Origin of the sequence: Terriglobus roseus, from assembly GCF_900102185.1 — a bacterium.
GTDB classification, from domain to species: domain Bacteria; phylum Acidobacteriota; class Terriglobia; order Terriglobales; family Acidobacteriaceae; genus Terriglobus; species Terriglobus roseus_A.
On record NZ_LT629690.1, the window covers coordinates 3,912,703 to 4,028,045 of the forward strand.

Sequence of the window (115,343 nt, forward strand, 5' to 3'; positions counted from 1 at the left end):
TCCACTTCGTCACGAGCTTCATCTGCAGTGCGACCGATAACGTTGATCTCACCAGGCACCATATCCGGTTCGCGTGCCACCACTTTGATGCCACGCTTTTGCGCATGCTGAAGGGGTGATTGTCGCGGCGCGGGAACCGTGACATGCGCAATGTCATCCTTCGGCACGCGCATCTTCATTGGGCCAACGGACACTTCATACGTGCGATCGTCGATGATGCGTTCCACCTTCGCATCGCGCCGCATCGACTTCAGCCGCACCATGTCGCCTGCGCTCACGGCATTCACTACATGCGGCTGCGCTGCGGGGTCTTTCTTATCCGCACCCGAGACGTGCGCCACAACCGTTTGATTGAAGCTCTCCTGGAACTCACGCTTCAGGCGGGCAACACGTCGATCGGCCTCAGCGTTGGCCTTAACCTTCGCGCCCTTGTCCTCAATGGACTTCACGCTCTCGCGCATCTGGTACTCAAACTCTTTCATCAACGATGCGAGTTTGCTTTCCAGTTCGCGTGCGCGCTTGTGTTGCTCGTTCTTGCCTTCAGCTTCCAGGCGACGCTTTTCGCGCTCCACTTCCATCTCGCGCAGACGCAAGTCATTGCGCTCTTTCGCAACAGCCGTGAGCTGCGTATGGAGTTCATCGAGAAAGCGTGCGATGTCCGCGGACTGTGTCGTCACCGAAGCGCGTGCAGCCTTGATGATGGATGCTTCCAGCCCAAGACGTTCTGCAATATTGATGCCGCTCGACGCACCCGGCACACCCATGCGCAACTCGTAGGTCGGCGCCAGCGTGCGTTCATCAAAGCCAACTGCAGCATTCACTACACCTGCGTGTTTGGCCGCATAAATTTTCAGCGACGTGAGGTGCGTTGTGATGATGCTCCACGCACCCAGCGTTAAGAAACGTTCGCTGATGGCAACAGCGAGCGCCGCGCCCTCTTCGGGGTCAGTTGCAGAACCGAGCTCATCCAGCAACACCAATGCCCGGTTGTCCGCTTCGCGTGCGATCTCGTTCACATGCGAGATGTGCGCGGAGAACGTAGACAGATTGCGCTCAATCGACTGCGCATCACCGATGTCCGCGTAAACACCGGAGAAAATAGGCAGCCGCGCGGTGGAAGCAGGCACGGGCAATCCTGCTTGCGCCATCAACGCCAGCAGACCTACCGTCTTGAGCGCAACCGTCTTACCGCCTGTGTTTGGACCGCTGATGATGAGCTGCTTCGCCACACCTGGAAGGCTCAGCGTTAAGGGCACAATCTTCGCGCGTTCCTCGCGCATGCGTAGTTGCAACAGCGGATGACGCCCCGACTCAAGGCTAAGCGCAGCGTCATCGCCATGCGGCCTACCGTCAGTAAATACTGGACGAACGCAATCCAACTCCTGCGCAAATTTCGCATAGGCAAAGTGTGCTTCCATCTCTGCAAGCACTTCTGTACTACGCGCAATGGAACCCGCCTGCTCGCCCACGGCTTGCGTCATGGCAACGAGGATGCGATGAATCTCCTGTTGCTCTTCATCCAGCAGGCGCACCAGTTCGTTGTTCTGCTCGATGGTTTCCATCGGCTCCACGAACACGGTCTGCCCAGACGAAGACGAGCCATGAATGACGCCGGGCACGCGACGGCGAAACTCCGTCTTTACCGGAATAACAAAACGCTCACCACGAATGGTGATCAGGTCTTCCTGCGCTCCGCCCTCTGCACTCACCGCGCGCAACTGCCGACGCAGGCTTTCTTCAATCGCCTTATGCTGCCGCTCCATCGCCTTGCGAATACGCGCGAGCTCTGGCGATGCTGAATCGGCAAGCGAACCATCGGACTCGATCTTGCCGCTGATCAATTGAAGCAACCGATAAAAGTTCGTCTGCACCACGGGCTGCGAGATTGCAGTCACAGTTGGCCAGCGATCACGAATCTCATCCGGCGGCTCGGTGATCAAACTACGCCAGTCAGCGATGTGCTCTGCCAGCTCTGCAATCCGACGTAGCTCAAGCGGCTCCAACGATGCGTTGGGAATGCGCGCTTTGTCCAGCAGCACGTTGGCATCGAAGAGACCGTGAAAGCTGAACTCGCCTCCCGCAATCAGAAAGAGACGTATCTCTTGAGTTACGGTTTGTGCGCGTTCGATTGCCTGCAGTTCGCGTGTAGGCTCTAAAGCCAGCACACGTGCACGTCCCAAAGAAGACTGTGTTCGGGTTGCGAGATGCTCCCGAAGGCGCGGCCATTCCAGCGCGGCGGGGCTTGTCTGACGCATCAAAATAGGTTCTGCCACATGTCCATTGTATTTCGCCTACCGAAATATGGAGGCGTTGAAAGCCCGTGGATATGGGAGTTATGGGCTTCTCTCACAATCAGTAAAAATCTATGAAATTCAGGATAGTTATCGATAACTATTTTTCAGTTAAAAGCGTTTTGAGCGCTTGACTATTGATAATTCAGCCGCGTAGAACGCGTAGGGCTTAAGTTCGCCAGGGATATGTGTTGCGAACCAGCTCTTCTGTTTCATTTGGAGGCACTATGTACCAAAGACACCACCTTGTGAGATCGCTCCTTGTGACCTCACTGGCGATTCCGCTCGCTATCAGCGCCGTTGCGCAGTCCGATAGCTCCGCGGTATCGGGAACCGTCACCGATCCAACCGGCGCCGTCCTGCCCAATGCGAAGGTCACCCTCCGCAACCAGGGTACGGGCACTGAAAACACCGTTACCAGCAACGAAAGTGGTCAGTACACCATTCCTAACGTCCGCCCCGGCACCTACACCGTAACGGTGGAAGCCAGCGGATTCCAGACATTCAAGACCAGCGGCGTACAGGTCGATCCGTCGATCGCCAAGCGCGTGGACGCCGCGATGAAGGTCGGCGACACCAGCAGCAGCGTTGTTGTAGAAGCCAACACCAACACCGTGCAGACCGAATCGGCAGTTCTGGGACAGCTCGTTACCCAGGAGCAGGTGAAGAACATTCAGCTCAACGGCCGTAACCCGATGTACCTGGCACAGATGGAGCCCGGCGTCGTGCGTAACTCGCCGATGGCAAACTTCAACTTCGGCTTGGACAACGGCATCAACATCGGCGGCGCACGTAGCCAGGAGAGCTTGTTGACCCTGGACGGCGCTCCGATGGTGCGTACCCGTTCCAACGGTACGTCAATCGGCGTGGCAGACGTGGATTCCACCAGCCAGGTGCAGGTGCTCACGGGCAGCTACCAGGCAGAATACGGCCGTTCTGACGGTGGTCAGATCCGCATGGTTCCCAAGAGCGGAACCTCAGACTTCCACGGATCGGCATACGAGTATTTGCGTAACAACTTCTTCAACGCCAATACCTGGTCCCGTAAGCTACCTTCCAACCCGGATGCAACGCGTCTCCATCCGCAGGCATTCCGCTACAACCAGTTTGGTTGGAACCTGAATGGTCCTGTTTATATTCCTGGACACTGGAACAAGGACAAGTCAAGGCTCTTCTTCCTCTTCGGCCAGGAGTGGGTGAAGTACATGGTCGGCGCAACACAGACCAACACTGTGCCGTCAATCGCCATGAAGGGCGGCGACTTCAGTGAACTGCTGGGTGCCAATGCCAAACAGTACGGTTATAACCCCGGAACGGTGATTAACCAGCCGGGTACCAACACGCCGTACGCGAACAACATGATTCCAGCAAACCAGCTCAGCGCAAACGGCGTTGGCCTGCTGACTGCATTCCCGTCGCCGAATACGGCAACGGCGAACTACAACTGGATTGCCACCGCGGCCGCTCCGCAAACCCAGCGCAAAGATACATTGGTCGTCGATTGGGTCCCGTCAGACGCACACCGTGTCCGTCTGACCATCCTCAATTACACGTTCCACATGACGTCCCCCTTTAACGGCAACTTCAATAAGCTGCCGCAGAAGTGGAGCCGTCCGAACCAGATTGCCGTTCTGCACTACTCCTGGAACATCAACCCGACCATGGTGAATGAAGCTATCGCTTCGGCCTCGGGCGAACACGTAACCATCGGCGTGGATACCTCCAGCGGTCTGTATGACCGTACCAAGTACGGCATCAACTATCCCTTCCTCTTCTCGGCTTCCACGAAGGATCTGCCGCTGAAGTACCCCACCATCCAGCTTCCGGGCGCAATCACTCTGCTGGACGGCACACCCTATCCGTCGAAGTCCGGCGGTGTCATCTGGACCTTTGCAGACAACCTGACCAAGGTGTGGGGTAACCACACGGCGAAGTTTGGTGTCTCTGCTGAGTACGCAGGTGAAAACAATAAGGATCAGATCACCGTATCCAACACACCCGGCTCCACCAACAACCAGAACGGTAAGTTCGTATTTACGGACGCCCGCGCTGGTGGTAGCGGAAACGGTATTGCCAACGCTGCCCTGGGCTTGTTCGACACCTACGGTGAAATCGGCCAGCGCTCTTACACGCTGTACCGTGCATGGTCATATGATGCTTTCGCGCAGGATAGCTGGCACGTATCACCGAACCTGGTGATCGAAGCCGGTATGCGTTGGAGCTACTACAACCCGTACTTCGCGAAGTGGGGCAACCAGTCCGTATTCAGCCAGAAGGATTACAACTCCGGCAATGCGGCCGTTGTAAGCCCGACGAACGGTACGGTATCGGGTACGCAGCAGCAGTTGCTGAACGGTGTTGTAATTCCGGGCAGCGGCTTCCCCTCTAGCGCACAGGGCCACGTGAGCGCGGACATTCTGGCGAACGGATACTCCTTCCTGTTCCGCGGATATGACCGTCAGTACTCGCCCACCATCAAGACGAACTTCCAGCCGCGTGTCGGTATCACTTACCAGGTAAAGCCTGGCACGGTGGTCCGTGCAGGTGGCGGACGTTATGTCCAGCGCCTCGGCATCACGGACAACGTCTTCACGGGTGGCAACACGCCGTTCCAGCCTTCTGCTTCGGTCTCGCAGGGCAGCGTGGACAATCCTGCGGGCCAGGGTGGCACGGCCAACTTCCCGCTGCTGTATTCCTCGCAGGCATATAACTATCCCAGCCCTGAATCCTGGAACTGGAACGGAACGGTCGAACAGGAGATGAAGGGCCTGGGCGTCCTGACTGTTTCTTACGCAGGTCGCAGGGGTGTACATCTGGAAGAGCTGCTGAACATCAACCAGCTTCAGCCCGGAACGCTCTATCAGGCGCAGAACCGCGCTGTGAAGTACGCAGATACACTGCGTCCTTACCAGGGCTTCTATGCCATCAATCAGGCAACGAACGGTGGTGGCTCCATCTACCACGCACTGCAGGTCAACCTCCGTCGCCGTATGACAAAGGGTCTGCTGTTCGGTGTTGCCTATACCTGGTCGAAGGCAGAGGACTATGGCTCCGCTAATAGCTTCAAACTGCCGAACACCTATGACATCAAACCGAACTGGGGCCTCAGCGATTACGATGCCCGTCACGTATTCCTCGCAAACTTCGTCTATAACATCGACCAGTTCAACCACTCGTCGCACTGGGCAAACCGCGCAGTCCTGGGTCACTGGCAGTTCTCCGGAACTCTCCAGGCTCAGACTGGTCAGCCGCAGCGCGTAACTACCAGCTCGGACATCGCGGGCGTCGGACAGGGATCGGGAAGTCAGTACGTCCCCTTCACGAAGCCTATCCGGACGAGCAAGGCGTTCGCAGGCCAGACGGGCACCGCAACGTGGTTTGACACAACGGCATTCGCAACGAACTCAGGTTCGGCTGTGAGCTGCCCGGTAGCAAACCAGATCGCAGGATCCACCGGCGCCGTCACTGTGGCGACTGGACAATCGACGAACCTGTTGACCTGCACCCTGTTCCCATACGCAGGTCACATCCTGGGTCGTGGCGCACGTAGCGCGATCACAGGTACGGGCTTCCAGAGCTACAGCGCAGCTTTGAACAAGAGCTGGGTTCTGGTTCCGGGTCACGAGAACACGGCACTCACCTTCCGTGCTGAAGCGTTCAACCTGCTCAACCACCCAACCCCGGATAACCCGAACCTGACCTACGGATCGGCCAACTTCGGACGCAGCACCACAAAGGGCGGTACCTACGGCGCTGATCGTCAGTTCCAGTTCAGCCTGCGTGCATCGTTCTAACTCAACCTAACAAGCAACACTCTCGGGCCCCGCTTCGGCGGGGCCCGATTTCTTTGTCCATCTGTTCCTGCGGGTAATGTAGACAAACTGTGGACTGGCTGAAGTCCTTCGTTTTCTGTGGGGTTTCTACCAAAACGTACAATATTGCAATGCAGTTTCCCGTAACCCGCATGCGCCGTCTGCGCCGTACTGAAGCGATGCGTTCGCTGACTCGCGAGACTTTCCTGCAGCCTTCCCAGTTCATCTATCCGCTGTTTATCTGCCCGGGCGAAGGGGTACGTAAGCCGATCAGCAGCATGCCGGGTGTCTTCAATCTGTCCATCGACGAAGCGCTGAAGGAAGCCGCAGAATGTGCCAGCCTTGGCATTGGTGGTTTGCTCTTGTTTGGTCTTCCTGAGAGCAAAGATCCTGAAGGTAGCGGAGCTTATGCGGACGACGGCATTGCGCAACGCGCCTTGCGTGCTCTGAAGGCTGACTCGTCGTTGCGGTCGCTGGTGATGATCGCCGACACGTGTCTCTGTGAGTACACCAGCCATGGTCACTGCGGTCCTCTGACCGGCAACGGAAACGACTGTACCGTGGACAACGACGCCACGCTACCTCTGCTGGCAAAGACAGCCGTATCGCAGGCTCGAGCTGGCGCCGACATCATCGCTCCAAGCGACATGATGGACGGCCGCGTAGCCGCTATCCGAGAAGCGTTGGATGAAGCCGGATTCACGGAAACTCCCATCATGAGCTATGCAGCGAAATTCGCGTCGGCGTTTTACGGGCCGTTCCGTGAGGCTGCCGATTCCACTCCGCAGATGGGTGATCGCCGTGGTTACCAAATGGCCGGTGGCAACGTGCGCGAAGCCATGCGCGAAATCGAACTCGATGTAGCGGAAGGCGCAGACATGTTGTTGGCGAAGCCGGCTGGCCCCTACCTGGACGTGATCCGGGCCACTCGCGAGCGCTTCGATCTGCCTTTGGGCGCATACCAGGTCAGCGGCGAATACAGCATGTTGCATGCGGCATTCGAACGCGGCTGGCTCGATAAGGATCGCGCGATGATGGAGAGCCTACTTGCAATTCGTAGAGCAGGAGCGGATTTCATAGTCACCTATTTTGCGAAAGAAGCATCTCAGCGTTTGCGCTGAAAAGAAAATAAAACACCGCAATAGATACCCCCTATGGGGGATGGGAAGGCTTCAAATCAGGCACGTACGCTCAGATGTGGACTCATTTCAGGTGTGTTACAGGACGCTCTCGCGCCACATCGTCGTCGAACACAGTACCAAAGATGAACAGGCTTCTCACGCAAACGTGAGAGAGGGGATGTAGCAAGTGCGAGGCAATCTTTTTGATCTGCTGCTGCTGCCCGTCCTCGTCATCTTTTTTGGCGTACTTCAGGCCAGTCGACCGCAGAGACGTTTCCGTTTATGGCTTGCCGGCTGGATTGGCATCCTTGTCAGCTTCCTGCTTTGGTTGCCGCAAGGCCATGGGCTGCTTGTCAGCCCGTTTTTGGAATCGCTACGCCTTGTACTTCTGTTTCTTGGCGGTCTGCTGTTTGTTTTTTCTTTCGCCGCAGATGGTCTCTCGCCTCGCGCTCTTACTTCAAAACTTGCGATGGTCACGCTGCCTGCAGCCATCATTGCGGCGGGAACTACCTACGGTTTTCAGCAGCCCGGTTATATCTTTGTCTGCATCGTAGCTGGCGAAGCCATCGGAGTTTACATTGCCTGGAGCGTGCTGGGCAGGAAATCGCCTGCTCTCCCGTGGATTTTGTTGCTTTGCATTACCGGCATTGCTGTAAAGACCGTATTGCTGGCAGCAGGCAATATCAGCGCTATTCTGGCCGGAATTCTGGTCGAGATATTTCTGGCATGCGTTGTCCTTCTGCTCGCCAGCCCTCTGCGCAAACACATTGGTGCATGGATCTGCGCGCTGGGATTTTTCGGATGGTCCACGATGTATGTGGTCTACGAGTTCATTGATATACACCCGGAGTGGGTACATTCTCTGAGCCAAATCTGGAACCTGCCAAAATACATTGCCGGCATCGGCATGATCCTGTTGGTGCTGGAGTTGGACACCTCCAAGATCAAGGTGCTCAGCGAAGAGTATCGCCTCTTGTACGAGAGCAATCCGCAGCCCATGTGGATTTACGATCTGGCAACCGGCAAATTCCTTTCCATAAACGACGCCGCAGTACAGGTGTACGGCTATCCGCGGGAAGAATTTCTCGGCATGACCCTGTACGACATCATGCCGGAGCAGGAACAGACTCGACTTCGCGACACGATAAACGCTCCCATTCCGGACGGGCGGCAATACTGGCGTCACGTACGCAATGACGGAACCATCTTTGATGTGGACATCTCTGGACACGACGTCATGTTTCAGGGGCGCAAAGCGCGCTTCATCATGGCCATGGACATCACCGAGCAGGAACGCACAAACCGTGAGCTGGTCTATCGTGCACAGCACGATCCGCTGACTGGTCTTGCGAACCGGATGTTGCTTGAAGATCGTGCACAACAGGCGATTGCCCGTTCCGCACGCGACGGCAACAAGGTGGCACTGCTCACGCTGGACATTGATCGCTTCAAACAGATCAATGACACCTATGGCCACATGGTGGGCGACGAGTGTCTCAAAGAAATTGCCAGCCGACTTCAGTCACGGGTGCGCGATGCGGATACCCTGGCTCGCACCGGTGGTGAAGAATTCACCGTAATGATCGGCGGCCTGCCCTCAGCACGAGGTGCTACGGGCGCAGCAAATGCATTGCTGAGCTCGCTCACGCATCCACTGAAGCTCAGCAACAATGAGATCGCAGTCTCCATGAGCATTGGCATTGCACTGTACCCCGACGATGGCCTGGAACTGGACACCATCCGCAAGCGATCTGACAGTGCTCTCTACAAAGCGAAACGCATGGGCGGTGGTTGCGCCGTCATGGCCAACGAACAGAACGAAATGGAGACCCACTCGGCCACTGAGGTTGAAGTTGCTCTTCGCAACGCACTCTCAACCAGTCAGCTCGAGGTCTATTACCAGCCCATCTACAACAACATTGGGCACCTGTCGCGTGTGGAAGCGCTCATCCGCGGCGTAGACGAATTCCTTCGCAAGACTGGACCTGCTGTCTTCATTCCCGTTGCCGAAGAGAGCGGACTGATCCTCCCGTTGGGCCAATGGGTGCTGAACGAATCCTGCCGTCAGATGGCTGAATGGCGGGCAATGGGCATAGCTTCCTTCCAATTGGCCGTAAACGTATCGGCACGCCAGCTTGTGCAGCCAAGCTTTGCAGAGAAGGTGTTGCAGACGTTGCAGAGGCACCAGTTGCCACCTCAGATCCTGCACCTGGAGCTGACAGAAACCACGCTGATGAACGACTTCAGCAGCATGATTCACAGCATGAAGCGGCTGGCAGAGGCAGGCGTTCTGTTCTCCATCGACGACTTCGGCACAGGCTACTCGTCACTGGCTCGACTCAGCGAACTTCCCATCTCCGCTGTAAAAATCGACCGCTCGTTCGTGCTGAAGCTGCACGATAACGCGCCTTCCGTCGGCATCGTTCGCGCGATCGTTCACATGTCGCGCCATCTGAATCTTGAGATTGTGGCAGAAGGCGTTGAGACCGCTGATCACGTTCGCATTTTGCGCGAACTGGGTTGCGACCTCTTTCAGGGGTTCTATCTCGGCAGGCCACTGTCACCAGAAGCGTTGGTGGAGAAAGCCCGCCGAGACGCGTTGGCAACGCCGTTCCAGGACTCGCCTGCAGCGCGCCTCTCAGGCGAGCGCCGCGCTGCAGAAGCAAACGCCGAATAACCTATCTACGCAAAAGACATTACGCCTGGAAGGGCGATGCACCGGCGTTTTCCAACCACGGATACGTCGTTGCAGCACCATTGTTCTTCCAATGGAATGGGGTGCGCGAATCGGTCCAGTCCGTCGGCTCTGCTTGCGGTTTCTGCCCAGCCAGTGCAAAGGCCTCACGAATCGCAGACTTTGCGCGCGCGTCGATGCTACGGGGATCAGGTGACACCAACAAAATGGATCCGCTCGCTGCCACAGCATGCAGCCACGCTTCTGTCTGCTGCCATGGAATGTCCGGGGTGAACGGCACACAATCAGCATCCGTTCGATAGAAGACACGGTCCTGCGGCAAGCGGAACGCAAGCGTGTTCACGCCCATGCGACGAGTGCGTTCCCAATCGCGTCCGCTTGTATCGTCCCCGGTACGCGATGCGTCAAAAATGCCAACCGAAAGATGGCCGATTGTGTTGCAACCAAGAATGATGCGTTCATCGTCTGCGGTCTCGCGAATGTCCTGGTAGAGTTCGCGAATGATCTCCGCATTGGTGCGACTGCGATCATGGAAGCTCCAACCTTCGCGTGTTGGCGACGAACCAAAATCCTTGCCCCATCCACCCAGCAACTCATACGTAGTGAAGTCGTGTTTCAGGAAGTCGAAGCCCCAATCGCGTGCCTGCTTCACCACATGCAACACCTGTTCACGCGCTTCAGGAACCGTTGGGTCATACGCAAGATCACGAGTTGACTGACGCCAGTGCTTCGCCGGCAACAGCCATTCCTCACGCGTGCCACTCTTCGCCTGCAAAGGGCGAATCCAGATGCCGGGAGCAACGCCGCGTTGATGAATATCCTCCGCCAACTGGTGCAGCGATGGAAAACGCGTCGCATCCTGATAGCCATCGTCAATGATGCAGAAGGGCGTGGCCCCACGCGAAGGCGCGATCTCACGCATCAGGTCCGCATCGCGCAGAATTCCGTCTGCAGTGTTCTTGCCGTACGCGTAGTACCAGTCGTTAGAACCGTACAAAACATCCAGCGCATAATGGCCTCGCTGGGTTGGGATCTCAATGCCTGCGGCCAGCTTCCGGCATAGGCTCTTCGTCGCATTCCACGGACTCTGCTGCGTTGGTGCAAGGACTACAACAGACGCCAATGCAACTACGCGATCCGTCAGCACAACACCATTGCCGCCATTGCGAACATCCAGCCACAGCGAGATACCTTCGCTATCCACTTGCCAAAAAGCCAATGCGGAACAACCGGTCTTCACTCCCACACCGGCGGTCACACCGCCGTGCGACGCCAGCAGATACCACGGCAGAACTCGCTCCGGTTGCAGAGGTAGCCATGCCAGGTCGCCGTAAGAACGTTCCCACGCATCGCCAAGCACCTTCACTTCCTCTGAAATCTTTCCTTGCCAGCGAAGATGAATCCTTTGCACAGGCATCTGCGGTGCGTGAAGCGTGATATCCACCGCATCTGCGTGATCCGCGATTCCAAGCTCAAGCCCTGCTGTTGTCCAACGATTCCCGCTCTTTTCCAGACCGACAAACGTCTTCTCATCTTTTACTTGCACGCGGACCAGATCCGGTTGGCGCAACAGTTGTTGCAAAGGCGAAGCGACCTTCACGGCAGCAGCAGACAGAACACGCGTACTACCACCTGAAACAGCAACCAATGATCCAGCCTGCAGAAAACGACGTCGATTGAGCATAGGGAAAATGCTACATGGCAACACATCTTTCCCCCACATGAAAGCTTTTCCGTATTTTCATTGCGGATTCGGCTGACTGACCGTACCGTGAAAGAACGCATGGGAATTCCGCAAAAGCAGGAAGAGATCGGCGTTACGACGGTTGAGCCCAACGACTACCGGCACCTGGTGCAGCCCTACAAAGATCGCCCCACAGTAGAGCTGAAGCAGGGCGAGGTGGCATGCCCGTTCTGCGGCAATCCGCAGTTTCGGCGTTCGCGACTGCGTTTTATGGATTTGTTTGAAGTGCTGATGCTGCGCTATCCGGTGCGATGCACCCGCTGCGCCAAGCGTCAGTTCACAGATATTTACATCGCTTTGTTGTCGTATCCCGCGAAGTTCCACGGCGGTAGCGTTGCCCAAGGCGATACATCGTGGAAGGAATGGACCGATCGTTCCACGCCCATTACCAAGGCTTCCAGTAGCTCCTCGGCAAGGGGCACCGCTTCTCACGAAGACGTCGCTTAAGCATTCGCAAGTACAAAGGGCACAGCCAAAGCTGTGCCCTTTTTCATATGAAAAGAACTACGCCTGCTTCATCGCTGCAATGGCTTCTTCTCGCGCCTTGCGCAGCGTGGGCACCCATTCATGTCCAGCGGATGGCGTGAACTCCATGCAGATGTAACGGTCATACTTCAAACGCGCCAGTTCCTTGTAGATGTTCGTGTAGAAGACTTCGCCAGTACCCGGCTCATGGCGTCCCGGAACATCGGCAATGTGAACCAGACCCACCTGATCCACATTCTTGGTCAGCTTCTCAATCAGGTTTCCGGCCTGCTTCTGCTCATGGTAGAAGTCGTACAACACCTTTACCTTGGGGTTGCCGACAAGACGCGTGATCTCAAACGCATCTGCCACGCTGGGCACTGCCTCCTGCTTGTACTCAAGCCAGTCGATCGGCTCCAACACAATCTCGATATCGTCTTTCGCGCACAAATCAGCTGCATACTTCAACGTGTCCACAATCGCATCGCGGCGCTGTTCCGGAGTCTGCGATGGCACGCGCGTGTAGGCCGTATAGATGAACTGGTTGCAGCCCAGCTGCTTTGCGCCAGGAATGGCCTTCTTAATGTCCTCCGTCAACGCATCGCGCTTCGAGTGATCGGACAGCGCATTGCGCCCCGGCACAGCCGAGTCAATCGTGATGCCGTACTTGTCCTTGGCAGCAAGAGCCGTCTTCCACTCTGCGGGGGTCCACTTCTCGTATTCGTTACCCACTTCCGCGCCGGTATAACCAGCTTCCGCCACGCGCTGCAGCTTCTGTTCAAACGATAGAGTCCTGTCCATCGTCCACAGCATTACAGAGAATTTGTGGCCATCATTTGCGGCAACAGTGTTGGCTGGCTCCGCAAACAGGTTCGCAGAAGGCAACATGGTTGCGGCAGCTGCGCCAAAAGAAAGCTTATGAAAATCGCGGCGGTTCATCGTGTCTCCGTCATTCGGTGCGTGTGTGTTGCTTATGCGGTTCGTGCCGCCGCGAGCGCTTCCTCTCGTGCAGCCTTCAGTTCAGCCGTGGTATCGCTCAGCGGATAGAACTCCATGCAGATGTAACCGCTGTAATTCAAACGCGCAAGTTCACGGTAGATATTGGCGTAGTTCATCTCACCTGTCCCTGGACGATGTCGTCCCGGAACATCAGCAATATGCACCGTTGCTGTGAGGTCGATGTTCTTCCGCAGCGTCTCAATCACGTTCCCTGTGCCGCGTTGCTCATGGTACAGGTCGTACAACACTTTGATCCGCGGATCATTCAACGCACGAACCAGCGCAAACCCGTCGAACGCCGAGTTGATCGCCAGCTTTGCGTTTTCCAACACATCGATCGGTTCCAGCAGAATCGCAATCTTGGCATCGCCCAGTGCATCCGCGGCAATCTTCAATCCATCGGAGATTGCAGCCCACTCCTGTTCACGAGTTGCCCCTGGGATATGTGGTCCAGAGTTGAACGAGAACTGTTTCGTGCCCAGTTCCTGCGCCACCGGAATGGCTTCCTTCACCTGCGCACGCAACAGGTCACGCTTGTCTGTGTCCGTGAGGCTCACCTTCGCCGGAAAAATCAGATCAAAGTCGATGCCCAGCGCATGGCGCTTGGCCACGATGCTGCGCATCTCCTGTGGTGTCCAGCTACGCCACTCATCTACCAGTTCCGCGCCCGTGTAACCAGCGGCGGCAAGCATCTCTAACCGTTGCTCCATGGGAACCTTGCGGTTCAGATTCCAGAGCATGGAAGAAAAACGCCACGATGGCGCACCGGGCGCGAAATTACCGGCCCTCATTGGTTCGCGACGATTCATCCTTGGCCTCCCCGCACGGGGAGCAAGTATAAAGGAGAGCACAGGAAATATCGGCTTCTTGCTGCTGCCTGCGAAATGGAGTGTCCTACCCGGCGTGAAAAACGCATATAGAAAAGCTTTGCAATGGAGCATGGGATTGCTTCCGCTCGGCGTGATGTTGACCGCCGCAGCTCAGTTCCCACGATCGATCACGGAACCCACCGCCGTAGATCGCGGCTCGAAGATTTGGGCCAAAGATTGCGCTCGTTGCCACGGTGCAGATGCCAAAGGCACCAATGCAGCGCCAGATATGATCCGCAGCACGGTGATCCTGCATGATCGCCGTGAAAACCTCCGCGGCAAAGAGCTCGCGCCGTTCCTGAAAACCTCTGCACCGCATAATTTCAACTACAGCGACAAGGAAGCCAGCGACATTTCGCAGTTCTTGTCCGCGCAGATCAACAAGATTCTGCGCAGCGGCTACAACGACAAGCCGCAGGGCCTGACCTCAGGCGATCTGGAAGCAGGCAAGGCTTACTTCAACGGCCAGGGTGAATGCGCCAAGTGCCACTCCGTCACCGGCGATCTTGCTGGTGTGGGCAAGCGCTATAGCCCTGCGACGCTGCAACAGAAGATCGTCTTCCCGCAGGGCGGCCTGGGCAAGAAGGCTCCTGTGGAAGTGACCGTGAAGATGCCCACGGGCGAGACGGTCTCCGGCACGCTTGTCAGCATGGATGACTTCACCGCAACCGTGAAGCACCAGGACGGTAGCGTGGAATCCGTCAACATCGTCGCCGGCAGCAAAGTCAGCGTAAAGAATCCTTATGCGGAGCACGAAGCCCTCGTTCACCGCCTGACCGACGCGGACATGCACAACCTGACCACCTATCTGGACACACTGCAATGAAGCGTCTCTGCCTTACCAGCCTGCTCCTTGCCTCCGCGTCGCTGCTGCACGCGCAGGCGCCCGCCACCACCAAGCCCATGCACGCTGCCGTTAAGACAGCCGTACCCTCTGGCACCGTTGGCACACTCGACGGCGGCGAATGGACCACCTACAACGGCGACTACTCCGGCCGCCGCTACAGCCCGTTGACCAAGCTCACGCCGCTGAACGTGAAGAACCTGCAGCTAGCGTGGACCATGCGCATCACCACCACCACCGGTGGGGGAAAACGCATCAGCGCCACACCGCTCTCCATCAACGGCGTGCTGTACTTCACCGTACCCAGCCACGCATGGGCCGTGGACGCCCGCACCGGCAAGACGCTATGGCAATTTGACTGGCCCAGCAAGGGCGGCGAAACCATTGGCAATCGCGGTGGTGCCGTAAAGGGTGACACGTTCTACTTCGAGACGGAAGACTGCAATCTCGTCGCGCTCGACATCAAGACCGGCAAGGAGAAGTGGCACTCCCCGATTGGCGATCCGGATAAGTTCAACTTCGGTTCCGTCGCGCCAGTTATCGTGGGCAACCACGTGATGGTGGGCATCAGTGGCGACGACTTTGACGTTCCCGGCTACATCGAAGCGCACGACGCCACTACCGGCGAGCGGCAGTGGCGCTTCTATACCCATCCCGAGCCCGGCACGCCCGAAGCCAAAACCTGGCCCAATGACGAAGCCATGACGCACGGCGGTGGCATGACGTGGGTTGCCGGAACCTACGACCCGGAACTGAACCTTTACTACTTCGGAACCGGCAATGCGCAGCCCGTCATTGCAGGCAGCAAGCGCCCCGGCGACAACCTGTACACCGGCACCATCTGCGCGCTGAACCCGGACACCGGCAAGCTCGTATGGTATTTCCAGCCCAACCCGCACGACACCCACGACTGGGACGCGGTGCAGACGCCCATCCTGATCGACGGGGTCGTCGACGGCAAGCCGCGCAAGCTTTTGGCACAGGCAAGCCGTAACGGCTGGTACTTCCTCATCGACCGCACCAACGGCAAAGTGCTGAAGTCCACGCCTTGGTCCTGGCAGAACTGGACCTCCGGGGTGAAGGAAAACGGCCAGCCCATCGTCAATCCGGAGAAGGTGGCCCAGCCAAACGGCGTGATCGTGATGCCCGCACAGGGTGGCGCGGCCAACTGGTTCCCACCCAGCTACAGCCCGAAGACCGGCCTCTTCTACGTACTGGCGTCGGACTCCGCCAGCATCTACTACCTTTTCGACACCAGCGATAAACCCGAAGGCTGGGCTGGTAACGACCGCTTCGGCATGCAGAAGAACTACCTTCGCGCGCTGGACTACCGCACAGGCAAAACCAGATGGGAACATCTCTTTCCCTCCTCCGGTGCGCGTTCCGGCATCCTTACCACCGCCAGCAACCTGCTCTTCGCAGGCGACACCACATCGAACCTTGTCGCCTTCAATGCCACAAACGGAACCATCCTGTGGCATGCAGGTCTCGGCGGCCCAGCCACCAACGGCCCCATCACCTTCGAGCTGGATGGACTGCAATACGTCGTAATCGCTGCAGGCGACACCATGTACAGCTTCGTCCTGCGCTAAACCACGCACTCTAAAACAAGGCCCGCGTCTCCAACCGGAGATGCGGGCCTTTCTCTTTTCTCTGAACAATCACTTGATTTAGTTCGCATCGCGAATGATATGCTTCGCACGCCGACAACGAACCACCCGCCGTCGCAGCGAAACTTCCGCGGAGCCGCAATCCATGCCTGTCCTCTTAAACCGTCGCAACTTCCTGTCCGCCGCTGCGGCTATTTCTTCTTCACCGTGGAGCAATGCTGCCGCAGCTATGCAGCCGGACCGCCCCACGGGCATCGCTCCGCTGAAGATTGAAGCTGTTGACCTGCTGGAACTCCACGGCCAATACCAGCAGCAGGCAGGCATCAACAAGCAGGCGCAGGTCAATCCTGAGGACATCTACGAAAGCCTGCGGCCGCCTGTCTACAGCGACCGCCCCGGCGAAGAACGCACCGTCAAGTATGAGGCGATCTACCTCCGCATTCGCGCCACTGGCGGACTCGAGGGCCTCTACGGCCCCATCGAGAAAGAACCGGCAATGGTGGTGCAGGAACGCCTTCGCCCCTTCCTCATCGGCAAGGACGCGCTGGCGGGCGAAGTCATGTGGGACCAGCTTTACCGTAGCGACCGCCACAGCCGCGACGGTTATTACATGATGGCCATCTCTGCCGTGGACAACACGCTGTGGGACCTGCGCGGCAAGGTTTACGGCGTGCCCGTCTATCGTCTTCTCGGCGGCCCATCGCGCGACAAGCTGGAAATGTACGTCAGCGCCCTCGGTAGCTCGCTGGAACTCGACAAAGTCCGCACACGCGCTCTGGAGCTGCAGAAACAGGGCTTCCGCTATCAGAAGTGGTTCATCGCCTACGGCCCCGGTTCAGGGCCGGAAGGCATGCGCAAAAACGTGGAGTTGGTGAAGACGCTCCGCGAAACACTCGGCGAAGACACCGAACTCATGTTCGACACCTACAGCGGATGGGACCAAACCTATGCGCTGGAATGGGCGCACCGCGTGGAGCCCTACCGCGTGCGTTGGATGGAGGAGGTCACGCACCCGGAAAAGATTGGCAGCTTCGCAGAGATGCACCGCAGCACCACCATCCCCATTGCCGCGGGCGAACACTTCTACGGCCGCTGGGAGGTGCAGCGCTACCTCAAAGAGAACGCGCTCTCCGTCGTACAGGCCGACCCTGAATGGTGCGGCGGCATCACCGAGCTCATCAAGATCGGCACCGTCTGCTCGCTTTACGATGTGCCCTGCATCCCGCACGGCCACAGCCTGCGCGCCGCAGCGCACACCATCTTCAGCCAGAGCCCCATGACCTTCCCGCTGGGCGAATACCTCGCCATCAAGATGCAGCACTATTACCACTTCGAGAAGAACCCAATGACAGTTGAGAACGCACACATCGCGCTGCCAACTGGCCCCGGGTTCAACGTGCAGCTCGATCCTGCAAAGATCCTCACGCAACGCACACTGGCAGAGCCTGCGTGACGGCAGCGGTGCTATCGTCATAGCACCCACACATCAGAGGTCCGTCGTGAAGCGTCTCGTCCTTGCCGCCTTTGCCCTCACCGCATCGCTCGCCGTTGCGCAAAAGGGAGCCGTCGACTACCGCCTCCCGGAGCAACAACGCTGGGCCGCGCACGCACACGCCATCACGATCACGCGCGACACGTGGGGCATTGCACACGTCAAAGGCAAGACCGATGCCGATGCTGTCTTCGGCATGATCTACACGCAGTGCGAAGACGACTTCAACCGCGTGGAGACGAACTATCTCGTATCGCTTGGCCGAGTGAGCGAAGCCGACGGCGAATCGAAGCTGTGGCAGGACCTACGTCAGCAACTCTTCATTGATCCTGTCGTTCTTAAGCGTGACTTCAACGACAGCCCTGACTGGCTGAAAGCGCTGATGGAAGCGTGGGCTGACGGTGCAAACTTCTACCTGGCAAAACACCCCGATGTAAAACCACGCGCACTGACACACTTCGAACCATGGATGGCGCTCAGCTTCACGGAAGGCTCCATTGGCGGCGACATTGAACGTGTGAACCTGAAGTCGCTGGAAGACTTCTATGGTGCTTCCTCCGCGACGAAGCAAGGCCGCATCGACACGCACAACGCCGTCGTTGCCCAGCTTGCACAGGTCAATCGCGATGTAGAACCGGGTGGTTCAAACGGCGCAGCCATTGCACCCGCGAATACTGCGAACCATCACGCATTGCTGCTCATCAATCCCCACACATCGTTCTTCTTCCGCAGCGAATTGCAGATGCAAAGTGAAGAGGGCCTGAACGCGTACGGTGCGGTTACATGGGGACAGATCTTCATCTATCAGGGCTTCAACGACCGCGTGGGTTGGATGCATACCTCATCCAACGTTGATGCCGTAGACGAATTCAAGAACACCATCGTGAAGATTGGCGATAACGTCATCGGCTACAAGTATGGCGCGGAGATAAAGCCCTTCACACGCCGCACCATCACATTGAAGTACAAAGCCGCGGACGGCTCCATGAAGTCACGCAGCTTTGAAGGCATCGCTGATCATCGCGGCCCCATCGTGCGCAAAGACGGCGAACAGTGGGTCTCAGTACAGCTGATGAACATTCCTATTAAGGCTCTGGAGCAGAGCTTCCTTCGCACGAAGGCGCGTAGCTACGGCGAATACAAAAAGACGATGGAGTTGATGGCGAATTCGTCCAACAACACCATCTTCGCCAGCGCCGACGGCGACATCGCTTATTGGCACGGCAACTACATTCCAGAGCGCGACACGCGCTTTGACTACACCAAGCCCGTTGACGGCACTAATCCCGCTACTGACTGGCAGGGCCTCACCTCGTTGGAACAGATTCCGCAGCTTCGCAATCCCCACAGTGGCTGGATTGAGAACGTAAACAATGCACCGTGGAGCGGTTCAGGCGAAAGCTCGCTGAAGAAAAAGGACTACCCGCCTTACGTGGAGCAAGGTACGGAAACCGCGCGCGGCGTTCACATGGTTAAGGTTCTTAACGATCGAAAAGACTTCACGCTGGACTCGCTGCTGACCAGCGCGTTCGATCCGTATCTTCCCTACTTCGCAACGACCATTCCTGAATTGCTGAAGGCATACGACGCACTGCCGCAGGACGCTCCACAACGCGCAAAGCTCGCACCGCAGATCGAAATCCTGCGTAAGTGGGATGACAAGTGGGCCGCCGACTCAGTCGCCACCACACTCGCTGTCTATTGGGGTGAGGCCAGCGGCACACCTGCTGCAGCAGCAGCGCGGCGCTCCGGCATGCTGTGGGAGGAATACGTAGTAGCTAATGTGCCACCCGCTGACCTGCTCGCGGGACTGCAGAAAGCCACCGACAGACTGACCGAAGACTTCGGCACATGGCAGAAGCCGTGGGGTGAAGTGAATCGGTATCAACGTTTGGATGACAGCATCGTGCCACACTTTGACGACGCACAGCCCAGCATCGCGATTCCCTTCACTGCATCCACATGGGGATCGCTCGCGGCGTTCGCAGCGCGCAGCTATCCCAACACGAAGAAGCGTTACGGCACCAGCGGAAACAGCTTCGTTGCCGTAGTTGAGTTCGGTCCGGATCGCGTCCGCGCACGCGCTGTCACGTGCGGCGGCGAAAGTGGCCACCCCGATTCGAAGCACTTTAATGACGAGCAGGATCGTTACGCCAGCGGCGACTTCCGCGAGGTGATGTACTATCCCGACCAGCTACGCGGTCATGTGGAACGCACGTACCATCCTGGTGAATAACGTGGCTTAAAGGTTGAAGAGTTCGCGCAGCCGCTTCACCTGCGCGCGCGCCACTGGAATCTCAGTGTGTTTGCGGTCGTCCATGCGCAATAAGTAGCTGGATTTGAACCACGGCACCACTTCGCGGATGTGCTGAATGTTCACCACAAAGCTGCGATGCGCACGCCAGAACGTCTCTGGATCGAGCTGATCCAAGAGTTCTTCCAGCGTGCGGACGTTACTCATGCCTTCCAGCGTTGGTGTCACAACAGAGATGGCGCCTTCTTCAATGGAGGCGAAGCAGATCTCTCGCTGGTCCACCAACAACAAACGTTGTGCAGAACGGACTACGACCTTGCCGGATCGTTGTTTGGGAGCGGTTACAGCTTGCTGCGCCTGAACCTCCAGCAGCTTTAGAAGACTTTCCAGACGCTCCTCAGCGCTTGCCTGCGCAACAGGTTCAAGTTGCGTCTCGGCTGCGGCAAGCGTTTGGCCCGCACGACGCATGCGCGCCTTCTCAACCGCAAGGGCAACGCGCTTTTCTTCGAATGGCTTCAGCAGGTAATCAATGGCGTTTACTTCAAACGCGCGGACCGCGTACTGGTCAAATGCCGTGGCAAAAATGACCTCAGGCATGCGCAGCGAACGGTCTTCCATGAGCCGCTTCAACACGCCGAAGCCGTCCAGCCCGGGCATCTGTACATCCATGAACAGGACGTCCGGCGCGTGATCCAGCACGGTGGAAACTGCTTCCAATCCGTTGGAGGCTTCGGCCACCACATCGACCTCGCCAGCGCGTTCCAGCAGGTAACGGAGTTCGCGCCGCGCCAGCGCTTCATCGTCCACAATGACGGCATTCAAAGGCATTGGATATAGGGTACGCCTTTATGAATGTGCGGGGAGTACCAACGAAAATGCCGGATGCAGTGTGATTTTCTGCATCCGGCACGATTTTGTTCAGGTGCTGTGGCCTTACATGTTGGTGTGGCCGGCACGCATCTCTTCGTTGAAGGTGGGGCGCGTGAAGTCTAGCGCGTCCTGCAGGTGGTGCTCGTATTCCGCGTGGTGTGCCATCAACGGCTCTGTGCTGGAGGCGTATTCAAACTTCGGATCGAGCTTGAGGATTCCCTCGCCAGCGAGCGACTCAGCGGTCTTCTTCAACTCTTCCACCGTGGTGTTCAGGTACTGAGCATCGCGAGGGTCGGCAATCCAGACCGGTGCGCCGCCACCAAGCACGCCGCTCAGCCAGTAGATCTTGCTCAGCAGGTAATCCGCACGCTGCTGCGCGGTGGTGTCGTTAAAGATGAACTTGCCCTGCTTGGCGGAGTAGTAACGCGTGGTTACGGGAACCACCTGGCGGTTGCCGCCGCTCTTGGTAAGTTCCATCTGGCCCTGGTCCAGAATCTTGCGGACGGCGTTGTAAATAAAGCCTTCTGCAAAGGGCTGCTCCGGCGCTGCGACAACTTCAGCAAACGTCACGGTCATGCTGGCGCTGACCTTGGCCTTCAGATACTGGTCGGCAGCCGTCTTGCCGTCTTCCAGCGTTGCGCCGCCGTGCACCACGTAGGTGTCTGCACCGCTGACGGAGAGATGGAAAGGCCACTGCCAGTTCGTGAACGAAACAGGCAGGCCGCCCAGAGTTACGAAGACGTCCGGGCGCGGATTGGTGAGGCGCTTTGCCGACTCCAGCAGGTAGGCACGCACAGCAGGCGCAATGTTCGCCGCGGTGATGTCAAAGCCTGCGCTCAGTTCCAGCGTGAAGGTGTGGCCCTCGGGCGCGGAGACCAGCGCCAACGTGTACTTCTCCGTAGGAATGCCGTTGAACCCGGCCGATTCCTGCCCGTTCACCACTGCCAGACCGGCTTCTGCCGCGGCCTTCTGTACACCCTCTGCCAACTTCGTGTTCAAAGCGATTGCCATTTCCGTTCCTGTGTTTTTCTGTGCGCGCGGACCGTCCGGTTCGCCGCGAATTTCCTGCTTTTGCCTGACACTTTATGGTAACGCGAATGGGCCGAAAGGATGGCTCGCCAATCTGTCCCGCCTGCATTTGCGCCTCCGCCTCGCCCACGATGGATATATTGGCGATTAAAGTGAAATCGCGCTGGTTGCCCGTGGAAGATGACACGACTCTGGCGGAACCGGGTAAACCACTTAACAGTAAGGATTTTCGGGAGATAGCTTTGGTTTCTCGGCGTGAATTTGTTCAGGGAGCGGCTGGATTGGTGGCGGCCTCCGCTACGACACAGTTGCTGGGGCAGGCGGAGATGGATGCGAAGCCGGTGACTTCCTATCCGGATGGGCGCCCAGTAGCGCTGTTGCGGTTGAACGCCACGGATGCCGGGCCAATTCTGAAGCACGGGATGGGGCCTAACCAGTGCGATTACCTCGGAGCGCGCGAGGCGATCTGTTTTCGTTACGGCGATACGTATTACCTGCACTATGACGGCGCTGGGCCAAAGGGTTGGCTGGCGTGCCTGGCAACGAGCCGGGATTTGAAGAAGTGGAAGCTTCATGGGCCGGTGCTGGACCTTGGCGCTCCGGGAACGGATGACAGCGGAACGGCGACATCGCCATGGACGGTCTTCGATGGGCAATGGTGGCACATGTATTACGTGGGCTGCCGAACGACGACTCCGCCGCCGAACAGAATTCCTTCAGTGCCGTACTTCACGCTGACGGCGCGCAGCATGCATCCATACGGGCCATGGGAGAAGCAGACGGAGGTTGTTCCCTTTCACACGCAGCCTGGCACCTATTACGCGGATACAGCTAGTCCTGGGCAGGTTGTGAAGCAAGGGGACGAATACCTGATGTTCTTCAGCGCTGCGGCATTTCATGAGGAGGCTTCGCAGAAGAAGGTGCTGAGGCGGACGCTGTCGATTGCGCGAACGAAGGATCTGGATGGTACGTGGACGGTAGATGCAAAACCGATTCTGCCGCCGGAGCAGCAGCTTGAGAATTCCGCGCTGTATTACGAACCTACGATCGAAACATGGTTCTTGTTTGCAAACCACATTGGACTGGATGCAAGTGGCGAGTATACGGACAGCATCTGGGTGTACTGGTCGAAAGACCTGACGAAGTGGGATGCGGAGAACCGCGCGACTGTGTTGGATCGCACGAACTGCCGGTGGGCGGTGAAGTGCATCGGGATGCCATCGGTGGTGCAGGTGGGTAAGAGGCTTGCCATCTTTTACGATGCTCCGGCGCAGACTCCAGGGCACATGAAGCGCGACGTTGGATTGGCGTGGCTGGACCTGCCGTTGCGTATTCCGTCGTAGCGATTACGCCCTGGTATCGACATATAGACTTTTTTCAAGTTTGGCGGCCTTAAAGCACCTGCTCTGCAAACCCGAAAACCCCGAAGAAGCGGCTACCATAGCAGGTAATGGCGAAGCGTTCGAAAGCAGCGGAACAGGTGCAACCAGCGGAACCGGCAGAGTCGCTGGAAGACCGACTGCGCTACCAGTTTCGCAATCCTGACCTGCTGCGACTGGCGCTGACGCATAGTTCGCTGGCCTTTGAAAAAGGCGACGGCACGCCGAACCGCACCACGGAAGACAATGAGCAGCTTGAGTTTCTGGGCGATGCCGTTGTCGGCCTCATCGTTACCGAGTTGCTGATTCAGCACTTTCCCGACCGCCGTGAGGGTGACCTGACCCGCATGCGTGCCATGCTGGTAAGCGGTAAGAGCATGAGCGAGGCGGCTGTACGTCTCGGCATTGGGCGCGACCTGTTCCTGGGACGTGGCGAAGAATCCACCGGCGGGCGGACGCGTTCCAGCGTTCTGGCAGACGCCGTGGAAGCCATTGTTGCAGCAATCTTTCGCGATGCCGGTAACGCCGGTTCTGCCCCCGGCGGCGGGTTGCGCGCAGCGAAGGCGTTTGTGGAGCGCGAAATCTTCAAGCCACGTCTGACTGATCTGAAAATGGCTGCGTCGCAGGGTGCGCGTTTCGGCGGAATTGTGGGCGATTGGAAGTCCGCCTTGCAGGAGTTGCTGCAGGCGCGCGGCGAGGGGCAGCCGACGTATCGCACGCTGGAAGAGACAGGCGATGCGCACAACAAGCGCTTCCGCGTGGAAGTGCTGTTGGGCGACCGCGTAATGGGCGAGGGCGAGGGCGGTAGCAAGAAAGCCGCGCAGCAAGCTGCTGCGCATATCGCCTATGACCTGTTGAATCCTGAGATTGCGGACGGGGTAATCGCCACCGCATGATGCGACGCGCGGCCAGCTTCGTTGCCGATGCAATGGGCCAGATGGCCTCGTCGTTGGCGCGGCTTACGGTCGTGGCGCTGTTCGTCATCACATTTGTGGTTCAGCCATCGCAAATCCCAACGGGGTCAATGATTCCGACTCTGCTCGTCGGCGATTTTGTGCTCGTCAACAAGCAGGTTTACGCCGATCCCGGTCACTTTCGCTGGCTCATGCCATACCGTGATCCGCGGCGCGACGACATCATCGTCTTTCATTACCCCATCGACCCAGCCCAGCTACTGGTGAAGCGCGTGATCGCCGTTCCCGGAGATCGGGTGCATCTTCATGAGGGGCAAGTAGTGCTGAATGGCCAACCATTGAAAGAGCCGTTCGCTCTGTACACGCCCACAGGCCGTTCGCCGTATCGCGATGAGTTTCCGAATCTGCAGCGTGCTGATCCCGCCGCAGAAGCGACATGGTGGATTGAACTGCGACAACGCATCCGAGCAGGAGATCTGCCCATACCGGCGGGCCGCTATTTTGCCATGGGCGACAACCGCAACAACAGCCAGGACAGCCGCTTCTGGGGGCTTGTTCCGAGGAACTCGCTCGTTGGCGATCCGTTCCTTATCTACCTGAGCACCGCGCCCACGCCAGAGCATCCACGCGGACATCTGCGCTTCGATCGCATCGGCAGAATTGTCCGCTGAAAAATCTTTCTTGACGTTGCTGCGCTGCGTAACAGGAAATAGCTAACAAGGTTTTGGGAGGCTTTTCTGTGGCGACAACACCGGGCATTGATCAGATCAAACAAGGCATGCGCAACACGTGGATGGCGGGCGACTTTGGCGTCATTGCGAAAACTATCTCTGTGGGAGCCGAAGAGTTTGCGCACAGCCTAGGTCTACCTGCGGGCGCAAAAGTATTGGATGTAGCAACGGGAACAGGCAACGTGGCGATTCCGCTGGCACGCACAGGATGCGTTGTGACCGGCGTGGACATTGCGCCTAACCTGCTGGTGCAGGCACGCGAACGCGCCGCGGCGGAAGGCTTGGCCGTGACCTTCGACGAAGGTGATGCGGAAGCACTGCCTTATGCCGACGGAAGCTTTGACGCTGTAGTGACTATGTTCGGTGCCATGTTCGCCCCTCGGCCAGAACTGGTGGCGAAGGAGTTTGCGCGCGTTCTCAGGCCCGGTGGTCTGCTGGCGATGGCGAACTGGAATCCTGAGAGCTTTACCGGCAAGATGCTCCGCGCAGGATCGAAGCACGTTCCTCCGCCGTCGGGAATTGCGCCGCCGGTTCAGTGGGGCGATGAGGCAATCGTGCAGCAGCGCCTAGCCGACGGCTTCACGGACATCCATACGGAACTGGCCCCGATTGACTTCGATTTACCCGGCGGACCAGCGGCTGCAGTTCAACTGTTTCGCACCTATTACGGGCCCACGCATGTGGCGTTCGGACGGTTGGACGAAGCAGGACAAGCAGCCTTGGCCGCAGATCTCGTCGCTCTCTGGTCAGAGCATAACGTTGCGGACAATCCGACATCGCACACCCTGGTGCGCAACGAGTATCGCAAGGTAACGGCCCGTCGCGCTTAAGAACCGGACAGCGAGATGTTGCCATCGCCGGAATGGATCCGCAAAGAGGGACCTCCACCATTCATAGTGCCGCGCACGTGCGAGTGCCCACGATCACCGTTCGTATTGGTGAAGAACGGAAGTGACGAATTGATGCGGCCGTCGCCGGTGGTGACATCGACTTCAGCGCGCAGATCACGCGGCAGGTTGATATTGATGCTGCCGTCGCCAGTGGTCACGGACGATGAAGATGCCAGCGTAGAACCCTGCATAAGGCGCATCGTAATCGCGCCGTCGCCACTGCGCGCTTCAAACTGGTTCAATCGACCCTCCAGATTCATGCTGCCATCGCCGGTGGTGGCATAGAGCGAACCCTCAGCGCGGCGCAATGTAATGCTGCCATCGCCGGTGGTCAGTCGCAACGTCCCCACAAGCTCTTCGGCGGAGATGGCGCCGTCGCCCGTGTGCGCCGCAACACTGCCATGAAGGCCGGCGAGGGTGAGCGCACCATCACCACTCCGCAGATCCAGATCTGTTTCCGCGGGCGTCATGATGGTCACTTCCGGGGAGTTGCCGTGCCAGCCGCCGAAAAAGCTGCGCGACATCTCCTTATGCTTCAGCGCGAAGTGAATACCGTTGCCACCTTGCAGCTCCGCGACGGACCACATGGAAGGATCGCCGTTGCGATAGTCCACGCGAACGCTGACCGTGCGGCAGCCTCCACAGGAGCGCACGCGCACAGCTGCGTCGTCCACCTGCACCTGCAGCATGGGTTTTCCGTTCACGTTGTAACTCTTGTCCCATGTGGATTGGGCAGAGGCCGTGACCAAAAACGATCCCGATAAAAGCAGCGCCAGAGTGATCGATCGCATAAAACTCTCCTTACACACGCTGATACGTTTCAAACCAGCATTCCGTTCACAGATTCTGCACCATTCGCGGGGATTTTCGATAGTTCTGCACCAATAAAAAACGGCCATCCATAAGGATGGCCGTTGAGGCGATTTGTTTTGTGCGACTTCGCTAGAACTTGAAGATCGCTGCCAGTTGGAGTGAGCGTCCGCCACCCGTACCGTTTACACCGGAGCCGGAACCGGTGGTGCCGGTTACGCGACCGAAGGTGGCGCTGGTGATGGAGTTAGACGGGTTGGAGAACTGCGGTGTGTTGGTGAGCTGGAAGACGTCCATACGAACGTCCAGCGTGGTTCCTTCCATGGGCAGACCGAACGTCTTGAAGATTGACGCGTTGTTCTGGAAGAGGCCAGGACCAGTGAAGGCATTGCGTCCCGTGTTGCCAACTGTTACGCCGTTGATGATGGGGCACGTGACAGTGGTGGGTGTTGCTGTGGCATAGCCCGTGCAGCCGTTTGGCTGTGCGAACGACGTGGGGTCAAACCAGTACGCATTGTTTCCAATGCCCTTCAGCTTCTTGAACGGAGCAACAATGTTGGCGTTCTGCTGCCAGCCACTGGTGTTGATTGTGCCTCCGTTCGCCGTAACGTTGAACGGTGTGCCGCTGTAGAGCAGGACGATGCCCGAAAGCTTCCAACCGCCGATAGCCTGAGAAAGGAAGCCGGTGTTGACCCACTTCTTACCCTTACCCAACGGCAGCTCGTAGGTTACAGACTGCGAGAAGCTGTTGGTACGGTCGAAGTCGTTACGAGCGTAGTTGCGACGCAAGTCCTGGAAGAAGGTGATGGCACCATCGTCACCCTGCTGATAGCCAAGTCCCTTGCCCCAGGTGTATGACGAGTTCGAAGACAAGCCGTTGGTGAAGCGGCGGCTCAACGTGGTCTGCAGCGAGCTGTAGTTGCTGGAGAATCCGATGAACTGCTGCGTTACGCCCGCTGAGTGCTGGAACTTGATCTGCAGTGGCTGGCAAGCAGTACCGCAGTTCAGACGATCCGGCAGGTTGATGTTATTTGCTGCTCCGATACGTACGCCGTGGTTGCCAACATACGCGATGGAAAGCGAGAAGTTGGCCGGCAGGGCCTGCTGCACGGCGAAGTTGTACGAGTAGACGTAAGGATTGTGGTAGTCCTGCGGGATGTAGATATATGTCTGGTTGTTGAGCAGGCTGTTGGATGGGTCAATTTGGTAAATACCAGATGTGGGAACGACCACCGGTACAGGAGCCGGGAAGCCGCTCTGGAACGTTACCGGCTGCGAATTGGTGTTGCCAGAGCAGGTGTACTGCGCTGCGAGATAACTGCTACCGGAACCGCAGGACGTATACGCGTTGTTGGCGCGGACAGGATAGTTGTAAAGCCAGGTGTTATCGGCATACGGCATGTATGCCATGCCAATTCCACCACGCACGACTGTGTTGTCACTTACGCGATAAGCAAAGCCCGTACGAGGTGCCCAGTAGTTGAGCTGCTTCTTGTAGCCCAGGTCCATCGGATTGGCGCCCACGCCAGCGATGCGAAGCTGGTTGGTGCCCGGGTCATATTGTGAGAAGCCACCAGTTTTCGCTGGTGTGGCTGGCTGGTAGTACTCCCAACGAACGCCAAGATCAAGGGTCAGCTTGTTATTAACCTGCCACTTGTCGCCGGCAAAGCCGAAATACCACCACTGACGGAAGTCCGGGAAGTAGGTAAACAGATCGCGTCCTACGCCGCTGGGAACATCCAGCAGCATGGATGCGATGTCGTTTGCAGCACCCGTTTTGCCACCAGGAATGCTGGTCTGGTTTTGTCCGAACGTTGTTACACCACGAGGACTGTAGGTCTGACCCTGCAGTAGTCCATCGCGAACGCGGCGGATATCCACGCCCCAACGGAAGGTGTGGTTGCCCACGATTTTCGTCCAGTTATTGACGAAGTCGATGTTGGCTTCTGCACGAATCCAGGGCATCGACGGCGAGTAGCCAATGAACGGACCTGATGAGAAGGTGCCGATGTTGATGCCGAGCTGACCACTGGTCAACTGATCGACGTTGACACCGGGCGCGCCCGCTGTCGTGGCGTCGTTGGAGCCGTAATCAGCCGGCTGCGATGTGTTGCGATAGTGCGCGACGCCGAGTCGAACTTCGGTAAGCAAGGTCGACGAGAAGGCGTGATCGTAGTTCAGGCCGGTTGAGAAAGCGTTCTGATGGCCCGTACCCGCAAAACCACCACCGTTACCGGGACCACCAAGGAAGCTGGAGAAAGATGGCGCCTGGAACAACGAATAGATCTGCTGGCTGAAGCGTCCGCTGAGGTGATCCTTCGGCGTGATCTGGTAATCGATCTTCGCGTCGTAGGTATGGGCGTCCTTATAGAAGGGCGAGTTAACGAAGTAATTGTTGCTGGGCGCCGCAAGCGTGTTCAGGTTCTGATTCGGCTTTGGCAGTTTCTGCAAGAGTCCTAATGAAACGGCATTTACGCGGCCAATAGGAATCTTGTTGCCAGCGAACGGTGTACGTCCGGCACCGGTGACCGGATCACCCGTTGCGGGATCGTACACCTGTGTGGGTAGGTCGCTCAGATCAATAAAGCCGCTGCCGTTGTCTGTGTAGTACTTGGGAAACGGAATGGTAAGCGTGTTCGATGTGCGCTCGTGATCGGCGGTGCGGAAATAATCACCGTAGAAGAACAGCTTGTCCTTGATGATGGGACCGCTGATGTTGCCACCGAAGTAGTTGTAGGTGACCTTACCCGCGGAGGCAGCGAAGTACGAACGAGCGTTGAAGAAGCTGTTCTGCAGATACTCTGACGCGGAACCGTGGAACCTGTTGGAACCTGACTTCAGAGTGACGTTAGTGACGGCACCGATGGCACGACCGAGTTCCACCTGAAAGTTGTTGGTCGATGCTTCAACGGAGCCAATTGCGTCAGCAGGCGGGATCAGGATCTGCAGCAGGCCCGTGCGCATGTCATCGTCGATGCCCTCAATGTTGTAGGCATTGCCCATACGCGGGAGACCGTTGACTTCAGTCTGCAGAGTGGAACCGGCATTAAAGAATTGCGAGTGCTGGAAGGTTGCAGGTGTGGTGCCGGGAACCAGGTTCAGCAGCGACTGGAAGTTGCGGTTCACGCCCATAGGCAGTGATTCCACACTCTGCTGCTCAATCTTTGTGGAGACGTCGGCACGATCGGACTGCATCATCGGTGCCGTGTCGGTGACTTCGATCGTCTCGGTCACATTGCCGGGATTCAGATCAAAGTCAGAACGGGTGGTGTTGTTTACCAGGACGTCGACGCTGGGATGCGTCTCGCTCTGGAAACCCTGCATCTGCACGTTAACTGAGTATGCGCCCTGCGAAAGGTTCTGGAAGCTGTAGTTGCCGTTGGCGTTGGTTGTGGCTTCGTGGGTGATGTTGGTGGCTTTTTCCGTGATAGTGACCTTGGCGTTTGGAACAGCGGCGCCGGTCTTGTCCTGCACGGTGCCCAGCAGCGATCCGTTCACTGCCTGCGCCATCATCATGCCTGGGAGCATTACGGGAGCGGTGGCGCCTGCGAGCAGCATCAGGCGCACAGCATTATGCGCAAGACCTTTTCGCATGCGCGAAGAGATTTGATTGGATATCACGATACTTCCTCCGAAAGGGCTAACATCTGTGCGCTACATGTGGTCTCTGATTTCACCGCGAGGTAGGACCACTTTTTTGAAGCGGCCAATTCTAGGCATTGGTCAGACCATTGGGCAAGCACGAAATATCGACAGAAGCTGTGATTTTTTAGTCAAGAATCCAACGAGATGCGTCGAAACGTTTCATTCTCCGTTTTGTTGGAACTAGACGTCCGATGTCTATGAGATATGGAAGAAAGACACCGCAAGAAGTCCCCTCCTTCTCTGCCGGAATACAAATGTTCAACACGCAAAAAAGCGCAGGGCCTAGTGTGGCCCTGCGCTTTTTATAGGTTCAGACGGTCGCTGGCTACACGGTGAGCTTCTTCAGGAAGGGAACACTGGGCGGCATGAGTGCGGGATCCTCTTCGAGCTCGACGAAGTAATTCTGCACACCGCCGACCTTCGCCGCAGCGAAGACAGACTTCCAATCCACGACACCCTGACCGATGGGAACCTGACGGAAGCCGCTCTTGGTGGAAGCGTCCTTCACCCAGTCCTGGCAGTGCATGGAGAGATAGCGACCGCGATACTTGTGGAAGTACTCCACCGCGTCGAAGCCTTCCTGCTGGGTGGAGACCTGGAACTGCAGCTTGACATTCGTGGGATCGAGTTCGGCGATCATCACGTCGTACACACGCTTGCCGTCGATCGTCTTGGAGACGAAGCCTTCGTTGTGGAGCAGCGCGGTGATGCCTGCGGCATGTGCCTTCTCGGCGAAGGCGTTGAAGGGCTCGACGTAGCGCTTCACGTCATCGAGCGTCTCGGTGCCCTTGCTGTTGAAAGGACCAAGTGCCGCGATGGCCATCTGCGTCATGCCGAATTCCTTCGCATAGGCGATGCTTTCGTCGGTCTTCTTGAACAGTTCGTTCGCGCCCCAGTGTGCGGAAATGCAGGTAAGGCCCCAGCTCTTCAACAGATCGCTCAGTTCCTTCGGCTTGTACTTCTGCAGGCTGGAGAAGTCGGAGTAGCCGTAGGGCGAGCAGAGTTCAATGTTGGTGAAGCCCGCGGCACGCAGGCCCTTCATGGTGCCTTCGAAATCGGTGTTGATGGTCTTACGTACGGGATAGGTCTGGCAGCCGATGGGCAGGCCCAGTGGATTGGCAAAGCTTGCGGGTGAGGCGGCCACAGCGGTGGCAGCAGCGGCAAGCTGGAGGAAGGTGCGTCGTGTCATAGCCATGGGCTTACATCTCCACTGAAGAAGTTACAGACAACATATCGAACTCAACCATGTTGAGCGCTGGAACGGTCTTAACGCAAATTGGCGAGGCTTTCCACGGAAGGCACGAAGTAATACGACCCCGTGACGGGTGACGTATATCGCGTGAGAGCATCGCGTGTGCCGTTGACCAAGCCAGCCATGCTTTCGAGCATCTTCTGCAGGCGTTGCTGTTCGGCACTGAAGCCAACGAACATGGTGCCGTGCTGCTGCACGCCGCCATACGGCATGTTGCGGCGGAAGATATTGCCGAACGTGTCCTGATCGGTACGCGCCACGTGCGAGTACTCCGGCTTGTCTTCCAGTTCGGTGCTGTCTGCCTTGGTGCGTCCCATGGTCAGTTCCTGCTGGTGCACAGGCAGTGCCTCCCATGCGCTGGTGTTGTGTTGCCACTTCTGTAGTAGCAGCACAGAACCTGCAGCGCCGGGCTGGCCTTCTGAAATCAATGCGTCACCGGGTGCTTCCAGCAGAGAGGGATTCTCTGAACCGTCAATGAATCCAGTAAGGTCGCGGTCGTGGCGGTAGGGCCAGCTTGCGGTTTCCTCGGAGAGTTTTGCGACGTCGGCAAAGTCGTTGACCACGGTGCGCGCCATATCGAACAGCACGTCATACGCACTGCCTGAGAGCCACACCAGTACATCGTGCTGCGTTGCAGGCATGGTGAAGTTCTCCACGCCGCGCAGGTCTTCGTTAAAGCCGTGAACGTCAGTAGGCATGTCTCCGGGCATGAGTGTTCGCCAGAGGTCCGGGCGGATGCCGATGACGAAGTTCACGCCGCCGGTGGTGGTGCGCGGTTCGCGAATGGCCGCGATCTTCGATGCGAGTTCAGCGTGGTGCTGCGCATCGAGCAGGTCAAATTCCAGATACGCGTGCGAAGAGGTGCCAAGGGCGAAGATGCCAGCCTGTGGTGTGTACATGCGGGGATTATAGGTTGTGGACGCGTCTACGCTGTTGCAGCCCGCGTACGCACATGCAGCCAGCAGTTGATGGCAAAGCGCGAATCGGCAAACTCCTGCGACGGGCATGCGATCGGCATCACCTGATGGGGTACAAACGACGGAAAGATGGCCAGTGTGTTTTGCGTGGGCTCGATGTCTGTGTAGGTTTCGTCATCCGCAGAGAACAGCCGCAGTTGGCCGCCGGTAAAACTCTTCGGTTCGCGGTGGAAGTAGTACACAGCACTCAACGCGCGATGTGACCCCTGACCCATCACCGTCTGCGTGTCGGTGTGGCGCGTGAAGTGCGCACCGTCGTTGTGCGCGGCAAGCTCCAACTCAATACCGGAGACATCGAACGGCGGCAGACCCATCTGCGTGAGCCAGCCACGGTATTGGCTGCTTGCGGCCTTGGCCAGAGGCATCTTGAAGGGGCCAACGTCCTGCATCACCAATGCGCGCCGCAGCTTGTCATCCACGCCCGTATGCACGCGTGCGGGCACAAACGTGTTCTGGTTCTCCAGCGTCCAGCGCAGCAGGTTGCTGTGGTCTTCCGCGGAGAGGAAGTTCGGCACAATGAGGTGAGGCGCTTGCGGCATGGCGACATTATCGCGCACCTGAAGAAGGGCGTGCAGGTTCGGAATTACACTCGGAACACTTATGCTGAACCGCCGCGAGTTCCTGCGAACATCCACATTGGCCGCATGCGCCGCCACAGCTTCTGCGAAGACCGCCGCGGGACTGCCCGCGCCGCGCAAGCCGAACATCATCATCTTCCTCGCGGACGACATGGGCTATTCCGACATCGGTTGCTATGGCGGCGAGATTGATACGCCGCATCTCGATCGGTTGGCGAAGAACGGTGTGCAGTTCAGTTCGTTTTACAACTCGCCGCGGTGTTGCCCTTCACGTGCGTCGCTGCTTACGGGAATGTACTCGCACCAGGCACACATGGGCATGATGGTGGACGATCATGGCCGCTATCCGTTTCCTGCATACGATGGCGACCTGAACGAGAACTGCGTAACCATCGCGGAGGCGCTGAAGCCAGCGGGATACGCCACGTTGCATTCCGGCAAGTGGCATCTGTCATCGTCACAGAAGACGGACGGAAATCCTGACAGGCATAACTGGCCGCTACAGCGCGGCTTTGATCACGGCTACAGCATGATTACCGGAGCGGGCAGTTACTACACGCCGAACTGTCTCACGCGTGACAACGAACCCATCAATCACTTCGATAAGGATTTCTACTTCACGGACGCGATTGGCGATGAGGCCGTGAAGATGATGGGCAATGTATCGCAGGATCAGCCTTTCTTTCTCTACTGTGCGTTCAATGCTCCACACTGGCCGCTGCATGCACCGGAAGAAGTGACCGCGAAGTATCGCGAGCGCTATTTGGCAGGTTGGGACACGATGCGCGAGCGTCGTCATACGAAGCAGCTTGCTTCCGGTTTGCTGAAGGCAGAGTGGCAGATGACGCCACGCGATCCGCGTGTGCCCGCATGGGAGCGCGCGTCGTACAAGAAGTGGGAAGCCGAACGGATGGCCGTGTACGCCGCACAGGTGGAGATACTGGATCGCAATGTGGGCAAGGTCATTGCACATCTCGAAGCGACGCACCAGCTAGAAAACACGCTGATATTCTTCATGGCTGACAACGGTGGCAACTATGAAGAGTTCAATATTCAGAAGATGCCTGCAGGATCGAAGCGCGCGATATGGGTTCCGGATGCGGCGCCGGATGGTGGAGAGTTGCAGTTTGGAAACGATCCGAATGTGATGCCCGGGCCTGCGAACACCATCCAGAGTTATGGCGGCCCTTGGGGCAATGTGTCGAACACGCCGTTTCGTTTGTACAAACACTTCGCGCATGAAGGCGGCATCTCTACGCCGTTTCTTGCGCATTGGCCTGACGGCTTCAAAGCACAGGGACACATCACGCATCAGGTGGGGCATGAGATTGACGTGATGCCTACATGCCTTGCTGCCGCAGGTGTAACGATGCCTGCGAAGAGTAAGGCTGGCACTGCACCCGCGCCGCTGGAAGGCAAGAACCTGATGCCGGTGTTGCGCGGTGGATCGATTGCGGAGCGCGGCATGTTGTTCTGGGAGCACGAAGGCAACTGCGCGGTGCGCGACGGCAAATGGAAGCTGGTCGCGGCGTTTCCAGATACATGGGAGTTGTACGACATGGATGCAGACCGCACAGAGCTGCACAATCTTGCGGAGACGAATCCTGCACAAGTGCATCGGATGGCGGATGCGTATCGCGCATTGGCAAAACGTGTGGGAGCGCAACCGTGGCCTATGCCGCAAACGCCCGGCGGCGACCGCAGTGGACTGCCACTCCCGAAGTACCTGGAAGACGACCGGCAGTAGTGAATCGGTAGAATTAGTAAGTCTTGAACCAATCCACACAGATGCAGGAAGGGCCGTCGCCGGAGCTGATCCGTGCGATCAATGATCTGCTGCCTGCGTATGTTGCGTATGTGGATCATGACCTGCGGTATGTTGCGGCAAACCAGATGTACGTTGAACGGTTTGGCCGGCCAGAGCAGCAGATAGTCGGACAATTGGTTGCGGATGTGACCGGGCCTGCATTTGAGAATGTCGCGAAGCATCTCCGTGCGGCGCTTGCGGGTGTGACACAGCACCTTGAGCCAAGCATGATCTCAGTGGATGGCTATCGCACGCTTTCTGTGACGCACCTGCCGCATCGCGGTGAGGATGGCCGCGTGCTTGGTGTGATTGTTTACGGCTATGACATTACGGAACAAAGGCGAGCGGAAGCCGCGCTCATTCAGAGTGAGAAGCTGGCCGCGGTAGGTCGCCTCGCGTCGAGCATTGCGCACGAGATCAATAATCCGCTGGAGTCTGTGACGAACCTGCTGTACCTGATTGAGCAGACGGCAGACGAAGAAGGTGCGCGCACGCGGGAATATGCGCAGATGGCGCAGGCAGAACTAGCGCGTGTTGGGCAGATTACGACGCAGACGCTGCGCTTTTTCCGGCAATCGACATCGCGCCAGACCGTGGACATTGCAGCTTTGATGGACTCCGTCTTATCGCTGTATCACGGGCGGCTGGTGAACTCGGGTATCGCTGTGACGCGCGAGTATGGTGCGGATGTATTGGCCATATGCTTTGATGGCGAGCTGCGGCAGATTCTGAATAACCTTGTGGGCAATGCACTGGATGCCATGCGGGACGGTGGGCTTCTTCGTGTGCGTGTGCGCGTGGGCACGGATGCGGCGACAGAACGCGATGGTGTTCGCCTGACGATTGCGGACAATGGCATCGGCATGAGTGCCGCTACGCAGCTGCGCGCCTTTGAGCCGTTTTTCACGACCAAGGGCATTATGGGCACGGGGCTTGGGCTTTGGATTACGAAAGACCTGGTGGAGAAGCAGGAAGGCACGCTACGTATGCGTAGTCGTGAAGCGCTGGGGAGCGTGTTCTCATTGTTTCTTCCTGCGTTGGATAGCGCGTCGTAACTATCTGCTGACGTCGCCGGTTAAGCGATACCAGTTGGCGTGAGCGATTTTCTCTTTGTCTTCTGCACTGATGGGGAGCTGTTCCAGGAACTGTCTCGGCGCTCCGCCGGGACGGTACTGATAGGGATAGTCCGCCGAGAACAGCACGCGGTCGATGCCAACAACGGCGACTGCGTGACGGAAGTACAGCTCGTTCCACATGCCACTGGGTGTGACGTAGAGGTTCTCGCGCATTACGTCCAGTAAAGGGCGCTGCAACGTCTGTATGCGGCTCAGGTTCTTCAGGCGTTCGGTGTAGAAGAGAACAACTTCGCCCCAGTGGCCCAGGATCATCTGCAACTGCGGGTGTTTATCGAAAACACCTGCCAGGATCATGCGTACAAACTGAATACCCGCTTCGTAATGCCAGCCGAGACCAAAAGTGGCAAAGGCGGTGTCGGTCATGTCGTTGAAGCCGCCGTAGAGGGTTTCGCGCACAACCTGCTGCGGGATTTGCGGATGAATGTACATCGGCACGCTCAGCTTTTCCGCCATGGCGAACATGGGCAGAAAGTCTGGATGGTCGAGATTCTTGTCGCGCGTGCGCCCGCACAGCATCGCTCCGTGAAAGCCTAGCTCTTTGACTGCTCGCTCCAACTCAAGTGCGGCTTCTTCCGGTGCAGCGGTGGGGAGTGTTGCGAATCCTTGAAAGCGGTCAGGATGTTTTGCGATTGCCGCGGCAAGAAGATAATTGGTGCGACGCGCGAGTGGCACGCTGACTTCCGCATCAAGATTGTGCAGCGCAGGCGTGGTGACGGAGAGCACCTGCACGTCCACTCCGCTTTCATCCATCAACGCAATGCGATCTTCGTCGAGATCGTCGAGGCGCGATTCGATCTCACCACGATCAAAGGCTGATGTGCCTTCCGTACCAATTGCAGAGGCGGCCCAGGCGGCGCGAATGTCTTCTGTGAGGAAATGTTCCTCAATCGCGATGATCTTCATGGAGTATCAGATGCGCGTCCCACCCTTGCGGAATGGGACGCGCGACATGATGTTCGTACAGCTACAGCGCTTCGATGCGGGTGCTGCCGCTGCCCGCGCGAATGCGAACTTCGGGACCACCGCCATTCAATGTGCCGTGTACCGAATGCCGGTTGCCCATGTCACCCGTGGTCATCATGGGGAGTTCGCTATGGAAGCCGCCGCTACCTGACGTAGCGTCCACGTTTGCATGCAGGTCCCGTGGGAACGCGAGGTGGATGCCGCCGCTGCCGACCTCAACGGTCGAATCACCGTCCATCTGCTGGCCAGCACGCAGGCGAACCGTGATGCCGCCGCTGCCCGAATGAATATGGAACTGGCTAAAGCCACCGTCGGCGTTGAAACCACCGCTACCCACGCTGCCACGCAGATGGCCTGCGCTATCCATTACGTGCACGCCACCGCTCCCAGCGCTGATGTTGATGTTGCCATTCACCCCCGTAAGCTCCGTTCCTCCGCTGCCGGACTTCAGCGTAACGTCGCTGGCAGTGGGTGTCTGAATCGTTACCTCAGGCGAGCGACCGTGGCTGCCGTGCCACCCATATTCATCACGGCGCTTCAGCGAAAAGGTGACCACATTGCCACCGCCGCTCTCTTCCAGCTTGTAATCGCTCAGGTTCTGGTCATGAGCTTCCACGTGGATGGTGACCGAACGGCAAGTGCCGCAGGAAGTGGTGTGAATGCTTGCCTCGCCTGTGCTTACGTCCAGCGTGACGCGACCGCTCACGGGGTACGACTTATCCCACGTTTTGCCGGACTGGGCATGGGTGGCAACGGAAGTGACGAGGGCGACGGTAAGAACCGCGAATGAAGAAATGCGCATGGCCGGGAAATCCTCTGCCAAACAATACGCAGGAAACTGGTTGGCGGTTCGGCTTTTTTTAACGCGATTTGGATTTGGCAGTCGCCCGACATTTTTCTCGGTGGCAAAGCGATCTTCTTCGCAATCTATGAGATCTGTTGGTTTTCCCCGCTATAGTGTGTGGAAAGGTTAAGTTCCAGTTCCTACCGGCGTTTGCCCGGCCTCCGCCTTTGATCTTCAGGTGCGGAGCAAAGGCGTTACTGAACTCGCCGCATAGTGACCATCAATGAGAGGGAGCCGAGGATGGACTTTTCGGGTTTGGTGAAAGGTGTTCAGGATTTTTGGGACTTCATCTGGCCACCAATCTTTTGCATTGTGGCGCTGACAGGCATCCTCGTTTATGTTGCACCGCAGACATTCAAGGTCGCCTTAGCAAAGCTGACGAACCTGAAGCCCGACGACCAACGCCAGGTTCAATTCTTTAAGGTTGCCAAACGCTTCGGTTTCGACAAGCTGCTCCCAATTATTTGCGCGTTCTTTCTGATTTTCTTTCTGGATGTTGTGCGCAACATCGTTGTCATGGGTGGGCAGGCGATACCCCCGGTGATCAGTTACACACCTTCGGCCATGCTCCTTGAACACAGCAACGACTCGATGATCGAGTGTTTGTGGATGACACGCAGCCAGGCGATTCATCTGCAACAAGAGGCGGCGCTAAAAGCAGCTCCTCCAACTCCGCATGAAACCGAGGGCGCGTCACAAAAGGACCCTGCCCCTTTTCACCTGGACACGCGATATGGTTTTGTAACCTTTGAAGAAATCTCCCAGCTCATTGATGCAGCGGCTGTGGAGGCTTCAGCACAGCACAAAGACGCTGGCCCCGTGAAGAGCCTGCACTATGCAGAAGAAGATATCAACGCGCCGCACATGGCATTCAGTGCGCTCAAGTTTTTGTTCCTCTACACGCTGGTCGTGAGTTTCATCGAACTGCGACGCTCGACTACGCGGTCGCGCGTGGTCTTCAGAACAATCTTTCTACTTGCTGTGATCGTTGTCGGAATGTTCGGGTACTTCCTGCGCTATCTAAGAGCCACAGAGAAAGTGCAGGAGATGAAGCGGTACGTCGCTCGGGCTTATCCCCTAAGCGGCACCATGAATTGCGAAGCACTCGACGATCAGACCAGCCTGGAACTGCACAACTTGTATGAGGGAAGAGCAGAGCGGGAATCAGAATGGCGTAGACGCTGGTGGTCACTGCGGTTTCCAGACACCACCATCGTCAAATGGAGTTGGGAACAGGTCACCGGACAGCGGCTGCCGAATTCCGGCCGGTAAATGGCTCTGTGTCCCATTGCGCTGATGAGAAAAGAGGCATCTCCGTTGGATTTCGACAAGATTATCTGTATCGGTTGGTATGACGGAGTTACATCTGGACTTCTTATCAGCTCAGATCCAGTGAGGGCTTTCCGGTTTGATTTGATCGCGTGGGATGCATCACAGGACCGTCGAATCTTCGCGTTGTCCCCACTGGATGAGGACAAGTTTTACGAAGCTACGGATTTGCTTAAGGAATGCAGCCCAATGACATGGCCCCGATGGCACCCGGCATTGCCTCAAAGAGAAGACAATCGAGCGATGCACGAGCAGTTAGATGACATTTTGAAGAGCGCCGCAAGACCGGAGTATGTCTTTGGTGCCGATGCTTTGCTCGAAACGATCTATGTCATCAAGGAACTAGCGCTACCAGAATCACATCTGTTGCCTATCGTCCCGCCTGACTTCTTCTCTGGTGAGTTAGAGCTAATGGATTTCAACTACTGGGCCAGCTATCTAGGCATGCAGTCGGATTCCTGAGGGAGCAAAGCACCCCCCCGCCGTTCCAATGGATCGATTCAACCACTTCATCGCTTTACCTGCATCCAACCTTCTATCCGGCCTCGTCTTGTATTGTTTAAGTCCAGCCGGTCAAGATCGGGTACGGAGATCGTATGGCACAGATCAAGCGTGGTTGGATGGTTCTCGCAGCCGTTATTGTCGTTGTACTGGTTGGGGTCTTCGCGATCAGTCATCTGCTGGATGCAGACACCTACCGCAATCGCATCGAAAAGGCGCTCTCCGACGCGTTGGGACGCAACGTGCAGTTGGGACATCTTGATTTTTCACTCTTCTCCGGCAGCCTGGTCGCGGAGTCTCCTACCATTGCCGACGATGCCGCCTTCAGCACTCAGCCTTTCCTCTCCGCAAAGGACGTCCGCATCGGTGTCGAGGTCATGCCGTTGCTGCTGCATCGTCAGGTCCATATCCAGGGCTTCACCATTGACGAGCCAAAGATCACACTCATCCGTGCGGAAAACGGCACATGGAACTACTCCAGCATCGGCGGCGAAGGGAAGGCCAGGACTTCGCGGGACACCAGCGACCTAATCCCAAACCTGACCGTCAACAAATTCGACATCGTCAACGGAACCGTCACCGTTGGTACCTTGCCGCAGCAGCGAGAGCCGCGCGTCTACACCGATCTCAGCATTCATGCGCAGGATTTCTCCTTTAGCAAGTCTTTCCCCTTCACGCTCAGCGGCAAGCTGCCTGCCGGAGGAAGTCTCGATGTGAGCGGCAACGCCGGCCCACTCAACCAGCATGACGCTTCGCTTACACCGCTCACCGCGCAGGTCGCCCTGAAGCATGCTGATCTTGTCTCCGCTGGCTTCGTCGAAGCTAGCCAGGGAATCGCCGGCATTGCCGACCTTGACAGCAAGATCGTTTCCAACGGTCAGACCGCGCAGGTGGATGGCACCCTTCACATGACGCAACTTAAGCTGGCTGCCAACGGCACACCTTCTTCTCAACCGGTCGATCTGAAGTTTTCCCTCCTGCAGAACCTTCAATCGCTCTCCGGCACCATTACCAGCGCGAACCTGCAGATCGGCAACGCGGCACTTGCGCTCACAGGGACTTACCAGACGAGTGGCAACGTCATCTCGACGGAATCCCACGTCGATGGCAGGAACATGCCGATCGACCAGCTTGTCGCGTTTCTTCCTTCGCTCGGCATCCAGTTGCCCTCAGGCTCGAGACTGCAAGGTGGCACGTTGACCACCGCGCTCAATATCAGCGGACCGATGAAGGCGCTTGTCATCACCGGCCCCGTGCAGGTGGCCAACACGCAGCTCGCCGGCTTTGACCTTGGCCAGAAGCTTGCCAGCATTCAGTCCTTCACCGGAGCGAAGACCGGCTCAAACACCACCATCCAGACACTGAGCACCAACCTGCGCTACGCCGCCGACGGTATCCAGACCAACAATCTCGTCGCCGTTGTATCCGGCCTGGGATCGGCAACCGGCAGCGGGAGCATCAGTCCCAGCAATGCGCTGAACTATCGTCTGTTGGTCAAGCTCTCGTCCAGCGGCGTCGGAGGAATCGCGACCCAGGCCATGAGCATGTTACCTGGGGTCTTTGGCTCTGCCGTAAGCCAGACCACCAGCAACGGCATTCCCGTAACCATCAGTGGAACCACAGCGAACCCCACCTTTACCCCTGATATGAATAAGCTCATTGGCGGTGCCGTAACGCAACAAAAGAACACGCAAACCAACAACCTGGGCAAAGCCCTCAGCGGCTTCTTCGGCCGATAACCGTCGCGCAACTCTACGCTGACTCTCAAAGCAAAAAACCCCGCTTTCGCGGGGCCTTTGGTTGGTATTGTGTTGGCTTAGTATTCCTTTACGCTGTCCACGAATGCCTTGAGCTTTCTGTGCTTGGGGCTTTCTCTTTAAGCCTTATCTGAGATAAGCACACCCATATCATTACGCCTTGTGATCCCAAGAATCCAAACATGGTCACCACTGTATTCCAACGCGCAAACATGTTTGGCGAAGCGATGAAGAACAGGCAGAGCAGAGATGCAATCGTCACTATCCCAATGATCATTGACGCGAAGATGCCTTTGACTGCGACCCTAAAGCTCTGATCGTTCACTTCTCCTCCGAGGATCTTGCCCATTAAGGTCTGAGCTTGCGTGAATCAGGATACGCCTTGCTTATTCTGCGAATGTAGAGAAACGTCAACATTTTTCACCACTTTGACATCTTCGGTTGCTGCCCGCACCAATCCTATTGAAGTCGTTTTCATTGCCTGCGTTTTATGCAACGCGCTAACAGGACAAAAGGCCCCGCTTTCGCGGGGCCTTTGCTTGGTATTGTGTTGGCTTAGTATTCCTTCACACCATCCACGAATGCCTTCAGCTTGCGGCTGCGGCTTGGGTGGCGGAGCTTGCGGAGTGCCTTTGCCTCGATCTGACGGATGCGCTCACGCGTTACCTGGAAGCTCTGACCTACTTCTTCCAGCGTGTGTTCACTGCCGTCTTCCAGTCCAAAGCGCATCTTGATGACGCGCTCTTCGCGCGGCGTCAGCGTGCGGAGAACCTGGCTGGTGTACTCCTTCAGGTTCACGCTGATGACAGCATCGGAAGGCGATACGGCCATGCGATCTTCAATGAAGTCGCCAAGGTGCGAATCTTCTTCTTCGCCGATTGGAGTTTCCAGCGAGATGGGTTCCTGTGCAATCTTCAGGACCTTGCGGACCTTTGCAACAGGGATATCCATACGCTTTGCGATCTCTTCCGAGGAAGGCTCGCGGCCAAGCTCCTGCACAAGCTGACGGCTGGTGCGGATGAGCTTGTTGATCGTTTCGATCATATGCACCGGAATACGGATGGTGCGGGCCTGATCGGCGATGGCGCGCGTAATCGCCTGACGGATCCACCACGTTGCGTACGTGGAGAACTTGTAGCCACGGCGGTACTCGAACTTATCCACTGCCTTCATCAGACCGATGTTGCCTTCCTGAATCAGGTCAAGGAACTGGAGGCCACGGTTTGTGTACTTCTTCGCGATGGAGACCACAAGGCGAAGGTTCGCCTCGATGAGCTCGCGCTTCGCGCGTTCCGCGTCCATGTCGCCCTGCACCATCTCGCGCTGTGTGCGCTTGAGGCTGTCCACAGTGATTCCCGCTTCAGCTTCCAGGCGGTCAAGATCGTGGCGGCAGTTCTTCTGCTGGCGACGGTATTCCTTCTTCAGTTCTTCGGACTTGCTCGCATCGAACTTGGTGTCCAGATTCTTGATCTGGCGCTCCAACGTACGCATGCCGTCGACAGTCTTGTTTACCTTGTCGAGCAGGCGCTTCTTTTCGCCGTTGGTGTACTTCAGTTCGCGAACAATGCGGCTGACCTTTACGCGCTCGCGGCCAGCGGCCCAACGCAACTTGCGCTGTTCCTTCTGGCTCTTCGCCTTACCGGATTCCAGTGTGGCAAGAGCTTCGTCAGCGGCGTGCTGGTGCTTCACAAGGTTGTCGATGCGCTTGGCGGTCGCCTTCACGCGTGCTGCCAGAACGTCTTCCGTCAGCTCGTCTTCGTCAAACGTGACAACTTCCTTCACGTTACGGACGCCGCGCTTCAGATCTTCGCCCAGAGCGATGATTTCGCGGATAACGATGGACGAACGCGAGATAGCCTTCATCACGCGCATCTGTCCGCGCTCAATACGCTTGGCGATTTCAACTTCGCCTTCGCGCGTCAGAAGCGGCACAGTACCCATCTCACGCAGGTACATGCGGACGGGGTCGTTCGTCTTTTCCAGCTGGCCCGGGGTCAGGTCCAGTTCGACGTCATCGTTCTCTTCTGATTCTTCGCCGTACTTGTCACGGCCTTCGTACTTGTCCTCGCCATTAAGGACGTCGATACCCTGCGTGTTGATGGTGGTCAGCAGGTCGTCCAGATCGTCGGCGGAGGTGATGCCTTCGGGAATCAGGTCATTGACCTCACCGTATGTGAGGTAGCCCTTTTCCTTCCCGGTGTCGATCATCCGGTCTACGTCTTCTTGATAGTTGTCGATCTCTTCAGCCACGGTGTTTTCCGTCCAGTCCCGAAAATTGTGCACAGAAGCCGACGCGCCAGGTTGCAGGCGCAGACACGACTCCCTTTATGGATGCGATGTGCATGAGCGGGGAAGCATAGGGCGCGGTATCAAAGACCGCAGGCGCAAGGTTGACAGCCGTGTGAGGACTGGACCACAAAGGCGCACTTCTCCAGCGAAGCACAGAGTAGCACATTCTTTTAGACGTTACCTAGAGAAAAAAGACGCAGAAGTATACGCCCTGCGGATTTCCCCTGCCTTTATCGCTGTACGGTTCGGCTAAGGATCAATCAAGCCTTACGAGATACGGCAAGGCGTCAGGCTCTGCCGTGCGAAGAGTGTCAGCAATGGCCACCGCCTGTCGCTTGTCGTACCCGACCGGGTTAATGCGGACCCAGTGTCCTGTAGGCCCTTGAAATTCCAGCACTTTAGCGGTGCTGTAGCGCCGTTGCAGATCATTTTGCAAACGGAGGGCGTTGCGGGCGTCCTGGAAGGCACCGATCTGAACGCACCACTTTCCAGTAGGCGAGACTCCGGCGCGCTGCTGCAAAACCTCAATCCGCACCTGCGTTACGCCGGCTCGGTAGACGCCTGTGGCTTTGGCTGCGGCCAGCGATAGATCAAGCACCCGTCCGTGTACGAAGGGGCCGCGGTCCGTGATGATCACCACTACTGATTGGTTGGTAGCTGTATTTGTTACGCGGACGGTGGTTCCCATGGGCAATGTCCGGTGAGCTGCGGTCATTGCGTTCTGGTCATAAGGTTGGCCATTGGCAGCCTGACGGTTGTGATACGGCGGGCCATACCAACTCGCAAGACCTACCTCCACGCTTGAATCGCGGGGTGCCAAAGCATTGTCGTTCCAGTTGGGCGGAGGAGTGGCATACGAAGGCAACGGACGGCTGGATGCCGTCGATGGAGGATAGTTGTGGGATGGTGGGGGTGGCGGGTAGTTGCGCGACACCTTGGTCTTGTGGTGGCAGCCAGTCGTGAGCAGCACAAGCAATAGGCTGGCAAACACCAGTCCTGCACGCTGCCATTTGCTTGGGTTAACGCTTGCGGTCATCCACCTTCTCCGCAAGTTTATGTAGTCCCTCCGCGGCTTTTCGCAGCGCGGACGAGCCCTGCTGCCGCACCTCTGGCACCACCTCGTCGTTCAGGTAACGGATCAGGCGTTGCAGCTCCGCCTCGGCACGGTCGGTTGCATCCTGTACTTCACGATTCCAGTCGGCCATCTTCCGATTCCCTTCCCGCGCCAATGGGCGCACGCATCCACTTGCAATTAGACCCGTATCCACAGGAAGGTTCTGCGGGGAATTCTCAGGAGTTGCCGCTTGAGTTAACCCCGCGCATCTGTGCAACTCAAGCGAAACAACAGGCTTCCAATCTGCGATGGACCGGAGCACTCTGTAATGAGTCCCCCGGAAAAAAGGAAACCGCCACGTTGAAGCGATATCTCATTGCGTCTGCCGCCTCTCTTTTGCTCTCGCCGCTGCTGTTCGCTCAGAAAGCGAATCTGCAGCCCGTGGCAGAGTCGCGCCTGGAGCAGACCGTACTGCTGCCGGATGCACCCTCAACTGTGCGCGATTCGCTAGAGGATCAGGCCGATCAGAAGAATGCAAACTCTCCCATCCGTGCGAATGTTGGGAACTACGGACGCCCCGTAGCGAAGAAATACGCGAGCCTGATCTATCCCGGTCAGCAGGCGCTGCCCCTGAGCGCCACGGACAAAATGGTCTATGCGGTTCCTGACGCATTTGGCCTGATGAACCTAACCAGCATCATGGCTTCGGCAGGATGGTCGCATCTGGTGAATTCTTCGCCACACTACGGCACCAACGGCGAAGCCTTTGGCAAACGTGTGGGAGCGGCCGCATTGCGCAACGTGACGCAAAGCCTGAGCACTGATGCTGTTTTTGCGCCGATTTTCCACGACGATCCGCGCTACTACCAGATGGGGCAGGGCAACGGATTCTTTAAGCGCGGCTTCTACGCTGCTTCCCGCGTGGTGGTGACGCGATCCGATAGCGGACACCAAACTCTGAATGCCCCTCTGTTGCTTGGCTACGGCACCGCAGCCGGCATCAGCAATTTCATCTACCCCGATCAGGACACGGGAGCCGGGGCGACGCTGGCCAACTACGGAACATCGCTGGGTGGCGCAGCCATTGGCATGCTGGCGAATGAGTTTCTGGATGACGCTCTGCGCATCGTTCACTTGCGGAAATAGTGTGTTTCCCGTGAAACGCCATTTCGCGTCATGAAAGAAAGCCGACTAAATAAGTCGGCTTTTTATCGGGGAAAAGTAGCCCTTCCGTTCACTGCAAGAGATCGCCGTTCGCTGCTCGATGTTGCTGTTCCATAAATCGCGGATGTGCCCCCCTATTCCTTCCGATACCCTTTTTGAGGCGCAAGTCCCTGTGTCTTTGCGGGTTCGTGCCGAAAGTTTGGAGCTTGGGATGGATCTCAAACATCTTTAAGCTCGTCGCATAGATTCATTCAGCCCGTCCACGTGATCCACACGGGGTGAGGCATTCGTTCAGGAGAAGGTATGGCCAAGGCATCGAAGCTCGCAGAAAAAGCCCTTACGCTCGCAGCGCAAGGCGCATGGGTAGTGTTTGACAAGCTGAACAACATCAGCCCGAACCCGTCGTTCACGCCGAAGTGGAGCGACAAGCCTCTGCTCAAGAGCTACCAGAAGGAAAAGCCGCCCCTTGGCTGGCCCCGTACCACCGATTCGCTCTGCCCCCGCTGCGTGCCGGAAATCCGTCAGCAGATCGTTGATGGCAAGCTGCCCCACGAAATCCTGCTGAACGAGAAGGTCGGCGAAATCAAGGCTCAGATCATTGAGCGCGATGGCCAGATCCTGATGGTGAAGGATTGTCCGATTCACGGCCACTTCGAGGACGTTATGTCCATCGATCCGCCGATGATGAAGCACCTGGAAGACGTCTTCCCGGGCCGCGACATCCGCGCGCACAACGATGAGAAGCTGCACAACCACGGCACCAGCACCGTGACCCACGGTCGTGGTTCGGTTCTGACCATCGATCTGACCAACCGTTGCAACATGATGTGCGATCCCTGCTTCATGGACGCAAACCAAGTGGGCTTCGTTCACGAACTGACGTGGGACGAGATCAAGACCATGCTGGACAACGCGATCCAGATCAAGCCGAAGCGCCAGATGTCGGTACAGTTCTCAGGCGGCGAGCCGACCCTGAGCCCGTACTTCCTGGACGCTGTAGCTTATGCCCGTAAGGTTGGTTACAACTCGGTTCAGGCTGCTACCAACGGTATTGAGTTTGCGAAGTCGAAGGAATTTGCGAAGGCCGCGGCAGAAGCCGGTCTGCGCTACGCATACCTCCAGTTCGACGGCATCGGCAACGCTGCCAACAGCCACCGTAAGGTTGGCAACAGCTTTGACGTTAAGCTGCAGGCGATCCACAACCTGCATGAGGCCGGTGTGGACATCGTTCCCGTCACCTGCATCATCAACGGCATCAACAACGAGCAGGTTGGCCGTATCATCCAGTTCGCTCTGGACAACCCGAAGAAGATCAACTTCCTCTCGTTCCAGCCGGTTTCGTTCACGGGCCGCGACGAAGCAGTTTCCGACGAGCGCCGCCACGCACAGCGTTACACGCTGAGCCACCTGGCACACGACATCCGCAACCAGACGGGCCTCGGCGAGTCCACCCGCGACTGGTTCCCCATCTCGTTCATGTCCACCTTCTCTGACTGGGCCGATCTGGTTCACGGGCCGGAGCATGAGTGGGGCCAGCTCTCCTGCGGTTGCCACCCGAACTGCGGTATCGGCATGGCGCTGATGATCGATAAGGAAACGAAGGAAGCCGTTCCGGTGACCGCGTTCCTGAATGCAGTTCAGCTGGCGAAGGACGTTGCTCGTGTAAACGATGCAGCTCGTGGCAAGTTCCTCTCCATCGTGGGTGTGTCGCTTGCCCTGCTGCGCAACTACGACCCGACGAAGTCGCCCACGCACTTCCGCATCATGGATCTGCTGCAGAAGTTCGATAAGTGCTTCGGCGCTACCGGCCGCAACTACGGCAAGGTGACCGGCGACCGTACCATGGCCGACATTGAGAAGCGCCGCGCTGACCGCTGGAACTTCCTCTTCATCGCCGGCATGTGGTTCCAGGATCTGTTCAACTACGACTTCCGCCGCACCGAGCAGTGCATCATCCCGTACGCAACGCAGGAAGGCGAAATCAGCTTCTGCGCATACAACACGGGTATCGGCTGGCGCAACATCATCGAGAAGATGCACATGACGTCGACCCTCACCAAGTGGTACGAGGAGCACGGCCGTCACGAAATCTTCGCCGGTGGTAAGAAGGTTGCGATCGAGAAGCAGGAGAAGTATGACCTGGTTCTGAACGAGGCTCACGTGAACTCCGCTGCGAACGATACCTTCGATAAGAGCGGTATCGCTAAGAACGCTCGCGAAGAGAAGATTCGTGCACGTGATGCGAAGCTGAAGCAGGATGCAGAGAACGCCCGTATGGCGAAGCTCTACCGCAAGGAAATCCTGAAGGAACAGGAACAGCCTGGCTTCGTCGCTCTCGGCGAAATCGGTGGTCTGGGTGGCATCAAGCCCGCAGCTCCGGCAGCAGAAGTTGTTGCTGAGATCAAGAACGACGAGCTTGTCGCAGGCGACTAATCTCCTAACCAGAACTAACTAAGAAGGCCGCCCGAAAGGGCGGCCTTTCTGTTGTCCGTTACTCACTTCATTCCAGTGCATTCAGGAGCGTGTGAATGTCTGCTTCGTTGTTATAGACGGAGGGGGCTATACGCATGCGGCCGGGATAGAGCGAGATATCAACCTTGCTGGCTTTCAGCTTTCTGTTGGTCGCCTCGTCATCCTTCACATGGAAGGCAATGATGGAGGCCCCCGCGTCTTCCGGCGTGATACAGGCGTAGCCCAGCTTTGGCAGTTCTGCGCGCAGGATGCCATTTAATGTGTGGGCGTGGTGCTGGATGTTAGGCACGCCGAGTTGCAGTATCCATGGCAGGGATGCGCTGAGTGCGGCGATGACGGGATTGGCGTAGGTTCCGGTTTCGAAGTAGCCTGCTGCATTCTGCAGTTGGTCGAACGTGGCGGGATAGGGGCCAGGTTTGTCGCCGGGGAGTGCGTGGTATTCCATGTCGCCGAACTGGCGGAAGCTCATCAGCGGACGTTGCAGTGTGGGCAGTACGTCGGCCCGGGCGTAGAGGAAGCCAATCCCGAAGTCGCCCATGAGCCACTTGTAGCTGGCTGAGGCAAGGAAGTCGACGCCGCTTGCCTTCACATCAATGGGCATGCAGCCTGCGCCTTGTACTGCGTCCAGAAACAGCTTGGCACCATGTGCGTGTGCGAGATCGGCGAGCCACTTGGGATTGTGCGTGAAGCCGTTAATCCATGAGACAAGTGATACCGCGATGAGTCGCGTGTTCTTGTCGACTGCTTTTTCGAATTCAATGCTGTCTACGATCCATGCACCGGCATCATTGGTTGTGGCCTTCACGATGCGTACGTCCACGCCTCGCTTTTGCAGCTCTGTGTAGAGGTATAAGGAACCTTCAAAATGGAGAGCGTCTGTGACAATGTTTGGCTTTGGACCACTCGCAGCGGGGTGCATGAGTCCCAGCGCGCTGACAACGAGGTTTTCGCCCGTGCTGGTGCTATTCACGTAAGCGATTTCATCCGGTGTGGCGTTGATGAGCTTGGCGAAGCTTTCCTTTGCAACCAACGAAATAGGGCTGGTGGTGCTGGTCTGCTTCACAGCCATGGTGCCCTTGCTATCGAGATAGGCGTCGACCGCGACACGGGTGCTGATGCTCATGGGGTGGATGCGTGCGTTGTTGATGTACACACCGTATTGCGGCGTGACGAAGGCATCGCGTGCTGGCAGAAGAGTAGAGGGCGTCATGGAGATGGTCGCACTGGCGGACGTTGCGCGGGCTGTCAGCAATGCCGCGCCTGCATTCTTCATCAAGGATCGTCTGGAGAACACACGTCACCTCGGAGAGAGGATGGTTAGCCTAGTTATCTTTTACAGCAATGCCGATCAATTCAAAACGGGCGTTGAAAAGTAGTGTTCCAGAACCGAGAAATGCGCGCGGCGGAAGTGGTCCTGTGAAGTAAGTCCGATACACCGCGTTGAATGTTTCCCATAGACTGACATCGCTACAGAACACCTGCAACTGAACAAGATGCTCCATCTTCATGCCAGCGAGGGCGAGCACCTTTTGTATGTCGTCCAGGACGAGGCGCGCTTCTTCTTCGGCAGTGGAGGGAGTCTGCGTGGTACCAGGCAGAAGCCCGATACGTCCCGAAAGATACAGCGCGTGGCCGTCCACCAGAACGGCATCGGCAAACGGATATTGAGGATTCTGTGTGAAGTATTCGCGGCCCATGAGGTTCCCTTCAGGAATCTTTGCCTCAAGTGTAGAGCGTGCATTCCATCACGTCTTTGTTCTAAGGCGAAGCCGTACTCATTGGTGTGCGGATGCTCGTCACATAGAGCATGAACAGGCACTCTTTTCACCATCGGATTTTTCGTGGCGCGGTTGAGGCCGTGCCCTCGTTTGGTGTGTTTCTGCTAACGGTGTTGTTAGTCGTGCAGAGCGGCATTACGCAGCAGCGGCCTGAACCGCCGTCGGCTGCGATGGAAGTCGATCACATTGCGCGTGCCATGTCGCGAGCGCAGGTGGCACTTACTACCGATCAGCAGAAACAGATCTTCAGTGTTTATGTGGACGCGCAAACTGCCGCGCAATCGTCTTCCAGTAGCAGCACAGATGAGTTCACGCGCCGCCAGCAGATGGAGGCGCTGCAAACCAGTGTGCGCAAGGAAGTGCGTACGTTGCTGACAGAGGCGCAGCAGAAAGTGTTCGATGCAATGGCAACGCAGCATAGTCGCCGTGGCGATGGCGGTCCCATGCAGGGACCACCGCCATCGGATATGCCGAACTAATAGCTGTTTCTACCGCGTGACTTTGTCGAGCCGCCCATCATGCTTCCCATGATGGAGCCGAGTACGCCGCGCACAATCTGTCTTCCTGCCTGGCTGGCCATGGCACGCGCTGCGGATTTTGCAGCGGTCTCAATGATTGAATCTGCGCCTCGTCCACCGCGAGGGCCAGTTGGTCCGCGCTGCGTGAGGACTTCTGTGACGCTGCTGAGCCATCCACCGCTTTCCTGTTGCGGCACGTCCTGAGGAACGGGGATGCCCTGCGGCATGGGTGAAGGTGTTCCCGCAGGCGCAGCGTTGTTTGCTGCGGAGGATGTATTCGCGCGCTGGTTCAATCGTTCGTAGGCACTCTCGCGATCGACCACCTTGTCATAGACACCGGCCACCACGGAAGTCTGCATCAGCGCTTTGCGTTCGGTAGGCGTAACAGGCCCAATGCGTGCGTGCGGAGGTATCACCCATGCGCGTTCCACGATGGTGGGTGTTCCCTGTTCGTCAAGAAAACTAACTAATGCTTCGCCCACGCCAAGCTGGCTGATGGCTTCTTCCGTATTCAGTGCAGGATTCACGCGGAAGGTCTGCGCCGCTACCTTCACTGCCTTCTGCTCCTGTGGCGTGAACGCACGCAACGCATGCTGTACGCGATTGCCAAGCTGCGAGAGTACTACCGGTGGAATGTCCGCGGGGTTTTGCGTGACGAAGTAAATGCCTACGCCTTTGCTGCGAATCAGTCGCACCACTTGCTCAATCTTTTGCGAAAGCTGCGCAGGCAAATCGTTAAACAGCAGGTGCGCTTCATCGAAGAAGAAGACGAGCTTCGGCTTGTCCATGTCGCCCACTTCGGGCAGGTGTTCATACAACTCGCTCAGCAGCCACAGCAGAAATGTGGCGTAGAGCTGCGGCGACTGCATCAGCTTGTCTGCAGCAAGAATGTTCACCACACCTTTACCATCGACGGTCTGCAACAAGTCATCGATGTTGAGCGCAGGTTCTCCGAGGAACTTGTCGCCTCCCTGCTGCTCCAACGAGACAAGACCGCGTTGAATGGCGCCGATGGAAGCTGCGGAAATGTTGCCGTATTCCGTCTGGTAGCTCTTTGCGTTCTCACCGACAGCGTTCAGCATAGCCTTCAGATCTTTCAGGTCCAGCAAGAGCAGGCCTTGGTCGTCGGCAATTTTGAAGACCAGCGTGAGGACAGCGGTCTGCGTGTCGTTCAGGTTGAGGATGCGTGCAAAGAGCAGCGGTCCGATCTCACTGACGGTGGTTCGCAGCGGGTGGCCTTCTTCACCAAAGACATCCCAGAAAGTCACCGGGCACCCGGCGAATGTCCATGTCCCCAATCCCAGCTTCTGGACGCGCGCGTCGAACTTTGGCGAAGACGCTCCAGGCTCCGCGATACCGCTAAGGTCACCCTTCACGTCAGCGGCGAAAACAGGCACACCGATGCTGCTGAAGGCCTGCGCCATAACTTCCAGCGTCACGGTCTTCCCGGTTCCCGTGGCTCCAGCCACCAGGCCGTGGCGATTGGCCATTCCGGGTAGCAGCGTCAATTCTTTGGCATCGTTTTTGGCAATCAGCAGAGGTTCGGGCAAGATAGCGCCTCCTTCGGCAACGCGTTGATTGTAAAAGGAGCGGAACCGGACGCGGCCTTCCGGTAGACTAGACGCTGCCATGGAAGAGACTGTAGTCGCCCAAGAAGAAAAGCAAGAGACCCTGCCTGAATCGCTTGCCGGACTGGCCTACGTGCTGGTTATCGGTCTCTTCATCATGACGTTTCTCTTCCAGAACTTCGCGATTCCCTCGGGATCCATGGAAAAGACGCTGCTGATTGGCGATCATGTCCTAGTGGACCGCGTGACGCTGGCACCCGGCACCAAGTGGATGCCGCTGGAGTGGCACCGACAGGTGCAGCGTGGCGACATTATTGTTTTCGTCAAACCCCACGCGGAGACTCCTGACCTCATCCTCGTGAAGCGCGCCATCGGTTTGCCCGGCGACCGCATTCATCTGGAGCACGGCATTGTGTACCGCAATGGTCAGCGCCTGGATGAGCCGCAGATTTCTGTCCCTGATAACTCCGGCATCCCCAGCCACAACTACGACACGGCGCGCGACGACTTCCCCCGCGATATCAACGGTATCGCCTCTGCCGCTGCGATGAATAACGCCGAGCACTGGGCGGTGGATATCCGGAACCATGTGCAGAACGGTGAACTCGTTGTGCCCGAAGGCACGGTCTTCGCGATGGGCGACAACCGCCTGGAGAGTCTCGACAGCCGCTACTGGGGCTTTGTGCCGCAGGAAAACCTGATTGGCCGTCCCATGTTCGTCTACTGGTCGTTCATTACGCCGGACGACATGCAGATAAAGGCCCAGTACCCCAGCACTGCTGGATGGTTCTTGCACGTGATTACGCATTTCTTCAGCGACACTCGCTGGAGCCGTACCTTCCACCGGATTCAGTAGGCGATGGAGAACGAAGAAACTCTGCACGACGACCATCACCCACTGTGGACACCCACCATCCGCCGCCGCCTCACTTTCGTTCTGATTGGGGCTCTGGTGGTGGTGCTGTTGGTCGTTCTGCCGCCGTACATCAGCATTAGCCGGTATCAGCGGCGCGTGGCCTCGGCCATGTCTGAGGCGCTGGGACGGCCCGTTCGCATCGACAACATTCAGCTTCATCTGTTGCCGTTACCGGGACTGACACTTTCAAACTTTGTGGTCAGCGAGACACCGGAGTTTGGCTCCGAGCCGATCCTTCGCGCGAACACCGTGGAAGCGCGGCTGCGTCTAGCATCGCTGTGGCGCCGACGCATTGAAGTGTCGCGCATCTCGCTGGATTCGCCTTCGATCAATCTGGTGCGTAATCCGGAGACCGGCCGATGGAACCTGCAGCGCATCGTCACGCAGGCTTCGCAGATCACGTCTGCTCCGACTACGCAGGCAAAGGCCAGCGAAGCTCCACGCTTTCCTTATATTGAAGCGACCGATGCCCGCTTGAACATTAAAAACGGCGATGTAAAGCTGCCATTTTCGCTAAAGGAAACAGAGTTTGCGCTGTGGCTGCCGGAGCCGGATCAATGGCAACTTCGTCTTTCGGGACGTCCTTCGCGCACCGACACCGACGCATCGGACGTAGGTCTGGTAAAGGTGGAAGCCACCCTGGGCCGCGGTGCGGACCTCTCCTCGGCCAACATTGATCTCAGCGCCGCATGGAAGCCCACTCCCATGGGCGAGGCCACGAAACTGTTTGCCGGCGGCGATCAGGGATGGCGGGGCGAAGCCTCTGCTTCGGCCACGTTGAAGGGCACGCTGAACACGGCACGCCTGAATGCGGATTTGCATCTGCTCTCGCTGCATCGCGCGGACTTCGCACCGGAACAGACCGCACAGATCAACGCACACTGCGAAGCCGCCACCACGGGCCTGCTGCGCAGCCTGCACGACCTCCGTTGCGCTGTGCCCACCAAGGAAGACACGTCGTTCCTTGCAGCGATTGATTTCCTTCGCAGCGAGCCCGCACCGCTCAGCGCGCATGACAAGCCGGATGCCGCAGCCAAACCCGGCGTCTTCCTGTTGCGCGGCGAGATTCCGGACACCTTCTCGTTCAGCACAGCCTCCATGCAAGCGTCGCTGAAGGATGCTTCTCCCAACTACGCTTTGGCCTGGATACGCCTATTCTCACGTCGCATTCCGAGCAATCTCAGCATTGCCGGATCACTCGATCTGACGGCGTGGAAGGAAGATACCGGTCCGGAAAGCAGCCGTTGGGGAACAACCGTGGTCTGCGCCTGCACCGTGCCCGCTCAAAAAGAAGACGCTGCCACCACTAACCACACATGGAATGTGGTACTTACAAACGTGGGAACGGGAAATAACAGCACACTGCCGGATACGGTGCTGACACTAACCGCGTATCAAACAGAACATGCCGCACAGGCCACACCGGAAGCCGCTGTGCCGCATGTGGCTGAAGGACATAGCGTTACCGGCACGCTGGACCGCAATCGCTACAAGCTGACATTTGCATCGGCAGATGTGGCGCATCTGGCAGCCCGTTACTTCCCGCCACTAGGCGATGCCATGCCTACGGACACTCCCGAGGGTAGCCAGCTTTTGACGGAGCGTAACTGGACGGGAACGCCTGTCTGGACAGCGACCGCCCCTGTGCCTGCAGCCAAATCGAAGCCTCGGCATCGCCGTTAGACCGCTTCGACAGCGGTTTCGAGCCGATTCTCCACCCCATCAGCGCCCATTTGCGATATCCTAAGAAACGGTCAGCGTGACCTGAGAGCGGGGTGTTTTTACTACATGGCAGAAGTACGTCTCCAAGAGGGCGAACCCCTTGAGAATGCACTGCGCCGCTTCAAGCGGAAGGTTCAGCAGGAAGACATCATCAAGGAAGTCAAGCGCCACTCCTTCTACCTGAAGCCCGGCGAAAAGAAGCGCGTCAAGGAAGCATTGGCACGCAAGCGGAATCGCAAGAAGGTTCGTAAGGAACAGGACTAGTGCTTCGCACCGTTCTGGACAGGCTTCGCCTGTGATCGGTGCCGACACTAGCCACATTGAATAAGCCCGGCCTCGCGCTGGGCTTTTCATTTGCTGTTGCATTCACGCGCAACACGCGTTGACCACCGTACGGAGCGAAGGCCCCTACTTCAACGGTAGAGGCGCACCCGCTGCGGGTTCTGCCGTCTTCCAGTCTTCGCCCAGAAAACGTGCCAGCGTAGCCGCCACCTGCGACTGCGTCACCAACGCCACATTCTTCTGCACGCCGTTGCCGTTCATCCCCGGCGCGCTTACCGCGATGAAGATGTCTTTCGATTCCGGCGTCTTCTCGCCATGCGTCTGCCAGGCTTTGCCCACGGTTCCGCGGCCGTGATCGGTGGTGAAGATCAGAGCAGTGGAATCCCGATACTCCGGCATCGACTGCAGCAGGTCCCAAAGCTGCTTCAGGTACTGGTCGGCGCGGTTCGCAGAGAGCAGATACTCGCCATAGTTTCCTGCATGTGCCCACTCATCGGTTTCCCCCAGCGAGATGTACAGCACATGCGGCTTCTTCGCCTTCACATATTCCGCTGCTGTGTAGAACGTGGGTGCATCGAACGTCTCGTCATCCCATTCGCGCGGCGAATCGCGTTTCACCGCATTCAGCACTGCCAACGCCGGCGGCATGGGCGAAATCACCAACGGATCGTACGCGGCATTGTCCACGCAGCCACACTTCTCCGCGTTCACCGCATTCGCAATCGTGTGCCACGCGCCAAAGGCGGCAACACTACCCTTGAACTTTGGCGTGTGATTCAGCCATGCGAGCACGGTCAGGTTCGGGTTCGGCTTGTCGTCGTTGGAATCAATGCGCGGGTCTGGATGCCCCGTCAGCGTCTCCGAATATCCGGGATAGGAGAAGTTCTTGCCATTCGTCACAGACGCCGTGGAGCCCGCATCCTGATCGCCAAAGATGAAGCCGGTGGAACCAAAGTGCTCCCAGAAGAACGGCATCAACTTGCGGCGACGCTCCTCAGCCGTGGCTGCCAGGAACTGCTGCTTCAGCGGCGCCACATCGCGTTTGTTGTAGTAGTTTTCCGGCGTCAGCAGCGTCTCATCCGCACCGCGGAAGATCTCCTGCCAGCGCATGCCATCCGTCATGACCAGTACCACGTTGCGTACGGGCGTCTGTTGCTGCGCGGGCAAACGCAGTCCACAAAGAAGAGAAAGAACAAGCAGGTTTCGAAGCGACAGAAACGACACGGTTTTCATCGGTGCCGATGATACCCGCAACACCAAAAGCATGGCAGCCAGTGAGGTGACGATTCCTGTAATCGCACCGCCGGCTTGATATAAGACTTAAATTGTCCGATATTAGAAAGCACAAGCTTTCACTGCATCCGGCGCTCTGAGGGGAGTCCGTTGGAGTGAGTTCGATGGGCCCACACGGCAGCCTCGAATTCCCACGGAGTTCTTTTCTGCTTTCACGGGCTACATCCCTGAAAGGTACTCATGCGCCACTTTTTGCCAGTTTCGTTTGCCCTCGCGCTCTCCTCCGTCGCCGTAATGCGCACGGTTGCCGAAGCCCCTCGCCCCGCCACAAAACCCACAGCGAACGTCGCCGTAGAGCCCGCGCCTGCAGGCTGCGATGGCCATCGCGGCACGCCTCGCCGTCTCTCCGGTGTCGTCACCGATCCCACAGGCGCCAGCGTCCCACACGCACAGATCACCCTCACCTGCGGCACGCTGCGCACACAGATCACCGCAGACGCAGCAGGAGCCTACGCCGTCAGCGTCCCCTACGGCGAATACCAGATCGACGTGGAAGCGCCCAACTTCGGCGCGGCGTCGCAGAAGGTCAACATTGCTGACTCCATCTCTGGGACCGTTCTGAATCCTGTACTGCAGATCGGCAACGTCCGCAGCGCCGTCACCGTCACCGCAACGGAGGGCAATGAGTTTGCAACGCCCGTCAGCAGTGGCGGCACCAAGACCGACCTACCGCTCGCAGAAGTGCCGCAGGCCATTAGCGTGGTCAATCGCAGCCTGATGGATTCGCAGGAAGTGGTGAAGTTGGACGACGCACTCAAGAACGTTCCCGGCGTCATCGCAGGCGGCTATTACGACGGTTGGGATTACTACCGCATCCGCGGCTTCGACGCCTCGTTCAACACCTACATTGACGGCCTGCGCGGCGGCAACGGAATGATGGAAGAAACCTGGGGCCTCGAGTCCGTCGAAGTGCTCAAAGGACCATCCTCCGCACTCTACGGCCAGAGCGTTCTCGGCGGCCTTGTAAACATCGTCACGCGCAAGCCCGTGCCGGACTTCTTCGTCCACGCGCAGGTCACGGCAGGCTCGTTCAACTTCGTTGATCCCGCAGTCGACATCGGCGGCTCGCTGAACTCATCGCGTACGGTATACGGACGCCTCGCTGCGCTGTATCACTCCGCGAACACCTTCGTGGATTACACCTACCGCCATCGCTACTACTTCGCACCATCGCTCACATGGAAGCCGCGCACCTCCACATGGCTTACACTCACCGGCCGCTTCCAGCGCGACAACGGTCGACAGGGCATGCCGCTGCCCGCTATCGGCACCGTGCTGCCCAATCCCGGCAACGGCATCTTGCCCATCTCCACATACATCGGCGAATTGGAAGCCAACGCGAACAAGATGTCGCAGGCCAATCAGCAATTCGGCGTGCAGTTCCATCACAGCTTCAGCGACAACCTGATCTTCCGCGAGAACGCGCGCTTCGCCTGGTATCAGCAGAACTGGAGCCGCATCTACTATCCCGCGTTCCTCGGTGCAGACAACCGCACGCTCTATCGCTACCCGTACAGCTACGACGGCCCCTGGCAAACGCATGAAACCGATACGAACATCGAAGGCCGTGCCAAATTCCTCGGCATGGAACACAGCGCGTTGCTCGGCCTCGACTTCTTTCGCAACCCCACCATCGGCAAGGGTTGGTCCATCGACTTTAACGACCCATCACAGTACGAACCGCTGGATCTGTACAAGCCTGTATACGGACAGAACCCGGTGCAATCGCTCATCGTGGCTTCGGACACGAAGACCGTCACGCAGTACACCGGCCTCTATCTGCAGGACCACATCCGCCTGCCCAAGCACGTAACCATCACCGGCGGCGGACGCTTCGATTGGGCCAAGAATGAAAGCCGCGGATCGGCAAATCAGAATGGCCACGGCGTCACGCCGCGGCTCGGTGTCACATGGCAAGCCTTCGGCCAGACCACCGTGTACACCAGCTTCAGCAAGTCGTACCTGCCGCAGTCCGGTCTGGTCTACGTCAACAGCACCACCAGCACCTATCTGCCACCAGAACGCGGACAGCAGTGGGAAGGTGGCGTGAAGTCATCCTTCCTCAGCGGCAAACTGCTCGCCTCTGCCGCGTTGTTCCAACTCGATCGCAAAAACGTTGCCACGGCCAATCAGGCAGTGCCTAACTTCTACCTGGTCACCGGCGCGCAACGCAGTCGCGGCGTCGAGCTTGAGGCAACACTCCATCCGCTCGCCGGTTGGAACATCGTCTCGTCCTACGCATTCATCAACGCCATCGTCACCAACGACACAACGCTGCCCGCGGGCACGCCCACGCTGAACGCACCAAAGCATCTCTTCAATGTTTGGAGCACCTATGAGATTCCGCGTGGTCGGGTGCGCGGTCTCACCTTCGGCTTTGGCGGACGCCATTACACTGATCAATCTGGCGATCTTGCGAACAGCTTCCGCCTGCCCGCCTACGGCATTGTGGACGCCTCAGCAAGCTATGGTCGCGGCCACGCCATGTGGCAAGTGAACGCAAACAACATCACCAACAAGCGCTGGTATGCCGGTAGCTACAACGACCTGTACGTGAAACCGGGCGATCCACGCATTGTTCGCGGCACCATGTCCTGGAACTTCTAGACTCCTCCCGAAGCTCTGGATTGCCGCGAAAGGCCCTCGCAATACGTCGCGAGGGCCTTTCTTTTGCTTCGTTCGAGGACTGCGCTTATTGCGCGTCGGGATTGTCTTTGTTCACGCGGAACTCAATACGCAGTTCCAGGTTTGGTCCGTGGAACTCTTTCGGCAGTGGCTGCGCCGCACCGAGAGCTGTGATGGAACCCCATGCCGCGCGGTCAATCGCAACGTCATGCGTGGAGTAGTCCAGATGCATCGCGCTGATCTTGCCATCGGGCATGATCGTGAATCGAACGCCGGTAATGCCCTGCTTGTTAAGCGGCGGACGGCACTCTTCCGGAATCAACGGCAGCCAGTTGCGGCGAACATCCGAGAGCAGGCGCTGAAGATATTTGCCGAAGTCAACACCTTGCGTGTCGCTGAGAATCTGTACGCCCTGCTTGGCACCACCCTGCGTGCCCCGACCGACTGAGCCATAGTCGCCACTGTCACCAGCATTGCGCGAGCCACGCGCGGCCTGGGCGATTTGCGATGCAGCGCTCTGCGATCCCTGGCCGAAGTTAGGCCGATTGTTGTTAGAGGGGTTTGGGGCAGGTGAATCCACCATGGGCTGCGGGTGAGGCACTGGCGGAGTGGGCGTAGGAGGCGTGTTCTTAGCTACTTGCGGCGGAGGTGGAGCCTGTTGCTGCTGCGGAGCGGGTGCTGCCTGCTGCGGTGCAGGCTGAGGAGCCTGCTTGGGCGCGGGAGGCGCGGGCGTTCCGGCGCGGGGCGTTGGTTGCACCTGCGGATTCGGCTTCGGGCTCTGCGATTCGGTGCTGTGCGCACTGATATTTGGCGCGGGCTTCATCCGCTTGAGCTGGTCCTTCAGGTCTGGCGGCGTGTCCAGATAGGTCATGGTGGACCGCTTATCGTTATCTGGCGCCATGACGATAACGGGCGCATGCCATAGATAACGCGGACCATAGACCAGAACCCAGCCAAGAACGAGCCAGACAATGACGGAGATGTAGACGGCTTCGCGGAAGCGCGCTTTGGCACGCTCGTCGTTCACCTCATCCAGCAGCATGATCAGTTCATGCTGTTCCAGATCGCCGTAACGGCCCATGCCAAGGCGGTTTCCGCGGCGTGGACTCTCCTCGGGCTGGGGTGTCTCCTGGGTGGGTTCGTCAGAGGGTGTCTGGTATGGCGGCACGCTGAGTTGATCTCTATCTGTAGGACTGTCGAAACGCCCATTTGTGCGCAGAAAAGCGCCGGAGGGCTACACGACAGCAGGATTATTCTCTCATCCCGATTGAAACCGTGCTCTGGCTGGCATAGCTCGGCGTGTGGGACGGGTAGAATGACCGAGGATGTTTCACCTGCACGCACTCGCAACCCTGCTGCAAACCGCCCAGACCGCGGTCCCGCCAGCCGCACCCCACCACGTGGGTTGGCTCAAGCATTTCACCCAGACCACCCAGGCGTTCTTTGAGCGCTTTGGCCTGTGGGGACTCGCTGCAATTGCGCTGCTGGATTCCGCCATGCTGCCCATGCCGTGGCAGTATCTGCTGATCTCCGATGTGAACAACCACGCCTCCACGTGGCTCGTTTATCCGTTGGTTGCCGCGCTGGCATCCAGCGTGGGTAGCCTGGTGCCGTTTTACGTAGGACGCGTCGGCGGTGAGATCTTCCTGTTGGGCAAGATCAATCGCGAGCGCTACGAACGGTTGCGCGATCGTTTCGAGCGGCAGGAGTTCCTGGCGATTTTCATTCCCGCTATCGGCCCGCCGCCAACGCCATTCAAGTTGTTTGAGTTCTGCGCAGGCGTATTTGAGATGAAGCCCGCTGTCTTCCTGCTGGCGGCATTTCTGGGCAAGCTGATTCAGTACGGCGCCTATGCGTTCCTGACCCATAAGTACGGCCCACAGGTAATGGACGTTGTCATGCACGGCGTACACACACATGCACAGTTGACGCGCATGGTCGTGGGCGTCCTTCTGGTACTGGTGGTGGTGTGGGTTCTGCGTAAGGTCTTCGACCGCCGCAAAGGAACACAGCTTCCGATTGAAGACGGCGTTGAAGATGGCAAGACCGTCATCGTGGAAGAGTAGTTCAGCAAAACAAATCTGATCCAACTACAGCGGCATGGGTGCACGCGATTCGCGAACGCCCATGCCGCTGTAATTCTGTTGATGCCTGTTCATCACTAACGAATCTCATTGACATGGCATGGGAGCCATGGAAGCATCCACCTGCTTCGCACATGATCAAAATAAACGCGCTGAAAAGAGCCCTTAGTGGCTCGGCGTGTTTCGCGAAAGAGATGATCCATGGCTCTCGATATATCGCTTGGTGGAACTTCCATCCCCACAGATCCCGATAAGCTCCAAGACCTCAAGTCAGACACAAGTCTCACCTTTCAGTTGGTGAAGACACTGGAGCCGTATCTTCAAGGCACACTGTCGACGGTTCCGAATATGCAGAAGACCTCAGTTGCGTACTCAGGTCCTCAGCATCAATTGACATTGCCAGACAGCGTGATGATCTTCGGATTGCAAACCAGTGCATCCGGCTCAGTGGATACGCAAACCACTGGCTCACTCGACATTCTGAATAGCGGCGATCTGGGTTCGTACACCGACGGTCTGGACTCCCCGGAGACTAAGTCGATCCCGTTGCCGCAAGGCTTCTCGTACGTTCGTCTTTCTTTGAAGTTCAGCCTCTCCGCCAATGTTTCTGCAAAGTATTCCGGCGGCGCCTATGGCGTGAAGGCTTCAGCAGACACCAAGGACACGTACTCCATCACCTATTGCAAAGCCTTCCCGCCTACGACAAAAGTCATCGACGCGATTGGGAAGACATTCGAGAGTTTTGTGTTGCCATTCACTTCGCACACGCTGAACGCGATGCAAAATGGCGATTACCTATTCCATGATTTTGACGGCAACCTGAACTTTGCCATTGGCGCGTACACAGGTGTGGATCAGGTTCTCTATGCTGGCCAAGGCACGGCGGACGTGTTCAAAGCTTTCGGCAGCCCGTTAGCCACGGTGTCTGCCTCTGTGAAACCGGAGATTTCTGCGTCGGCATCTCTGGATTTCAAAATGGCATACGAAGCCCGCTTTGAAGCCGTCCTCTCAAAGATCGGCAATGCAGGACGCCTGCATCTCTTCAAGTCAGACAAGCGATCCAGCACAACAACACTCGCAGCAGGATTGACGATCAGTCTGAACGCGGGCGTCGATCTGAAGGAAAAAGTTTCGGATCATCTGGCCGCGTTGAAGACGTCCGTTGTGAATCGCGTAAGTGATCCAACCGGAAAACAGACGCTTCAAAGCGTATTGGACGCTGAGACATCGAAGATCGAATTGCAGAAGTATGCAGACGAAGTCACCGACAAGCTGACAAGCTGGCTGAACAAAGCGAATGGGCTCAAGGCCAATCTTCAAATCGCAATTGAGAACACACAATCCAAAACCCTGCTTGCTGGTTACACGTTCTCCAACGTGAACTCCGATGGATACAAGGATGCGTGGAGTGCAGCCATTGCAGGAGACTTCGTCAAAGCGCTGAACACTGGTGTTGTCGCCTTGGATTGCGGCAGCGGCCTGGAGCAGGAATACCAGAAAAAGACCAGCGTCAATTGCAACATCTTCAACCTATGGAGTATGAACTCGTGGAGCCAGTTCGGTCAGAGCATGTCGCTTGTCTACGCGGGCAACAATGTCTTTCATTTTGTGGCGCAGGTCGGACGCACAACGCAGACGAATTATGTGGGCTCCATGCACAGCATGGATTTCTACTTCTCCGCAAAGGCCGACGCTAATACCGATGGTCGACTCTCGGATACGGAGATCACGCTGAATCTGGCGATGAACGCGAAGAATGACAAGAAAGCGATCGAAAAGATTGCGCTGATGCTAAGCGCAATCGATCAAAGCCAAGCCATTTCAAACACCGTACGAGATATGCGCGCCTTCGCCACGAACACAAACAATCCAACGGTTCAATTGCTGGTGAAGATCCCCGTCACCGGGTTCCAGCGCATCGTTGCCGACCCGAAGAGTGGTGTTCATGACAAGACGAACTGGGATTCCTTCGCGACTGCCGCGGATGATCTTGATGCGTGGACTTTGCACAGTGGGTTGTCCATTCCAGGTCAGTGGAGAATGTACTTCAAGACATACAAAGCTTGGCAGGATCTGAACGTTGGCGAACAAGGGTCCAATAGTCCAGACCGGAATAGCTTCAACTCTCTGAACTCATGGCGCAGCGACTGGCCCGGTTTGGACACGGCAACAAAGAGCCAGGTGATTTTTTCCATGTGGGCGGGACAGCGTTACATGGACTTCTGTGCGGACCTACAGCAACTGGCCACAGTGACCGGCCCAGATGCCGTGAAACCTGCATGGGAAGATTTCTTAAAACTGATTACAAAGGCTATCGAACAAGACACACAGATCGATTTTCTAAGGCCTGCTGCACTCGCCACCATACGTCAATGCAAGGGCTCGACATTTGCACTGACTGCACCGAGCCCAGCGACCCCACCGGCAGACCACTTTGCCGTGGGGATCACGCTTTAGCCAGCGTTAGTGATGTTTGCTGACGTTTCTTCGCATTTCCTATGCGCGATGGAAGAAGCTCTCCACGTCATTGATGTCCTGCGTGAGCTTATAGGGTGGCAAACTGTCGAGGAAGATCTTGCCGTAACTCTGCCTTTGAATGCGGCTGTCGAGCAGCATCAGAACGCCGCGGTCGCTGGCGCTGCGGATCAATCGTCCAAAGCCCTGCTTCAATGTGATGACTGCTTGCGGAATCTGCAAATCGTGAAATGGTTTGCCGCCTGCAGATTCAATCGCCTCCATGCGTGCCTGCATCACAGGATCACTTGGCACCGCGAACGGCAGGCGATCGATGATCACGCAGCTTAGCTGATCGCCCTGCACATCCACGCCCTGCCAGAAACTGGATGTGCCAAAGAGAACGGCATTCGGCGTCGAACGGAATTCGTCCAGCAAAGCTTTGCGCGGCGCTTGCCCTTGTAGCAGCAAAGGGTAAGGCAACTCCACAAGCATGCGCTCATAGAGCGTCTTCATCTGCGCGTAGCTGGTGAACAGACAGAAGGCACGTCCACGACTGAATTCCAATACGCGGCGCATCTTCTCTGCAGCCTGATTCAGGAAATCCGGGTCACGCGGATCGGGCATGTAAGGCGGCAGATAGAGCAATGCCTGCTTGTTGTATTGGAAATGCGATGGAACGGTAAGTTCGCGCGCACCCACTAAGCCCACACGCTTTGCGATGTGTTCAAAGCCACCTTGAACCGTCAGCGTTGCGCTGGTAAGCACGACAGAGCTGAAATCCTTGAACAGCGTGGTGTTGAGAATTTCAGACACATCAATGGGCGTTGCCTGCAGATAGGTGTGATACGCCATGGGCTGGCCTGTCTGCGTGCGTGAGAAGTTCTTCACGCCGCCAGCAGCGCGACGTTCAATCCAGAACACCGTGTTCGGGTCTTCTGTTTCCATCAAAAAGGTCGATGACGTGCGCAAGTCCGTAACACGGCGCTTCAGACCGTTAACCTCTTCCACGTCCTTCACGCGTTCCAGTTCGTCGCGCAGCTTATCCAAGGAAGTTAGGTAACTTAAATAAGCATCGCCACGTTCTTCCAGGAACCCGCTGCGATCACGGAATGGCTGCCGGCCAAGCTCAAAGCCGTTCATAGGCAACGATCCAAAGAAGGCACGCGAGCGTTCGCGCAATCCGTTCGTTGCGCTTTCAATGCTTGAGGATGAGACCTTCTTCGCGCGCAGCATCATCTCCACATCGCGCGCCAACTCTTCGCAACGTTGCTGCGAGATGGCCACGCCGAAGTAGTCGCTGGCTACCGCCTCCATCTCATGCGCTTCGTCAAAGATCACCGCGGCAGCATCCGGAAGAATTCCCGCGTCTGGTGCGCCTGCCGCCTGCTGGCGGATATTCAGATCCGCGAAGAACAGGTGGTGATTGACGATGATGATGTCGCTTTCAAGAGCCTTGCGCCGCATCGCCGTGATGTAACACGGCTCGAAGTTCGGGCAGCTCTGACCAAGGCACGCTTCGCTGCGCGCATCCAGCTTGGAGAACAGTGGAGATGGCTCCGGCAAGCCGACAATTTCGGCACGATCACCAGTCTCCGTTTGGCTCTCCCACTCGACGATCTTGCCGAAGTGATCGAGTTCTGTGAACTCGGTAAGCAATGATGACGTCTGCTGCAGTGCGTAGAGTTTCTGCTTACATACGTAGTTGCCGCGGCCCTTCATGTAACAGACCTTCAGCGGCCCTAGCAGTGACTCAAGAAACGGAATGTCCTTGAAGAACAACTGTTCTTGCAGATTCTTCGTGCCGGTAGAGATGATGACGCGCTGCCCGCGTTCGCGCGCGAGTCTTAACGCGGGCAGCAGGTATGCCAGCGTTTTGCCTGTTCCGGTGCCTGCTTCCACAACAAGGTGCCGATGATCCTGCAACGCCGCCTCGACGGCCTTGGCCATCTCATATTGTCCCTTGCGATGCTCATAGCTCAGCGATGATTGAGCCAGCACGCCGCCCGGCGCGAAGAACTCGTGCAGCGTGGGCAGTTTGTCGGTCATGGCAAATGCAGGCATAAAGGCGCAGGAAAGGCGAACATCTTTAAGTGTATCTGCACCGCGTTCCGTCATAGATACTTTGGGGATGCGCCCCTTGGAAGGTAATCGCTGGAGTTGGCCACGCATGATCGCATTGCTGTTGGCGCAATTGTGGCTTGCGCATGCAGCAGTTTTCTTTGCGCACGAATACGCGCACTCGTTCATGGCGTGGGCGCTGGGTTGGAAGTCGAATCCCTTTGCCCTGCATGTGCCACCAATCTCCGCCACAGTGATGGCGATCCAGCTTGGTATCGATCAGAACGTGGACGAAGCCGCAATCCTTGCCTCAGGACACGGTGTGCAGGCAGCACTGGTAAGTGGTGCTGGCGTACTAGGAAACGCTTTGATCACATTGCCATTAGGGCTTATCGGGTTTGCTTTCGCCCGCAAGCGGAACGCTGCAGGATGGGCCATGGCAGCGTATTGGGTGGTCGTCGCGAGCGTTGGGAATCTGCTTGACTATATCCCGGTTCGCACTTTTACCGATGGCACGGATTTGTTGATGGACACGTTCGCGGTGGAGAGTGGGCTTAACTGGTCGCCCTGGACACTGCTGTTGGTCGCGGGAATTCCCACCCTGCTTGTTACCGCATGGTTCTTTTTGAGGATGGAGCCAAAGGCGCTCCGCTGGCTGTTTCCGTATTCGCGTGGACAGCGAGCCGTATGTGCGTTGCTGACTGCCTTTGTGATCTTTTGCTTCTATGGTGCGGCTGGGTTGAGTGAAGGTGGCCCGGTGTCGCACCGGTTCTCCTTGTTCTCGATCTCCGTGGCATTTCCATTGATGGCAATTGTGAGCCTGCTCCTGGTGGAACGCCACCACAGCACTGCTACCCTAAAAGATGGAAGCAGGTACGCATAATGGCACCGGAAAAGAAGCGGCTCGGAAAAAAGCACAGGACAGCGCAGACGCGTCCGCATAAGGGGGCCACCCCCAAGGGGGCTAAGGCCGGTGCGTCGACGGTGGGTGGTGCCTCGCCCAAGGGGCGTAAGGGCATTGCTGCCAAGAAGTCTGCCGCGTTCAGCCAGAGCAAGGTGCGTACGCAGTCGCCTACCCGGCAGAAGGGTCGCGCCATTACCGGGGCACAGATGGCTCCCGGGGCGCTGCCCAAGGCAGAGCGTGAGCGGCTGGGGATTCCTGAGCCCACGCGGGCGCCCAAGGGTTCGCGTGGCATGGGTTCCAGCGCTGAGGTGCAGGAGAAGCGGTTGGTGCATCGCGCTGCCCTGAGCGATCCGGAGACGGAGAACGCCTTTGCCAGCACGCTGCCCATGATCGAGGAGGCGCAGCGTCCGTCGGACGCCATTGCCGCGCCGCTGTTCGCCATCTGCGGACGCCCCAATGTGGGTAAGAGCACCCTGTTCAACCGCCTGACCGGAACGCGCCGCTCCATTGTGGGCGACGAACCGGGCATCACGCGTGACCGCATCTACGGCGAGGTGGATTGGGAAGGACGCGTGCTGCGCATTGTGGATACGGGCGGTGTCATTCCCGACGATGAGGCGCTGATCCCACGGGAGATCTTCCGGCAGGCACAGATAGCGCTGGAAGAGGCTGAGGCCATTGTGCAGGTGGTGGACGGACGCAGCGAGTTGACGCTGCCGGACATTGACCTGGCGCGCCTGCTGATCCGCAGCGGCAAGCCTGTGTTCCTGGCGGTGAACAAGATGGACACCGCACAAATTGCGCCGCAGGCTGAGAGCTTCCGCACGTTGGGTTACAAGGATGTGTTCCCGGTGAGCGGCGAACATGGCCTTGGCATGGGCGACCTGATGGACGCAGTTGCCGCCGCGCTGCCGCAGACCGAGCCGGAAGAGGCAGAGGAGCTGGAAGAGGTCTGGGAGGATGAGGCCACAGACGAAGAGGCTCCGCGTGAGCGCAAGCTGCGCTCCCATGGCGAGCATGTCTCCAAGGAGACGAGCATTGCCATCATTGGCCGTCCGAACGTGGGCAAGTCCACACTCCTGAATGCGCTTACCGGATCAGGACGCGCTATTGTGTCGCCGATTGCGGGAACTACGCGCGATGCTGTGGACGAGACGGTGGAACGTAATGGACACAGCTTCCGGTTTGTGGACACTGCTGGTATTCGCCGTAAGGGCAAGACCACGCTAATGGCAGAGAAGCTGTCGGTCATCATGGCGCGCAAGCACCTGGAAGCCGCGGACGTGGCGCTGCTGGTGATTGATGCCACGGAAGGTGTCACCGGACTGGATGCCAACATTGGTGGCTATGCGCATGAGAGCGGCCGCAGCGTGGTGATCGTGGTGAACAAGTGGGACGCTGTGACCACCAACCGCGAAGATGGACAGGCTCCTGCGGATCAGAAGGTCTACACCGAACAGGTTCGCCATGCTTTGAAGTATCTGGATTACGCTCCGCTGATCTTCATCAGTGCGCGTGATGGCATCAACGTGGACGAGGTGTTCAAGAAGGTGCAGCTTGTGGCGCGAGAACGTCGTAAGCGTATTTCGACCGGCCAGATGAACAAGTTCCTGGATCACGTGGAGTTCGAGAAGGCAGGCGTTCCGTACAACAAGCGTCTTCGCATCTACTACATGACGCAGGCTGCAGTTGCGCCGCCGACGTTCATCCTGTTCACAGATCGCGATGTGAAGCTGCACTTCAGTTATGAACGCTTCCTGGAGAACCAGATTCGCGCGCAGTGGCGCTTTATCGGGTCGCCGATCTGGTTCAAGGTGCGAGCGAGGAATAAGAAGAGCGAGAAGTAAGTGCTGCGCACCGTTCTCGACGCCTTCGGCGTGAAAAGCCAGCAGTTTTGCTGGCTTTTTGCTTTTGCGAAGACTGATTGAGGGGTACCCCCTCCCCCCTGTTTTTCTAAAATCTTCTTTCTAGTGGGGTTACGGTTTCGGTGTCGCTAAAATCGTCTGTCTATTGGGGTTAGGGGCAAAATCGCCTTTCTAAAGGAGTTAGGGCCGCGCCAAGCGCGACCCTTTTCTCTCTGGTTCTATTTTAGTGATTTGGCGGAAATGCCATGCCAACTCTATTTCTTTTGGTTTGTTGGGGTTAAACGGTTCAGGGGCTTGACAGGCACTTCGTGCCGTTCTCGACGCCTTCGGCGTAATCGTTTATTTGCCTTCCTGAGGCGTTCTAGTGCGGGGAAGGAATGCAGGTCCTTCAGCTCCGCTTCGCTTCGTTCAGGATGACGGTCTTCGACCGGGGTTGGGTCAAACTCGCTGAAAATGCATCCATATTGGTGACGTTCTATTCTGGACGTGGAGGTGCGCATGGCGCACGATCACTCGCACGCACATCACCATCATGTACACGGACCCACCAGCGGCAAGCGGCTGTGGGTTTCGTTGGCCGTGACGTTGGCGTTTTGCGCGGGTGAGGCGATTGCCGGATGGGTGTCACATTCCCTGGCGCTACTCTCTGATGCCGGCCATAACGTGAGCGATGCCGTGGCGCTGGGGCTGGCCGCGTATGCCGTGGTGGCCATCAAGCGGCCTGCTGCCGGACGGCACACGTATGGTCATATTCGCGTCTCCACGCTGACCGCTTTGTTTAACAGCAGCACGCTGGTTTTGATTGCCCTTTGGATTGCCATTGAGGCAGTGGGGCGTTTTCGGAATCCGGAGCCGATTGAGGGCAACCTGATGATCTGGGTTGCCGCTATCTCGGTTTTGATGAACACGGTGATTGCCGTGGCGCTGGCGGGTGATGCAAAGCATAGCCTGAATTCACGCGCAGCATTCATCCATATGGCGGGCGATGCGTTGAGCGCGGCTGCTGTGGTGATTGCAGGCATCGTGGTGCGCTATACGGGATGGCTGTATGCCGATCCGATTGTGTCGCTGATGATTGCCGTGTTCATTTTCTGGAGCGCGATTGGCATTGTGCGCGAGGCGAGCGATGTGTTGATGGAGAAGGCTCCACCACATCTTGATCCGGAGACACTGGCTGCGCGTATTGGCGAGATTGAACCTGTTTGCAGCGTGCATGATGTGCATGTTTGGACGGTGGGTGAAGGTCGCAATCTGCTGAGCTGCCATGTGGCACTGCCTGCGAACCATACGCTGCTGGAGACGACGGCGATTGTGAGTCGCATTGAGAAGATGCTGCATGATGACTTCGGCATTGAGCATGCGACGATTCAGCCGGAAGAAGATGGGCTGTGTCGCATGGCACACGCAGCGACTGTGTTCTGCAGTATGGAAGCACATTCGCATTCCCATGTGCATTGATCTGTCAGTCTTTCGAATACCCTCAGCCCATGCCCTTTGCGCGCATGGGCTTGTTGTTTTTGACCCTATGAAAGCTCGCGGGAGCGCATTGGCGGTACGGGTTCATGTCGTGTGGCGGCGCTGGGAATTCACGTGCCGTTTAAATATGGGCGCATTTGACGTGACATGCTGAAAAACGACAGCGACAGTCGCAGCGATGCCGTAATTTGGCGTTCACATTTCCCTTGTCCGAACCATTGCGGGGCGGTGACACTGCAACTCCGTTGATGTCTCTTCACCTTCCTTTCTGAGTGGTTGGGAAGGTGTCCCCCTTATCTGCATTGCTTTCTGTGAGGCCTTTACCTTGAAAACAACTTTTGGATCGAAGCGACTGCTTTCTGCGCTGCTTTGTGCCCTCTGCGCGTTGCTGCTGAATGCTGCAGCGTTCGCTGTGCCGACTCCCGGTCACCTGGTGATCGCGCAAATATATGGTGGAGGCAGCAATAGCAGCGCTGCCTATGCGCATGATTACGTCATGCTCTACAACCCAACGGGTGCGGCGATCAGCCTGTCGGGCTATTCGCTTCAATACGCAAGCGTTTCGGGAACAAGTTGGACAACTGAAGTATTGCCTGCGGACAGCGTGCAGCCGGGTCATTACTACCTGATCGGTTTGTATTCCAACTCTCAGCAGAGCGGCACCGATGTTGGCGCTGCGCTGCCCACACCGGACTTTCAGGCCACTTCTGCAACGTATCTTTCCGGTGGCACGGAGCATACCCAGAACTACGGCATCAACATGTCTGCGCAGTATGGCAAGGTGTTGCTGTCGAACTCAGCCACCATCACTCCAGCAGGTACGAGCTGCCCTGTGGGGCTAGCTAACACAGTTGATTTCGTTGGCTTTGGTTCTGCTAATTGCTACGAGGGCTCGGCGCCTGCAGGGAATTCCGGCTATACGAACTCCACTGCCGTGGCGCGCAAAGATCCGTCGATCGACTCTGACGACAATGCCGCGGACTTTCAGCAGATTTCCGCGACGCCGCATAACAGCAGCTATGTTCCTTCGACAGCAGTAGACACACCGATCTCAACCATCCAGGCGAACCGTTCCACGTACGTGGGCAACAGCGTTATGTTTACCGGCGTAATCACCGTGGTGACAAATACCGGTTATTACATGCAGACGGCTTCGTCGACACCCGGTTCTACAGGCGATGAAGGTATCTACGTTTTCAGCGGGACCGGCAAGAACCCTGCAACTGCTGTGGTTGGCAACAATGTGACCGTTACCGGTTCATTGGCGTTGTATCCGGCCGCTACGACAAGCCACATGCCTTCGCTGGAAGTCACTGGCGCGACGCTGACAGTGAACAGCACGGGCAATACGTTGCCGACGCCGATCACGATCACGGCGCCTACGCCGACTGGCGACATCTATCAGCTTCGTCAGTACGAGAGCATGTTGGTAAGCCTGCCTTCAATGACCGCGGCGGGCCCCACGGATGCCTCGTTGGTGGAAAACACGGAGACAACGACTTCTACAGGCCAGTTCTACGTTGCGGGCTCGAGCATTCCGCGTCCGTTCCGCGAGCCGGGCATGGACTTCCGCGATTTTCCGTCAGCCACTTGCCCCAGCTTTGCAAATTGCCCTGCTGCAACCAATCCGACGACGGCAGCGGGTGCGGTTCGTCCCGCAAACCTGACACTGTATGACGACAACCCGGAGCGCTTGATTATTGAGAGTTCGCTGGGTGGGGGCACGGCGATTGATGTCGCGGCGGGTACGGTTATCACCGGCGCAACGGGTGTGGTGGATTACACCTACTCCACTGATTACCCCTATGGCGATCCGCCACGCATCATTCTGATGGCTACAAACCATCCGACGGTGTCGACCGCTGGTGCTGTGACGGTGAAGGCTTTGGCGCTGCCGACTGCAAACCAGTTCACGGTTGCGGCGTTCAATGTGGAGCGGTTCTACGATACCAACGCCGCGAACAACCTCTACTACCTGCCGCAAACTGGCAAGACGGCGACAACCTCCGCTGCGACTGTTACTCCCGATGCGTATGCGCGTCGTCTGAAGAAGTTCTCGCTTGCGGTGCGCACCGTTCTGAATAACCCGGACATCATCTCTGTGGAAGAGGCGGAGAATCTCCAGGTTCTGAAGGACATGGCCGCACAGATCGACGCGGACACGACGACTGGCACAAAGCCCGGCTATGTGGCCTATGGCACGGACTCGGTTACGACGTTCACCAATGACGGAACTGGTATCTCCGTTGGCTTCCTGGTGAAGCCAACGACCGTGAATGTGACGTCGTGGGAGCAGAAGGGTACGGACACCCTGATCCCCGCAGGCACATCCGCGCTGAATGATCGTCCGTCGCAGGTGTTGCACGCAACTATCAACCGTGGCACGGGCAACAAGCCTTACCCCATCACTGTGATCTCAAACCATCTGCGTTCGTTGAGCGCGGTGAATACGGCGGCTGTGCAGTCGAAGAAGGAGCTGCAGGCTGAAATGCTGGCGAACCTGATCCAGGGTTATCAGCAGGCGGGTGAGCATGTCATTGCAGTGGGTGACATGAATGCCTTCGAGTTCTCCGATGGCTATACGGATACGCTGGGCACGATCACTGGCAACGTTGGCAACGGCGTTGCCGTGATGCCGGGTGTGGCGATTGTAAATCCGGTGGCTACGGATCTGATCAACACTCTGCCAGCGAATGCGCGCCAGAGCTACACGGAGTGGGGCAATGCGCAGGTGCTGGATCACGCTGTGGTAACGGCAGACATTGCGAGCAGCTCGACGCTTGCAGTGGGCCACATTGATGCGGACTTCCCCGTTGTTCTGTACAACGATGCAACGACCCCCGCTGCGATGTCGGATCATGATCCGCTGCTGGCTTACCTGGCACTGCCTGCTCCTGTTACCACCGCAACGCTGACCGGCAATGGCACGTTTGCTACGGCGATCACGGTCGGTCAGTCATCGGCTGGTCAACAACTCACGCTGACGAATACGGGTGAGGCTGTTATCAGCATCACTGGCTTTACCATGACGGGCGACTTTGCGCAGAGCAACAACTGCGGATCGTCGTTGGCGGTGGGTTCGTCGTGCGCGATCAACGTGGTGTTCACTCCGACTGCGGCTGGTGCTCGCACTGGCAGCATCACGCTGAATGGTTCGGCTACGGTCACACCTGTGACGCTGAGCGGAACCGGACTGGCACCGGCTAACTTCACGATTGGCGATTCGTCGGGTAATACGACGACTTCGATCACTCTGAATGCTGGCGATTCCACGAACCTTACGTTGAAGTTCACGTCGCTGAATGGCTTTGCTGGTTCCATCACGGTGACCTGCGCAGCCAGCGGAACGGCGCCCACAGGCGTCGCCTGCACTCCCACTTCGCCGGTCACGCTGGCGGCGAGTGGAACGGCGACTTCAACCGTCGTTATCACCACAGTGTCGCGGTCGCTTCCTGCAGGATTGGGTATGCTTCCGGCGTCCGCTGCAGGACGCATCGCGTCGTTGCTGTTCGCAATGATCACCGGCCTGGTGATGTTGCTGGTGAAGCGTAAGGGACGGGCTGTTCGCACTGGCGGTCTGCTGATGGTTCTGTTCGTCTTCGCACTCGGCATCACGGGTTGCGGTAAGGACAAGGGCAACGGACCGAATCCGAGCGGCACACCGACGGGAACCTACACCTACAAGGTGACGGCGACCTCAGGCAGTGTGAGCCACGTGCAGACCATCAACCTGACAGTGAACTAAACCCACACCTGAACAGATGAGAGGGCCACGCGCGACGCGTGGCCCTCTTCTTTTGTGTGCTGGTAGCAGAGACAGCAAAGCCCTCTCCGCCGTGGTGGCAGAGAGGGCCTTGCGATGGTTTGAGAGCGACTTAAGCTGCTGCGGCGGGAACGAAGCCGTCGCAACCGCTGATGGGGGTTACCTTGAGGTGCAGGCTGGCATGCTTCGGATGCCCGCACTCGTCCACCATGACAACGTCTGCCTTGTGGCTGGTGAGAATGCTTACCAGGGCGCTGCTCTTGCTGTGGTGCTCGCCAAAGTGGGTACAGAGACCACACTGACCGTCATGAACTGCTTCCATAGGACACCTCCAAGAACTCAGTTATTTGGAGCCGGGGCAGCGCCCTCACGTTGCCTCAGTGCTCCAATGACGACAACCATAAACACACCGAAAACCCTTGTAAATTGCGACGTTTTCAGTCGCGTATCTATTTCCAAACACGACTAAACGGGTCGTAGATGGAGATTCTCTATGTGTTCAATGGTTTGTGTGGCTCCTGCGATGAAACGTTCCTAGCTCGCCTCTGGTTCGGGACGTTCTGCTTCAGACGGCGCACGGGTGTAACGCATCGCGATCCGATGGCCGATGCGGATCATCGGCGTTTCAATGAAGTGATAGGACAGGATGGCGCAAGCGAACGCAGCTGACCAACAGAGAAGGTGGTGCGAACGCCAGTCTCCAGGGCCGGGAGGATTCACGGGCACAAAGAATATCTGCTGCCAAAGATAGAGGCTGAAGGAGATGCGGCCAACGTAACGAAGCGGGGGCCATTCCAATAGCCGTGTGATGATGGAGCCGGGATGAAGGACCGTGGAGACGAGCAACAGAGGGTAAGTCAGAATCAGGGGGATGCGATCGTAGGTGGAATGGTGGACCTGCAGTCGCCAATAGATCGCCGCAGTTAACAAGAGGGCGATACTGGGATGCAGCCATCGAACGGCAAACGCCTGCACTCGCGGTTTGTTAAGTGCCAATGCAGTGATACTGCCAAGCACAATAACGTCGATAGCGATGTCAGTCCGCAGAAAGGGCTGCCAAGTAATGCTGGTAAGAGATGGATGGCGAAAGACAATGAGGCGCCACACCTGCAGAAAAACAACAAGGATGGTGAGGATTGCGAGACGTCCTCGCCGAACAACCACCAGAAACGCCGGAAGCAAGAGATAGAAGTGCTCTTCGACCGAAAGGCTCCAGAAATGCGACGTGAACCAGTATTCGTAGCCCTGCATTCCTGGCCACAGGTTGCGGATCATCAGCACCGAGCCGAGCAGACCATTCCAGTAAGCGGGAATCAGATGGAGTAGCGTGAGAACCGCAACGAATCCGAGATACGTTAACGCGGCAGGTTGGATGCGGAAGAGGCGGCGAAGATAAAAACCCTTAAGCGAGATGAATCCGGCTTCTGACTCCTCGCGCAGAAGTCGCCCACAGATGAGCATGCCACTGAGAGCGAAAAAAAGAGAGACACCGCGGTCGCCCGTTTCGTTTAGAAGCTGACGCCAATAGAGAGGAAGGCTTAATTGATCGTGCGCGAGAATGACCCAGAGGATGGCCAACGCGCGCCATCCATCTAACGATGGCAGATAGCCGGATCGTCTTCCGACGGGTGTCGCAGACGTGCCGGAGCCACGGTTTGTCATGGTGAGAAAGGATTGCCTCCGATGAGCAGAGTATACAGTGCCATAGACACAGCATTATGGTCTGGCGGGATGGCCTGAGACGGAAGATCGCACCTACAATGAAACTCTTGTACGCCCTCAAAAATCCATCTTCTGAAACCATCCTCGAGCCAGCATTGACGCCTGCGCAACGAACGGCCTTTGAGCGCAGCCTGCGGTCCTGGTATGAGCAACATGCGCGTGTGTTGCCGTGGCGGAACGTTCGTAATCCATATCGCACGTGGTTGTCAGAGGTCATGCTGCAGCAGACACGGGTGAACGCTGTGCTGGAGCACTACGAGCGGTTTCTGCGGCGGTTTCCCACCATCATTTCGTTGGCGTTGGCCCCGGAAGAGGAAGTGCTGGCGCAGTGGAGCGGTCTGGGATATTACCGACGCGCACGCATGCTGCATCGAACGGCGAAGCTGGTGGTGGAGGAATATGGTGGCGAGCTGCCTTCCACCTCCGCGGGACTGCGCAGGTTGCCGGGCATTGGAACCTATACTGCTGCAGCAATTGCGAGCATTGCGTTTGGCGAATCGATTGCCGTGGTGGATGGCAATGTGGAGCGGGTGCTGCTGCGAGTACTGGGGCTGCCAGAGACCTCAGGCGCGAAGATGGCGGAATTCCTGGAACGCACCGCGAATGCGCTGGTGCCGCGACGGAATGCTGGTGACCACAATCAGGCCATGATGGAACTGGGCGCGATGATCTGTACGCCGCGGTCGCCGCGGTGTGCTGAGTGCCCGGTGTTTGCGTTGTGCCGAACGCGCGGCGAACATCCCACGCTGGAACGCACGCCGATGCGCTCAGAACGTGTGCGTTATGCGCTGACCACCCGTCGCAAACAGGAAGGGCTGGAAGTGCTGTTGCAGCGGCGCCCGATGGAGGCTTCGCTAATGGCCAACATGCTGGAGCTGCCTCAGCTTTCCATGCACAAGGACACGGGCGCACTGGTGCTGCTGGAAGAGCCTCTGCTGCGAGTTCGGCACTCGATTGTGGGAACGAATTACTACGTGGAAGTGGTGGGTATGGCCACGCGGCGCGACGCGGGCAAACATGCGTTGCGCGGTGACGCGATGGAGTGGGTGCCCGCAACAAAATTGCAAGAAGTTCCGCTGACCGGGCTGGCACGTAAGGTGTTGCAGAGAATGAAGCTGATGAAGCTGCCGAGCGGGATGCCGCAGGAAGTTCCGCTGCTGATTGGGCGCGGCGGCCGAGCCTCCGCAGGTAAAAAAGGCTGACGACACACGGCGCAATTTACCGCGCAGTACTTGCCCGTGCGGGTATTTCCGTGTACATCCCATAAGGGAAGCATCCGCCGCCCCATTCCGTATGGCTGCGGACATTGATAACGGAAGACGTTCTGCACGGTGAGACCGTGCGCAGAAGGAAAGGCTTGTTATGGCAACGGAACGCAGCGCAAATGCAGTTTGGAACGGTGGTTTGAAGGACGGTAAGGGCGTGATCAGCACGCAGAGCGGTGTGCTGAAGGAACAGTCGTACACGTTTGTGTCGCGCTTTGAGAACGGCGCGGGCACGAATCCGGAAGAGTTGATTGCAGCGGCGCATGCAGGCTGCTTTTCCATGGCGCTGAGCGCCGAGCTGGAGAAGGCCGGGCACAAGGGCGAGAGCGTGGCCACCACAGCAACCGTGGTGCTTGAGTTTGTGAACGGCGCACCGACTGTGACCACGATCCACCTGAAGAACGAGTCAAAGGTGCCGGGGCTGGATGATGCAAAGTTCCAGGAGATTGCCGCTGGAGCCAAGCAGAACTGCCCCATTTCGCGTCTGCTGGCAGCTGCAAAGATTGATCTGGATGCGAAGCTGATTTCGTAAACCACGTCTTTTCTGAAGCAGTGAGGGGCCCCGGATATCCGGGGCCTTTTCATTGCGAAAAATATTTGGTCACCGAAAACATTTTTTGCATTCGCGTGCGTTTCTGCTTCCGTTTCTGTTGACATAGACAGCCTATGCCAGATACGTTCACTGGCATAGGCAATCTATGCCAGTCGAGGCGCACACCTGATGAAGCACAACGAAATTCCGCCCGGATCGCTGACGTTATTGATTCTTCGCACGCTGTCGCGACATGGAACGTTGCATGGTTACGAGATTGCGGAATCGATTTTGCAAACCTCCGGCAACATTCTGGAAGTGGAAGAAGGATCGCTGTATCCCGCATTGCAGAAGATGCTGGTGAACGACTGGGTGAAGGCGGAGTGGGGTGTGACGAAGGGCAATCGTCGTGCGCGCTATTACCAGTTGACCGCTGCAGGGAAGAAACAGCTTGCCGCAGAGTCTTCAAACTTTGAGCGCGTTTACAGCGCCATTGCACGCGTGTTGCAGACGGCTTAGTCAGCCATCATTCGCTTTTCGATTTTCCATTTCTGTTGCAGGAGAAATCCGCCATGTCAGTTCTTCGTCGTATGCAGATGCTGTTTCGCCGCTCGCGTTTTGATTCTGAATTGGAAGAGGAGATGCGTCTCCACATGGATTTACGCGAAGAAGAACAACGCTCTGCTGGAGCCACGCCGGAAGAAGCAAGGCGACAGAGCAGGCGCGACTTTGGCAATCCTACTGTGCTGCGCGAGCGCAGCCATGCCGCATGGGGATGGGGATGGCTGGAGTCGCTGATGCAGGACATTCAGTATGCGGTGCGCTCGATGATGCATGCGAAGGCGCTGACGCTCATGGCGCTGCTTTCGTTGAGCCTTGGCATTGGAGCGAATGTTGCCATCTTCAGTTTTCTGGATGCGCTGGTGCTGCGTTCGTTGCCGGTGACGAAGCCTGCGGAACTGGTGTTGTTGGGCAACGGCGATGACGCAGGCGTAACGGATGATTATGGCTCGACGACGCTGTATTCTTATCCGTTTTTTCGTGAGTTACGCAAGAGCAACACGGTGTTCTCAGACGTTGCAACCGTCATGAGTTTCGGCAGCGAGATGCATGGCACGCTCGATAACCGAGACAGCATGCAGAAGCTTACTGGCGACACCGTATCCGGCACATTCTTTTCAACGCTTGGTGTTGAGCCTACGATGGGTCGTTTCTTTCGCGATGAGGAAGATCGCGTTGAGGGAACGTTTCCTGTCGTGGTGGTGAGCTATGCGTTCTGGCAATCGGCATTTCAAGGGACGCCGGACATTCTGAATCACACGTTGAAACTGGCGGATACGACCTTCAACATTATTGGCGTTGCGCCGCCGGGATTCTTTGGAATTGAAGTGGGCCATGCGCCGGATTTTTGGGTGCCGATGGCGATGATGCAGTCGTTGCCAGCGCACAGCAAGGGTTATAACGACGGCTTCTTTCAATCGAACTATGTGTTCGGACGGCTGAAGCCGGGTGTGACGCGCGCGCAGGCTGAGGCAGAGACGAATCTGCTGTATCAGCATATTGTTCGGTCGTTTCCAAACGCCGATCTGAATGCGTATAACCTGTCCCATCTGCAGAACGCGCATGTGCAACTGACGAACATGTCAACGGGACGCTCGTTCCTGCGTAATACGTTCTCTGATCCGTTGAAGATTTTGATGGGTGTGGCCGCGCTGGTGTTGCTGATTACGTGCGCCAACATTGCCAATCTGTTGCTGGCGCGAGCGACGACACGCACGCATGAGTTTGCGGTAAGGCAGGCATTTGGAGCGCAGCGTGTGCGGTTGATCCGGCAATTGTTGACGGAGAGTCTTCTGCTTTCTGTTGCAGGTGCAGCACTTGGTGTTGTGCTTGCGCTTGCTGCGGATCGCGTGTTGCTACGAATGATTTCTGGCGGGCCGGATGCGAACCTGCTTCCGCTAGACATCTCGCTCAACGTGCGACTGCTTGCCTTTACGCTGTTTGCCACCGTGGGTACGGCGGTACTGTTCGGACTGATGCCTGCCCTGCGTGCATCGCGTGTGGCTGTGAATGAAGGATTGAAGGAGAGTCGGCGTAGCAACAGCAATGCGCGCAGTCCGCTGGGCAAGGGCCTAGTGATTGCGCAGATTGCGCTGTCGCTGGTGTTGAGTGTGGCTTCCGTTCTGTTTCTGCGAACGCTGGTGAATCTGACACGTGTGGATACGGGCTTTCCGCGTAACGGCGTCATGCTGGTGGACATGGATTCCAGCGTGCTGGGCATGAAGGGTGAAGACCCGCGCATGATTTCGATGTTCCAGGAGATTGAGCAGCGTGTGGGCGCGTTGCCACAGGTAAAAGCCGCAAGCTTTGCCGCGTTCACCTTCGCGCAGGGCAGTTGGAACGGGACGCTGACTGTGCCGGGGATGCCGTTCAAAGAAAACATCATGGTGAAGCACAACGTGATTGGCAACGGCTATTTCAACACGATGCAGATTCCTTTTCTGGCAGGCCGCACATTTGGTCCGCAAGACAATGCAACGTCGCACCATGTGGTGATTTTGAGTGAGAGTATTGCGCGTGACTACTTCCCCGCTGGTGTGAGTCCGATCGGTCGCCATATGTACTACGGCAAGGGTGCGGACCCCAAGAAGGAAGTTGAGGTAATTGGCGTTGTGCGCGATGTGAAGTTCGGGAGCCTGAACGAGAAGCAGGAATACATCGACTACTATCCGAATCCACAGCATCCGTGGGGTTATGGAAGGCTGGTGGTGCGCTATGACGGCGACTTCGCAACAATGTCCACTGCCGTGCAGAACACGATTCGTTCTGTGAATCGCAGCCTGGTGATCGATCATGTGACGACGCTGGATCGCGTGATTGAACGCACGGTAGTGAATCAGAGCCTGATGGCTCAGCTCTCCACAGCTTTTGGTCTGCTTGCAGTGCTACTTTCCGCAATCGGTATCTATGGGTTGATGAGCTACCTGGTGGGTCAGCGCACGGGCGAGATCGGCATTCGCATGGCGCTGGGTGCGTCGCACACGGGTGTGCGGTGGATGGTGATGCGGGAGATCACGATGCTGGTGGTCAGCGGCGTTGCAGCAGGGATCGTGCTGACGCTGCTTTGCGGGCAGCTGGTTCGCAACATGCTGTACGGCATTGCGCCATCGGAGCCGGTGAGCCTGATTGTTTCAATTGTTGGACTGACGACGATTGCGATGGCGGCTGGGTATATCCCTGCGCGGAGAGCTTCGCGTGTGAACCCGATGCAGGCGTTGCGCTACGAATAGCGAAGCGCTGTCCCGGCTCTTTGATCGATGAAAAGGGCCGGGCAGAGAAATAAACGTGTGCCGAGGTGTGACATTCCGTTGAATCGCTTGCCACAGTTTGTTCCGCACACCTAGAATCTCGCTTCGGGGGACTGTTCCTCCTCACGAAGGGATTACTGCGCTCATGAACATCACTCGCCGCGACTTTGGTCGCCTTGCAGCAGCCGGCATTTCCGCCGCTGCGCTCCAACCGCGTTCGCTGTTTGGCCAAGGCAAGCCGAACTCGAAGATCAACGGCGTACAGATTGGCGTCATCAGTTACTCCTATCGCCAGATGAAGCCGTTCGATGCGCTGTCCGTGTTGAAGTACGCCGTGGAAGACGGCATCAACGCCACCGAACTGGAGAACGTGCAGGAACTGTGGGCAGGTCTGCCCCCCGCGCCGCCGCGCCCCATGGGACCGCCGCCCGCACCGGGCGCACCGCGTCCTCAGATGTCAGAAGCAGCGAAGGCTGCGCAGCTTGCACACGCTGAAGAAGTGACCAAGTGGCGCACCACCATGGACGTGAACAAGTATGCGGAACTGCGCAAGCTGTATAACGACGCGGGCGTGAGCATCTACGCATTCAAGATCACGCTGACCGACCGTATGCCCGATGCTGAGTTTGATTACGCCTTCAAGGCAGCCAAGGCCTGCGGCGCAAACCACCTGACCATGGAGATGCCGGACAACAATCCGGGGCTGACTGCTCGCATTGGCAAGTTTGGCGAGAAGTACAAGATGCGCATGGGCTACCACGCGCACACGCAGGCCAAGCCGGATACGTGGGACGAAGCGATGGCACAGTCGCCGTGGAACTGCATCAACCTGGACATTGGCCACTACACCGCCGCTGGCAATCACGACCAGATTGCGTTCATCCAGAAGAACCATGCGCGCATTACGAGCATGCACCTGAAGGATCGTCAGTACCCGGAAAAGGGCGGCCAGAACCAGCCCTTCGGTCAGGGCGACACCCCCATCAAGGAAGTGCTGCAGCTGATGAAGAAGGAGAAGTACAACTTCCCTGCAACCATCGAGCTGGAGTACAAGCTGCCGGATGACTCCGACGCAGTGAAGGAAGTGGCAAAGTGCCTGGCTTACGCGAAGAGCTGCCTGGCGTAAATCCGTTTCACAATGAGAGATACAAGAAGGCCCGCTCAACGCGGGCCTTCTTGTTGCACCAAGATAATACTTTCGGTCGACCATGAAGTTCTGCTATATACGCTGTACCCCTCATGATTTCCGTACGCGTACGCCCCTTGCTTGTTTTTGCTGCCATTGCCTCTTCCTGCTTCGCCCAAAACTCCTCGTCACCTGCCAGCAGCCAATCCGACCCCTACCGCGACGAGCCCTACGTTTTTGAAAAGCTGGACACCACGGTCCACGTCAAACCGGATGGGACGGGAGAAGACATTGTTCACGTGATTCTGCGGGTGCAATCGGAGGGCACGGCGCGGCAGTTTGCGGTGCTGGCTGGGGCGTATGCGTCTGCCAATGAGACAGCGACCTTTGATTTTGCACGGGTGCATAAAGCGGATGGAAGCACGGTAGAGACGCCGGTCTCGGACACGATGGAAATGTCGTCAGAAGTGACTCGACAAGCTCCTGTTTATAGCGATATCCGTGAAAAACATCTACCTTTGCGATCGCTCTCTGTGGGTGATCGATTGGAATATCAATTTCACAAGGTGCGTACGAAGTCGGAAGCGCCAAATCAATCCTGGGGAATCCAGCGCTTCGCTATAGGTTCCGGTGTGGTGCTGTCACAGACGATTACCCTGGACGCGCCTACAGGGATGTATCTACAGGTTTGGAGTCCAAATCACCCTGTGACACCGAGGGAAGCAAACGGACTGAAATCATGGACCTGGACCTTCTCGCAGACTAAGCCTTCTGCAAAAGATGAAAACGGCCGTATGACGGCCGCAGTGGTAAAAGACCCGGACGAAGATGGCGATGGCCGCAAGCTACCGTCCGTAGCGTGGACCACTTTTCATAGTTGGGCAGAAGTTGGGGACTGGTATCGCGGGTTGGCGCTGCAACGTGCGGAACCCACAGAGGCTTTGAAAGCTAAAGCAGCAGAATTGACTAAGGATGCGAAGACGCCAGAGGAGCAGGTACGCGCGCTGTATCGTTATGTGGCCATGCAGACACGCTATGTGGGCATCAGCCTTGGCGTTGGCCGCTATCAGCCCCATGCCGCAGCAGAAGTACTCAGCAACCAGTATGGCGATTGCAAGGACAAGGACACGCTGCTGGAATCGCTACTGAAGGCGAAGGGATTCACTACGGCTCCTGCGCTGATCGGTGCCGGCATCACTGCTGTACCTGACGTGCCCACTCCCGCTGTCTTCAATCACGTGATCACAACGGTGCTGTTGCCCGGCATACCCGACCGAATCTGGCTAGACAGCACAGCAGAGGTCGCGCCTTACCGCGTGCTGGTGCCCGTGCTGCGAGATGTCAATGCGTTGGTAGTGCCGGTGGACTCACAGGCATCGCTGGTGAAGACACCTACGGATCCACCCTTTCCTTATCGCGAAATCTTTAACGCCGATGCCACGCTGGACAATAAAGGGCTTCTGAAATCACATATGACCGAGTCCGTCCGTTCGGACAACGAGTTAGCATTTCGCGTGATGTTACGACAGCTTTCTCCATCGCAGTGGGATCAGGCGATGCAGATGGTTGGTCAAACAATGGGATTCGGAGGCAAGGTAAGCAACACCGATCTTCGGCAGGGGGATTCAGACGCTCCCGTACAGCTTGCCTGGGACTACACTCGCGAGAACTATGCCGGCTGGAAAAACGGCAATACCCAGCCGTTATTTCCTGACCTGGAAATCACCACAATCGACAAGGACAAAGCTCCGGAACACGATATCGACTTGGGCGCACCGCGCACACTCGAAGCGCACACAATCATTACGTTGCCCGAAGGATATCGCGCGGAGCTTCCAGAAGCGCAGCATGTGAAGCGCGATTACACCACCTATGACCAAACATACCGTCTGGCTGACGGCAAACTGTTGGTTGATCGCAAAGTCGTAGTGCTACTGCACAAAGTGTCGAAGGAACAATGGAAGGACTACATCGCCTTCACACATGCGGCCGGGATGGATGCGGGTGAAAGCTACATTCGCCTGATTGCACCTGCTTCTAAACCCTCCTCTCAGGGATTGTCGAAGTCAGATTCGACTGGGACAAAAATCCAAATACCCGCGAACACTGTTTCCGTTCAACAGCTCATGGCACAGGCAAACGCCGATTACCGCAAAGGCGACTTCGTAGAGGAACGCCGCGTGCTTCAACAGGTACGTGACCGTAATCCTGACACGCCCTACCTGATGAGCATGCTTGGCTATTTAGCTGGACGCGACGGTAAAACCGATGAAGCCATTGCCGATTTCGAAATTGAGCTTAAAAATCACCCGGATGATCACAGCAATATCCCATATCTATTGGCTGGCTATTACATAAAGCAAAAGCGTTACGACAAGGCCGAAGCATTGCTGCAGTCATACAGTAACCGCGACGAAGTCCTAATTGCAGGCTCACTGGCCAACGTGCGCAGCTTGCAGGGAAAGCACACGGAAGCTGCCGCTACGTACGAAGCCTTCCTCAAGAAACATCCCGAAAACCGCAATGTTGAGTATGGATTGGCCAAGGAACTGTATGAGGACCACCGCTTTGATGAGGCTGTGGTGCATGCACGACATTCCATGGAGGGCAGCGACGATGCCAATCTCATCAATAACAACGTCTATCTGCTCTCGGAAATGAAGCGCGAGCTGCCCTTCGCGGAAGAGAATGCCCGACGCGCTATTACCTTGCTCGAGAAGACAACAGCGGAAACCCCAGTGGAGTCAGCCAATACCAAGACCTTTGCCGCATCTTCTAACATGACTGCCGCATGGGACACTCTCGCCTACATCCTCATGCTGGAAGGCAAGCCGCAAGATGCCCTGCCGTGGTTCCGTGCCGCGTGGTTCAATCGCTCGGAAGTTGTCGTCGGAAATCATCTTGGCCAGGTTTATGAGGCACTGCATCAGGAGCCGCGAGCGCTGGCGATCTACCGCCTTGCCCTTTCGACGGAGAACGCATCCGCGGCAAAGGAAGACCATGAGGCTGCGGCTTCCGCCCAGTTGCGACTGACACAGGCTGGAACATCCCCCTCAAAAGACGAACCGGCATCGGTGCAAGAAATGCGAACGCACAAAGTGAAGCGCCCCGCTGATTTGAGCGGAGGTGGCACGGTGCGCATTGCTATCGCCAACGGCGCGATTGCAGAAGTTGCACTCGTGAGTGGCGACAGCAGCCTGCGACCCGTGCTGGATGAGATTCGAGGATTGAAGCTGGAGGGATATACACCTCCGGGTTCGAATGGACACGTCTTTCGCGACGCTGTACTTTACTGCGGAGCCTCGTCGGCCACGTGCGATTTCGTCTTCATGCTTCGGAACGGGATTGGGGCAGAGGGCGATGCCCGGTAAAAGCAAATTCATCTTTTGCTTGATCTCGGACTGATCCTGTCGTATTTTGAAAGTACGGCAGAAATTGCCGTTTTCTGAGGCTCTCCTTAAAGGGAGAGGAGAGAAGTGCGTGCCGCTTCGGCGGTGAGCCTCTCCTACGCTAACGCGCGAGCCCGTCTCGCCCCCAGAGAAAATCCGCTGTTGCGGTTCCCCGTGCGTGTATGCGCGGCCGCGGCGGTGTGTTTAGAAGGATGTTTGTTTTGAAACCTATCTATTTCTCCTCGGTTCTCCTTGCTTCGTTTTCCGCGATCTCTCAGGTCGCTGTTTGCCAGTCGAATACATGTTCTGAAGATAAGTCGACGCCGATCCAGGCTGTGACGCTGCAGGTGCAGGACGGCAGTGGCGCTACGGTGGAACGCGCTGCGGTGGAAGTTCGTTGCGGTGCTACGGTGTATCGCGTGCAGACCGGCGCTCACGGTGAAGTGGCGCTGTCACTGCATCCCGGCAGCTACAACGTTTCTGTACAGGCGCCGGGCTTTGCCGCGTTGCAGCAGGAGAACGTAGCGCTCTCTGGTGGCGCGCAGCCCACTGTGTTGAAGTTGCAGGTGGGATCAGCGACTGACGTTATCAGCGTGACGGCGAACACCGGCTTTGTTCCTTATGCGTCGAATGCTGGATCGAAGACGAACGCACCGTTGATTGAAGTGCCGCAATCGATTTCTATTGTTAGCGAACTCGAGATGCAGTCGCGCAACGTCATCACCATGAACGAAGCGCTGCGTTACACGCCCGGCGTACAGGCGGATGAGTTTGGTGTGGAGCCGCGTTTTGATTGGTTGAAGATTCGCGGATTTGCAGCAGAAACCTTTGGTGTATTCCGCGATGGTATGCGCTTCAATTCCCTCTCTGGCAAGCTGGATCCGTACGAATTGGAAAGCGTGGAAGTGTTGCGCGGACCTTCGTCTGTGCTCTATGGCCAGGTGCCTCCGGGTGGATTGATTAACCAGGTTACGAAGCGTCCTTCTGCGGAGCGTCGTACGGAAGTGGGCATGCAGCTTGGAGCCTTCACGCGTCGCGAAGGATTCTTCGACACGACTGGCTCCATCGATAAGAACCAAGTGTGGCAGTATCGTTTGCTGGGTGTGTTGCGCAATAGTGATACGCAGACGAACTACACGCCGGACAATCGCCGATTAATTGCACCGTCGTTCACTTACAAGCCCAGCGATCGCACCAACTTTACCTTCCTTGGTGATTGGCAGCATGACGGAACTCGTTGGAGTCAGTTCCTGCCTGCGAGCGGCACGCTTTACAGCAATCCGAACGGCGTAATTCCTGTGAGCACGTTTGTTGGTGAGCCGGGGTGGGAGAAGGTGAAGCGCGATCAGGCGTCGGCTGGCTACACCGGCGACCATCTCTTTAATGATGGATGGAATCTGCACTCGAACTATCGCTACCAGTACATCAACTTCCAGGGCAGCACGGTGTATGGCACGGGCTTTGATGGCAACAGCACAACGATGGTGACGCGTTATGCGTATGAACTGCCGCGCTGGAACCGCATCAACACGCTGGATAATCGCGCGCTGCGTCGTTTCACCAATGGTGATTGGGAACAGACTGTGCTGTTTGGTTATGACTATCAGCACGTCGCCATTAAGAGTCAGCAGGCCTTTGCGCAAGTGGCGGACATCAATATCTTCAAGCCGGTTTACGGTGTGACGACGATCCCCAACATGTCGCCGTATCTGTATCAGGACAACCTGCTGCAGCAGCACGGCCTGTACGCGCAGGATCAGATCAAGTATCGCAATCGCCTTATCTTCACCGTGGGTGGACGTCAGGACTTTGCGAAGAATGACATTGCAGATTTTCTTGCGCACACGGAGACAGGCCATCTTGATCAGCGATTCACGGGTCGTGCGGGTGTTGGTTATCTGACATCGAGCGGTATCTCGCCTTATGTTTCGTTCTCCACCAGCTTTCTGCCCAACGCAGGCAGCTATGTGTATAACGCAACGACGGGGCAATCGACCGATCCGGCGAAGCCGTCCGATTCGCGACAGATTGAAGCTGGTGTGAAGGTGCAGCCAAACACATGGAACAGCTACTTCACCGCTGCGTTCTTCCAGATCAATCAGACGAACGTGCTGGTGAGCAATGCTGCATTTCAAACTACGCAGACCGGCGAAGTACGCTCGCGTGGTGTGGAGTTGGAAGCGATCGCAAGCCTACAGCATGGCCTGAGCCTGCATGGTGGATACACCTTCACTGCAACAGAGACCTTGAAGGACCAGACAGCTGCAAACATTGGCAAGTGGCTATCGCAGACGCCGAGGAACCAGGTGTCGATGCTTGCGGATTACACCGTGGCGAATGGACATTTCAGCGGACTGGGTGGCAACTTTGGTGTTCGGTTTGTTGGTACCAATGCAGCAGACAGCGCGAACAGCTTCTTTGTTCCGAACTATGCGTTGCTGGATGCGGGTCTTCGCTTTGGATATCGCGGCATGCTGTTTACGGTGAATGCGACCAACCTGACAGACAAGCGCTATGTGGCTACGTGCAGCGGCCTGGCTTACTGCTACTACGGCTATGCGCGCAACGTTATTGGACAGGTGAAGTACCACTTCTAAACGCATGGGATTCGCAAGCAATCTCGTTCATCATCCGCGTAAGCTGTGGCTGCGCAGGGCGCTCTTCCAGGTTCATCTCTGGTTGGGCGTCCTGCTGTCGCTCTACGTGATCGTTATTGGATTTTCAGGCTCTGTGCTGGTGTGGGAAGACGAGCTGCAGGCGCGCGCGTTTCGTGGGCAGACGTACGACGCAGCGCATACTCTTCCTGCATCGCAAATTGTTAAGACCGTTGCTAACGCCTATCCGAAAGAGCCGCTGTATTACCTGATGTGGCCGCAGGAAAATGCGCCGGTGTACACCGCGTATCTGCACACGGAAAACAAGGGCCAACACATCGTGCGTTTGAATGCGACGACCGGCGAAATTGTGCCGATTCGTAGCGGCTTCATTGACTGGATGCACGACCTGCACATCTACCTGCTGATGGGGCAGACCGGCTTCATTGTGAATTGTGTGATGGGCATTGGTCTGCTTGTTCTTTCGATCAGCGGCCTGGTGTTGTGGTGGCCTGGGCTTCGTGCTTGGGCGCGTGGTTTCTATGTGAATCTGCGCGCTGGATGGAAGCGCATTAACTTCGACGCACACAACGCCATTGGCATCTGGACGCTGCTGATTGTCAGTTGGTGGGGATTCACTGCGATTGCCTTCCTGCTTCCCGCACAGGTGATGAAAGCCGTGAGTGTGATCTCGCCAGTGAAGGCGATGCGGCAACCGGATGTGCCTAAGCCGCAACATGTGGGTGACGCGGTATCGCTGCAAACAATTGCGGATCGCTCGAATCAACTGAATCCATCGGCGTTTCTGTCTGGCGTTTCGCTGCCTGATGCGCCGGGACAGAACTACGTCGCATACATGGATAGCCCGACGCCCGGCGACTTTTCGCATCGGTTCATCCACACATTTGCAGCGGATGGGCAGTTGCTTTCGACGTGGCACTACGGCGAGAAGCAGTCGCTGGGCGATTGGATTCTTTGGCTGGTTTATCCACTGCACTTCGGTACGTTGTGGGGAACTTGGGTGAAGGTGATCTGGAGTGCGCTTGGCATGAGCTTGCCTGTTCTCTCCATTACCGGATTGCTGATGTATTGGAATCGTTATCTGGGTAAGCGCTGGAAGAAGCTTCAGCACTAAATCAAAAGGGCACGGCTTTCACCGTGCCCTTTGAACATGCAAAAGTAATCACTATTTCACTTTGGTTCCAAGCCATGCTTCGCGGAACGCCTTCTGTTCCGCAGTGAGTGTTCCGCCTGCTGTTTCGACAGGAACAATCTCAAGCGTGGGATCTGCAGCGAGGACGGCCTTCGAGCGTACTTCCTGACCGCGACGCTTGTAGATCAGCTCCACGCTGTCGCCTACCTTTTTCCCGTCGATGGCCTTCTCTACATCCGCAGATGAGTTGATGGCCATGCCGCCAACGCTGACCAACTCATCATCCAGATCGAGTCCTGCAAGATATGCAGGCGAACCGATGACGGTGGATGCGGCAACCTTCAACGTCTCCGGTCCTGCAGGCGCCTGACCGCGACGCACTGGATCACCCTTCTTCATCAGATAGATGTTCCCCAATGTTGCGCCGCCGCGCTTCTTCATGACGAAGCCTGCGTGCTGCAGCAGCGATGCGTAGTCCACCTTCTCTGTGCCGATCATGTAACGCTTCACGTAATCTGCCGCGAAGGCAGGATCGCCGCTCACTTTTGCGAGCTGCGTTTGCACATCCGCAATGCTGTACGGATGGCCTACGAGTCCGGGTGCGGGGCCACCGGGCTTGCCGTATGCCAACCACATGGCACGCATGAAGTCATCGAGCGTGACCTTGCCGTTTGTCTTCACACGTAGGGAGAGATCGAGGCCCATCGCGACCACATCGCCGAACGTGTAGTACGAGACGAAGGTGTTGTTGAAGTACGTCGGGAACAGATCGCTTGCACCGTCAACGAATGGAGCCATGCGGCTCATATCCATTGCGGAGCGATACTGCGTTGAGGGTGAATTGATTACGTTGCTGATGTCGCGTGCAAAGCCCATCATGCCGCGCGGCATGGGTGTTAGGCCGGTGCGGATCATCGCCAGGTTGCCGTAGTACTGCGTGAAGCCTTCTGCAACAAACATCAGGCCGCTCATGTTCACATCGCGGAAGTTGAACGGCTCCAGACCTTCTGGACGGATGCGTTCCACGTTCCAGTTGTGAAAGTACTCATGCGCTACGACGCTGAGGCCAAGCTGGCGCGAGGTCATCACAGTACTGTTGCGATGCTCCATGCCATCGCCGTTGTCCCACGGCAGAGCATCGGCGAGGAAGGTGTAATAGCCCGGCTCGTAGTCCGGCAGTTCGCCGTAGACGGCCTGCTCTTCCTTCACGATCTTTTCGACGCCTGCGAAGTACTCGGCCAGTTCTGCGTCCGTGGCCTGCGAGTGGGCTACGACGCGGATGGTCTGCGCCTTGCCGCCGGGCTTGAGCGCGGGCACCTGGAAGGTGTGGATCGCGTAGTTCGCGAGCTCTGCTGGGCTGTCCATCAGGTATTGCAGATTGGGCGAGGTGAACGTATTGGGATCGTTCGTTGGATAAAGCTGCGTGGCGATCTTCCAGTTCAAGCCCTCGGGCAGAACGAAGCTTAGTTTCGACGGACGATCATCGAAACCGTGCGCCCACATTACCGTCGCGGGCCAGTTCAGGTGCGCGTGCGTTGTGTCGATGGCCATGAAGGTGCCATCGACGCGGTTGCCGAACAATTTGTAAGTGACATGAACGGTGCCGTGATGTCCGCTGACGGTCCACGAACGTGGGTCGGGCCTGGTGACGGTGAGCGGCTTGCCGCTTTCGTCAGTGAACTTTTCTTCGAAGACATTCGATGCGTATTCAAACGCGGCGTAGCGGCCGGGAGAGGATCGGCTCATCTGCACGGTGAGGGGCTGCTGCGGAACGTTGTGGAAGGTGGCCTCTACCTGCACCACGTGGTGCACAACGTCTGGAAAGGTAAAGCGATATTCCGTGGCGTTGTTCTGTGCGAGGGCAGGCAGGGTGGCTGCAGCAATGGCGGCGGCACCCACAAGACGCAGGAAGCGAGCAGAAAAATTCTTCACAGTGAGGCGATGATAACGCTGCAAACCGTGCCGGTGAAGTGATCCTTCATTCCGCTTTCGTGGGAAGCGATTCCAATCTGGGAGAGTAACGACAGAGAGACGAAAGATGAAACGGTGAAAAATGGCGCGGATTCGCGTGACGGCGAGGGAATTTGTGGACTAGATTGGTATGCGCTTCGGCGAGAGTCTTGTGGCGGTGGTCCAACCTCTGCAGGTCTCGTCGGCAAAACTTCTAGCTCATTAAAGGGAACCCGCTCATGATCACTCGCAGAACCTTCCTTGGAACCATGGGAGCCGCGACCGCGCTGGCAGCCATGCCCACCGCACGCGCGCTTGGCGCTAATGACCGCATTCGAATCGCGCTGGTGGGATGCGGCGATCGTGGCATGCAGGATCTGCGTGACGCTCTCAAGGAATCGAACATTGAAATTGTGGCCGCCGCTGACGCCTACACGCGCCGACTGGAGATGATGAAGGAGAAGTATCCCAACATCAAGACCTATGACGATCCCCTGAAGTTGCTGGAAAACAAGGACGTAGATGCGGTGATCAATGCGACGCCGCTGCACCTGCATGCCAAGTATTTTCTTGCCACGCTGCAGGCCGGAAAAGACCTGTACAGCGAAAAAACGATGGCCTACAACATTGCCGATGCCACGGCTTGCCGCAATGCCGCCAAGGCTTCAAAGCAGGTGGTGCAGATTGGTATGCAGCACGAGAGCGAAGGCGAACTGCGCGATGTGCAGGACTGGGTCAAGAGCGGCAAGCTTGGCAAACTGACCATGGTGGAGGCATGGATGAGCCGCAACACACCACGTGGCAAAGGCCAGTGGGTACGCCCCATTCCTGAGGATTGCAACCCGGACCATGTGCGCTGGGATCTGTTCCTGGCAAACCGTCCGAAGAGTGCGTTCGATGCGAACAAGTTCATCAACTGGCGTCTGTTCTGGGAGTTCTCCGGCGGCAACATCACGGAAAACATGGTGCACCAGATCGCGTGGATTGCCACCGCGCTGGATCTTGACGTTCCTGCCGCTGCGTATTGCGCGGGTGGCGTGTTCAGCGAAAAGGATGGACGGCAGGTGCCTGACACGATTGCCGTAACGCTCGAATATCCGAATGATCTGACCGTGTTGTGGCAGTCCACTTTCTCCAATGCACGTTATGGATTGGGCGAGCACTACCTGGGATCGAACGGAACGATTGAGCATGTGTCCGGTTCGACAGGCATGGTAACGGGAAGCCAGAACTCGCGTGGCGGCACGAAGTTCATGCCGGAGAAGGCGAACGATCCCAGCGGTGTGGTCATTGAATCGACCACCAAGGGCGTGACGCACATGGGCAACTGGTTTGATGCGATCCGTTCGCGCAGCAAGGACAAGGTGAATGCCACGGTGGAAGTAGGCTATCGGTCTTCGGTAGCGTCATTTATGTCGAACCTGGCGTACCGCCGTAAGGCACGCGTGACCTTTGAAGATGCGAAGGCGGCAGCGCCAGATGCGTTGTACAACGAGGCCGACCTGCACACGTCGCACCACAAGGCGTGAGATAGCGGTTGAAACGAGAAAAACTCACGATGGCAGAAGTGGTTTCGAGAGATACACTGCTGCCACCGTGAAGCGTTTTCACATCTTCGTGATTGCGTTCGTGATGCCGTTCGTTGCGCTGGCGCAGGATCATGTCTCCAGTCCCGGTTACAACTCGGTGATCCCCGAGTTGCGCGGCGACCGGTACAACATTGATCGCGATCTGCAGATCGCGTTGCGTACATTTAACGGGCAAAACTCTCTCGACATGCGCGACCGGTCTGTCGGCGTGGTGGATCGGTCGATTTCCGGCAGCCTGCGCACAAATGCATCCACCGACGTGATTGCCGAGGGTGTGGTGCTGCGTACGGACGCGTACCTGGCGCCGGACAAGAACAGCATGGTGACCGTTCTTACCGTGTTGCCCACCGTAATTCTGCGAGCACCCGCGGGATTTCCAAATTCGCCTACGGGGTCCAATCGCTCTACGACCCGCCACCGTGACGTGCTTTCTGCAGCTCCGCCGCCTCCGCAAGGTTCGACACTGCGATTTGCCTTGGCGGGAGGCACAGTCTATTTCGACGACAACAATGGGGCCACAGTGCGGCAGACTGCTGTGCGATATCCGGGGCCTGGTGAGAATCTGGTTTTCTTTGGCCAGACCATCGTTGGTGGGCCGAGTGATCCGCCGTCGGCAGTGTTGCTGTTAAGGAGCGCCTGTTCGCCGCAAGACCATACGTGCTCATCTATTGACGGGAATGTCGCCAACTCGGACGCGTTGATGGCACGGCTGCCTTTTGGGATGGCAACGGTTGGAGCCTATAACGCAGCGGGCGCTGCCATTGCTGATGCTTCGCGTGAAGGCATTCGGGGGTGGGCTGGATCGCTGGAAGTTCACTACAACGTGGGGCAAGGGGACATTCGGCGGTTATCGGGGCCGGAGATTGATATGCCGCCGTTTACTCCTTCTGCAATGGATGAGAGCTTTGTGCGAGCGCACATCCTGCGAAGCGATGCCAATCTGACGACGGGTGGGCTTGGTGTTGTGACGAACTCAGTGGCTGCAGTGGACAAGGTGTATCAGGGCTTGACGCCGCGCGAACGGACCATCGATATCACGCAGCGCGGAGGTTTGCTGTGGAAGGACAGCACCGTTGTGATGGCTGCTTTGACGCCAACACAACAACCGCTTGTGGAAGGTGGCGACTACTTTCTGGCAGTGGGTCGCACCCTCGACAATCGGTGGGAGTTGCGGGCGGCATGGCGCGTTGTGGATGACCAGGTGTTTGCGTTGGATAGACCGCGTAGCGTAGCGATCTCGCATGATGGCGGTTCGTACTGGAAGAGTACAGCGTTGTTTCTGAAGTCGCATGGGCTGCAATAGTTCTGAGCTTCGATGCAATGCTGCAAGGCGGTACCCTGTTTCTGATGGCGATTGAGTTTCTTGCGACAGATGATGATGCTCTGATCCGTGGGCGCGCCCGTGTGGGTGATGCGGAGATTGTGGTGTGTAGCGATGGCACGTGCCTGTTCGATGGCGGAGCCATGTTTGGTGTGGTGCCGAAGACGCTTTGGTCGCGCAAGGTTCAGGCCGACGAGAAGAACCGCGTGATGCTTGGTTTGAATTGCGTGGTGGTGAAGATTGGCGGCAAGAACGTGCTGATTGAAACCGGATTCGGCAATAAGATCGCACCCAAGTTGAAAGAGATTTATGCAATACAGGAACGGCTTCCCTCTTCATTGAATGCTGCCGGACTTTCGCCGGATGATATCGACATTGTGATCAATTCGCATCTGCATTGGGACCACTGCGGATGGAACAGTGTGCTGGATGCGAATGGCAATGTGCTGCCTTATTTTTCGAACGCACAATACATTGCGCATCGTGGCGAGGTGGAGCATGGGCGGCATCAGTGGGAGCGCGATCGGATCAGCTATGTGTCTGACAACTACGAACCGATGATAGCCAGCGGACAGATGCGGCTGGTGGAAGGCACACATGCTGAGGTGATGCCTGGCATAACACTTGAGTGTTATCCCGGACATACCCAACAGTGCATGGTGGTCCATATAGAAAATGGCGGTGAACACGCGTGTTTTGTGAGCGATCTGATCCCCACCAGCGCGCACCTAGATGTGGGGTGGGTGATGGGATTTGACTTGGATCCGTTGCGGACGATTGAAGAGCGCAAGCGGTTCTATTCACGTGCTCTGCCCGAAAATTGGTTGATCCTTTTTCCACACGATCACCGCCGATGTATGACAGAGCTGCAAAAGGACTCGACGGGACGTAGCGTGGTCGTGAAAGATTATTGATATTGTGTGCGATGGAGAGAGCCTCTCCCATCGTTTCCGGAGGTAGACCCGCGTTGCCAATCCCCCAAACCGACATGACTCCGCTACAAGCGGCCCGCAAGCGCGGCGAAATTCTCCGTCAGCTTGGGCTGATGGAGGAGGTGGATGAACAGGAGTTCGACGAACTGGTTGAACTTGCTGCAGCACTGTGCGGCAAAGCGTTAAGCGCGATGACCCTGCTGGATGAGGAGACGCAACTCATCAAGGCGCGTATGGGCTTTCAAGGGGCTCGAACGATGCCTGTGCGCGAATCCATCTGCCAGTACACCGTGCAAAACAACCAGCTTCTTGTGGTGGAAGACACGGTAAACGATGAGCGCTTCCGCGGCCCTGTGGGTGGCAGTATTCGGTTCTATGCTGGTACGCCCCTCACCACGCTGGATGGCACTGCCGTTGGCGCGCTGTGCGTGATGGATACAGCGCCTTCCGTGCTGTCAGAGCAACAGCTTCGTGCATTGCAGATTTTGGGGCGGCAGCTTAGCAATCGTATTCAGTTACGCGAACGTGCGCGGTCCATGGCCGACATGATGTCAGAACGTGAACGCGCGCGCGAAATGTTTGTGACCATCCTGAACAACGTTCCGGCTGAGATCTATTTGAAAGATGAGGACGGCAGGCTTCGTTTTTATAACCGTAAGCTGGCCAATCGCTTTGCCATTAACGAGGCCGCATGGCTGGGCAAGACCAGCCGCGATTTGTGGGATGAAGAGACGGCATTGCGCATTCTTCAGGAAGACCGGGAGGTATTCCTGTCGGGAGAGCCGCAGGAAACGTTCCTGGATTTGAAAGAAGCCGATGGCAAGCACAGCTACTGGAGGACCACCAAGGCACCGTGCCAGGATTCGAATGGCAATCCGGTGCTGGCGTGCTGCTCGGTTGATCTGACGGAACAGCGTGACCGCGAACGCCAACTTCAAGAGACTAAGGAGGAGTTGGAAGAGGCGAATCGCAAGCTGAGTTCGCTTGCGCTTACCGATGCGTTGACCGGACTGTGGAATCGTCGCGCTTTCGATTCGCGTTTGGAGACAGCAGTGATTGCTGCGCAACGCAGCAAAAAGCCGTTGGCACTGATGCTGCTGGATGTGGATCACTTCAAGCGCATTAATGACCGCTTTGGGCATCCATGCGGTGATGAAGTGCTGCGCAATGTGGCGACGATTCTGAATCGGACCAAGCGAGCGGATGAAGTGGCATGTCGCTTTGGTGGAGAAGAGTTCACCATACTGATGCCGGGAACGGATGCCCAGGGAGCCATGGTTTTAGGCGAGCGAATTCGCAAAGCGATGCATGCCTTCGAATGGGACAAAGAGCCGATCACGATCAGCATGGGCATTGCCGTGTGGACCGATGGCTGGTCTTCCGATGACCTGGTGGACAATGCTGATGCGGCACTGTATCGCGCAAAAGAAGGTGGACGTGACCGCTTCATTTGCTACAACTGCGATCAGTTCTTGGGCGCTGCCCAGGGATCGTAGTCACCGACGCTCCAAATCTGACCTTCTGGATCGCGCACGCTAAAGCCGCTGCCGCCGTAGTCCTTTGTCTCAAGAGGCATGAGAACGGAAGCGCCGGCGGCTTTCGCCTTTTCCCATGCCGCAGCGCAATCCTTCACGATGAGATAGATCGACGCGGTCACGCGATTCCCTACCTCGTCTGGCTGCACATACCAACCCGCTGTTGCGGGATTCACGCCGACGGTTCCCAGCATGATCATGCCGTTGCCGAGTATGAGTTCGGCATGATGCACCACGCCGTCGTCACCGCGATAGACGGCATGCTCCGTGAAATCGAATGCCTGCTTCAACCACTCAATCATGCGGTTGCAGTCGCGATAGCGGATGGCGGAAATGACGTTCACGGTGCTCATGGGGAAGACCTCCGTTGCGCTGGTCATATTACTGCAACAGCATGACGAGTATGCGGCCGTCCGAGTGAAAACTTGCGCCTGTTGCGGTCTTCGCCTCGCGGATTGGATCGGATGGCGTGACGTATGCAGCAGCGGCGACGGCACCGGTTGACGTAACACTGTCGCGTAGAAAATCGCGTTCCGTGTCGATGGCAGGCGCAATGCTGTGAGTGACTTGGCCGTTACGACTGTCACGGGCAAAGCCGTTGTCGTACGTTGCAGAACCGATCCACAGCGGCTGGCCATTGATGACTTGTGTTGTCTTCCAGATGCGCACATGATGGCGCTCCGCGGCTACGCGCAACGTATCCCCGCGCGCGAAGCTCATGTCCTGCGGGCGACCGAAGAGATACAGCGTGCTCATGGGGACTTCGCGATAAGGCTCTTTGGACAGCGTGGCCAGCAGGCCGTGGAGGATGGCGGTATTGCGATCCGCGTCCACCGCGAACCAACCGCTGTGGAGGAACGCATCCTGCACCTGCTGCTCTGAGCCGATAAGCGCGAAATTTACGGCGTCGCCCACGTTGCCCTGGCCATCGTCATCGCGACGCGGGAATGCGTCAAAGATGGCAGGCTGTAGGAGTTGCGACAAACTTAGAGCAGCCGCTGTTGCTGATCCGGATGGCGTTGAAGCGAGAGTGATGGAGACTTTGTAACTGCCGGTGGCGGTAAGTCCATCACTGAGATTCGCGGCAAGGAAGAGATTGCCGGTGGAGCGTACCGGGATTGTTTCCCCTGCGCCTATGCTGAAGGGCCATGCAGCTTCGTTATCGCCGATGCGGCCAATCAGAGCGCCGGTTTGCGCGGTGGGCAGAGGGTATTGCCGCAGAAGATCGCGCCAGAAGTGTTCCTTGCCGTCGGGCGTGATGGTTTGCCCGTTTGCCAGCGTGATCGTGCCGTTCGCCTTCACGGTCAGGGTGTCACCGGGGACCAGAGGGATGCCGGTGTCGATCCAGCCCTTTGTGGCGTCGATGGTTACTGTGGCGTGGTCTTTGCGGTGCGCAACCGCGACAGGAGCGGTGGGCGCAATCGCCTCGATGCGTGCGGTCTGCGCCGAAAGCACAGGCGTGACTGCAAGCAGGACGAAGACTACGAAACGGCGCATGTATTTTCAGACGCATTCTGCCGCGCAAATGTCGCGTTGACGCTTTGGGGCAGTCCGATTTCCTCGAAAATCAATGGAATGCGACAATGAAGAGTCGGGCTTTTGTGCGTCTTTGCTGCACTGGAGCGCATCTGGAATAGGAACGGTATGGCAGAACAGACACGCGTCGTCGGCATCGATCTTGGCACCACCAACTCACTTGTCGCCTTTCTTGAGAATGGCGTCCCTGTTGTCATTCCCGGCGAAGACGGGTCAAAACTGGTGCCTTCGGTGGTGGCCATTGAAAACGGCTCTGTGACCGTGGGCAACGGCGCGCGCGGCACCCTGCTGTCGTCGCCTGGCAATGCTGTCTACAGCGCAAAACGACTGATGGGCCGCGGCATTGACGATGTGCGCGATGAGTTGTCACTGTTTCCCTTCCGCCTTGCCGATGACCAGAAGACTGACGAGGTGTTGAAACTGCACGTGGGTGACCGCGTGCTGACGCCGCCGCAAATTTCCGCTCTGGTGCTGGAGCAGTTGAAGAAGAATGCGGAGCGCTACTTCGGCACTTTGATCACGAAGGCTGTCATCACCGTTCCCGCCTACTTCAACGATGCACAGCGCCAGGCAACGAAGGATGCTGGCCGCATTGCGGGGCTAGATGTTCTGCGACTGGTGAATGAGCCCACCGCTGCTGCGCTGGCTTATGGTCTGGATCGTGCGAAAGAAGGCACCGTGGCGGTGTATGACTTTGGCGGCGGCACGTTTGATGTGTCGATTCTGAAGCTGCACGACGGCATCTTTGAGGTCATCTCGACGAACGGCGACACGCATCTGGGCGGCGATGACATTGACAATCTGTTGCTGCGCATTGCGCTGGATGAGATTCAACACGAGCTTGGCATTGCGCCCACGCCAGAAGTAGTGCAGAACGTCCGTAAAGCCGTGATTGATGTGAAGATTGCGCTGTCTGCGGATGATTCCGCGAAGTTCGACATTGCGCTGAGTGGTGGCAAGAAGTATCAGCGCGAGATTACGCGCGAGCAGTTTGAAGGCCTGATTCAGCCGGTGATTGCGCGTACGGCTGCGCCGTCGCGGCAGGCGCTGAAGGATGCGGGTATGGAGCCTGCGCAGATTGACGAAGTTGTTCTGGTTGGCGGATCGACGCGCATTCCTGCGGTGCAGGCGCTGGTGGATGAGGTCTTTCAGCTTTCGGCGCGCGGCAAGACGGCGCATACCGAGCTGAATCCGGACGAAGTTGTGGCTATGGGTGCGGCGGTGCAGGCGGACATTCTGGCCGGTGGCTCTGCGGCCACCAGTGAGCTTTTGCTGCTGGATGTGACACCGCTGTCGCTGGGTATTGAGGCTCTGGGTGGAGTTGTGGCGAAGATCATTCAGCGCAACAGCACCATTCCTGCGAGCGCGACAGAGCACTTCACCACGGGTGTGGACGGGCAGACGAACGTTGCTATCCATGTGGTGCAGGGCGAGCGCGAACTGGCTAAGGATTGCCGGTCGCTGGCCCGGTTTGATCTGAAGGGTATTCCCCCGATGACGGCAGGATTGCCGCGCATTGAGGTGAAGTTCCTGATCGACGCAAACGGCATTCTGCAGGTGAGCGCGAAGGAACAGCGCAGTGGCAAGGCGGCCGAAATTGAAGTGAAGCCGACCTACGGCCTGTCAGACGACCAGGTGGAAGAGATGATCCTGGCGTCGTTCGATCACGCGGAAGAGGACCTGGAACAGCGCCAGTTGATTGAAGCCACGAACGAGGCGAATACGATTCGCGAGGCCGTAGCGAAGGGCCGCAAACATGCCGCGTGGCAGCAGCTTACCCACGAAGAGATCGTTGAAGTGGACGCGGCACAGGCGAACCTGGACGAGACCATCCAGAAGAAGGATTACAAGGACATCCGCGCTGCCATTGACCGGCTGGATAGGGCCACGCGCCGCTTTGCCGAGTTGATGATGGACACCACGCTGCAGCAGGCTATGACCGGCAAGACGATGGAAGCTGCGGGCGAGAACATTGGCGATGGACCGGCTGCTCCGCACCCGTTTGCTCCGGCGCAGATCGACGATTCTAAGAAGGAAAAAGAAGACTAAGTACGCGGTGGCTTTGGAGCGTGCTTGGCGCGCAGTTCGCGGATGCTGGGCTTGATCGCTCCGGGATCGCCGGATGCCATGGGAACGTCCTTGGGCGGACGCGACCGCAGTGCTGCGGCTACATTCCGAATGCGGGATGGACGCTCCTCGGCGCCGTTCGCTTCAGGCCGGGTGAATGCAGCGGCAGCCACCTCACGGATGCGCGACGGACGCTCTCCACGTGCGGCAGCCTCTTCCGCTGCCAGCTTCGCTTCTTTGCGCGCATTCATCGCAGCGGCAGCTTCACGGATGCGGGAGGGGCTGTGGCCACGAGCCCGGGTGGGCTCCTTCGGGATTTCGTGCTCGCCTGTGTTGCCGGAGCGGCCTTCCTTGGAGGAGCTGAAGACGGCCACAAGGCACGGGATGAGGATAAGCAGGATGAAGCCAATGGCAACCATCAGGTTATGCACGATCAAAACCTCCGCAATGGGGCGTTTGCGTCTTCGCAGGATACATCGGGGACGTGGCCACGGCTCCGGACAGGCATGTGACGGCGGTGCAACTTCCGGGGCATCGTGGATTTTATGAACATGTTTTTTAGTAGTCCAGCCCTCCGGTACGGAACCTCCTGAAACAACTTTGCGTTAGTTAGCCAGGGCTTCCCATGGCACAGATGACGCTGCATTCCGATCCGAACAGGCTGGCACCCGTGTCCTCTGGCCTTCGGATTGGGTTCTGGTTGTGCATTGTGGTGGCGATTGCCGCTGTGCTGCGACGACTGCTGGCTCTGGGACAGTCTCCGTCCGCTGCAGAACCGCCTGATCTGCGGACGCTGGATGCGTTCTTCCGTTCTCATGCTTCGTTGACCTACGCGCACATTTGCACCGCGTTGTTGTTCGTCTGCATTCTGCCTCTGGTTTACTGGAACCGAACACGACTGTGGAAGCCGGTGCGGGTGGCTTTCTATTCGCTGGGGCTGATTGTTGGGATCACGGCCTTTGGTATGTCTCGAAACCCCGTGGGTGGAGTGGTTGAAGGCGCGGCGGTGGTCGTGTTCAATCTGCTGTTTCTGTTTTCGCTGGTACAGAGCTTCCGAGCCTGGCGCACAGGGGATGCCATAGCCGACCGGCGGTGGACGCTAAGGGCCACAGCCATTGTGCTGGGGATTGCTACGACGCGTCCGGTGATGGGCGTTTTCTTTGCCACGGCGCGGCTTACCGGGTGGACTCCGCACCAGTTCTTTGGCCCCGCCTTCTGGATTGGCTTCAGTATCAACACTGTCGTCATGGAGAATGCTCTGCGCAGACATACGCGTTCGATAGAATGAATATCAGAGCGAACATCATGTCAGAACATCACGTAGAACTGCCCGAAGTTGACCTTTCCAAGCCGCCCGCCGAGGGCATTGTCCGCGTGACGTTCCTTCCAGAGAACAAGACGGTGGAATTTCCCTTCGGCACGCTACCTTACGATGGCCACGGCCAGCCGATGAGCTTTCTGGATGTTGCAGAAAACTATGGCATTTTCCTGGACCACGCGTGCGGCGGCGTATGCGCCTGCACCACCTGCCACCTGTATGTGAAGCAGGGTGATGCGGGACTGAGCGATCCGGAAGATGATGAGCTGGACCGCGTGGACCTGGCCGCAGGACCGCAGACAAATTCGCGCCTGGGCTGCCAGGCAGTGATCACCCAGCCCGGAACCTACGTGGTGGAGATTCCCGCGTGGAATCGCAACTATGTGCAGGAAGGCAAGCCCGCTGCCATTACGGCGCAGAAGGACTAATCGCGATGCCCTTTGAGTTTGGTTGGGAAGATGCCGAGGAGATCGGCATCCAGTTGCAGGAGAAGCATCCGGAGATCGAACCGCTTTCGGTCCGCTTCACGGACATGCACAAGTTGATCACCGAACTGCCGGGCTTCAACGGCGACCCGGCGAAGTCAAACGAAGGCATTCTGGAAGCTATCCAGATGGCGTGGCTGGAAGAGTACAACGACGCAAAGTAAGCATTCGGCGGAACCTTTTCCCGCGAATGGCGTATGTCATGCAAGGGGGATGAGCCCATGTTGAAACTGCTGCTGTTCTGCCTTCTTTTCGTTATGTGCTGGCCGCTGGCTCTGCTCGCGATCGTGCTGTATCCCATTGTCTGGCTGTTCCTGCTGCCGTTCCGGCTGGTGGGCATTGCCGTGGAGGGTGCTCTGGAACTGGTCTCCGCCATCATCTTCCTGCCGGCGCGGGTGTTGCGCGCCATCTAGCTTTCCTGCGCTGATTCTGCCGGTGCATCGCGGTCGTCGCGCTATCATCAAATAAGTGATGCTGCGCGCCCAGTTCAATCCGGTTCATGCTTCCCGACATGCCGCGGCACGCCTTGGCTTTGCCTAGCTGCGTTCGCCGCGGCTTTTCGCGTTTTCTCGCGACCCTTTCCCAATTCCCATCATGATGTGCCCTGCGTGCGCGCAGGAGGAGAAGATTGCCATGTTTGACCGGCTGGAACAGCTTGAAGAACGCTTTAAGGAGCTTGAAAAAGAGCTCGCAGACCCCTCGTTGGTGACCGATCAGCAGCGTTTTCAGAAGACCGCCAAGCAGCACCGCGATATGGAGCCGGTCATTGACCGCTTCCGTGACTACAAGCGTGTGCGCGACGGTATTGCCGAAGCGAAGCTGATGCTGACGGAAGACGACGCCGACATGAAAGCGATGGCCCAGGAAGAACTGACCGGTCTGCAGGCACGCTTGCCCGAGATTGAAGAAGAACTCAAGATCATGTTGCTGCCCAAGGACCCGAACGACGAAAAGAACGTCGTACTGGAAATCCGCGCAGCCACGGGCGGCGATGAAGCTTCGCTGTTCGCCTCAGAGGTCTTCCGCATGTATCTGCGCTATGCGGAACTGCATCGCTGGAAGGTGCAGGTGCTGTCTGAAACGGAATCAACCGTGGGTGGTTTGAAGGACGTTACAGCACTGATTGAAGGTGACCGCGTGTACTCGTCTCTGAAGTATGAGAGCGGTGTGCACCGTGTGCAGCGTGTGCCTGCAACCGAGACACAGGGCCGCGTGCATACCTCTGCCATCACCGTTGCGGTTCTTCCTGAAGCGGAAGAAGTGGACGTAAAGGTTGAGCAGAAGGACCTTCGCATTGATACCTTCTGCTCGTCAGGCCCCGGCGGACAGAGCGTGAACACTACGTATTCCGCCATTCGCATTACGCATCTGCCCACGAACACGGTTGTGAGCTGCCAGGACGAAAAGTCGCAGATCAAGAACCGTGAAAAGGCGATGCGTGTGTTGCGTGCGCGCCTGTACGAAGTGGAGATGGAAAAGCAGCACCAGGCGCAGGCCAGCGCGCGTAAATCGCAGGTGGGCAGCGGCGATCGCAGTGAGAAGATTCGTACCTACAACTTCCCGCAGAACCGCCTGACGGATCATCGCATTGGACTGACGCTGCACCAGTTGGAATACGTGATGGAAGGCAAGCTACAGCCCATTGTGGATGCGCTGATTGCGCATGACACGAGCGAACGCCTGAAGGCGGAAGCCGAGGTTGCTGCTTAATGGCGCAGGAGTTGCAGCGGCACGAACCGTTGAAGATTAAAGGCTGCACGGTGGCTGACGCGTTGCGCTTCGGCACCATGCGCCTGTCCATGCGCGATGACCTGCGTGAGAACGCAGCACGTGATGCGCAGCAGATTCTCGAAATCGCTACCGGGCTGACGCGTGTGCAGATGATGGCGCAGCCGGATCGTCCGGTAAAGGAAGAGGAAGCCGGATCGTTCCAGGGCATGCTGGCACAACGTCGCCATGCCATGCCGATTCAGCATCTGCGTGGTTCGCAGGAGTTCTTCGGGCGCGAGTTTGCCGTTTCTCCGGATGTGCTGATTCCGCGGCCGGAGACGGAACACATTGTTGAAGAAGTGCTGCGTCTGTTCCCGGATCGCAAGGCTCCGCTGAAGATCGCGGATGTGGGCACGGGCAGCGGCATTCTGGCGGTGACGTTGGCGCTGGAATTTCCGCAGAGCCTGGTGGCTGCTCTGGATATCTCGCCAGATGCGCTGGCCGTCGCGCAGGACAACACTGCTCGACTAAACACGCTGAATCGCACACGGATTCTGCAGTCGGACTTGCTGGCAGCGGTTACAGGCGAGACATTCGACCTGATTGTTTCGAACCCGCCGTATATTCCTCTTATCGAGAAGGACACGCTGCATGCGCAGGTGCGCGAGTATGAGCCGCATCTGGCGTTGTTCGGTGGTGAGGATGGTCACGACGTTCTGCGCAGGCTGATTCCACAGGCGAAGGATGCGTTATCGCCCGGCGGATGGCTGCTGCTGGAGACGGCAGGCCGTAGCGGGATCGCAGATGAACTGCTCAGCGGCTGGCAGCAGGTTCACTGGGTGAGCGATCTGCAAGGCATTGAGCGCATCGCTGTGGCCCAGCGCTAACGCTTCTTCTTAGTCGTGAACGCCGAATAGCTTGCGGAAGAAGTGTCCGATGGCCCGGAAAGGGTTCGGACCTTGCTCTGGAGGCTTCGTGGATGCTACGTGCACGTCCGTCGCGGGTGGCGGTGGTGGTGTGACTACTGTCGGTGGCGCAGTTGTTGCAGCATTCGGAGCTGTGGTGGCAGGAGCTACAGGCGTAGCAGCATCTGCAGCCGTTGTGCTCTCGCCCGGAGGCCCGGTCACAGTGTTGGTCGTGCCGTTGTAAGCCAGCGTGCTGTTGACGCGGGTGTGCGTTTCACCCACGGGCGCGGGCTGCGGAGGTTCGGGCTGCTGCAGCCCCTGGCTCACAGCTTCGGGGAATGGGTGCGCCTTCGCTTCGTCCGTGACCTTGCCGTCGCCCATCTTGCCCTTCCCTGCCAGCACAAGATCGTCAGGACGCGGGCAACCGCAGGATGAGCTTTCGTGGTCTACGACCTCGCGCAGGCTGCCGTGTTCAAACAACACGCGCTGACCGGGGCGGACGAAGTATGTGCCGTCGCCGAATGTCTCTGTCACATGCAGGATTGGGGCGTTCTTGCCGACGTTGTCCACGCAGGTGTCGCCGTTGGGCACGATGCGGATGCGCAGGTCGAGTGGCGCAGCGTCGGAAAGTTCGAATCGCAGATCTGGCGTGAGGATGCTGTCGGTCTTTTCCGCTGAAGTTTTAATTTCGACTGCGCCACGATCCACTGCCATGATCATCGGCGGTTTCGCCACGGCGATCGTTGTCTGCGCCAGATGCGCCGCCGATCCTGAGCAGATCCTCACCGATCCGCCGCGGCTCAGTGTGACTTCAGCAGGCTGCACGCCCGCAGCTACAGCAGCGCTGTTGCCAATGACCGCATTGCCATTGCTGACGCGCACCAGGCCGCTGACTTCGTTGCCCTGCGTTTTCACGGAGCCCAGCGACTGCTGCGCATTTCCATGAATCGCACACACGAGAGCTGCAGAGAAAACGAAGGAGCGGCGCATACGGTTACATCTTCAGGAAGTTTTCAATCAGGCGTTTGCCGTTTTGCGTGAGCACGCTCTCCGGGTGGAACTGCACGCCCTCAATGGGCAGCTCGCGATGGCGCAGCGCCATGATGACTTCACCCTCGGGGTCCTGCGTGCGCGCAGAGACTTCCAGCTCCTTCGGCAGACCTTCCGGGCTAACCACCAGCGAGTGGTAGCGTGTGCAGGTCATGTCCTGATCGATGCCTTCAAAGAGTGTGCGGCCATCGTGATGCACCTGACTGGTCTTGCCGTGCATCAGGCGCGCGGCGCGAACCACGTTGCCACCAAAGGCTGCACCCAGTGCCTGATGTCCAAGGCAAACACCCAGAATCGGCGTGCGCTTGCCCTTCGAGGCATAGTGCTTGATCAGGTCGATGGAGACGCCCGCTTCCTGAGGCGTGCAGGGGCCGGGCGAGATGAGAATGTGGTCCGGGTTCAGCGCTTCAATCTCTTCGGGCGTCAGCTCGTCGTTCCGGCGGATGACCATCTCCGCGCCCAGCTCGCCCATGTACTGCACCAGGTTGTAGGTGAACGAATCGTAGTTGTCCAGAACGAAGACCATCAGCGAAACCCCTTATGAAAAGTGTACGCGTATTCGTGATGTCACCGCTGTTTCCAAGGCTTTAGCGCGGGTGGAATCCGTAACCGCGCGGTGATATGGTGGCTCCGTTGCGCTGCTGAGGCTTTCGTGGCGCGTTGTGAGGCGGTTTATGGCGATGTATGTTCTGGCGCTGGACCAGGGAACGACGAGTTCGCGCGCGATTCTGGTGGACCATACCGGTGCGATTGCGGGCACGGCGCAGCATGAGTTCACACAGATTTTCCCTGAGGGCAAAGCCGGTTGGGTGGAACATGATCCGTTTGAGATTCTCACCAGCCAGTTGACCGCCGCCGTGGAAGTACTGGGGCGTGCTGGTGTGCGGCCGCGCGATGTGGCGTCGCTGGGCATTACGAATCAACGTGAGACCACGATTGTGTGGGATCGCGCGACGGGCAAGCCTGTTTATAACGCCATCGTGTGGCAGGATCGTCGCACAGCTTCGATGTGCGAGCAGCTTCGCAATGAAGGCGTGGAAGAAGATGTTCGTCGGCGCACCGGCTTGAGGCTTGATCCTTACTTCAGCGGCACGAAAGTCTCATGGATTCTGGACAACGTTGCTGGTGCGCGAGAGAAGGCCGAGCGCGGTGAATTGGCGTTTGGCACTGTGGATAGCTGGCTGGTGTGGAACCTGACCAGTGGCAAGAAGCACATCACTGACCGCACGAATGCGTCGCGCACGCTGCTTTACAACATTGTCGAAGACAAGTGGGATGACGAGATGTTGCGGCTGCTGCGTGTGCCTCGCAGCATGATGCCGGAGGTAGTGTGGTCGAGCGAAAAGCTTGGCCCTGTGAGCACCACGCTGGGACTTGAAGGCACTGAGATTGCTGGCATTGCGGGTGATCAACAATCTGCGCTCTTCGGGCAGATGTGCACGAAGCCCGGCGATGCGAAGAACACCTATGGCACCGGATGCTTTCTGTTGCAGCACATTGGCACCGAATTTCGTGAGAGCCAGAATCGTTTGCTGACGACGCTGGCCTGCTCCACGAATCGCAGACCAGAATATGCGCTGGAAGGGTCTGTGTTTATTGGCGGCGCGGTGGTGCAGTGGCTGCGTGATGGACTTGGCATCATTGCATCGAGCAGCGAAGTGGAGCAGCTTGCGCAGAGCGTGCCGGATAGCGGTGGCGTGTTGTTTGTGCCCGCGTTTACTGGGCTTGGCGCACCGCACTGGGATCCGTATGCCAGCGGAACCATCATTGGCATTGGTCGCGGCACAACGAAAGGACACATTGCACGTGCGGCGCTGGAGAGCATTGCTCTGCAGACGACAGACCTGATGCGTGCGATGAATGCCGACACCGGTGTACCGCTGCGCGAGTTGCGTGTGGATGGCGGCGCGACAGCAAACGATACATTGATGCAGTTTCAGGCGGATCTGCTGGGTGTGCCGGTGCATCGTCCTGCATGCCTGGAAACAACGGCTCTGGGCGCGGCGTTTCTTGCGGGGCTTGCCGTTGGCTTCTGGAACAGCACGGATGAAATTCAGCGCGTGCAGGGCGAGGGAACGTTGTTCACACCGCAGCGGGATTACGATGCCTTATACGCGCGCTGGAAAGAAGCTGTGGAACGCGCGAAGGGATGGAACGCATGAATCGTACAGCGATGCTTGATGCCGTGAAGGCACACGGCGATGCCGCGTGGGATGTGGTCATCATCGGTGGCGGCGCTACGGGTGTGGGTGTGGCGGTGGATGCTGCTGTTCGCGGCTACAAGACGCTGCTTGTCGAGCGCGAGGATTTTGGCAAAGGCACGTCCAGCCGCAGCACCAAGCTGGTGCATGGCGGTGTGCGTTACCTGGAGCAGGGCAATATCTCGCTGGTGATGGAGGCGCTGAAAGAGCGCGGGTTGCTGCGTCAGAACGCTCCGCACCTTGTTCATGATCTTCCTTTCGTAGTGCCGAATTATGAGTGGTGGGAAGCTCCGTTCTACGGCATTGGCATGAAGATTTATGACCTGCTGGCGACGAAGTATTCGTTTGGCAAGTCGAAGATTCTTTCGCGTGAGGAGACGTTGGAACGTCTGCCAACGATCTCGCAGGAGGGATTGCGCGGTGGCGTGGTGTATCACGATGGCCAGTTTGACGACACGCGATTGCTGACACATCTCGTGATGACGGCTGCGGATCATGGCGCCACCGTGTTGAATTATTGCGGTGCTGTCGGCCTGCTGCGCGGCGAAGATGGATTTCTGCGCGGTGTAACGCTGCAAGACGGCGTCAGTGGTGAACGTTTTGACGTTCAAGCAAAGGTTGTAGTGAATGCGACGGGCATCTTCACGGATGAAGTGCGGCGCATGGCCGAGCCGGATGTGCAGACGATGGTGTCGCCCTCGCAGGGCATTCATCTGGTGTTTGAGAAGAGCTTTCTGCGCGCCGAGACAGCCATCATGGTGCCGCGCACCAGCGATGGTCGCGTGCTCTTTGCAATTCCTTGGCATGAGCACACCGTCGTTGGCACAACCGATACCCCGATTGAGGCTCCGAGCTATGAGCCGAAGCCACTGGAAGAAGAGATTGAGTTTGTGCTGGAGACAGCAGGTGAGTATCTCTCGCGCAAACCTACACGCGATGACATTCTGGCCATCTACGTTGGCATTCGTCCTCTGGTAAAAGCCGCTGGAAGCGATGGATCGAAGACGAGTGCGCTGTCACGCGATCACACGATTCACATTGATGGCAGCGGATTGCTCACCATTGTTGGCGGCAAGTGGACGACGTATCGTCACATGGCTGAAGACACAGTGAACCATGCAGCAACGCTGGGCCATTTGCCCGATGTCACATGTACGACCGCCGATCTGCATGTGCATGGATGGAGCGATGCAACCGACCTAGGCCATCTGCTGGTGTACGGCAGCGATGCAGCAAAGATTCGCGCGCTGGCCGCTTCATCGCCCGAACTTGCACAGCAACTGAATCCAGCACTTCCCTACCTTGCCACCGAGGTCGTCTGGGCGGCGCGCGAAGAGATGGCGGTTACTGTGGAAGATGTGCTGTCGCGCAGAACGCGTGCGTTGCTTCTGAATGCGAAGGCTGCCATTGCAATGGCGCCACAGGTTGCGCAGTTGATGGCTGCGGAGCTGGGTCACGACGAAGCATGGCAGCAAGCGCAGGTGAGTTCGTTTACCGCATTGGCACGGCAGTACCTACCGCAGTAGAGTGGTTGCGTTCCGAAGGAGATGTTTGTGATTGCACGCAGCCCGGTGCTGGGCGAGTTTATGGGAACGTTTGTGCTGCTGCTGCTGGGTAACGGTGTGTGTGCCGCAGTGACACTGAAGAGCAGCAAGGCAAAGGACGCGGGCTGGATGGTTGTCGCCGCGGGATGGGCCTTTGCGGTGCTGTGCGGCATTTTCGTGTCGCAGTTGTTTGGCTCGGCAGACGCCCATATGAACCCTGCATTCACGCTGGCTTTTGCGATCAAGGGTCATGCGTACGGCAACCTGATTCCCTATGTGCTGGCGCAGGTGGCGGGCGCGTTTTGCGGTGCCGCGGCGACCTGGTTGTTCTATCTGCCACTGTGGGGATTGACCGAGGCGCAGGATGCGAAGCTTGGTGTCTTCGCAACGAGCCCTGCGGTACGGAACTATGGATGGGCGTTGTTCTGCGAGGCACTGGCTTCGTTTGTGCTGGTGATCGTTGCGGGCGGGATGAGCAGCAAGCTGGTACTTACCACTGGTGCTGCGGCCGGACTCAGCCCTTTCTTAGTTAGCCTTCTCATCTGGTCGATCGGTCTGTCGCTTGGCGCGACGACTGGCTACGCCATTAATCCCGCGCGCGACTTCGGGCCCCGACTGGCACATGCGCTGTTGCCCATCGCAGGGAAGGGACCGAGCGACTGGGCCTATGCCTGGGTGCCGGTGCTTGGGCCGCTGCTGGGTGGCGGGCTGGCGGGCTGGGTTCTGTTGGCGCTGGGTGCGTAAGACACCGGCTGCGCTGGCTGGAGTAGCTACTGACTACTCCAGTGCAGCGTTGACGTCGCGCACGAGGTTTCGCAGATAGCTGCGGCGATTGAGCAGCGCCACCATCGCGTCCTTCGACGAAGATTTTGCAGTAGCGTCGTCCGTGTCCACAGCCGCGTCCCACTTGGTCCAGAGAGCCTCTAACTGTTTCTGTGAGTCGTCGAGCATGGCGGTGAAGTTGGACTTTGCAGCTTCAAGATCTTTGCGAAGCTGGGGGTCGTCATCGCCCATCTGCTTTGCCATCTTCATCTCTTCCAACTGCATGTTCAGTTCGAAGGCCTCTTCCAGAAGATCGGGAGGGACAATCTGCTTCTTCTCCGTGCCTGAAGCGCGCGCGGATTCCGTAGCCTTTACGGACTGTTCCTCAAGCTCAATGCCTTCCAGTTCCAGCAGGTACTCGGTGCGACGGATGGGATCGCGCAACGTGCGGTAAGCGTCGTTCAGCAGCGAGGATTTCTCTGTGGCTTCCGCCTGTTCCTCTGCGGATTTGGAGGCGAAGCGATCCGGATGGAACTCGCGCGAAAGCTTGTAAAAGCTCTTCTCAAGCGATGCTGTGTCGAGCGCGAGTTTCGTGGGCAGGCTGAAGACTTCGAAGTAGGTCATGGCTTCTCTTCTGATGGTATCTGTCCATCGTTTGTTGCGATCGAAGTACTGAGACGGTAGCGTCGCTTGCGTGGGTGGCCAGCAAGAAAAACCGCGTTGTTGTAGAGGACATTCACGGTTTCAACGTAGTCCGCGCCAATCCATTCCAACGTTCTGCGAGACGCCATGTTCTCCGGATCGCACGTGATCCAGAGGGGATCAATCTTTATTGCTTTTGCGATGGGGACCAGAAGCCGCACAGCGCGCGCCGCGTAGTGATTACCCCGATGTTTGGGATGAACGTTATACCCGATGTGGCCAGCGTAAAGCAGAACGTGTTGCGTGGATTCCAGTCGGAAGCGGATGCCCCCGACCTCATCTCCAGCGCGGTTCCTCATGAGCCATGCTGCCACCGGAACCTTATGCACGTCGCTGAGGTCCGTGCCAAGGTATTCGAGAGATAACTGACCATCAACCTCTTGCAATGGCTGGGACAGAATCGCCTGCATGCGGTTACGCGGTGAACGACGATCCGCAGCCGCAGCTCTTGGTGCTGTGGGGGTTGATGAAGTTGAAGCCCTGGCGCATCAGCGTCTCTTCGAAGTCGAGCGTCATGCCGCTGAGGTACAGGAAGCTCTTGGGGTCGACGAAGATCTGCACCTTGTCACCTTCCTGCTCGTAGACATACACGCGATCACGCTCGCGGGCCTGCGAATCGAAACGGATGTTATACGAGAGACCGCTGCAGCCACCACCCGTGATGCCCACGCGCAGGCCGCCCTGCTCAGCGGAGACGCCTTCCTTCTGCATGGCGGAGCGGATGCGCTTCAACGCCTTTTCCGTCACCTGGATGTTCTGTGCCTTTGCGTTGTCCGGCGGCGCGGAAACAGGCGGAACGATGGGGCTTGAGTACACGGGTGCAGCACCTGCTGCGGGGGCAGGTGCGCTCATTTCCTTGCTGGTGGTGCTGCTGATTCCTACTACCGACATAGTTGTGTTCCTTTGCTAGCGCAGGCTCTGTTGGCGCGCATCGTAAATCTTCATCTCGGCGCTGATCAGTTCATCGGCCTTCTTCAGCGCGGTCTGCGTGTTGGTATCAAGCTGATCCCAAGTGCGAAAGACACGATCTTCCTGCACGCTGGAGGGCTGGATGTTGCCGTTCTGATCCACCATGGCCGCAGCCTCTAAGGTGATGGACTTTGACACTGGATCAATCAACGCACGACGCACGCGGTAAGCGATATCAACGCAGGCGTTCAGGTGTGCGGCGTCGCCAAGGCCCCATGCAATCTGGTTGGCTCGGCAGGCCGCTGGCGTGCGATAGAACGTGAACAGCGACAGGACGTATGTGCCCTTGTTCAGGTAGTTGCTGTAGTTACGCTGCAACCACTGCGGCGTGGACGTATCCGGCATGTAGATGATGACGTCATGGTCTTCTGCAAGAGAAAGCGGCGAAGTCCACTGTTCGGTTTCATCAAACACCGCACCGGGATGACCGAAGGTGCCGCGTTGCACGACCTGCTGCGCTAAGGTGCTGGACGCCAGGAAGACCAGGAGCGCGGCGCAAAGGCCAGTCTTACGAATCGCGGATTTTAGTGGTTGAAGCTGCATTTCTGTTGCGACACCAGTCAACATGCGCTGCTATGTTGGCAGCGAGTGATGAAAAGGAGTTTCGCATGCCGAAGTTTCTGATTGAAAGAACGTTGCCGGGAGCAGGCGACCTGACGGCGGAGCAGCTAAAAGCTATCTCACAGACATCGTGCTCTGTGCTGCGCAACCTGGGGCCACAGATTCAGTGGGTCGAGTCTTTCGTGACGCCGAACAAAATCTACTGCATCTACGTGGCACCGAATGCAGAGCTGATCCGCGAACACGCACGCCTCGGCGGTTTTCCGGCCGATTCCGTGGAACCAATCAAAGAAACCATCAGTCCGGTTACCGCAGAGTGACACGGCGGAACAGGCGCTTGCCTGTCCCGCCGAATCCTAATGCTTAGTGAGCCGCTGCGGCTAGCTCTTCTGCGCCGACGTTCTTCTTCTTCCAGTCGCCGATGGCTGCACGGATGGCGTCTTCTGCCAGTACCGAGCAGTGAATCTTAACCGGGGGCAGAGCCAGTTCCTTCACGATCTCCGTGTTGGAGATGGCGAGAGCTTCGTCAATGGTCTTGCCCTTCACCCACTCCGTCGCGAGCGAGGAGGAGGCGATGGCCGAACCACAGCCGAAGGTCTTGAACTTTGCGTCTTCAATGACCTGCGTGTCCGGGTTGACCTTGATCTGCAGACGCATCACGTCGCCGCACTCCGGTGCGCCAACCAGGCCGGTGCCCACTTCCTGCGCGTTCTTGTCGAGCGTTCCAACGTTCCGCGGATTCTCGTAGTGATCGACTACCTTATCGCTGTATGCCATGTTCGTCTCCTGTTGAGCGAATACGTTAATTAGATGCCTTCCGGTCAGTTTTCAGTGCAAATCCCTGCCGGACGCTAACCCTTGATAATTCCCCTGTGCCAACGGGCCAGGGCGATGAGCCAAACTACTGTCGCAAACGCGACGGAGTAGTCGAATGTTTTAAACGCCTCACGCCAGGTGAGCGGCGTGTGGAAGAAGTAGCCGGCGGCGATGCTGGAGACCCATGTGAACAACATGGTGGTAAGCCAGGTCTTGCCGGTCGGCTCCTTCATCAAGCACTCCTTAGTGAGCGGTCCATTCGACCGACTCCAGGTCGATGCCTTCCTTGACCATCTCGTACAGCGGGCTCAGTTCGCGGAGCTTCAGCACCGTATCGATGAGCTTGTCGCTGACGTAGTCCACTTCTTCCTTGGTGTTGAAGCGGCCGAGGCCGAAGCGGATGGAGCTGTGTGCAACGTCGTCGCCGAGGCCGAGGGCCTTGAGCACGTAGCTGGGCTCCAGCGTGGCCGAGGTGCAGGCCGAACCGGAGGAGACTGCGATGTCGTTGATGCCCATCAGCAGGCTCTCGCCTTCGACGTAGACGAAGCTCATGTTCAGGTTGCCGGGCAGGTGGTGCTCCATGTTGCCGTTGACGTGAACGTAGTCCAGAGCGGCTTCAAACTTCGCCTTCATGTAGTCGCGGAGTTCGGTCAGGCGCTTGGTCTCGGCTTCCATCTCTTCACCAGCGATTTCGCAGGCCTTACCGAGGCCAACGATACCGGGGACGTTGAGCGTTCCGGAACGCATGCCGCGCTCGTGGCCGCCACCGTCAATCTGCGAGACGAGCTGAACACGCGGGTTGCGACGGCGAACGTACAGCGCGCCAACACCCTTCGGTCCGTAGATCTTGTGGCCGGACATGGAGAGCAGATCGATGTTGTCGTTCTGCACGTCAACCGGAATCTTGCCGACTGCCTGAACGCCGTCCACGTGGAAGAGGATCTTCTTCTCGTGGCAGAGAGCGCCGATTTCGGCGATGGGATTAATCACACCGATTTCGTTGTTGGCGTACATGATGGAGACGAGGATGGTCTCCGGCGTGATGGCTTCCGCGATCTTCTTCACGTCGACCAGGCCGTCTGCCTCAACGGGCAGGTAGGTGACCTTATAGCCGCGCTTTTCCAGGTGCTTGCAGGTATCCAGCACAGCCTTGTGCTCGGTCACCTGGGTGATGATGTGGTTGCCCTTTTCGCGGTACATCTCCGCAACGCCCTTGATGGCAAGGTTGTTGCCTTCGGTAGCGCCGGACGTGAAGATGATTTCCTTCGGAGTGGCGTTGATTAGCTTGGCGATCTGTTCGCGCGCCTTGTCCACACCCTGTTCGGCTTCCCAGCCAAACTGGTGGTTGCGGCTGGCAGCGTTGCCGTAAATCTTGGTCATGTACGGCAGCATGGCTTCCAGCACGCGCGGATCAAGCGCAGTGGTGGCGTGGTTGTCCATGTAAATGGGCAGCTGAACACCCTTATGGGCCGGTGTGGATTCCAGCAGTTCGATTTCCGTGGCGAGGCTCATGCTTGTTTCTTCTCCTGATCCGTTTCCGAGCAAGTGGTGCAAGTTTGCTGCGCGTGCCTGATGTTTATGGGTTCTAAAGAGCGATGGAGACAAGGCCTCCGCCCAGCGTGTTGGCTGGTACGGCGGTGTCCTGCGGTTCTGCCAGATCGGCAATCGTAATGCCGCTGAGCAGTTCCTTGATGCTGTCATTCACCTTGCGCAGCGGTTCTTTGATGGTGCAGTGACCAGCCAGGTCGCAGGTGCCGTGAATGGTGATGCAAGAGGTGATAAACAGCGGGCCGTCAATGGCCCGGATCACCTCAAATGCGCTGATCTCAGCAGCCGAACGCGCCAGCGCGTAACCGCCGTTGGTACCAGCGTGCGATACAAGAATGCCCTGCCGGGTTAACGTTTGCAGAATCTTGGCAAGAAGCTGTGGAGGAATGTGATACGCCTCCGCAATATCCTTTGCGGACTGCGCACTGGCCGACCCCGTCTTGCCCGTCAGGACAGCCTGCTCAGCAAGATACTTCAGGGCCATCAGGCCGTAATCCGCTTTTTTGGTCAACCGCAGCATATTAGGTCAAAAGCCAGCGGGTAGATACACCACGGGCATGTTTCCAGTGTAGGCCTGTGGAAACAGAGTGGCAATGGCAAAACGGTGTTCTTTGAGAATAATTATTAAACTTTGCCCATTTGAGGTATCAGGCCAGGCTCTCCAGCGGGTCCGTCGCGATGCGGTGGAAGACCATCCAGGCATATTGCGCGGCGGAAAGCGGCGCCAGCCAGGCGATGCCTACCAGCAGCCAGTGGCGTAGTTCACTCAATGTCGCAGTGGTTTTAACTGCGGTCAGCAGGACCAGCAGCATGGTGAAGATCTGCACCAGTGTGTTCAGTTTGCCGATAGCCGAGGG

General features: G+C 57.5%; 92 protein-coding genes (2 of these 92 only partly in view). 53 read left to right on the forward strand and 39 right to left on the reverse strand.

The annotated features are described in order from the left end of the window. Window positions 1–2,255, reverse strand: the 5' portion of a protein-coding gene (locus BLT38_RS16370; RefSeq protein ID WP_083346152.1) for an endonuclease MutS2. 187 nt of this gene lie to the left of the window's left edge; 2,255 of the gene's 2,442 nt are visible here — the first part of the coding sequence; its start codon is at window positions 2,253–2,255; its stop codon lies beyond the left edge, outside the window. A 284-nt stretch (window positions 2,256–2,539) separates the two neighbouring features. Here BLT38_RS16370 and BLT38_RS16375 point away from each other — a divergent pair, with 284 nt between their 5' ends. The 3 genes from BLT38_RS16375 to BLT38_RS16385 all read left to right on the forward strand — a co-directional run bounded on the left by BLT38_RS16375 (window position 2,540) and on the right by BLT38_RS16385 (window position 9,901). Beyond that, a complete protein-coding gene (locus BLT38_RS16375) occupies window positions 2,540–6,085 on the forward strand; it encodes a TonB-dependent receptor (RefSeq protein ID WP_231966569.1) in 3,546 nt (1,181 codons plus the stop codon). Window positions 6,086–6,234: 149 nt separating this feature from the next. Further along, entirely contained in the window at window positions 6,235–7,224 is a 990-nt protein-coding gene (gene hemB, locus BLT38_RS16380; protein ID WP_083346154.1) for a porphobilinogen synthase, read from the forward strand. Between the two features lie 187 nt (window positions 7,225–7,411). Next, on the forward strand, window positions 7,412–9,901 hold the full coding sequence (locus BLT38_RS16385; protein ID WP_083346155.1) for a putative bifunctional diguanylate cyclase/phosphodiesterase: 2,490 nt from the start codon (window positions 7,412–7,414) through the stop codon (window positions 9,899–9,901). 19 nt (window positions 9,902–9,920) lie between these two features. Here BLT38_RS16385 and BLT38_RS16390 read toward each other — a convergent pair whose 3' ends face one another. Then, window positions 9,921–11,603: a hypothetical protein gene (locus BLT38_RS16390; protein ID WP_083346156.1), complete on the reverse strand. Its 1,683-nt coding sequence runs from the start codon at window positions 11,601–11,603 to the stop codon at window positions 9,921–9,923. 99 nt (window positions 11,604–11,702) lie between these two features. Between BLT38_RS16390 and BLT38_RS16395 the strand changes: the two genes are divergently transcribed. Next, window positions 11,703–12,110, forward strand: coding sequence for a hypothetical protein (locus tag BLT38_RS16395; RefSeq protein WP_083346157.1), 408 nt, complete (start codon window positions 11,703–11,705; stop codon window positions 12,108–12,110). A gap of 57 nt (window positions 12,111–12,167) precedes the next feature. On the opposite strand, the gene BLT38_RS16400 is transcribed toward BLT38_RS16395, so the two are convergent. After that, on the reverse strand, window positions 12,168–13,067 hold the full coding sequence (locus BLT38_RS16400; protein WP_083346158.1) for a TIM barrel protein: 900 nt from the start codon (window positions 13,065–13,067) through the stop codon (window positions 12,168–12,170). A 32-nt stretch (window positions 13,068–13,099) separates the two neighbouring features. Next, the gene (locus tag BLT38_RS16405; protein WP_172838313.1) at window positions 13,100–13,936 is read right to left on the reverse strand and encodes a TIM barrel protein; all 837 of its coding nucleotides are present in this window, start codon (window positions 13,934–13,936) and stop codon (window positions 13,100–13,102) included. 130 nt (window positions 13,937–14,066) lie between these two features. Here BLT38_RS16405 and BLT38_RS16410 point away from each other — a divergent pair, with 130 nt between their 5' ends. The 4 genes from BLT38_RS16410 to BLT38_RS16425 all read left to right on the forward strand — a co-directional run bounded on the left by BLT38_RS16410 (window position 14,067) and on the right by BLT38_RS16425 (window position 20,178). Continuing rightward, entirely contained in the window at window positions 14,067–14,822 is a 756-nt protein-coding gene (locus BLT38_RS16410) for a c-type cytochrome (protein ID WP_083346160.1), read from the forward strand. After that, the gene (locus BLT38_RS16415) at window positions 14,819–16,432 is read left to right on the forward strand and encodes an acido-empty-quinoprotein group A (protein WP_083346161.1); all 1,614 of its coding nucleotides are present in this window, start codon (window positions 14,819–14,821) and stop codon (window positions 16,430–16,432) included. The genes BLT38_RS16410 and BLT38_RS16415 overlap by 4 nt, the downstream gene beginning before the upstream one ends. A gap of 163 nt (window positions 16,433–16,595) precedes the next feature. After that, window positions 16,596–17,903 carry an enolase C-terminal domain-like protein gene (locus tag BLT38_RS16420; RefSeq protein ID WP_083346162.1) on the forward strand — a complete coding sequence of 436 codons (1,308 nt, stop codon included), beginning with the start codon at window positions 16,596–16,598 and terminating at the stop codon, window positions 17,901–17,903. A 46-nt stretch (window positions 17,904–17,949) separates the two neighbouring features. Beyond that, window positions 17,950–20,178, forward strand: a complete 2,229-nt coding sequence (locus BLT38_RS16425) for a penicillin acylase family protein (protein WP_083346163.1) — start codon at window positions 17,950–17,952, stop codon at window positions 20,176–20,178. A 6-nt stretch (window positions 20,179–20,184) separates the two neighbouring features. Here BLT38_RS16425 and BLT38_RS16430 read toward each other — a convergent pair whose 3' ends face one another. After that, window positions 20,185–21,024, reverse strand: a complete 840-nt coding sequence (locus tag BLT38_RS16430; RefSeq protein ID WP_083346164.1) for a LytR/AlgR family response regulator transcription factor — start codon at window positions 21,022–21,024, stop codon at window positions 20,185–20,187. Between the two features lie 105 nt (window positions 21,025–21,129). Then, complete coding sequence (locus BLT38_RS16435; protein ID WP_083346165.1) at window positions 21,130–22,077, reverse strand: hypothetical protein; 948 nt, start codon at window positions 22,075–22,077, stop codon at window positions 21,130–21,132. A 260-nt stretch (window positions 22,078–22,337) separates the two neighbouring features. Here BLT38_RS16435 and BLT38_RS16440 point away from each other — a divergent pair, with 260 nt between their 5' ends. From BLT38_RS16440 to BLT38_RS16455, 4 genes are all read left to right on the forward strand, one after another. Then, window positions 22,338–23,438 carry a hypothetical protein gene (locus BLT38_RS16440; protein ID WP_197674899.1) on the forward strand — a complete coding sequence of 367 codons (1,101 nt, stop codon included), beginning with the start codon at window positions 22,338–22,340 and terminating at the stop codon, window positions 23,436–23,438. 107 nt (window positions 23,439–23,545) lie between these two features. Then, window positions 23,546–24,370 (forward strand): ribonuclease III, encoded by an 825-nt coding sequence (gene rnc, locus BLT38_RS16445; protein ID WP_083346166.1) that lies wholly within the window; start codon window positions 23,546–23,548, stop codon window positions 24,368–24,370. Then, complete coding sequence (gene lepB / locus BLT38_RS16450; protein ID WP_083346167.1) at window positions 24,367–25,059, forward strand: signal peptidase I; 693 nt, start codon at window positions 24,367–24,369, stop codon at window positions 25,057–25,059. Before rnc ends, lepB (BLT38_RS16450) begins: the two co-directional genes overlap by 4 nt. A 68-nt stretch (window positions 25,060–25,127) precedes the next feature. After that, entirely contained in the window at window positions 25,128–25,949 is an 822-nt protein-coding gene (locus BLT38_RS16455) for a class I SAM-dependent methyltransferase (RefSeq protein WP_231966570.1), read from the forward strand. Here BLT38_RS16455 and BLT38_RS16460 read toward each other — a convergent pair. From BLT38_RS16460 to BLT38_RS16480, 5 genes are all read right to left on the reverse strand, one after another. Further along, window positions 25,946–26,800, reverse strand: a complete 855-nt coding sequence (locus BLT38_RS16460) for a DUF4097 family beta strand repeat-containing protein (protein WP_172838314.1) — start codon at window positions 26,798–26,800, stop codon at window positions 25,946–25,948. The genes BLT38_RS16455 and BLT38_RS16460 overlap by 4 nt on opposite strands. A 151-nt stretch (window positions 26,801–26,951) precedes the next feature. Further along, on the reverse strand, window positions 26,952–30,440 hold the full coding sequence (locus BLT38_RS16465; protein ID WP_231966571.1) for a carboxypeptidase regulatory-like domain-containing protein: 3,489 nt from the start codon (window positions 30,438–30,440) through the stop codon (window positions 26,952–26,954). Between the two features lie 349 nt (window positions 30,441–30,789). Then, entirely contained in the window at window positions 30,790–31,659 is an 870-nt protein-coding gene (locus tag BLT38_RS16470) for a sugar phosphate isomerase/epimerase family protein (RefSeq protein WP_083346169.1), read from the reverse strand. A 71-nt stretch (window positions 31,660–31,730) separates the two neighbouring features. After that, window positions 31,731–32,615, reverse strand: coding sequence for a Dyp-type peroxidase (locus tag BLT38_RS16475; RefSeq protein ID WP_083346170.1), 885 nt, complete (start codon window positions 32,613–32,615; stop codon window positions 31,731–31,733). Between the two features lie 26 nt (window positions 32,616–32,641). After that, a complete protein-coding gene (locus BLT38_RS16480; protein WP_172838315.1) occupies window positions 32,642–33,232 on the reverse strand; it encodes a 2OG-Fe(II) oxygenase in 591 nt (196 codons plus the stop codon). Window positions 33,233–33,293: 61 nt separating this feature from the next. Between BLT38_RS16480 and BLT38_RS16485 the strand changes: the two genes are divergently transcribed. Continuing rightward, a complete protein-coding gene (locus tag BLT38_RS16485; RefSeq protein ID WP_083346172.1) occupies window positions 33,294–35,018 on the forward strand; it encodes an arylsulfatase in 1,725 nt (574 codons plus the stop codon). Window positions 35,019–35,041: 23 nt separating this feature from the next. Next, window positions 35,042–36,133 (forward strand): two-component system sensor histidine kinase NtrB, encoded by a 1,092-nt coding sequence (locus BLT38_RS16490; RefSeq protein ID WP_156785172.1) that lies wholly within the window; start codon window positions 35,042–35,044, stop codon window positions 36,131–36,133. Here BLT38_RS16490 and BLT38_RS16495 read toward each other — a convergent pair whose 3' ends face one another. Further along, the gene (locus BLT38_RS16495) at window positions 36,134–37,117 is read right to left on the reverse strand and encodes an amidohydrolase family protein (protein ID WP_083346174.1); all 984 of its coding nucleotides are present in this window, start codon (window positions 37,115–37,117) and stop codon (window positions 36,134–36,136) included. A gap of 61 nt (window positions 37,118–37,178) precedes the next feature. After that, entirely contained in the window at window positions 37,179–37,979 is an 801-nt protein-coding gene (locus tag BLT38_RS16500) for a DUF4097 family beta strand repeat-containing protein (RefSeq protein WP_083346175.1), read from the reverse strand. A gap of 255 nt (window positions 37,980–38,234) precedes the next feature. On the opposite strand from BLT38_RS16500, the gene BLT38_RS16505 reads away from it, so the two are divergent. The 3 genes from BLT38_RS16505 (at window position 38,235) to BLT38_RS16515 (ending at window position 41,590) form a co-directional block, all read left to right on the forward strand. After that, window positions 38,235–39,293: a hypothetical protein gene (locus BLT38_RS16505; protein WP_156785173.1), complete on the forward strand. Its 1,059-nt coding sequence runs from the start codon at window positions 38,235–38,237 to the stop codon at window positions 39,291–39,293. A 300-nt stretch (window positions 39,294–39,593) separates the two neighbouring features. Beyond that, a complete protein-coding gene (locus BLT38_RS20570; protein ID WP_156785174.1) occupies window positions 39,594–39,812 on the forward strand; it encodes a hypothetical protein in 219 nt (72 codons plus the stop codon). Between the two features lie 134 nt (window positions 39,813–39,946). Beyond that, entirely contained in the window at window positions 39,947–41,590 is a 1,644-nt protein-coding gene (locus tag BLT38_RS16515) for an AsmA family protein (RefSeq protein ID WP_083346178.1), read from the forward strand. Window positions 41,591–42,163: 573 nt separating this feature from the next. On the opposite strand, the gene rpoD is transcribed toward BLT38_RS16515, so the two are convergent. The 3 genes from rpoD to BLT38_RS16535 form a co-directional block, all read right to left on the reverse strand. Beyond that, window positions 42,164–43,858 (reverse strand): RNA polymerase sigma factor RpoD, encoded by a 1,695-nt coding sequence (gene rpoD, locus BLT38_RS16525; RefSeq protein ID WP_083346180.1) that lies wholly within the window; start codon window positions 43,856–43,858, stop codon window positions 42,164–42,166. Between the two features lie 295 nt (window positions 43,859–44,153). Continuing rightward, complete coding sequence (locus tag BLT38_RS16530; RefSeq protein ID WP_083346181.1) at window positions 44,154–44,933, reverse strand: septal ring lytic transglycosylase RlpA family protein; 780 nt, start codon at window positions 44,931–44,933, stop codon at window positions 44,154–44,156. Further along, window positions 44,917–45,102 (reverse strand): hypothetical protein, encoded by a 186-nt coding sequence (locus BLT38_RS16535; protein WP_083346182.1) that lies wholly within the window; start codon window positions 45,100–45,102, stop codon window positions 44,917–44,919. The genes BLT38_RS16530 and BLT38_RS16535 overlap by 17 nt, the downstream gene beginning before the upstream one ends. Window positions 45,103–45,311: 209 nt before the next feature. On the opposite strand from BLT38_RS16535, the gene BLT38_RS16540 reads away from it, so the two are divergent. Together BLT38_RS16540 and BLT38_RS16545 are read left to right on the forward strand one after the other, a co-directional pair. After that, window positions 45,312–46,097, forward strand: a complete 786-nt coding sequence (locus BLT38_RS16540; protein ID WP_156785175.1) for a hypothetical protein — start codon at window positions 45,312–45,314, stop codon at window positions 46,095–46,097. A 321-nt stretch (window positions 46,098–46,418) separates the two neighbouring features. Next, window positions 46,419–48,548, forward strand: a complete 2,130-nt coding sequence (locus BLT38_RS16545; protein WP_083346184.1) for a radical SAM protein — start codon at window positions 46,419–46,421, stop codon at window positions 48,546–48,548. A gap of 67 nt (window positions 48,549–48,615) precedes the next feature. Here BLT38_RS16545 and BLT38_RS16550 read toward each other — a convergent pair whose 3' ends face one another. Both BLT38_RS16550 and BLT38_RS16555 read right to left on the reverse strand, forming a co-directional pair. Then, window positions 48,616–49,860: an aminotransferase class V-fold PLP-dependent enzyme gene (locus BLT38_RS16550; RefSeq protein WP_083346185.1), complete on the reverse strand. Its 1,245-nt coding sequence runs from the start codon at window positions 49,858–49,860 to the stop codon at window positions 48,616–48,618. A 49-nt stretch (window positions 49,861–49,909) separates the two neighbouring features. Then, window positions 49,910–50,284 (reverse strand): RidA family protein, encoded by a 375-nt coding sequence (locus BLT38_RS16555; protein ID WP_083346186.1) that lies wholly within the window; start codon window positions 50,282–50,284, stop codon window positions 49,910–49,912. Between the two features lie 110 nt (window positions 50,285–50,394). Here BLT38_RS16555 and BLT38_RS16560 point away from each other — a divergent pair, with 110 nt between their 5' ends. Beyond that, entirely contained in the window at window positions 50,395–50,844 is a 450-nt protein-coding gene (locus BLT38_RS16560) for a hypothetical protein (RefSeq protein WP_083346187.1), read from the forward strand. Here the strand turns inward: BLT38_RS16560 and BLT38_RS16565 are convergent. After that, on the reverse strand, window positions 50,841–52,433 hold the full coding sequence (locus BLT38_RS16565; protein WP_083347144.1) for a helicase HerA-like domain-containing protein: 1,593 nt from the start codon (window positions 52,431–52,433) through the stop codon (window positions 50,841–50,843). The two genes, BLT38_RS16560 and BLT38_RS16565, sit on opposite strands and share 4 nt — an antisense overlap. Window positions 52,434–52,512: 79 nt before the next feature. Here BLT38_RS16565 and lepB (BLT38_RS16570) point away from each other — a divergent pair, with 79 nt between their 5' ends. From lepB (BLT38_RS16570) to rpsU, 3 genes are all read left to right on the forward strand, one after another. After that, complete coding sequence (gene lepB, locus BLT38_RS16570; RefSeq protein WP_083346188.1) at window positions 52,513–53,307, forward strand: signal peptidase I; 795 nt, start codon at window positions 52,513–52,515, stop codon at window positions 53,305–53,307. Between the two features lie 3 nt (window positions 53,308–53,310). After that, the gene (locus tag BLT38_RS16575; RefSeq protein WP_083346189.1) at window positions 53,311–55,050 is read left to right on the forward strand and encodes an AsmA family protein; all 1,740 of its coding nucleotides are present in this window, start codon (window positions 53,311–53,313) and stop codon (window positions 55,048–55,050) included. Window positions 55,051–55,155: 105 nt separating this feature from the next. Beyond that, window positions 55,156–55,353: a 30S ribosomal protein S21 gene (rpsU, locus tag BLT38_RS16580; RefSeq protein WP_041592738.1), complete on the forward strand. Its 198-nt coding sequence runs from the start codon at window positions 55,156–55,158 to the stop codon at window positions 55,351–55,353. 144 nt (window positions 55,354–55,497) lie between these two features. On the opposite strand, the gene BLT38_RS16585 is transcribed toward rpsU, so the two are convergent. Then, window positions 55,498–56,604 carry an alkaline phosphatase family protein gene (locus BLT38_RS16585; RefSeq protein WP_083346190.1) on the reverse strand — a complete coding sequence of 369 codons (1,107 nt, stop codon included), beginning with the start codon at window positions 56,602–56,604 and terminating at the stop codon, window positions 55,498–55,500. 240 nt (window positions 56,605–56,844) lie between these two features. Between BLT38_RS16585 and BLT38_RS16590 the strand changes: the two genes are divergently transcribed. Beyond that, window positions 56,845–59,271, forward strand: coding sequence for a TonB-dependent siderophore receptor (locus BLT38_RS16590; RefSeq protein WP_083346191.1), 2,427 nt, complete (start codon window positions 56,845–56,847; stop codon window positions 59,269–59,271). Window positions 59,272–59,356: 85 nt separating this feature from the next. On the opposite strand, the gene BLT38_RS16595 is transcribed toward BLT38_RS16590, so the two are convergent. Continuing rightward, window positions 59,357–60,457: an energy transducer TonB gene (locus BLT38_RS16595; protein ID WP_083346192.1), complete on the reverse strand. Its 1,101-nt coding sequence runs from the start codon at window positions 60,455–60,457 to the stop codon at window positions 59,357–59,359. A 157-nt stretch (window positions 60,458–60,614) separates the two neighbouring features. On the opposite strand from BLT38_RS16595, the gene BLT38_RS16600 reads away from it, so the two are divergent. Both BLT38_RS16600 and BLT38_RS16605 read left to right on the forward strand, forming a co-directional pair. After that, the gene (locus tag BLT38_RS16600; RefSeq protein ID WP_231966572.1) at window positions 60,615–61,355 is read left to right on the forward strand and encodes a YqaA family protein; all 741 of its coding nucleotides are present in this window, start codon (window positions 60,615–60,617) and stop codon (window positions 61,353–61,355) included. A 219-nt stretch (window positions 61,356–61,574) separates the two neighbouring features. Then, window positions 61,575–63,830, forward strand: a complete 2,256-nt coding sequence (locus tag BLT38_RS16605) for a hypothetical protein (RefSeq protein WP_083346193.1) — start codon at window positions 61,575–61,577, stop codon at window positions 63,828–63,830. A gap of 39 nt (window positions 63,831–63,869) precedes the next feature. Here the strand turns inward: BLT38_RS16605 and BLT38_RS16610 are convergent, their stop codons facing one another. Next, window positions 63,870–65,876 carry an ATP-dependent DNA helicase gene (locus BLT38_RS16610; protein ID WP_083347146.1) on the reverse strand — a complete coding sequence of 669 codons (2,007 nt, stop codon included), beginning with the start codon at window positions 65,874–65,876 and terminating at the stop codon, window positions 63,870–63,872. Between the two features lie 121 nt (window positions 65,877–65,997). On the opposite strand from BLT38_RS16610, the gene BLT38_RS16615 reads away from it, so the two are divergent. The 4 genes from BLT38_RS16615 (at window position 65,998) to BLT38_RS16630 (ending at window position 73,878) form a co-directional block, all read left to right on the forward strand. Beyond that, entirely contained in the window at window positions 65,998–66,771 is a 774-nt protein-coding gene (locus BLT38_RS16615; RefSeq protein ID WP_083346194.1) for a hypothetical protein, read from the forward strand. Continuing rightward, a complete protein-coding gene (gene der / locus BLT38_RS16620; RefSeq protein WP_083346195.1) occupies window positions 66,771–68,639 on the forward strand; it encodes a ribosome biogenesis GTPase Der in 1,869 nt (622 codons plus the stop codon). Before BLT38_RS16615 ends, der begins: the two co-directional genes overlap by 1 nt. 516 nt (window positions 68,640–69,155) lie before the next feature. Then, the gene (locus BLT38_RS16625; protein WP_083346196.1) at window positions 69,156–70,115 is read left to right on the forward strand and encodes a cation diffusion facilitator family transporter; all 960 of its coding nucleotides are present in this window, start codon (window positions 69,156–69,158) and stop codon (window positions 70,113–70,115) included. A 343-nt stretch (window positions 70,116–70,458) separates the two neighbouring features. Then, entirely contained in the window at window positions 70,459–73,878 is a 3,420-nt protein-coding gene (locus BLT38_RS16630) for a lamin tail domain-containing protein (protein ID WP_156785177.1), read from the forward strand. 130 nt (window positions 73,879–74,008) lie between these two features. On the opposite strand, the gene BLT38_RS16635 is transcribed toward BLT38_RS16630, so the two are convergent. Together BLT38_RS16635 and BLT38_RS16640 are read right to left on the reverse strand one after the other, a co-directional pair. After that, window positions 74,009–74,218, reverse strand: coding sequence for a hypothetical protein (locus BLT38_RS16635; protein WP_083346198.1), 210 nt, complete (start codon window positions 74,216–74,218; stop codon window positions 74,009–74,011). A 212-nt stretch (window positions 74,219–74,430) separates the two neighbouring features. Further along, the gene (locus tag BLT38_RS16640) at window positions 74,431–75,558 is read right to left on the reverse strand and encodes an acyltransferase family protein (protein WP_083346199.1); all 1,128 of its coding nucleotides are present in this window, start codon (window positions 75,556–75,558) and stop codon (window positions 74,431–74,433) included. 98 nt (window positions 75,559–75,656) lie between these two features. Between BLT38_RS16640 and BLT38_RS16645 the strand changes: the two genes are divergently transcribed. The 8 genes from BLT38_RS16645 to BLT38_RS16680 all read left to right on the forward strand — a co-directional run bounded on the left by BLT38_RS16645 (window position 75,657) and on the right by BLT38_RS16680 (window position 88,967). After that, a complete protein-coding gene (locus BLT38_RS16645) occupies window positions 75,657–76,820 on the forward strand; it encodes an A/G-specific adenine glycosylase (RefSeq protein ID WP_083346200.1) in 1,164 nt (387 codons plus the stop codon). Window positions 76,821–76,980: 160 nt separating this feature from the next. Continuing rightward, complete coding sequence (locus tag BLT38_RS16650) at window positions 76,981–77,415, forward strand: OsmC family protein (RefSeq protein WP_083346201.1); 435 nt, start codon at window positions 76,981–76,983, stop codon at window positions 77,413–77,415. A gap of 189 nt (window positions 77,416–77,604) precedes the next feature. Then, entirely contained in the window at window positions 77,605–77,934 is a 330-nt protein-coding gene (locus BLT38_RS16655; RefSeq protein ID WP_047491891.1) for a PadR family transcriptional regulator, read from the forward strand. Window positions 77,935–77,987: 53 nt separating this feature from the next. Further along, window positions 77,988–80,705 (forward strand): ABC transporter permease, encoded by a 2,718-nt coding sequence (locus BLT38_RS16660; RefSeq protein ID WP_083346202.1) that lies wholly within the window; start codon window positions 77,988–77,990, stop codon window positions 80,703–80,705. A gap of 163 nt (window positions 80,706–80,868) precedes the next feature. Continuing rightward, entirely contained in the window at window positions 80,869–81,849 is a 981-nt protein-coding gene (locus BLT38_RS16665) for a sugar phosphate isomerase/epimerase family protein (RefSeq protein ID WP_083346203.1), read from the forward strand. 113 nt (window positions 81,850–81,962) lie between these two features. Next, window positions 81,963–85,220 carry a DUF3857 domain-containing protein gene (locus tag BLT38_RS16670; protein WP_083346204.1) on the forward strand — a complete coding sequence of 1,086 codons (3,258 nt, stop codon included), beginning with the start codon at window positions 81,963–81,965 and terminating at the stop codon, window positions 85,218–85,220. 239 nt (window positions 85,221–85,459) lie between these two features. Then, on the forward strand, window positions 85,460–87,835 hold the full coding sequence (locus BLT38_RS16675) for a TonB-dependent siderophore receptor (protein ID WP_172838318.1): 2,376 nt from the start codon (window positions 85,460–85,462) through the stop codon (window positions 87,833–87,835). 4 nt (window positions 87,836–87,839) lie between these two features. After that, on the forward strand, window positions 87,840–88,967 hold the full coding sequence (locus BLT38_RS16680) for a PepSY-associated TM helix domain-containing protein (RefSeq protein WP_083346206.1): 1,128 nt from the start codon (window positions 87,840–87,842) through the stop codon (window positions 88,965–88,967). A gap of 51 nt (window positions 88,968–89,018) precedes the next feature. Here the strand turns inward: BLT38_RS16680 and BLT38_RS16685 are convergent, their stop codons facing one another. After that, on the reverse strand, window positions 89,019–90,941 hold the full coding sequence (locus BLT38_RS16685) for a M61 family metallopeptidase (protein WP_083346207.1): 1,923 nt from the start codon (window positions 90,939–90,941) through the stop codon (window positions 89,019–89,021). A gap of 233 nt (window positions 90,942–91,174) precedes the next feature. Between BLT38_RS16685 and BLT38_RS16690 the strand changes: the two genes are divergently transcribed. The 4 genes from BLT38_RS16690 to BLT38_RS16705 all read left to right on the forward strand — a co-directional run bounded on the left by BLT38_RS16690 (window position 91,175) and on the right by BLT38_RS16705 (window position 96,273). Continuing rightward, entirely contained in the window at window positions 91,175–92,464 is a 1,290-nt protein-coding gene (locus tag BLT38_RS16690; RefSeq protein WP_083346208.1) for a Gfo/Idh/MocA family protein, read from the forward strand. A gap of 67 nt (window positions 92,465–92,531) precedes the next feature. Beyond that, on the forward strand, window positions 92,532–93,827 hold the full coding sequence (locus tag BLT38_RS16695) for a hypothetical protein (protein ID WP_083346209.1): 1,296 nt from the start codon (window positions 92,532–92,534) through the stop codon (window positions 93,825–93,827). 17 nt (window positions 93,828–93,844) lie between these two features. After that, window positions 93,845–94,759 (forward strand): MBL fold metallo-hydrolase, encoded by a 915-nt coding sequence (locus tag BLT38_RS16700; protein WP_231966573.1) that lies wholly within the window; start codon window positions 93,845–93,847, stop codon window positions 94,757–94,759. Window positions 94,760–94,812: 53 nt separating this feature from the next. Further along, window positions 94,813–96,273, forward strand: coding sequence for a diguanylate cyclase (locus BLT38_RS16705; RefSeq protein ID WP_172838320.1), 1,461 nt, complete (start codon window positions 94,813–94,815; stop codon window positions 96,271–96,273). Here BLT38_RS16705 and BLT38_RS16710 read toward each other — a convergent pair. Continuing rightward, complete coding sequence (locus BLT38_RS16710) at window positions 96,243–96,665, reverse strand: VOC family protein (RefSeq protein ID WP_083347148.1); 423 nt, start codon at window positions 96,663–96,665, stop codon at window positions 96,243–96,245. The two genes, BLT38_RS16705 and BLT38_RS16710, sit on opposite strands and share 31 nt — an antisense overlap. Before the next feature lie 28 nt (window positions 96,666–96,693). Then, on the reverse strand, window positions 96,694–97,809 hold the full coding sequence (locus BLT38_RS16715) for an LssY C-terminal domain-containing protein (RefSeq protein ID WP_083346211.1): 1,116 nt from the start codon (window positions 97,807–97,809) through the stop codon (window positions 96,694–96,696). A 147-nt stretch (window positions 97,810–97,956) separates the two neighbouring features. Between BLT38_RS16715 and hscA the strand changes: the two genes are divergently transcribed. Continuing rightward, window positions 97,957–99,897 (forward strand): Fe-S protein assembly chaperone HscA, encoded by a 1,941-nt coding sequence (gene hscA / locus BLT38_RS16720; protein WP_083347149.1) that lies wholly within the window; start codon window positions 97,957–97,959, stop codon window positions 99,895–99,897. Here the strand turns inward: hscA and BLT38_RS16725 are convergent. Beyond that, the gene (locus BLT38_RS16725) at window positions 99,894–100,346 is read right to left on the reverse strand and encodes a hypothetical protein (protein WP_156785178.1); all 453 of its coding nucleotides are present in this window, start codon (window positions 100,344–100,346) and stop codon (window positions 99,894–99,896) included. The two genes, hscA and BLT38_RS16725, sit on opposite strands and share 4 nt — an antisense overlap. 194 nt (window positions 100,347–100,540) lie before the next feature. On the opposite strand from BLT38_RS16725, the gene BLT38_RS16730 reads away from it, so the two are divergent. The 6 genes from BLT38_RS16730 (at window position 100,541) to prmC (ending at window position 104,315) form a co-directional block, all read left to right on the forward strand. Next, window positions 100,541–101,203, forward strand: coding sequence for a DUF2306 domain-containing protein (locus BLT38_RS16730; protein WP_083346213.1), 663 nt, complete (start codon window positions 100,541–100,543; stop codon window positions 101,201–101,203). 17 nt (window positions 101,204–101,220) lie between these two features. Continuing rightward, window positions 101,221–101,661: a 2Fe-2S iron-sulfur cluster-binding protein gene (locus BLT38_RS16735; RefSeq protein WP_047494770.1), complete on the forward strand. Its 441-nt coding sequence runs from the start codon at window positions 101,221–101,223 to the stop codon at window positions 101,659–101,661. A gap of 5 nt (window positions 101,662–101,666) precedes the next feature. Beyond that, complete coding sequence (gene iscX / locus BLT38_RS16740) at window positions 101,667–101,882, forward strand: Fe-S cluster assembly protein IscX (RefSeq protein WP_047491858.1); 216 nt, start codon at window positions 101,667–101,669, stop codon at window positions 101,880–101,882. 57 nt (window positions 101,883–101,939) lie between these two features. After that, on the forward strand, window positions 101,940–102,131 hold the full coding sequence (locus BLT38_RS16745) for a hypothetical protein (RefSeq protein ID WP_047491853.1): 192 nt from the start codon (window positions 101,940–101,942) through the stop codon (window positions 102,129–102,131). 220 nt (window positions 102,132–102,351) lie between these two features. Further along, window positions 102,352–103,428: a peptide chain release factor 1 gene (gene prfA, locus BLT38_RS16750; protein WP_047491849.1), complete on the forward strand. Its 1,077-nt coding sequence runs from the start codon at window positions 102,352–102,354 to the stop codon at window positions 103,426–103,428. Next, window positions 103,428–104,315: a peptide chain release factor N(5)-glutamine methyltransferase gene (prmC, locus tag BLT38_RS16755; RefSeq protein WP_083346214.1), complete on the forward strand. Its 888-nt coding sequence runs from the start codon at window positions 103,428–103,430 to the stop codon at window positions 104,313–104,315. The genes prfA and prmC overlap by 1 nt, the downstream gene beginning before the upstream one ends. A 9-nt stretch (window positions 104,316–104,324) precedes the next feature. Here prmC and BLT38_RS16760 read toward each other — a convergent pair whose 3' ends face one another. Both BLT38_RS16760 and BLT38_RS16765 read right to left on the reverse strand, forming a co-directional pair. After that, window positions 104,325–105,323 carry a nuclease gene (locus tag BLT38_RS16760; protein WP_083346215.1) on the reverse strand — a complete coding sequence of 333 codons (999 nt, stop codon included), beginning with the start codon at window positions 105,321–105,323 and terminating at the stop codon, window positions 104,325–104,327. Window positions 105,324–105,327: 4 nt separating this feature from the next. Beyond that, on the reverse strand, window positions 105,328–105,909 hold the full coding sequence (locus BLT38_RS16765) for an anthranilate synthase component II (protein ID WP_047491846.1): 582 nt from the start codon (window positions 105,907–105,909) through the stop codon (window positions 105,328–105,330). Between the two features lie 148 nt (window positions 105,910–106,057). On the opposite strand from BLT38_RS16765, the gene glpK reads away from it, so the two are divergent. The 3 genes from glpK to BLT38_RS16780 are packed head-to-tail and all read left to right on the forward strand — an operon-like array spanning window position 106,058 to window position 109,872. Then, the gene (glpK, locus tag BLT38_RS16770; RefSeq protein ID WP_083346216.1) at window positions 106,058–107,545 is read left to right on the forward strand and encodes a glycerol kinase GlpK; all 1,488 of its coding nucleotides are present in this window, start codon (window positions 106,058–106,060) and stop codon (window positions 107,543–107,545) included. Further along, window positions 107,542–109,110 carry a glycerol-3-phosphate dehydrogenase/oxidase gene (locus tag BLT38_RS16775; RefSeq protein ID WP_083347150.1) on the forward strand — a complete coding sequence of 523 codons (1,569 nt, stop codon included), beginning with the start codon at window positions 107,542–107,544 and terminating at the stop codon, window positions 109,108–109,110. Before glpK ends, BLT38_RS16775 begins: the two co-directional genes overlap by 4 nt. A gap of 21 nt (window positions 109,111–109,131) precedes the next feature. Continuing rightward, window positions 109,132–109,872, forward strand: coding sequence for an MIP/aquaporin family protein (locus BLT38_RS16780; protein ID WP_083346217.1), 741 nt, complete (start codon window positions 109,132–109,134; stop codon window positions 109,870–109,872). Window positions 109,873–109,905: 33 nt separating this feature from the next. Here the strand turns inward: BLT38_RS16780 and hscB are convergent, their stop codons facing one another. From hscB to BLT38_RS16800, 4 genes are read right to left on the reverse strand one after another with little or no spacing between them, the layout of a single operon-like run. Continuing rightward, window positions 109,906–110,514 (reverse strand): Fe-S protein assembly co-chaperone HscB, encoded by a 609-nt coding sequence (gene hscB, locus BLT38_RS16785; protein ID WP_083346218.1) that lies wholly within the window; start codon window positions 110,512–110,514, stop codon window positions 109,906–109,908. Next, complete coding sequence (locus tag BLT38_RS16790; protein ID WP_083346219.1) at window positions 110,511–111,002, reverse strand: GNAT family N-acetyltransferase; 492 nt, start codon at window positions 111,000–111,002, stop codon at window positions 110,511–110,513. The genes hscB and BLT38_RS16790 overlap by 4 nt, the downstream gene beginning before the upstream one ends. Before the next feature lie 4 nt (window positions 111,003–111,006). Continuing rightward, on the reverse strand, window positions 111,007–111,483 hold the full coding sequence (locus tag BLT38_RS16795) for a HesB/IscA family protein (protein ID WP_083346220.1): 477 nt from the start codon (window positions 111,481–111,483) through the stop codon (window positions 111,007–111,009). Window positions 111,484–111,498: 15 nt separating this feature from the next. Further along, window positions 111,499–112,128 (reverse strand): hypothetical protein, encoded by a 630-nt coding sequence (locus BLT38_RS16800; protein WP_231966574.1) that lies wholly within the window; start codon window positions 112,126–112,128, stop codon window positions 111,499–111,501. Between the two features lie 41 nt (window positions 112,129–112,169). On the opposite strand from BLT38_RS16800, the gene BLT38_RS16805 reads away from it, so the two are divergent. After that, window positions 112,170–112,442, forward strand: coding sequence for a DUF4242 domain-containing protein (locus BLT38_RS16805; RefSeq protein WP_083347152.1), 273 nt, complete (start codon window positions 112,170–112,172; stop codon window positions 112,440–112,442). 43 nt (window positions 112,443–112,485) lie between these two features. On the opposite strand, the gene iscU is transcribed toward BLT38_RS16805, so the two are convergent. The 5 genes from iscU to BLT38_RS16830 form a co-directional block, all read right to left on the reverse strand. Then, window positions 112,486–112,899 carry a Fe-S cluster assembly scaffold IscU gene (iscU, locus tag BLT38_RS16810; protein ID WP_083346221.1) on the reverse strand — a complete coding sequence of 138 codons (414 nt, stop codon included), beginning with the start codon at window positions 112,897–112,899 and terminating at the stop codon, window positions 112,486–112,488. A 74-nt stretch (window positions 112,900–112,973) separates the two neighbouring features. After that, window positions 112,974–113,171 (reverse strand): hypothetical protein, encoded by a 198-nt coding sequence (locus BLT38_RS16815; protein ID WP_083346222.1) that lies wholly within the window; start codon window positions 113,169–113,171, stop codon window positions 112,974–112,976. Window positions 113,172–113,181: 10 nt separating this feature from the next. After that, window positions 113,182–114,450 (reverse strand): IscS subfamily cysteine desulfurase, encoded by a 1,269-nt coding sequence (locus BLT38_RS16820; RefSeq protein ID WP_083346223.1) that lies wholly within the window; start codon window positions 114,448–114,450, stop codon window positions 113,182–113,184. Between the two features lie 73 nt (window positions 114,451–114,523). Next, the gene (locus BLT38_RS16825; RefSeq protein ID WP_047494748.1) at window positions 114,524–115,006 is read right to left on the reverse strand and encodes an RrF2 family transcriptional regulator; all 483 of its coding nucleotides are present in this window, start codon (window positions 115,004–115,006) and stop codon (window positions 114,524–114,526) included. A 127-nt stretch (window positions 115,007–115,133) separates the two neighbouring features. After that, on the reverse strand, window positions 115,134–115,343 hold the final stretch of the coding sequence (locus BLT38_RS16830) for a CDP-alcohol phosphatidyltransferase family protein (RefSeq protein WP_083346224.1). 369 nt of this gene lie beyond the right edge of the window; the window shows 210 of its 579 coding nt (coding positions 370–579); its start codon lies beyond the right edge, outside the window — the gene reads right to left on this strand; it ends in the stop codon at window positions 115,134–115,136.

What these genes read in the sequence shown, in the direction of transcription:
- hemB (WP_083346154.1), top strand. Translation starts at nt 6,235, where the DNA reads ATGCAGTTTCCCGTAACCCGCATGCGCCGTCTGCGCCGTACTGAAGCG.
- BLT38_RS16390 (WP_083346156.1), bottom strand. Translation starts at nt 11,603, where the DNA reads ATGCTCAATCGACGTCGTTTTCTGCAGGCTGGATCATTGGTTGCTGTT.
- BLT38_RS16395 (WP_083346157.1), top strand. Translation starts at nt 11,703, where the DNA reads ATGGGAATTCCGCAAAAGCAGGAAGAGATCGGCGTTACGACGGTTGAG.
- BLT38_RS16400 (WP_083346158.1), bottom strand. Translation starts at nt 13,067, where the DNA reads ATGAACCGCCGCGATTTTCATAAGCTTTCTTTTGGCGCAGCTGCCGCA.
- BLT38_RS16405 (WP_172838313.1), bottom strand. Translation starts at nt 13,936, where the DNA reads ATGAATCGTCGCGAACCAATGAGGGCCGGTAATTTCGCGCCCGGTGCG.
- BLT38_RS16410 (WP_083346160.1), top strand. Translation starts at nt 14,067, where the DNA reads ATGGGATTGCTTCCGCTCGGCGTGATGTTGACCGCCGCAGCTCAGTTC.
- BLT38_RS16415 (WP_083346161.1), top strand. Translation starts at nt 14,819, where the DNA reads ATGAAGCGTCTCTGCCTTACCAGCCTGCTCCTTGCCTCCGCGTCGCTG.
- BLT38_RS16420 (WP_083346162.1), top strand. Translation starts at nt 16,596, where the DNA reads ATGCCTGTCCTCTTAAACCGTCGCAACTTCCTGTCCGCCGCTGCGGCT.
- BLT38_RS16430 (WP_083346164.1), bottom strand. Translation starts at nt 21,024, where the DNA reads ATGCCTTTGAATGCCGTCATTGTGGACGATGAAGCGCTGGCGCGGCGC.
- BLT38_RS16435 (WP_083346165.1), bottom strand. Translation starts at nt 22,077, where the DNA reads ATGGCAATCGCTTTGAACACGAAGTTGGCAGAGGGTGTACAGAAGGCC.
- rnc (WP_083346166.1), top strand. Translation starts at nt 23,546, where the DNA reads ATGGCGAAGCGTTCGAAAGCAGCGGAACAGGTGCAACCAGCGGAACCG.
- lepB (WP_083346167.1), top strand. Translation starts at nt 24,367, where the DNA reads ATGATGCGACGCGCGGCCAGCTTCGTTGCCGATGCAATGGGCCAGATG.
- BLT38_RS16460 (WP_172838314.1), bottom strand. Translation starts at nt 26,800, where the DNA reads ATGCGATCGATCACTCTGGCGCTGCTTTTATCGGGATCGTTTTTGGTC.
- BLT38_RS16470 (WP_083346169.1), bottom strand. Translation starts at nt 31,659, where the DNA reads ATGGCTATGACACGACGCACCTTCCTCCAGCTTGCCGCTGCTGCCACC.
- BLT38_RS16475 (WP_083346170.1), bottom strand. Translation starts at nt 32,615, where the DNA reads ATGTACACACCACAGGCTGGCATCTTCGCCCTTGGCACCTCTTCGCAC.
- BLT38_RS16480 (WP_172838315.1), bottom strand. Translation starts at nt 33,232, where the DNA reads ATGCCGCAAGCGCCTCACCTCATTGTGCCGAACTTCCTCTCCGCGGAA.
- BLT38_RS16485 (WP_083346172.1), top strand. Translation starts at nt 33,294, where the DNA reads ATGCTGAACCGCCGCGAGTTCCTGCGAACATCCACATTGGCCGCATGC.
- BLT38_RS16495 (WP_083346174.1), bottom strand. Translation starts at nt 37,117, where the DNA reads ATGAAGATCATCGCGATTGAGGAACATTTCCTCACAGAAGACATTCGC.
- BLT38_RS16500 (WP_083346175.1), bottom strand. Translation starts at nt 37,979, where the DNA reads ATGCGCATTTCTTCATTCGCGGTTCTTACCGTCGCCCTCGTCACTTCC.
- BLT38_RS20570 (WP_156785174.1), top strand. Translation starts at nt 39,594, where the DNA reads ATGCACGAGCAGTTAGATGACATTTTGAAGAGCGCCGCAAGACCGGAG.
- BLT38_RS16515 (WP_083346178.1), top strand. Translation starts at nt 39,947, where the DNA reads ATGGCACAGATCAAGCGTGGTTGGATGGTTCTCGCAGCCGTTATTGTC.
- BLT38_RS16530 (WP_083346181.1), bottom strand. Translation starts at nt 44,933, where the DNA reads ATGACCGCAAGCGTTAACCCAAGCAAATGGCAGCGTGCAGGACTGGTG.
- BLT38_RS16535 (WP_083346182.1), bottom strand. Translation starts at nt 45,102, where the DNA reads ATGGCCGACTGGAATCGTGAAGTACAGGATGCAACCGACCGTGCCGAG.
- BLT38_RS16545 (WP_083346184.1), top strand. Translation starts at nt 46,419, where the DNA reads ATGGCCAAGGCATCGAAGCTCGCAGAAAAAGCCCTTACGCTCGCAGCG.
- BLT38_RS16550 (WP_083346185.1), bottom strand. Translation starts at nt 49,860, where the DNA reads ATGAAGAATGCAGGCGCGGCATTGCTGACAGCCCGCGCAACGTCCGCC.
- BLT38_RS16555 (WP_083346186.1), bottom strand. Translation starts at nt 50,284, where the DNA reads ATGGGCCGCGAATACTTCACACAGAATCCTCAATATCCGTTTGCCGAT.
- BLT38_RS16560 (WP_083346187.1), top strand. Translation starts at nt 50,395, where the DNA reads ATGAACAGGCACTCTTTTCACCATCGGATTTTTCGTGGCGCGGTTGAG.
- lepB (WP_083346188.1), top strand. Translation starts at nt 52,513, where the DNA reads ATGGAAGAGACTGTAGTCGCCCAAGAAGAAAAGCAAGAGACCCTGCCT.
- BLT38_RS16575 (WP_083346189.1), top strand. Translation starts at nt 53,311, where the DNA reads ATGGAGAACGAAGAAACTCTGCACGACGACCATCACCCACTGTGGACA.
- rpsU (WP_041592738.1), top strand. Translation starts at nt 55,156, where the DNA reads ATGGCAGAAGTACGTCTCCAAGAGGGCGAACCCCTTGAGAATGCACTG.
- BLT38_RS16585 (WP_083346190.1), bottom strand. Translation starts at nt 56,604, where the DNA reads ATGAAAACCGTGTCGTTTCTGTCGCTTCGAAACCTGCTTGTTCTTTCT.
- BLT38_RS16590 (WP_083346191.1), top strand. Translation starts at nt 56,845, where the DNA reads ATGCGCCACTTTTTGCCAGTTTCGTTTGCCCTCGCGCTCTCCTCCGTC.
- BLT38_RS16600 (WP_231966572.1), top strand. Translation starts at nt 60,615, where the DNA reads ATGTTTCACCTGCACGCACTCGCAACCCTGCTGCAAACCGCCCAGACC.
- BLT38_RS16605 (WP_083346193.1), top strand. Translation starts at nt 61,575, where the DNA reads ATGGCTCTCGATATATCGCTTGGTGGAACTTCCATCCCCACAGATCCC.
- BLT38_RS16610 (WP_083347146.1), bottom strand. Translation starts at nt 65,876, where the DNA reads ATGACCGACAAACTGCCCACGCTGCACGAGTTCTTCGCGCCGGGCGGC.
- BLT38_RS16615 (WP_083346194.1), top strand. Translation starts at nt 65,998, where the DNA reads ATGATCGCATTGCTGTTGGCGCAATTGTGGCTTGCGCATGCAGCAGTT.
- der (WP_083346195.1), top strand. Translation starts at nt 66,771, where the DNA reads ATGGCACCGGAAAAGAAGCGGCTCGGAAAAAAGCACAGGACAGCGCAG.
- BLT38_RS16625 (WP_083346196.1), top strand. Translation starts at nt 69,156, where the DNA reads ATGGCGCACGATCACTCGCACGCACATCACCATCATGTACACGGACCC.
- BLT38_RS16635 (WP_083346198.1), bottom strand. Translation starts at nt 74,218, where the DNA reads ATGGAAGCAGTTCATGACGGTCAGTGTGGTCTCTGTACCCACTTTGGC.
- BLT38_RS16640 (WP_083346199.1), bottom strand. Translation starts at nt 75,558, where the DNA reads ATGACAAACCGTGGCTCCGGCACGTCTGCGACACCCGTCGGAAGACGA.
- BLT38_RS16645 (WP_083346200.1), top strand. Translation starts at nt 75,657, where the DNA reads ATGAAACTCTTGTACGCCCTCAAAAATCCATCTTCTGAAACCATCCTC.
- BLT38_RS16650 (WP_083346201.1), top strand. Translation starts at nt 76,981, where the DNA reads ATGGCAACGGAACGCAGCGCAAATGCAGTTTGGAACGGTGGTTTGAAG.
- BLT38_RS16655 (WP_047491891.1), top strand. Translation starts at nt 77,605, where the DNA reads ATGAAGCACAACGAAATTCCGCCCGGATCGCTGACGTTATTGATTCTT.
- BLT38_RS16660 (WP_083346202.1), top strand. Translation starts at nt 77,988, where the DNA reads ATGTCAGTTCTTCGTCGTATGCAGATGCTGTTTCGCCGCTCGCGTTTT.
- BLT38_RS16665 (WP_083346203.1), top strand. Translation starts at nt 80,869, where the DNA reads ATGAACATCACTCGCCGCGACTTTGGTCGCCTTGCAGCAGCCGGCATT.
- BLT38_RS16670 (WP_083346204.1), top strand. Translation starts at nt 81,963, where the DNA reads ATGATTTCCGTACGCGTACGCCCCTTGCTTGTTTTTGCTGCCATTGCC.
- BLT38_RS16680 (WP_083346206.1), top strand. Translation starts at nt 87,840, where the DNA reads ATGGGATTCGCAAGCAATCTCGTTCATCATCCGCGTAAGCTGTGGCTG.
- BLT38_RS16690 (WP_083346208.1), top strand. Translation starts at nt 91,175, where the DNA reads ATGATCACTCGCAGAACCTTCCTTGGAACCATGGGAGCCGCGACCGCG.
- BLT38_RS16700 (WP_231966573.1), top strand. Translation starts at nt 93,845, where the DNA reads ATGCTGCAAGGCGGTACCCTGTTTCTGATGGCGATTGAGTTTCTTGCG.
- BLT38_RS16710 (WP_083347148.1), bottom strand. Translation starts at nt 96,665, where the DNA reads ATGAGCACCGTGAACGTCATTTCCGCCATCCGCTATCGCGACTGCAAC.
- BLT38_RS16715 (WP_083346211.1), bottom strand. Translation starts at nt 97,809, where the DNA reads ATGCGCCGTTTCGTAGTCTTCGTCCTGCTTGCAGTCACGCCTGTGCTT.
- hscA (WP_083347149.1), top strand. Translation starts at nt 97,957, where the DNA reads ATGGCAGAACAGACACGCGTCGTCGGCATCGATCTTGGCACCACCAAC.
- BLT38_RS16730 (WP_083346213.1), top strand. Translation starts at nt 100,541, where the DNA reads ATGGCACAGATGACGCTGCATTCCGATCCGAACAGGCTGGCACCCGTG.
- BLT38_RS16735 (WP_047494770.1), top strand. Translation starts at nt 101,221, where the DNA reads ATGTCAGAACATCACGTAGAACTGCCCGAAGTTGACCTTTCCAAGCCG.
- iscX (WP_047491858.1), top strand. Translation starts at nt 101,667, where the DNA reads ATGCCCTTTGAGTTTGGTTGGGAAGATGCCGAGGAGATCGGCATCCAG.
- BLT38_RS16745 (WP_047491853.1), top strand. Translation starts at nt 101,940, where the DNA reads ATGTTGAAACTGCTGCTGTTCTGCCTTCTTTTCGTTATGTGCTGGCCG.
- prfA (WP_047491849.1), top strand. Translation starts at nt 102,352, where the DNA reads ATGTTTGACCGGCTGGAACAGCTTGAAGAACGCTTTAAGGAGCTTGAA.
- prmC (WP_083346214.1), top strand. Translation starts at nt 103,428, where the DNA reads ATGGCGCAGGAGTTGCAGCGGCACGAACCGTTGAAGATTAAAGGCTGC.
- BLT38_RS16760 (WP_083346215.1), bottom strand. Translation starts at nt 105,323, where the DNA reads ATGCGCCGCTCCTTCGTTTTCTCTGCAGCTCTCGTGTGTGCGATTCAT.
- BLT38_RS16765 (WP_047491846.1), bottom strand. Translation starts at nt 105,909, where the DNA reads ATGGTCTTCGTTCTGGACAACTACGATTCGTTCACCTACAACCTGGTG.
- glpK (WP_083346216.1), top strand. Translation starts at nt 106,058, where the DNA reads ATGGCGATGTATGTTCTGGCGCTGGACCAGGGAACGACGAGTTCGCGC.
- BLT38_RS16775 (WP_083347150.1), top strand. Translation starts at nt 107,542, where the DNA reads ATGAATCGTACAGCGATGCTTGATGCCGTGAAGGCACACGGCGATGCC.
- BLT38_RS16780 (WP_083346217.1), top strand. Translation starts at nt 109,132, where the DNA reads ATGTTTGTGATTGCACGCAGCCCGGTGCTGGGCGAGTTTATGGGAACG.
- hscB (WP_083346218.1), bottom strand. Translation starts at nt 110,514, where the DNA reads ATGACCTACTTCGAAGTCTTCAGCCTGCCCACGAAACTCGCGCTCGAC.
- BLT38_RS16790 (WP_083346219.1), bottom strand. Translation starts at nt 111,002, where the DNA reads ATGCAGGCGATTCTGTCCCAGCCATTGCAAGAGGTTGATGGTCAGTTA.
- BLT38_RS16795 (WP_083346220.1), bottom strand. Translation starts at nt 111,483, where the DNA reads ATGTCGGTAGTAGGAATCAGCAGCACCACCAGCAAGGAAATGAGCGCA.
- BLT38_RS16800 (WP_231966574.1), bottom strand. Translation starts at nt 112,128, where the DNA reads ATGTTGACTGGTGTCGCAACAGAAATGCAGCTTCAACCACTAAAATCC.
- BLT38_RS16805 (WP_083347152.1), top strand. Translation starts at nt 112,170, where the DNA reads ATGCCGAAGTTTCTGATTGAAAGAACGTTGCCGGGAGCAGGCGACCTG.
- iscU (WP_083346221.1), bottom strand. Translation starts at nt 112,899, where the DNA reads ATGGCATACAGCGATAAGGTAGTCGATCACTACGAGAATCCGCGGAAC.
- BLT38_RS16815 (WP_083346222.1), bottom strand. Translation starts at nt 113,171, where the DNA reads ATGAAGGAGCCGACCGGCAAGACCTGGCTTACCACCATGTTGTTCACA.
- BLT38_RS16820 (WP_083346223.1), bottom strand. Translation starts at nt 114,450, where the DNA reads ATGAGCCTCGCCACGGAAATCGAACTGCTGGAATCCACACCGGCCCAT.
- BLT38_RS16825 (WP_047494748.1), bottom strand. Translation starts at nt 115,006, where the DNA reads ATGCTGCGGTTGACCAAAAAAGCGGATTACGGCCTGATGGCCCTGAAG.